The sequence below is a fragment of the Kushneria indalinina DSM 14324 genome (assembly GCF_003385845.1).
Taxonomy (GTDB): domain Bacteria; phylum Pseudomonadota; class Gammaproteobacteria; order Pseudomonadales; family Halomonadaceae; genus Kushneria; species Kushneria indalinina.
Window position 1 is genome coordinate 287009 of sequence record NZ_QRDJ01000006.1, and the last position, 114529, is coordinate 401537.

Genomic DNA, 114529 nt, shown 5'->3' on the forward strand with positions numbered 1-114529 from the left:
GGGTGATGATTTTTGCCGCCACCGTGGCCCACGCTGAGGAGATCATGGGCTATCTGCCCGACACAGAAGCGGCACTGGTCACCGGGACCACTCCCGGGCGCGAGCGCGAACGGCTGATCGAGTCCTTCAAGGCGCGTGAGCTGAAATATCTGGTCAACGTGGCGGTACTGACCACCGGCTTTGACGCCCCGCACGTGGATCTGATTGCCATTTTGCGCCCGACCGAATCGGTCGGACTCTATCAGCAGATTGTCGGGCGCGGGCTGCGTCTGTCGCCCGGCAAGCGTGATTGTCTGGTGCTGGATTATGCCGGCAACCCCTGGGAGCTATACGGTCCCGAAATCGATGCGCCACGTCCGGACAGCGACAGCGAGCCGGTGCAGGTCGAGTGCCCCGAGTGCGGCTTTGCCAACATCTTCTGGGGCAAGCGCGATGGCGAGCTGGTGATCGAGCATTTCGGCCGGCGCTGTCAGGGGCTGGTGGAGGATGAGCAGGGCAGGCCGGTGCAGTGCGACTTTCGCTTTCGCTACAAGGTCTGCGAGCAGTGCGGGGCGCAGAATGACATCGCGGCCCGGCGCTGCCATCACTGCCAGGAGCAACTGATCGATGCCGATGACAAGCTGCGTGATGCCCTCAAGCTCAGGGACGCCAGGGTGCTCAGGGTCAGCGGCATGATGCTGGAAGAGAGCGCCAACGGTCGTGGTCTGGCCCGGCTCAAGGTCACCTATGTGGATGAGGACGGCGCCACGCTCTCGGAGTGGTACGCCATGGAGACGCCCGCGCAGCGCACCGCCTTTTATCACGCCTGGCTGAAGCTGCACCTGCGCGCCCCGGGCAGCGACTGGCAGCCGAGCACGATTGATGAGGTGATCGCCTCGCGCGAGCGCCTGCGCCACCCGGATTTCGTGGTGGGGCGCAAGGTCGGGCGCTACTGGCAGGTGCGTGAGCGTCTCTTCGATTATGAAGGGCGCTATCGGCGCGCTGACAGTGCCGATGGCGCCTGACAGGGGCAGCATCAAACACGGTTATTCTGCTAAGGTTAAAACCGCTGCCATCCGGCAGCGTTATCACCATTGTGATGCGATCCATTTGCGATCAAGGAGTCTTTCATGAGCTGGTCCGCCCCCGAAGTCAAGGAAATCAGTGCTGGTATGGAAGCCAGTGTTTACCTGCCTGCCGATATCGAAATCGACATTGAAGAGTGACACAGCAGGTGCGCGGCGTTTGCGCGTTCGCGTACTGGGGTCGGCCGCCGGTGGCGGCCTGCCTCAATGGAACTGCCGCTGCGGCGTATGCCGGCTGGCACGCGCCGAACCCCAGCGCGTTATCCCTCGAACCCAGTCCTCGATTGCCGTCTCCGTTGATGGCGAACACTGGGCGCTGATCAACTGCGCGCCAGAGGTGCTCAGTCAGCTGCAGCGCGATCCGGCGCTTCAGCCCGGTCGCGATGACCGTCATACCCCGATTCAATCGATTCTGGTCACCAATGGTGATGTGGATCATATCGCGGGGCTTTTGAGCCTGCGCGAGCGTTCGCCGTTTCGCCTGTACGCCACGCCCGAAATACATGGCGTGCTGCGCGACAACCCGATTTTTAACGTGCTCGCTCCCGACTGTGTCGAGCGACGCGACGTGGCGCTCGACAGCCGAATCGAGCTGCTGCCCGGGCTCATGGCGACCGTGTTTGCCGTGCCGGGCAAGACCGCGCTCTATCTGGAAGGTGATGAGGTGGAGATTGGCGCCGAGGGCGAGTCGACCGTAGGCGTCGAGTTCGAGCTGGATGGCCAGCGGCTTTACTACATTCCCGGCTGCGCCACCGTCACGCCCCGTCTGGCCGACCGGCTCGAAGGCGCCGCGGCGCTGCTCTTTGATGGCACCCTGTGGCGCGACGACGAGATGCTTCGTGCCGGCGTCGGCCAGAAGACCGGACAGCGCATGGGACACATGTCGATGGCGGGTCCCGAAGGCAGCATGACGGCGCTGGCGGATTCAGACATCGGCCGCCGTGTTTTCATTCACATCAACAACACCAACCCCGTCCTGATCGAGGACAGCGCCGAGCGGCGCGAGGCCGAGGACGCCGGTTGGGAAATTGCCTTCGACGGTATGGAGATCACGCCTTGAGTTCGTTTGATACGCCACTGAGTGACGTGACCGAGCCGATGAGCGCCGAGGCGCTGGAGGCGCGTCTGCGCGAGATCGGCGAGGCGCGCTATCACCACCGCCATCCGTTTCAGCTGGCGCTGCAGAGTGGCGAGCTCAACCGCTGTCAGGTGCGGGCCTGGGCGCTCAATCGCTACTACTACCAGGCCATGATCCCCATCAAGGATGCCACCTTGATGGCGCGCCTTGATGACCCGGAGTGGCGGCGCGAGTGGCGCAGCCGGCTGGTCGATCACGATGGCGAGGCGCCCGGCGAAGGCGGTATCGAGCGCTGGCTGAAGCTCACCGACGGGCTGGGGCTGGAGCGCGACATGGTGCGCTCGACCCGCGCGATCCTGCCTGCGACACGTTTTGCGGTCGAGGCCTATACCCACTTCGTGCGTGATCGCACCCTGCTGGAGGCGGTTGCCTCATCGCTGACCGAGCTGTTCTCGCCGAAGGTGATCGGTACCCGCGTCTCGGGCATGCTTGCGCATTACGATTTTGTCTCCGAGGAGACGCTGGATTATTTTCGTCCGCGTCTGACTCAGGCCCCTCACGACGCCGAGCGGGCCCTGACCTATGTGCGTGAGCACGCCCGGCGCCCCGATCAGCAGCAGGCAGTGCTGGAGGCGCTGGTGTTCAAGTGCGACGTGCTCTGGACGATGCTGGATGCCCTGCAGCACGCCTATGTGGAAGGTCACCGGCCGCCGGGTGCCTGGGACGGCGAGCGTGGTCTGATCACCGGAGCCACGCCTTGAATCAGGCCCTCAATGACAACACCGTGATGCGCCTGCCCAGAGGCGTGCGCATGCGCCATGACGCTGCGCGCGGCGGCTGGGTGCTGCTGGCGCCGGAGCGTATCTTTCAGCTCGATGCGATCGCGCATGCGGTGATGACAAACGTGGATGGCAAGCAAAGCGTGGCGCAGATCGTCGATGCGCTGGCCGCTGATTTTGATGCCGAGCGGGGTCAGATCCGCCGTGACGTGCTGGCCCTGTTTCATGCCCTGATCGACCGGGGCGTGCTGGAGGTGACGACATGAGTGAGACGGCCCTGACGCACACCGATACGACCGTCGCGCCCCCCATGGGGATGCTCGCCGAGCTGACCCATCGCTGTCCGCTGCAGTGCCCCTACTGCTCCAACCCGGTCGAGCTCGAGCGCCGCAGTGACGAACTCGATACCGCTGCCTGGCAGCGCGTGCTGCGCGAGGCCTCAAGGCTTGGGGTCTTGCAGGTGCATCTCTCCGGTGGGGAGCCGGCGGCACGTCCGGATCTGGTCGAGCTGGTTGAAACCTGTGCCCATGAAGGGCTCTATTCGAATCTGATTACGGCGGGTGTGAGTATCACGCCCGAGCGACTGGCCGCACTCGACGCCGCCGGGCTTGATCACGTTCAGCTCTCCTTTCAGGGCGCCAGCGATGAGGTCACCGAGCACGTCTCGGGCATGCGCGGGGCGTTTGAGAAAAAGTGTGCCTTTGCCGGTGAGGTGAAAGCACTGGGGTTACCGCTGACGCTTAACGTGGTGATCCATCGCGCCAATATTCATCAGATCGATGAGTTTATCGATCTGGCGCTGGCGCTGGGTGCCGAGCGTCTGGAGCTGGCGCACGCCCAGTATTACGGATGGGCCCTGCACAACCGCAGCGCGTTGATGCCGCGCCGCGCGGACGTCATGACGGCGCTGAGGGCGGTCGAGGCCGCTCAGGCGCGTCTCAAGGGCCGGCTGGCCATCGATTCGGTGGTGCCGGACTACTACGCCCACGGCCCCAAGCCCTGCATGAACGGCTGGGGACGCCAGACGATCAACATCACGCCTTCGGGGCTGGGGCTGCCGTGTCACGCGGCGCAGACGATTCCGGGGCTCGAGTTCTGGAATGTGCGCGAGCGCGGTCTGGCCGATATCTGGTATCACTCGCCGGCCTTCAACGCCTTTCGCGGCACCGACTTCCTGCCCGACACGTGTCAGAGCTGCGATCGCCGCGACATTGACCATGGCGGCTGTCGCTGTCAGGCGCTGATGATGACCGGTGATGCGCGTCAGATGGACCCGATCTGTCAGTACTCTCCCTGGCATGACGAGGTTCAGACACTGACACTGGAAGAGGCCGGTCGCGACGAGCCCTTTGCCTACCGCCGTTTTGCGCGCACCGCGCGCCAGGCCTGAACGGTGCCGACTGCGGAAAGCAGGACGCGGATGCCGGAAACGGGGCAGCCTGATAAACTTGGGTCAATGCCCCGTTCCATTTGAGCCTTCGCGTCGCATCCCATGACCCAGTCCGGTGACCTTCACAGCCCGACCCCCGAGGCGGCTCCTGCCGTTATGGTTGGCGGTGAGCCCCTGCATGACATGCCGGAGGATCTCTATATCCCGCCGGAAGCGCTGCGTGTCTTTCTGGAAACCTTTGAGGGCCCGCTGGATCTGCTGTTGTATCTGATCCGGCGTCAGAATCTCGATATTCTGGCCGTCAATGTGGCCGCCGTGACCCGTCAGTACATCGAATATGTGGAGCTCATGAAGGCCAGCGGGATCGACTTGGCCGCCGAGTATCTGCTGATGGCGGCGATGCTGGCCGAGATCAAGTCGCGCACGCTGTTGCCGCGTCCGCCCCGCTCAAACGAAGAGGATGACGAGGAGGACCCGACGGCGGCACTGGTGCGGCGCCTGCAGGAGTATGAGCAGATCAAGCTGGCTGCTCAGGCCATCGATGAACTGCCGCGCCAGGGGCGTGACTGGTATCAGGCCGAGGCGGGGCTGCCTGCATTACAGCCGCGCGTGCAGCATCCGCAGGTCGAGCTTTCAGAGCTTCTGGGCGCGCTGTCCAGTCTGATGCAGCGCGTGGATTTCAAAAAGGAGCATCAGATTACCCGTGAGGTGTTCTCGACCCGCGAGCGGATGATGGCCATCCTTGATCGCATTCACTCGGAGCAGTTCACCTCGTTCGAGGATCTCTTTGATCCACAGGAGGGCAAGGCCGGGGTAGTGGTGACCTTCATGGCCATGCTGGAATTGAGCAAGGAGCGATTGATCGAGATCGTACAGAACGCGCCGCTGTCGCCCATTCATGTGCGGGCGCAGGCGCCGTCACAGGACGATGATGAATCGTCGCAGGAGCAGCCCTTTGAAATGGACGAACAGGCAGGTGGCTCATGACGCCGCCGCTGGATCGGATTCTTGAAGGGGTGCTGCTGGCCGCCGGTGAGCCGCTGACGCTCGAGCGACTGGAGGCGGTGTTTGACGAGCATGATCGCCCGGGCCGGCGGGTGCTGCGCGAAGCGCTGGCCACACTCGAGGCGCGCCTGGGCCACAGCGCACTGGTGCTTGAGGAGACGGCATCGGGGTTTCGTCTGCGTGTGCGCGATGAGCTCTCCCCCTGGGTGTCGCGGCTCTGGGATGAGCGCCCGCAGCGCTACTCGCGCGCCCTGCTGGAGACGCTGGCCCTGATCGCCTATCGTCAGCCGGTCACGCGCGCCGATATCGAAGAGGTGCGTGGCGTCTCGGTCAGCGCCTCGATCATGCGCACCCTGGTCGAGCGCGGCTGGGTGCGGGTGGTCGGGCATCGCGATGTGCCGGGGCGACCGGCGGTCTATGCCACCACCAGGGGCTTTCTGGATGATTTCGGTCTGCGCACCCTGGATGCGCTGCCGCCGATCAGTGCGGTGAAGGAGGGCGAAACCGTGGACTGGCTTGAACAGCTCACCCCCGGTGCGCAGTCTGTAGACACTGCAGAAACATCCAGCGCCCCGGCGACCACCGAAGGCTCGCTACCCGGCAATGAAGACGCTGCCCGCGAAAACATTGCCAGCGAGGGTGTTGCCAACGAAGATGCTGCCAATGAAGGCAGCAATGACACGGAGGATGCGCCGACCGACTCGCCCGACGGCGAGCAGGCGCCCTCAGAACGCTCGTCGATTGAGACGCCGATGCCTTCCCGTCAGAGTCCGAGTCTTGATGAGATCGGTCAACGACTGGCCGAGCGACTGCGCGACAAGGCAGATCGCGACGGCCCGGATGCTGGGCTCGATGAGAGATCGACACACACCAGTTACCCAGAAGATTGAGACTTCGCTGATGAATACTGAAAAGCTGCAAAAAGTGCTGGCCCGTGCCGGGCTGGGATCACGACGCGAAATGGAAGCCGCCATTGGTGCCGGTCGCATCAGCGTCAACGGTGAAACGGCCAAACTGGGCGATCGCATCTCCGACGATGCCCGGGTCACCGTGGATGGTCGCCCGGTCACCCTGATGTCGAGTCAGGCTTCGTCGCGCCGCGTCATCATGTACAACAAGCCGGAAGGCGAGCTCTGCACGCGCCGCGACCCGGAAGGCCGCCGTACGGTGTTTGAACACCTGCCGCGCCTGTCCGGCGAGCGCTGGATCGCCATTGGTCGCCTCGATATTAATACCAGTGGCCTGTTGCTCTTTACCACCGATGGCGAGCTGGCCAATCGCCTGATGCATCCCTCGATGGAGATCGAGCGCGAATACGCGGTCAGGGTCATGGGCGATGTGACCATGGAGCATGTGCGGGCCATGGTCGAAGGCGTAATGCTCGAAGATGGGCCGGCGCGTTTCACCGATGTGCAGGAGTTTGGCGGCGAAGGGATCAATACCTGGTTCCATGTGGTCATCATGGAAGGGCGCAATCGGGAAGTGCGCAGGCTGTGGGAATCCCAGGGGCTGACGGTCAGTCGACTCAAACGCGTGCGCTACGGCAGCGTGTTTCTCGACAAGCGCGCGAAGGCCGGCGAGTGGACCGAGCTGAACCAGCAGGAAGTGGATGATCTCTCCGAACTTGCCGGGCTGGAAAAGCGCAAGGTGCCGGCGCTGACGCCGGATGAGAAAAACCGCTGGAATCGCGACAAGAACAAGCGTCGTCCGGTGCGCGGGGTGAAGTCACCGGAAGCCGCACGGACGACCACCCAGGAGAGCAAGCCTCGCCGAAGCGATCGCGAGGAGGCGCGTCCGATCACGCCTCGTGAAAAGCGCAATGAAAAGCGTAGCGATCGCGGTAACTGGAGCTCCACGGCGCCGACCGGCAATCGCCGTTCATCCGGCGGTGGCGACAAGGGGCAGGAGCGTCGTGGCAGCGGTGACAAGGCTCAGGAGCGCCGCAGCGGTGGTCAGAAGGGAAATGCGGGTGCGCCGCAGGGTCGAAAGGGCGGCGGGCGCCGTTAACGCCGCAGGCGTGCAATAGCGCTTGCATCGCGAATGCTTTCAAAGTAGTATTTGCGCCCGTCGAGCGGGTCGTTAGCTCAGTGGTAGAGCAGTTGGCTTTTAACCAATTGGTCGTAGGTTCGAATCCTACACGACCCACCATCTCGACAAAGACAATGACATGTTTGTGATTACTGGCAAGATTGTCGGGTCGTTAGCTCAGTGGTAGAGCAGTTGGCTTTTAACCAATTGGTCGTAGGTTCGAATCCTACACGACCCACCACAAGCCCTGTCATTGTGTCGAACCTCATGTTCGATACTCGATTTTTGGGTCGTTAGCTCAGTGGTAGAGCAGTTGGCTTTTAACCAATTGGTCGTAGGTTCGAATCCTACACGACCCACCAGTTCTGAAAACGCCTCATCCTGATCCGGGATGAGGCGTTTTTGCATGCCGCCCCTGCATCAGGGGGGCGCTGGCCGGTCTAGCGAAACTTCTCCAGCGTCTGCTGGTACTGGTTGAATGCCTTGCGCCGTTCGCGAATGCGGCTGGTCAGGGTGTAATCACCGCTTTGCGTGGACGCCTTTTCTGCCAGACTCAGCTGCTCCAGGCCACCTTCGATATCTCCCTTGAGCTGAAGCTGCTCGGCCAGCGCCAGATGGCCCCAGTCTTCGCGGTTGCTGCGTCCGGCGGCTTCGCTGAGCAGATTCCAGACATCCGGGTCCTCGGCGTGGGTATCGGCCAGGGTTCGCAGGCTTTTAAACGCCGTCATCGGGTTGATGCCCAGCTGCGCCTCGGCCTGGATGATCTGGGCCGGATAGTAGCCGGGCGTCAGGCGCAAAATGCGCTCACAGCGGCGGATGGCCTCTTCGCGACGGCCCGCATCCAGGGCGGCATCGGCGGCGCTGGCCGGCAGCATCAAAACGTCGGGCGCCTCCTGAGCAAGCTGGTCAAAGGCTGCCAAAGCCTGGTCGGTGCGCTGATTGATGCTGTCATTGAGGGCGTCCAGGTAGCGCAGGGCGATCGGATGGGCGTTGTCCTGTTCAAGACGGGTACGTACCAGCGTGGGGTCGCTCATGTTCATCGCCAGCATGGCACGGGCACGAATCAGATCGTACTCGGGGCCCGGATCGCTGACGTTGCCGGTCTGGTATTGCTGGGCCAGGCTGGTGGTGTCGCTCAGTCGCGACTGGGTCATGGGGTGGGTCAGCAGGAATTCGGGTGGGGTATTGCCCTGCATGCCGGAGAGTCGCTGCATGGTGGCAAACATGCGCGGCATGGCCATGGGGTCCATATTGGAGCGCGCCATGGCCTGAAGGCCTACCCGGTCGGCTTCCTGTTCATAGCGGCGTGAGTAGCTCAGCTGACTCTGCATGGCCGCGGCCTGGGTGCCTGCCATGGTGGCCACGCCCAGGTTGCCGCCACCGCCGGCGGCCACCACCAGACCGGCCAGCATGGCTGCCATGGTGGGCAGCTGGGCCCGTTCGCTGCGTGCCATCTCGCGGGCAAAGTGATGCTGTGACAGATGTCCCATCTCGTGAGCCAGCACCGAGGCAAAGGCGTCCTGATCGGGTGCCCAGGCAAAAAGCCCGGTATTGATCCCGATCACGCCGCCGGGTACGGCGAAGGCATTGAGCGTGCGGCTCGAGACGAGGGTGACGATGGGCGTGATATCGCCGAGCTGGCTGTTGGGCAAAAGCCGTGCCACCAGCGATTCAAGGTAATCCTGGGTGATAGGGTCTCGCCACTGCCCGACGTGGCCGCGAAACTCGCGAAGCCAGGCGCGCCCGAGGCGAAACTCTTCCTGACTGCTGAAGCTTCCGGTGGCGTCGCCCAGGGTGGGGAGCTGGCTGGCCGAAGAGGTGATCGGCAGGGCCGCCGTGCCAAGCAGCAGGGCAGCTGTAATAATGCATCGAAAACGCGTATGCCTTGACATGACATGCTTACCGGATGGCCATTGAGACATGAAAGGGCAGAAGCGCTGCTGTCTGCCAGGCACAGGCAGCAGAGGTTGCCGGTTGCATCAAGTTGCCTTTAAATCGTGCCGATTACAACCAGCAGGGGAGCCCCGGGCATTGGAAAATCTTGAGGATATCAGGCAAATGGAGCAGGGGGCCGACCAGGCGCTGGACGCAACCGGCCTTGCCTGCCCGATGCCACTTTTAAAGGCGCGTCAGGCCTTGGCGGCACTGGAGGCGGGTCAGCATCTGCACGTCATCTGCACCGACCCGGGATCATGGCGCGATTTCGAAAGCTTTGCCGCGCAGGGTGCGCATGAACTGGCAGGGCGCCGTCAGGAGGCGGACGTCTACCATTACGTACTGATCAAGGGACGCTGAGGTCTGCGTCGGCCGGTTTTATCCTTAGGGTGTCAATAATCCAATGACCTTCAGAAATCTCTGGAACCATTTCATCGAGCGCTACCTCTCCGATGAGGAGGCGGTGACGCTTGGCGCGCTGCTGGTGCTGGGTTTCGCCATCATCATCTTTTTTGGCGGCATGCTGGCGCCGTTTCTGACCGCGCTGGTCTTCGCCTTTCTGCTCCAGGGCGTGGTGCGCTGGCTGGAACGACTTGGGCTGTCGCGGCTGCCGGCCGTCTGTCTGGTGCTTTTAATGTTTGTCGGGGCGATGCTGTTTTTTGCCCTGATCATCTTTCCGATGGTCTGGGATCAGTTCGCCCGTCTGGTGCAGGGACTGCCTTCTGTGCTGTATCGCAGCCAGGCACTGCTGGATGAGCTGCAGGCCCGCTATCCCAGTATCGTCACACCCGACCAGGTGCAGCATCTGATCAATACCGCCAGCCAGGAAGCCACCCAGCTGGGACGGCGTGTGGTCAGCCTGTCGCTGAGTTCGCTGGCCGGGATGCTGAGCGTCATCATCTACCTGGTGCTGGTGCCGATTCTGGTCTTTTTCATGCTCAAGGACCGTGAGCGACTGATTGGCTTTTTCCTGTCGCTATTACCCAAAAAGCGCATGCTGATGACGCGGGTCTGGTGTGAAATGGATACCCAGATTGCCAATTTCATCCGCGGCAAGTTCATCGAGATCATGATTGTCGGGGTGGTGTCGTTTTTCACCTTCTGGGCGCTGGGGCTCCCCTACGCCGTACTGCTGGGAATCGTGGTGGGGCTGTCCGTGCTGGTGCCCTATATCGGTGCGGCGGCGGCCACGCTGCCGGTGGCGGCCTCTGCGGGGCTACATTTCGGATTTGACCAGCAGTTCGTCTATGTACTGCTGGCCTACGCCATCATTCAGGCGCTGGATGGCAATGTGCTGGTGACCCTCCTGTTTTCGGAGGTGGTCAACCTGCATCCGGTGGCGATCATTCTTGCCGTACTGTTCTTTGGCGGCATCTGGGGCTTCTGGGGCATCTTTTTTGCCATTCCGCTGGCCACACTGATCAAGTCACTGATGTTTGCCTGGCCTCGTGGGGCAAGTGCGTTGCGAAAGGAAAACGCCAGCGCTCTGGAATAAGAACGTTACGGCCCTGCCACCGGCAGGGCCGTCATTCTTCACTGGCCGGTGTTGAGTGATTGCGCCGTGGCCAGTACCTCGTCGGCATGTCCGGCCACCTTCACGCCGCGCCACTGCGCGGCGATGTTGCCCTCCCGGTCGATCAGAAACGTGCTGCGCTCAATGCCTTCGTGCTCCTTGCCATAGAGTTTCTTGAGCTTGATGACATCAAAGGCGCGACACAGGGTCTCCTGCGGGTCGCTGACCAGCTCGAACGGAAAGCTCTGCTTTTGCCTGAAGTTTTCATGCTTGCGCAGCGAGTCTCGAGAAATGCCAAACACGCGTGTATTGGCCTGTTCAAAGGCGTCCATACGGTCGCGGAAATCCTGACCCTCGGTGGTGCAGCCAGGGGTGGCATCCTTTGGATAGAAATACAGCACGACCTGCTCACCCTTGAAGGCAGCAGGATTGAAGGTCGTGTCGCTGGTGGCGTCCAGCGTGATATCCGGTGCGGGCGTGCCAATGGTGATGCTCATGTAAGTTCTCTCCCAGGATTGGAATGGCGCCGCCGCGACCCGGCCATCATGACGCGAAGTGGCACGGGCGGCGCGCGCTGGCGTGGTAGAGGACAATAACCGAGACCGGCGGGGAAATCAGCCGCCCCCGGGCGCCGGCGCGTTTTCCTGCCCGGCTGCGTCTGTACAGCATGGGGTGCGCCGAGTACCATCGTCAGCGTAATGACCGACCCCGAGCGTTTTGCCCCGAAGGCAGATCATATCGGCGTCGGTCTGTACTGGCGGCTTTGATACGGCCGCTTTCAAATGAATTCAAAGGAAGAGGTTGGCGGGATGATCACTGGCAGCATGGTCGCTCTGGCGACGCCCATGAAAGCCGATGGGGCCATCGACTGGGACGCCCTGAGGCATCTTGTAAGCTGGCATCTCGAGCATGGCACCGATGCCATCGTGGCGGCCGGCACCACCGGTGAGCCCACTACCATGAGCGTGGCTGAACACTTCGATGTGATTCGAACGGTCGTGGAAACGGTCAACGGTCGTGTGCCCGTCATTGCCGGTACCGGCGCCAATGCCACGGCAGAGGCCGTGGAGCTGGCGCGTTATGCCAAAGAGGTCGGTGCCGATTATTGCCTGTCGGTCACGCCCTACTACAACCGTCCGACGCAGGAAGGGCTGTATCAGCACTTCAAGGCCGTGGCCAACGCCTGCGACCTGCCCGTCATCCTGTATAACGTGCCCAGCCGGACCGGGGTAGATCTCTACAATGAGACCACGCAGCGCCTGGCGGCGATCGATAATATCGTCGGGCTCAAGGATGCCACCGGCAATCTCGAACGCGCCGAGGAACTGATCGAGCGTCTCAAGGGTCGCGATTTTGCGCTTTACTCCGGGGATGACCCGACGGCCTGCGAATTCATGCTGGCAGGCGGTCACGGCGCCATCTCGGTGTCGGCCAACGTGGCACCGCGTGCCATGCATGATCTTTGCGCTGCCGCCACCAGCGGCGACTATGATCGCGCCCACCAGATCAATACGCGACTGATGCCGTTGCACTCGGTACTGGGAATCGAGGCCAATCCGATCCCGGTCAAGTGGGCGCTTCACGAACTTGGCCTGATGGACAACGGCATTCGTCTGCCGTTGACCTGGCTTTCCGACAAATACCAATCCACCGTAGCCGAGGCGCTGCAGCTGGCCGGAGTGATGGATCAATGAGCAGGACACGCTGGATGATGGTAACGCCACTGCTGCTCGCGCTGGGTGGCTGTGGCGGCGGCTATTATCATGACCGCAACAGCGAATATGCCGATGCGGAAATGACCTCGCCGCTGGAGCTTCCGGCGTCGCGTAACCAGGCCCGCTATCAGGACGCCATGCCGGTGCCGCAGGCCACCAACGACTTCATCAGAAGTCGCGGTGGTTACGAGCCCCCTCGTCCGCAGACCCTGTCCACCAGTGACCGCGAAACGCGCTTTGTCGAGCCTCGCGAGGCTGATGGCAATCGCTGGCTGGTCGTAAGCGCCGCCCCCGGTGCGGTCTGGCCGCGGCTACAGGAGTTCGTGCGCGCCAATGGCTATCAGGTGCAGAACATCAATGGCAATACGGGTCAGATCACGACCGATCGTGGCGTGCTGTCGGTGCGACAGGGCATTCGTAACAACACCACGGACGTCTATTGCCAGCAGGGCGGCGCAAGCGTTGATGCCTGCCTGAGTCAGGTCAGTCAGTATCTGTCCTCCAGTGCCCCGCAAAGCGGCGTCTCTCTGGTGGCCCAGAACCTGTCACGCAATGATCGTGTTCGTCTGGAAAGCCGCGATGACAACTGGCGTCTGGCGCTGGCGCTTGATTTCCCGCGGGCCTGGGCGGAGCTTGCCTGGCAGCTGGAAAACAATTACGAGACGCCTCAGCGCCGCCTGCTCGACCAGAACCGCAGCGAGCGTGTCTTTACCGTGGAATATACGGTCAAGGGCGAGGGCAGCTGGATTCCCTTCCGCGGCAGCAGTGACGAGACGCAGCAGTATCTGCTGCACGTATCGCCTGCCGACGATGCTACCTACGTCAGCGTAACCGACAGTGCCGGTGAGCCGGTCGACCAGCAGAGGACCCATGACCTGCTCGACGGTGTGGCCTCGATTCTGCGCTGATGCGATTTGCATCGCTGGGTAGCGGCAGTCGCGGCAATGCAACGCTGGTCAGCAGTGCCGGTACCACCCTGCTGGTGGACTGCGGGTTTGGCATGCGCGAAGCCGTCAAACGCATGCAGACACTCCATATGGATCCGGCCACGCTGGCCGGCATCCTTGTGACGCATGAGCACATTGATCATGTCCGTGGGGTGTTTGCCCTGGCGCGTCGGTTTGGTCTGACGGTCTACATGACGGTCGGGAGCTGGTTGTCACTCAAGCCTGATCCTGCCATCGAGGTCGTGCTGATCACGCCGGAAGAAACCTGGAGCATCGGTGATTTCGACATTATGCCGGTCACCGTGCCTCACGACGCGCGCGAACCGGTGCAGTATCTGATTCAGACCGGTGTGCATCGACTGGGGCTTCTGACCGACCTTGGCATGGTCACGCCACATGTGCTTAAGCGCTATCGCCAGTGCGATGCCCTCTTTATCGAATGCAATCATGATCAGCGGATGCTGGCGAACGGCCCCTATCCGCCGAGTCTCAAGCGGCGCGTCAGCGGCCGGCTGGGCCATCTGTCCAATCGCCAGGCCGCCGAGCTTTTGCAGACGCTGGGGACCGATCGTCTACAGCGACTGGTTGCGTCGCACCTGTCCGAGAAGAATAATCTGCCCGAGCTGGCCTTTGATGCGCTAAGGCCCCTGCTGGACAACGATGAATCGCGCCTGGTCATTGCGCAGCAGGGGCGCACCGTTGACTGGCAGTCAGTCAGCTGATGCGCTGACATGCCGGGCGGGCCGTGGCAGATGTGCGATATCGACCTCTCTTTTCCCTATAACCCTGTGATTCCCTGCCGGAGACTTTCGTGGAAAAACGCCAGGAACTTTATGCGGGCAAGGCCAAGTCCGTTTTTGAAACCGATGATCCCGATCGTTTGATCCTTGAGTTTCGTGACGATACCAGCGCCTTTGACGGCAAGAAGGTTGAGCAGCTCGAGCGCAAGGGGCGCGTCAACAACCGCTTCAACGCCTTCATCATGAACGCCCTGAAGGAAGCGGGCATTCCGGTGCATTTCGAGCGGCTGCGTTCGGACACCGAGTGTGAGGTCAAGCGCCTGACCATGATGCCGGTGGAGTGTGTGGTGCGAAACATCGCCGCGGGCGGTCTATGTCGCCGTCTGGGAGTGGAAGAAGGCATCGCGCTTGAGCCGCCGACCTTTGAGCTCTTTCTCAAAAATGACGAGAAGGGCGACCCGATGATCAACGAGTCACTGGCCGAGACCTTTGGCTGGGCCAGGCGTGAGCATCTGGTCCGTGCGCGCGAGCTGACCTTTCAGATCAACGAGATTCTTCAGAAACTTTTTCTCAAGGGCGATCTGCTGCTGGTGGATTACAAGCTTGAGTTCGGTCTGTTCCACGGTGAAGTGACGCTGGGCGATGAGTTTTCGCCCGACGGTTGCCGTCTGTGGGATGCCAACACTCGCGAGAAGATGGACAAGGACCGTTTCCGTCAGGGACTGGGCGGTGTGATCGAGGCCTACGAGGAAGTCGGGCGTCGCATCGGTATTGATTTCGATCAGGCCATAGGCTGACCACTTTTGATCGGGCCGGCGACGATGCGTCGTCGCCGGCCGGTCAGGTCCTTGGGACCAGGCTGTCGACCACGATTACGCTTTCATGACCATGACCGTGGTTGTCTGTCTCGACGTGAAAGCGCACATCCAGATCATGAAGACGCACGCCGTAGCCGCGGTCATCGCGCTTGTCTCGACGATAGGCCGGGCGCGGGTCCTGCGACAACACTTGGCGGATCAAGGCACCAAGACTTGCGCCGTCAGGGCGTTCGCTTAGCGTGCGCTGGCAGTCATCGCTCAGCCGGACATCGAGCTGTGGCGGCGGTTCAGGCGCAAAGCCGGCGCTGGCATTTTCTACGCTGTCAGCCCAGGGCAGATAGGGTTTGATATCCACCACCGGCGTGGCATCGACCAGGTCGTGGCCGCGTAGTAGCAGGGTGGGTGCGGGGTCGTATTCGATCCCGGCAAGCTCGACCAGTGACAGACCCAGCCGGTTGGGGCGATGGGTCGAGCGTGAGGCAAAAACACCGACTCTGGCATTGCCGCCCAGTCGCGGTGGTCGTACCAGCGGCGTCCAGCGTTCAGGGCTCTGGTGGAAAATGAAGCTGATCCAGAGATGGCTGAACTGTTCGAGCCCGCGGACGCAATCGGGATGATCAAACGGCGCTTTGAGCCGGAGCACGGCCGTGGCACTGGGGGCCAGTCCCGGCTGGCGTGGAATGCCGAACTTGTCCGGGTAGCAGCTTTCGATGGTGCCGATAATGTCCAGCGCCATCGAGGCGCTGGCAGGAGAGGGCGTGTCATGTGTTGTCATAAGCTGATTATGCCATCTGCCTGTCCTGACGACATCCTGCCGGCAGGGCCTGGGGGCCGCAGTTGTTGCCACGTAGTCACAGGGATAAATGACGCTCCCCTGATGTCCAACGGACATCCGCTTTGCCGCTTTGAGGCAGGTGCGTGCAGGCGTTAATGCAAGGATAAACCATCATGACGAATCAAAACGGCGCGGCTTTTGACACGCCGATGCTTTTTACCGAGAAAAGGGTCAATACCACGCTTCTGGGTGTGGCCTTTGCCTTCTCGGTGGCCGGCGGTATCACGCTTTTGGTACATGCCTGGCAGACAGAGCGCCTCTGGCCGGTCGGGGCCATTGGCCTGGCATTGATCGCCTGGGGGCTGATCGTCGGCAATAACCTGGCGGTACGCCGGCGTCTGTCGCCCGTACTGAGGCTGGAGGCGCAGTGTGTGCGCTACATCGGTGGCCCGGCCTGGAAGCCTCATATGGTGACGCTGAACTTTCGTGACATCGCCCGGGTCGAGAAGGTGCGCGGCAGCGGCATCACGCTTTACCTGCATCAGGAGCGCCGGCCCCGTCTTGTGCCGATCGGACTGTTGTCAAAGCGGGACAGAGAGCAGTTCCTCCACGGTTTTAATGCACGCTGTGATGCCTCACAGGCCATGCGGGCCTCTCCCCAGGGTTCCTGATGGTCGGGCGGCATGACACCTGACAGGACACCAGAACGCATGATTGTCGATCATTGGCTTGCCAGCGCACGACAGGTAACGTCCCCCAACGCCGATGCACGCCCCGCAGATGAGATCTCCGGGGTCGTGCTGCACTCGATCAGTCTTCCGCCGGGCCATTTTGGCGGTGATGACATCGAGGCGCTTTTCACCAATCGGCTCGACTGGGAGGCTCATCCCTTTTTTGAATCGATCAGAGGGCTTCGGGTCTCGGCGCATCTATTGATACGTCGTGATGGCCGCTGCGTTCAGTTTGTGCCCTTTAACCGGCGTGCCTGGCATGCCGGTCGCTCCCGCTGGCAGGGGCGGCAGGCGCTCAATGATTTCACCATCGGTATAGAACTTGAGGGAGACGCGCGTCCCTTTACCCACGCGCAGTATCAAGGCCTGGCAGGGGTGCTGAGGGCGCTGGAAAGCCACTACCCCAACATTACTGCCGGCGAGACGGTGACCCACGAGCAGATAGCGCCGCTTCGAAAGAGCGATCCCGGACCGAGTTTTGACCATCAGTATCTGCTCGGGCTCATGGCAGGATAACGCGGCAACGAAACGCATCATCAACCGTTGGCCCATGCCCGATGCCGTGACTATTCTGGCGAGATGCCCGGTGTCTGTCTGTCGCCCTGAGCGGGAAAATACGGGCGTGGACTCTCTGGCAATATTGATCTGGTTAATGCCATGGCGGTGGCGTCCGGAGACGTTAATTGGCATGACTTCATGTTTGCGGTATCTTCGTCGTCCAATCAGAGCGCCCATGTTCGAGTGTTGCCTGTTTCGTTGATGGCTAACGAGTCGGAATCCGTTGCAGTGTCCTTATGGCTATCCGCGCCGATGACAGCACGTCCGATGCCATCGCTTGACGTATCCGGAAACCATGGCCCCTGTAAACATCGGGTGCCTATCCCGCCTTGAAAAGCGCCAGAGGCTCCAAAAGGGCCCGCTGACAACTTATCTTCATTCGGAGAGACGTCTATGAGTCTGGAGGCAAGAGAAGATCACGATCCGATCGAAACAAGGGAGTGGTTGGAAGCCCTGACATCGGTAGTGGATCGTGAAGGTGATGAGCGTGCTCAATATATCCTGAGCCGTCTGGCTGATCGCTTGCGCCGTGATGGCAAGCTGCCGCCGTTCTCCGTTAACACACCTCATCGCAATACCATTCCTGTTCATCGCGAAGCAAAGCTGCCCGGCGACATGTTCATGGAGCGCAAGATCCGCTCCGCGATCCGCTGGAACAGCGTGGCGCAGGTCATCCGCGCCAACAAGAAGCACAAGGGACTGGGCGGCCACCTGGCCAGCTACATGTCCTGTGCCGTGCTTTATGAAGTGGGTTTCAACCATTTCTTCCGTGCCGACAGCGATGAGCAAAAGGGCGATCTGGTCTACATACAGGGCCATGTGACGCCCGGTATCTATGCCCGTTCCTTTCTTGAAGGGCGTCTAACCGAAGAACAGCTGGACACTTTCCGTCAGGAAGCCGTGGCTGAAGGCCTGTCTTCCTATCCTCACCCTTACCTGATGCCGGACTACTGGCAGTTCCCGACCGTGTCGATGGGACTGGGGCCGATCCAGGCCATCTATCAGGCGCACGTCATGAAGTACATGCATGCGCGTGGGCTGGCGGATATGGGTGATCGCAAGGTGTGGGCCTTTTTGGGCGACGGTGAGTGCGACGAGCCGGAATCCCTGGGCGCTCTGCATCTGGCCAGCCGTGAAAAGCTCGGCAATCTGATTTTCGTGATCAACTGCAACCTGCAGCGTCTGGACGGTCCGGTACGTGGTAACGGCCGGATCATGGACGAACTTGAGGGCATGTTCCGCGGCGCCGGCTGGAACGTTCTAAAGGTTGTCTGGGGCGGTCTTTGGGACCCGCTGTTTGAGCAGGACAGCAAGGGCATCATGCAAAAGCGCATGGATGAGGCGGTCGACGGTGAGTACCAGAATTTCAAGGCACGTGGCGGTGCCTATACCCGTGAGAATTTCTTCGGCAAGTACCCCGAGACGACCGAAATGGTCAAGGACTACTCTGACGAGGATATCTATCGCCTCAATCGCGGTGGTCATGACCCGCAAAAGATCTACGCGGCCTACCATGATGCGGTCAACAACGCCGGTGATCGCCCGACCGTCGTGCTGGCACATACCGTCAAGGGCTATGGCATGGGTGGCGGCAGCGGTGAGGCCGACATGGAAGCCCACCAGATCAAGTCGATGGAAACCGATGCCCTCAAGGTCATGCGTGACCGTTTTGGCATTCCGGTTTCCGACAAGCAGCTTGAAGAGGGCATGCCCTACTACAAGCCCGATGACGATAGTCCGGAAATGCGCTATCTGCATCAACGGCGCAAACAGCTGGGCGGCTATCTGCCAGCGCGCAAGAACGATTTTGAGCCCATCGAGATCCCCGGGCTGGATGACAAGATGTTCTCCTCCCAGACCAAGGGGTCGGGTGATCGTGAAGTCTCCACCACGATGTCGTTTGTCCGCGTGCTCAATGGCCTGGTAAAAAACAAGCAGTTCGGCCAGCAGGTCGTGCCCATCATTCCCGATGAAGCGCGCACCTTCGGCATGGAAGGCATGTTCCGCCAGATTGGTATCTATGCGGCGGAAGGCCAGAAGTACGAGCCGATGGATACCGGTCAGATCATGTACTACCGCGAGGATCAGAAGGGTCAGATCCTTGAGGAAGGCATCAATGAGGCCGGTTCCATGTCGGCCTGGCTGGCGGCGGCGACGTCCTATGCTAACCATCACGTGCCGCTGCTGCCGTTTTACATCTACTACTCGATGTTTGGCTATCAGCGTGTGGGCGATCTGGTGTGGGCGGCCGGTGACCTGCAGGCGCGCGGCTTCATGGTTGGCGGTACCGCCGGGCGTACCACCATCAACGGTGAGGGCCTGCAGCACCAGGACGGCCACAGCCATATCCTGATGTCCACGGTTCCCAACTGCCGTGCCTATGACCCCTGCTATGGCCACGAGCTGGCCGTGATCATGCAGGATGGTCTCAAGCGCATGTATCAGGACCGCGAAAGCTGCTTCTACTACCTGACGGTCATGAACGAAAACTATGCTCATCCCGAGATGCCGGAAGGCAGCGAGGAAGGCATCATTCGTGGCATGTATCTGCTTCAGGAAGGCGAGAGCGACAAGAAGCAGCCGCGTGTGCAGCTCATGGGCAGCGGCACGATCCTGCGTGAAGTGGAAGCGGCCGCCGAGCTCCTGCGCGATGACTTTGGCGTCACCGCCGATGTCTGGAGCGTGACCAGCTTCAACGAGCTGCGTCGTGAAGCGCTGGAGTATGACCGTCAGCAGTTCCTTAACCCTGAAGGCGAGCAGCAAAAGCCGTGGGTCACGAGCTGCCTGGAAGGACGTGAAGGACCGGTTATTGCCTCCACGGACTACATGAAGCTCTATGCTGATCAGGTGCGTGCGTGGGTACCGACGGACTTCCACGTTCTGGGCACCGATGGTTTCGGGCGCTCGGATACGCGCGAGCATCTGCGTCGTTTCTTTGAAGTCGATCGCTATTTTGTCACCGTACTGGCGCTGCGCGCGCTGGCCAATCGTGGCGAGATCGATGCCAAAACCGTCAGTGACGCGATGAAAAAATACGACATCGACCCCAGCAAACCCAATCCGCTGGTGAGCTGAGGCGCCTGTCTCACAACAGTGCCGCCGGGTGAGTCACGGACTCACCCGGCCCGGACAACGGCCAGGTGACAAGGAGCGCGACCTTGAGTAGTGAAATCATTAAGGTACCCGACATCGGGGGCAGCGAGGGCGTCGAGATCATCGAGATCTCCGTCCAGGCCGGCGATACGATCGACGCCGAAGACACCATGATTGTGCTGGAATCGGACAAGGCCAGCATGGACATCCCCGCACCGAAGGCCGGCAAGGTCAAAAAGGTGCTGGTCAGCGAAGGGGACAAGGTGTCCGAAGGTGACGACATTCTCGAGCTTGAAGCCGAGGATGAAGGAAGCGACGGCGACGCTGACGACAGCGATGACGAGGCAGATGAGAGCGACGATGAGCAGTCGTCGGTCAAGGACAGTCGTAACGCCGAGCATCTCGAGGAAGAGGCCGAAGCCGACGAATCCGATGTTGAAGACGACGACAAGCCGAAAAAGTCCTCCGGGAACAAGGGCGGCAAGCGCACGGTAGAAGTTCGCGTACCGGACATTGGCGGCAGCGAAAACGTCGAAATCATTGAAATCGCGGTCAGCGAAGGCGATGAGATCAGTGAGGAAGACGCGCTGATTACCCTTGAGTCCGACAAGGCCTCGATGGATGTCCCCAGCCCCTATAGCGGCAAGCTGGTCTCTCTTGAGCTCAAGGAAGGCGATACCGTCTCCGAGGGCGACCTGATCGGCACCATGGAAATCGCCGGTGAAGGCGATGACGAAGGCGCCGACGACGATACCTCCGACGACGCTTCCGATGATGACAGCGGCGATGGCGCCGATCATGAGGAAGAAGCCGACGCCATTGGTGACGGCGAGGATGATGTCGAGGAGAGCGACAGCGAAGGCGGGCGTCAGGAGCTGCGCGTTCCCGATATTGGCGGCAGTGAAAATGTCGAGATCATCGAGGTGCCGGTCAGCGAAGGCGATGAGATCAACGAGGAAGATGCGCTGATCACGCTGGAGTCCGACAAGGCCTCCATGGATATCCCCAGCCCCTTCAAGGGCAAGGTCGTGGAAGTCAGCGTCAAGGAAGGCGATACCGTTTCCGAAGGCGATCTGATCGGCTATATCGAAGTGGCCGGCAGCAAACCGAAGAACGAGGGTTCGGCCAAAAAGTCTTCCAGTGACAAGTCCGACTCGAAGAAAAAGTCCGAGGATTCGGCTAAAAAATCCTCGGATGGCAAGCCTGAATCGAAAAAGTCCGAATCAAAAGGCAAGTCCGGTGGCGGTTCGAAAGACGCCAAAAAGCAGGATGTACCGGATAGCGAAGCGCAGAAGGACGAGGGGGACTATGGCGGTGAGCCGGGCCCCGAGGCGCGTCGCAACCAGGGTGGAAGCACTTCCGGCAGCAGTGTTCACGCCGGTCCTGCCGTTCGTCTGATGGCGCGTGAACTGGGTGTGGATCTTGCCGAGGTCAAGGCAAGCGGTCCGAAAGGGCGCGTGCTGAAAGAAGACGTGGACGGCTTCGTCAAGCAGGTCATGAGCGATCGCAAAAAGGGTGGTGGTGCATCCGCTCAGCCGTCTGCGCAGGCGCAGGGGGGTGCCGGTATTCCGCCCATCCCGGCGATCGATTTCAGCCAGTTCGGCGAGATCGAAGAAAAGCCCATGGGCCGGCTGATGAAGGCCGGGGCGACCAACCTGCATCGCAGCTGGCTCAACGTGCCGCACGTGACCCAGTTTGATGAGGCTGACATCACCGAGCTCGAGAACTTCCGCAAGGCGATGAAGGACGAGGCGGCTCAGCAGGGTGCGAAGCTCACGCCGCTGCCGTTCATGATCAAGGCCGCAGCGCATGCGCTGGCGAAGTATCCGCAGTTCAATGTCTCGCTGCATCCGGATGGCGACAAGCTGATCCAGAAAAAGTACTTCAACATTGGCGTGGCGGTGGATACGCCCAACGGCCTGATGGTGCCGGTGATTCGCAACGTGGATCAAAAGGGCATTGTCGAGCTGGCCAAGGAAGTGATCGATCTCGCCGGACGCGCTCAGGAAGGCAAGCTCAAGCGTGAGGAGATGCAGGGCGGCTGCTTCACCATTTCGAGTCTCGGCTCGATTGGCGGCACGGCCTTCACGCCCATCGTCAATGCGCCTGAAGTGGCCATCCTCGGTGTCTCGAAATCGCAGATGAAGCCGGTATGGAACGGCAGCGAGTTCAAGCCGCGGCTGATGTGTCCGCTGTCGCTGTCCTATGACCACCGTGCCGTTAACGGTGCCGATGCGGCACGCTTTACGGCGTATCTGGCAGCGATCCTGACAGACATCCGTCGACTGACCATGTAACGGTTGGCAGTGTCCCAGGGCGGCTCTTCGGAGCCGCCTTTTTTTGTAGGTGCGTTACGGCCAGGCGTCGTCAATATGTCGCAGAGCTGTCGACTTCGCTTGTGCCCGTATGGCGCCTGTCGTTATTGTTGCGTTTTATCGTCAGGCGGCCCGCCAATGACTGTTGTCTGATGGTGGCGCCGGCCCGGATCATGAGTCATTTATTGAGGAGCGGTTTTTCATGCGTTTGATCCTGTTGGGAGCCCCTGGTGCGGGTAAGGGGACGCAGGCCCGATTCATCTGCGAGCGCTTCGATATCGTCCAGATTTCGACCGGCGATATGCTGCGGGCAGCCGTCAAGGAAGGCAATGAACTGGGCCAGAGGGTCAAGGAGGTCATGTCTGCCGGTCAACTCGTCTCCGATGACCTGATTATCGAGCTGGTCAAGGAGCGCATCGCTCAGCCCGATTGCGCCAACGGCTTTTTGTTTGACGGCTTTCCTCGCACGATTGTGCAGGCCGATGCGCTAAAGGAGGCCGGGATTGATCTCGATCACGTGCTTGAAATTCATGTGGCCGATGAAGAGATCATCAACCGCCTCTCCGGGCGCCGCGTTCATCCGGGGTCGGGGCGCATCTATCATGTCGACAACCATCCGCCGCTCGAGGTCGATATCGACAATGAAACCGGTGAGGCACTGATTCAGCGTGAGGATGATCGTGAAGAGACCGTGCGTCATCGTCTGGAGGTCTATCATGACCAGACCGAGCCGCTGATCGCCTACTATCAGGAGTGGCAGCAGCAGGCACCGCAACAGGCACCGGCCTTCCATCGGGTCGAGGGTGTTGGCAGTGTCGAGGATATTCGCGCTCGGGTCGTCGAAGCACTCAGCTCCTGACATGGCATCATGATGTTTTCTGAAAAACCGCACGCCTTAGGGCGTGCGGTTTTTTCATGTCCGAATTTTCCTTTGTTACTGTGCAGTTACGCCTATTTTTTCCCGCCGCTGCGGAATGGTTGGCCGGGCATGGTGTCTCTTTAACGGCAGTGTCATGATGCGCTGCTTCCATGGCCTGCACCTTTGTGCAATGACATGGATTGCCTTTAAAACGCAGGCTTGAAAGCGTTTTGGACGGGCGTTGCAATACCTACGTATAATGCCGCCTCATTCCCGACTCTGACGTAGCGAGACCATGACTAGCCTGCTGGCCCTTGATGCTTCTTCTTCTGCCTGCTCCGTAGCCCTCTGGATGGACGGTAATGTGATCGGCAGGGTAGAGCATGCCCCGCGCGGTCATACCCGCCGTCTCATGCCCATGATCGATGCGCTGCTGGATGAGGCCGATATTGCCCGGACCTCGCTGGATGCGATCGCCTATGGCCATGGCCCCGGCTCCTTTACCGGTATACGCATTGCAGCAGGCGTTGCACAGGGGATCGCCTACGGGCTGGAGCGGCCGCTACTGGGCATCTCTACACTGCGGGCGCTGGCGCAGGGCGCCTGGCAGCGTGACGGCGCCAGCCTTGTCATGCCGGCACTGGATGCGCGTCTGGGCGAGCTCTATGTCGCGCTGTATCAGGCCGAGCAGGGGCGTCTGGAAGCCGTGATGGCCGATGGTGTGGTGGCACCCGAGGCGCTGGTGCTGCCGTCATGTCAGCCCGGGTCGATCACCATGATCGGCAGCGGCGTCACCCTGCTGGACAGGCTGCCATCCGGAATTCAGGAATACGTGGGTACAACGCTTGAGGATCGCGAGCCCGAGGCCTGCGACATTGTGCAACTGGCCGCCATGGATTTTGCCTCGGGGCTGATCACCAGCCCCCAGCAAGCCCTTCCCATTTATCTGCGTGATCAGGTTGTTTCCAGCAAGCGTTAAGGATGCCTTTTATGGATTGGTTACATGTGGTGGTGCTCTCCTTTATTCAGGGGATCTCCGAATTTCTGCCGGTGTCGTCATCGGCGCACCTGATTCTGCCATCACAGCTGTTTGGCTGGCCCGACCAGGGGCTGGCATTCGATGTTGCCGTCCATGTCGGCACCCTTCTGGCCGTTGTCATGGCCTTTCGCGAAGATGTCGTCGCTATCGTGAAGGGCTGGTGCGCGCAGGTGTTCAAGCGGCGCCCGAGCGAGGAGGGGCATATTGGCTGGGCCGTGATTGTCGCCACACTGCCAGCGGGTATTCTGGGATTTCTCGGTGATGACTACATCAGCATTTATGCGCGCTCCGGGCTGGTGATCGCCACCACTACCATCGTGTTTGGTCTGGTGCTGTGGTGGGCGGACGTCAAGGGCATCAGAAAGCTTGTCATGTCACAAATGACGCTTAAAAATGCGCTGCTGATGGGCTTTGCACAGGCGCTGGCCCTGATTCCGGGCACGTCGCGTTCGGGCATTACCATCACGGCGGCGCTGCTGTTGGGCTATACCCGTCAGACGGCGGCCCGCTTCTCCTTTCTGATGTCGATCCCGCTGATTCTGGCGGCGGGCACCTTCAAGGGTATCGAGCTTGCCCAGACTGGTGCCGATGCCCACTGGCTGCCCATACTGGGGGGTGTTGTCCTCTCCTTTATCTCGGCACTGGCCTGTATCAAGCTCTTTCTGGCCGCGCTGGACCGTATCGGCATGCTGCCCTTTGTCATCTATCGCATGATTCTGGGCGTGTTCCTGTTTATCTCTCTGGCATGACACTTCCGGACGCTGTTACCCGCCCCGTGGTAGTGGGGGATGATGCACAAAGCCACGCCCTGGCCCATCAGCTGGGGCTTGCCCTGGTGGAGGCGCCGGGCAGTGATGATCTGTGGCTGCACTACGGCGAGCAGGGTCTGGAGCTGGGGGGTGACAGACGTCAGTTCGGGGCGCCAGTACGGGCCGATCTGGTCGGCGGTGGCGTGGCGCACCGCCGCCAGTTCGGGGGCGGGCGCGGTCAGCTGATCGCGCGTGCCTGCGGCCTGAAGCAGGGCGTGTCACCGGAGATTATTGATGCCACGGCGGGGCTGGGTCGCGACAGCGCAGTGCTGGCCTCGCTGGGCTCGCGCGTATTGATGATCGAGCGTCATCCGGTGGTGGCGGCGCTGCTGTCCGATGCCCTGGAGCGGGCCGGTATGATGGATGAGCTGAAGGCGCTGACGCAGCGGCTTTATTTCGCTCACGGTGACAGCAGCCAGACGCTGTCAGAACTGATCGCCACGTCAGACGTTGCGCCTCAGGTCATTCATCTCGATCCCATGTATCCGCATCAGGACAAGTCCGCATTGGTGAAAAAGGAGATGCGCCTTTTTCGCCGTCTTGTCGGGGATGACACGGATGCGCCACAGCTTTTGTCCCGGGCGCTCGATATCGCGACCCACCGGGTAGTGGTTAAAAGGCCCAAGGGCGCACCGCCCATCGAGGGGCCATCACCCAGCCATGAGATTGTCTCCAAAAACAGTCGCTACGATCTTTATGTGCACCGATCATTAAAGCCTTCACGCTGAGGCTTCGGTATGCGGGCGTCCGGCGGTCAATTCCGTCAGACGATGACGCAGGGTCGGGTCAAACAGCATGCGGCTTTTCATCAGGGCATCCGGCAGTCGCGAGTCGAAATTGAGCCGCTCCTGTGATTGCCACAGCCAGCCATCGCGCTCCAGGGTGTCCAGCAGCCCGGCAAACAGACGGCGATCAAAGAACTCCGGTGCGTTGAGTCCCTGCAGACGTGTGAGGCGTTCCGCCAGCAGCTGACTCTGCTCTTCAAGCATTTCCCGGCTGATGGTGCCGTTGGGGTAGTGCATCAGCGTCGAGAACAGGATAAAGCCGCGTTCGAGTGTCGGCTGGATCGCTCGACCCAGCAGATAGAGTCGCTCACGTGCCTCGTCCCCTGTTTCGGGGCGCTGCCAGTGTTCCCCCTGCTGTTTCAAGAGGCCCAGCGCCACGAAGACTGCCAGTACGTCGCGCAGGTGCTCGGCGAAGTCCGTGTCATCATCCTCGATAAAGAACTCCTGCTGCAGCGCCGGCCAGATGGGGGCCAGTAGGCTGTCGAGCGTTTCGAAGTCAAGGCGGGCGTTGTTGCGAAAGGCGAAGGCCACCAAGGCATGAAGGGCAAAAAGGTGCAACACGTTGTTGCGATACCAGGTCAATAGCGGCGCGCGTTCGTCGCTGACGGTGATCAGATCGCCCAGTGAGTGTTCGATACGACTGACCATGCCCAGATATTCGCTGCGTTCAACCCAATCCTGTGGGCTCTGCTCGGGCAGGCGAACGCGCTTGCCGCCCGGCAGCCGTTCCTGCAGGGCATACAGCGTTTTAAGCTGACGCAGGAGCAGATCAATTTCGATGGTGCGATGCGGGGTGGCCAGAATGGTCAGGGCGACCAGTGAAATGGGCGTCAACGCGGCGGCGTGATTGATGCGCGCGGCAATCTCCAGGCTCAGATCCGGGACCGCCTCGCGCAGCCAGTCGGCCTCGGCGCCGGCCTCCTGCGAGCGCCAGTCAGGAAAGCGCTGATCCAGATAGCTGCCCAGCACCAGCGGTTCTCCCACGCTGACCTGGACACGACCGAAGGGCTGGCGCAGGTGGCGCAGCACGCGCAGCAGCCCCAGCGGACTTTCCTTGCGTTTTTCGCCGGTGCGCAGCTCGCGAATGTAGGCGTTGGATTCGATGACCTTTTCATAGCCGATATAGATCGGCACAAAGGCCATTTCCCGATTCGGCGCACGGGCATGGGAGCGCAGCGTCATCGACAGCATGCCGGGGCGCGGCGAGAGCATACGACCGGTGCGCGAGCGCCCGCCCTCAATGAAATACTCGACCGGGTGGCCCTGGGAGAGCAGCTGGTGCAGGTATTCGTTGAACACGGCGCGGTAAAGCTGATTGCCGCGAAAGCTGCGGCGCATGAAAAAGGCGCCGGCACGGCGCAGGAGCGGGCCGATCACGGGCATGTCGAGATTGCGCCCGGCGGCAATGTGCGGGGGCATCAGCCCCTTTTGATAGAGCACGTAGGAGAGCAGTAGATAGTCGATGTGGCTGCGGTGACAGGGGACATAGACCAGCTCATGGGTGCCCGCCAGCGCCTCGACATCCTCGATGCCGTGCACATCGACGCCATCGTAGAGCCGGTTCCACAGCCGTCCCAGCACCTGATAGAGAAATCGCAGCACGGGTGCCGACATGTTGGCGGCGATCTCGAAGCCATAGCGCTCGGCACGTTGCAGGGCCTTGTCATCGTGTTCCCCGCGCTCCAGTGCGCTTTGATGTGCGGCGTCCCGTACGGCAGGCTGGCGTAGTACACGCCGGATGAGCGTGCGGCGATGAGACAGGTCCGGCCCGATCGCCTGCAGCCTGATGCGGCGAAAATAGCGTCGCAGAAAGCGGGTAATGCGGGTTCGATTGAACTGCTGGTCGACGTCACCGTGGGCCATCAGCGCGCGCAGTGATACCGGTTCTCCCAGACGAATCTCGAGCGAACGGCCGTTGATGATCACGCCGGCCAGACGTTGAAGCCGGCCTACCAGCGACCAGCCATCGGCGATCAGCAGGTGGCGAAGCCCCACGCGCTCACGCTGCGGTGCACGGCCCCAGAAAAGCGTGACCGGGACGAGATCCACATCACTGTCAGGGTGCTGCTCCAGCGCGCCGATCAGGTGATCAAGCGAGGTGGAGCGATCCACATGGCCGCGGTGACGGCGATAATGTGCGGCGTCGAAAAGGGCCAGATGTGCCGGGAAACGACGGCCATCGGCCAGACAGACACTGCCTTCGGGAGAGGGCAGGTCAAAGCGCTGACAGAAGATGGACAGTGCCATGCGATCGGAAAGGGCGGATACCGGCAGTACGTAGACCACCGGCCGGGTGCTCTCGGTGACAAGGGCCTCGGGGCGTTCGGGGTCGATGCTGCGAAAGCGCAGCCAGGCACCGAGCAGCCGGCAACCCAGTCGCTGCCAGAATCCTTGTGAGGGCGTTTCAGACATGGCCATTTTGCTCGCTGAATCGGGGTGGCGGATGGTTTGATGACCTGAAAAGGGAGATCTGCACCGAGCCGATGACATGGCACTATAGTATAGCGCTGGTCGAATCGACATGGCCCCAGGGGCAAGGCAGGGAGATGCAAGATGAGAGAGCAGTGGCATGACGGCAACCATTTTTCCCTGTTGCCGACGGCGGACTGTTTCGTGCCTGTACTGTTTGAGGCGATCGATCATGCCAAAGACTCGATTCTGATCGAGCTCTATCTTGTCGAAGACGGCGAGATGGGTGAGCGGTTTTTTACGGCGCTGACGCATGCCGTGACGCGCGGCGTAGACGTGCGACTCTTGATCGATGCCTGCGGCTCATGGTCACTTTCAGATCAGAGCAAGCAACGTCTGGTGGATGCAGGCGTTTCCCTGCGCGAATTCAACGTTTTGACGCTCAGACATCTGGGGCGCTTTATCTCGCGGGATCATCGCAAGCTGATCGTTATTGATGGTCACACTGCCTTTACGGGCGGATTTGGTGTCAACGATCAGTTCCTCAGATCGTGGTTCGAGGTGGCCGTACGTATTACCGGCCCATGTGTCGATGACTGGATTCGACTGTTCAACCGGGTGTGGCGCTCGCGCAGGACGCAGGATTTTGCCACCGGCGCCCGGCGGCGGGGAGACGCGGCAGCAGTCATGCCGAGTCCGATGCGCTGCGAGGGCCACATGGTCGGCCGTGCGGTCTGGGGACAGGGCTATCGCTATCAGGCCATTCGTCGGTCGCTGCAGCATCAGGTCGGTACCGCCCGTGAGAGAATATGGATCTGTACGCCTTATTTCGTGCCGACTCGCACTCTGAGGCGACAGTTGCGCCGGGCGGCGCGACGCGGTGTGGATGTCAGGCTATTGCTGGCGGCGCGCGATCATGACCATCCCAGCGTACGTTACGCCGGGCAGCGGTTTTTTACCCGGCTGCTGCGATCGGGTGTGCGCATCTTCGAGTTTCAGCCGAGCTTTATCCACGCCAAATTCAGCCTGTGTGACGGCTGGTCGACCGTTGGCTCGTGCAATTTCGACCACTGGAGCCTGCAGTGGAATCTGGAAGCCAATCAGGAGATCGATGACCCCGACTTTGCGACCGAGCTGGGGAGTCTCTTTGAACACTGCTTTGATCAGTGTCATGAGATCAGCGCAGCGCGCTGGGCGACACGGTCGCGACGTCAGCGGCTGCGTGAGTGGGGCTACGGCGTCATGGATGCCCTGATTACGCGACTGCGCTGAATGCCCTGGTCCGTGGCCCTGCTTACTGGCGCTTGCCCGGGCCTCTGGCACCCTTGCCCTTGCCACCGGACTTGCCCTTTGCGTCCTTGCTGCCCTTTGAGGGCGCAGGAGCAGGCTTTTCGGCCGGGGCGCGCTGTAGCAGATAAAGATCCAGCGTCAGTTCGGCCAGCTGGCCTGCCAGGCGGGTGGCTTCGGCCGGCTGTTGCCCGAGCGCTGCAAGCTCCGGATCTTCCTCATCAAAGAGCCCCGACAGGGTCATGAAAGGCAGCAGCAGTTCAGCGGCGGTCTCTTCCTGCGTGCCAAACCAGACCTGTTCATCCAGGAAGACACCCTCCATAAAGCCGGCGCACCAGAGGCGTACGGGATGTTCTTCGTCATCTTCGCTGCCTTCAAACTCGAGATCAAAGGGCAGGTCCGGAATGTTGCCGTTCTCAAAGACATCGACCGCGTTGTCGAGCAGGGCATCCAGAGCGTCAAGCGTTGCCTGACGCTGCTGGTCGCTCTCAAACTCGGGCGTCGTATCAAAAATCAGGGCATGGCGTTCATCACGGTCGTGGGGTGCGGTCGAGATGGCCAGTGCCGTCAAAAGCCCGTGAGCACCAAACAGGTCGAGGGCTTCTTCGCTGACATGCTCGGAGTCGAGAAACTCGAACAGCGCATCAAGGCGTTCATCTTCCAGCAGCGGTACCGGTTGCGGCGTATCGGCCGTGATATCATTCATGAGCAGTATCCATACAGTAAGCAGCGCTTTGCGCGGCAGCCGAGCCGCCGGGTTGAGAGCCTATAGTTTATCATCCATGACCGATCTTCTTTCCAACGACATTGATGACTTTCCCCATGGGGATGCCAGCCAGGCACGGCTTTTGGCACATGTAGAGCAGTGCCTGCGCAAGGCGCGGCGCCACTATCCGAACCTGCCTGCCCCCGGAGTCTGGTGTGACCTGCGCGGGCGCAGTGCCGGTCAGGCCCATTATGGGCGTGGGGGGCTGCGCTTTAACATGACGCTCTACGGCGATCAGCCCGACGCCTTTCTGACCGAGGTGGTGCCACATGAGATGGCGCACTGGGTCGTTCATCATGTTTATCCTGGCCGCGTGCGCCCGCATGGCGTGCAGTGGCAGCAGGTCATGATCAGGATCTTTGATCGAGCGCCCAGCGTCACCCACCGTTTTGATACCTCGCGCGCCAGCCCGGCGCCTTATCGTTACCTCTGTGGCTGTCGCAGCCATTACTTTACCCGCCGACGCTACAACAACGAGCGTCGAGGCAGTCGATATCGCTGCCGTCACTGTGGTGAGACGCTGCGCCTTGAAGGTATCACCGTCGATCAAAATCCAGGGAGATTGGTCGAACAGTGACCATGGTCTAATGGTCACTCTGCCCCTGCCTGACGCTAATCTAAGGGTCACACTATCCATGATGGGTGTTCGTGACCCATCAGATTGAGGAGATGCGACATGAGCCAGTCTGCCCATGCCATGGCAGGTGCCGCACAAAAACTGCGTAGCCCGATAAGCGAGCAGGACTATCGCGAGCGTTATCGTTATTCGATCGAATCTCCTGAAGCCTTCTGGCGTGAAGAGATGCAGCGTCTTGACTGGATGCGCACGCCTGAAAAAATCATCAACGGCCATTTTGGCGAGAACCACTCCCGCATCAAGTGGTTCGAGGATGGCGTGCTCAACGTCTCGGCCAACTGTCTGGATCGTCATCTCGAGCGTCGCGGCGACAAGCCGGCCATCATCTGGGAAGGGGATAACCCTGACCACCAGCGCATCATTACCTACCGTGAACTGCATCAGCAGACGGGGCAATTTGCCAACATGCTCAAGGCGCTTGGCGTTGGGCGTGGCGATACCGTCACGCTGTATATGCCGATGATCCCGGAAGCTGCCATTGCGATGCTGGCGTGTGCCCGCATCGGTGCCGTGCATTCGGTGGTGTTCGGTGGCTTTTCTCCCGAGGCGCTGGCCGGGCGAATCTCGGACTGCGCGTCGCGCGTGGTGATCACCTCGGATATCTCGCGCCGCGGTGGCAAACAGGTTCCGCTCAAGAAAAACGTCGACGAGGCACTGGCCATCAAGGGCACCGACTGTGTCGAGCATGTGCTGGTCGTGCCCTGTGGCGAAGCGCCCATCGACTGGCAGTCACGCGATATTGACGCCTGCGCGATGATGAAGGAGCAATCAGCAACGTGTGATCCTGAAGCCATGGGCGCCGAGAATCCTCTGTTCATTCTCTACACCTCGGGGTCGACCGGTACGCCCAAGGGGCTGATGCATACCTCGGGCGGTTATCTGCTCTATGCGGCCATGACCCATCAGCAGATCTTTGATCTGCGCGAGGATGATGTCTACTGGTGTGCCGCCGATGTGGGCTGGGTCACCGGCCACTCCTACGTGGTGTACGGGCCGCTGGCCAATGGTGCCACAACGGTCATGTTCGAGGGCGTGCCGAGCTACCCGGATTACGGGCGTGTGGGTGAAGTGATCGACCGCCACAACATTACGATCTTTTATACCTCCCCAACGGCCATTCGCGCGATGATGCGACATGGCGATCATGTCATGGACAGCAGCCGCCGCGATTCCCTGCGCCTGATCGGTACGGTCGGTGAACCCATCAACCCTCAGGCCTGGCATTTCAGTCATCAGATCATCGGTAACGGGCGCTGTCCGATCATGGATACCTGGTGGCAGACCGAAACCGGCGGCCACATGATGGCGCCGCTGACGGACGTCGACAACGTCAAGCCCGGGGCTACCATGCGTCCCTTCTTTGGCGTTCGCCCGGCGCTGATGGATGCCGAGGGCCAGCACATCGAGGGCGAGGGCGATGGCAGCCTGGTGATCGAGGGCAGCTGGCCGGGGCAGGCGCGCACCATCTGGGGAAATCATGAACGCTTTGAGGAAACCTATTTCAGTACGCATCCCGGCACCTACTTTACCGGGGATGGTGCCCATCGCGACGCCGATGGCGACTACTGGATCACCGGTCGTATCGATGACGTGCTCAATGTCTCCGGTCACCGTATGGGGACCGCTGAAATCGAGTCTGCGCTGGTGGCCCATCCGGCCGTGGCCGAAGCCGCCGTGGTAGGGTTTCCTCACGATGTGAAGGGCCAGGGCATCTATGCCTATATCACCCTGATGCAGGGGGCCGAATCCAGCGAGGCACTGGCCACGGAACTCAACGACGTCGTTCGTCGGGATATCGGAGCGATTGCCAAACTCGATGCCATTCAGTGGGCGCCGGGCCTGCCCAAGACGCGTTCCGGCAAGATCATGCGCCGTATTCTTCGCAAAATTGCGGCCAACGAGGTCGATAGTCTGGGAGATATCAGCACCTTGTCTGACCCTGATGTTGTGGAAGCCCTGATCAAGGAGCGTATTCAGCACTAGGTAATATGCTCATCTGATCCTGACTCACGACAAGCGCGTCATCTTGTCGCATAATGAACGTTGGCAACCGGGGAGAGCCCGGTTGCCAACGTTTTATTTTGGAAATAAAAAAATCATGGGGTAACATGCTGAGATTGCTGGTTACATGATCGGCAGGTGGCATGATGACGCTCGGCCTTGCACTGCTGATGACGTGGCTGACCGCGTTTTGACCGGGGCTGGGCCGTCCTGAATGATACGGGGAATCCTGGAGGAAACTGCATGGCCTTTGCCCAGAAGTTTATCGTGGCAGACGATCACCCCTTGTTTCGTGCAGCACTGACGCAGTCTCTGCGTCAGGTAGCGGCCAATGCCGAGATTGTTGAAGCCGATACCATGGAAGCCACCATCGAGGTTGTGACGCGTCACCCTGATGCCGACCTGATTCTTCTGGATCTGCGTATGCCCGGTGCCCATGGTTTTTCAGGCCTGATACAGCTGCGCGGTCAGATGCCTGACATCCCCGTGGCGGTGATTTCCGGCAGCGAAGAGCCACAGGTGGTGCGTCGTTCTCTTGATTATGGCGCGTCGGGGTTCATCCCCAAGTCAGCCTCGCTGGATACGATTGCCGGGGGCATCAGCGCCATTCTCGATGGCGAGATATGGCTGCCCGCCGAGATGGCGGATTACCTGGGCGACGGCGACGAGGAAGAGGCCAAGTTTGCCGCGGCCATCGCTTCTCTGACGCCGCAACAGTTTCGCGTGCTCAACATGCTGACCGAGGGACTGCTGAACAAGCAGATCGCCTACGATCTTAATGTCTCCGAGGCCACCATCAAGGCGCATGTGACGGCTATCCTGCGCAAGCTGGGCGTTCATTCACGCACGCAGGCGGTCATTGCGGCCCAGAAGCTTGAAGTAGAGCCTTCGCGCGTCGAGAACTGAAAGCAGATTCAGTCATGAAAAATCCCGGTATGGACCGGGATTTTTTGTGCCTGTCGATGGCAGATCCGCTCACTCCAGGCGTCGATTGGCCTGAAGGGTTCGGGTCAGCAGGGCGCGCAGTGCCGCCGGACGTACCGGCTTGTTGAGCAGGTGGTAGCCGGTGCGACGGATCAGGTCGGCAATCTCTTCGGTGCGATCCGCCGTGATCACGATGCCGGGCACATCGCCGGTAAAGCGCTCGGCGAGTGATTCCAGTGCCATCAGGCCGGTGACTTCGTTGTCCAGGTGGTAGTCGGCCAGAATGATATCGGGTTCGCCTGTCATGTTGCGCACCACCGAGCGGGCACCGCCGATCGAGGTGGCCGTGAAGACCTCGCATTCCCAGCCTTCCAGCATGGCTTTCATGCCTTCCAGCGTCATGGTTTCGTTATCGATACAGATCACGCGCGCGCCGCGGATACGGTTGCCGGCGCTTTTCTGTGCCGTCTGTGTTTCCTCGCGGGTGGGCGTGGCGCCACGCTTGAGGGGTACGGTCAGCCCGAACACTGTTCCATGGCCTTCTCTTGAACGAATGGTAATCGGGTGATCCAGCACGCGGGCCATACGATCGGCGATGGAAAGCCCCAGCCCCAGGCCCTTTTCGCTCTCGCGGTGACGCGATTTCTGATCCAGCCGACGAAACTCCTGGAAGATTTCGGCCTGACGCGACTCCGGAATGCCGGGGCCGGTATCCCAGACCTCGATCGACAGCTGCTCGCCGCGGCGACGACAGCCCAGCAATACCCGGCCGTGCTGGGTGTAGCGCAGGGCATTGGAGAGGAAGTTCTGGATGATGCGCCTGAGCATCTGCGGATCGCTGTCAATCACGGCGCCCGTCTCGATCATGTCCAGATCCAGCCCGCGGTCCTGCGCCATGACCGAGAACTCGGCATACAGCGGGCGCAGGATCTCATTGAGGGTGAACACTTGACGTCGGGGGGTCAGGGCACCGGCATCCAGCTTGGAGATGTCCAGCAGCGTGCCCAGCAGCTCCTCTGCCGCCTGCAGCGAGTTGTCGATGTGGACCAGCGTGTCATGATGCTCGCTCTCCTCGAGGCGCTGGGTAAGGGCAGAGGTAAATAGACGGGCGGCGTTGAGCGGCTGAAGCAGGTCATGGCTGGCCGCGGCCAGAAAGCGGGTCTTGGAGGCGTTGGCGGTTTCGGCGACCTGCTTGGCCTGTCTCAGGGCCAGTTCGGCTTCGGAGCGTACCCGGTTCTCCTGGCGCAGCGCGCTGTTGACCTCGGAAAGCTCGTGGGTACGTTCGCGAACGCGCTCCTCCAGATTCTCGTTGGTCTCCTTGAGGGCAATCTCGGCCAGCCGGCGCTCGGTAATGTCCTGATACAGCGCGAAAAAGCCCAGTACGCGACCGCCTTCACCAAAATGCGGCGTGTAGGTGGCCAGCATGTAGCGGGTACCGCCTTCACGATCCAGCTGCGAGAGCTCCCAGGAGACGCGCTCACCGTTGAGGGCACGCTGCATCCAGGGCGCGCGCAGCCGCCACATGCCGGCGGTCATGACCTCTTCGGCAGGCTTGCCGATGGCCTGAAGACGATCCACTTCCATGGCGGTTTCGTAGGCGCGATTGGTAAAGAGGTAGTGACAGTCGCGGTCAAAATAGGCAATCAGGGCCGGTACATTGTCGGTATAGATACGGATGTTGTTTTCCGAGCGGATCAGGGCCTCTTCGGTGCGCTTTTGATCGGTCACGTCCTGATAGGTATAGACAAAGCCGCCGCCCACCATGGGGTTGCCATGGATATCGAGCACGCTGTCATCCTGGCGATAGCGCTGGTAATGATGCGCATGACCGCTTCGGATGTTGTCCATCAGCAGTCGCACATGCTCCTGCGGATCGCCGGGGCCATATTCGCCGTGCTCGGCGTTGTATAAAAAGATGCGCTCGATGGGCTCGCCGACATGAATCAGATGGTCGGGGAAGCGAAACAGCTCCAGATAGCGCTGGTTCCAGACCACGATGCGCAGCTTGTGATCCACCACCATGACCCCCTGATTGATGTTCTCGATGGTGGCCTGCAAAAGGGATCGGTTGAACTCGAGTACCTGGGAGGCCTCATCCACGATGGAAACAACATCAGAGATGGAGACGTCCCGCCCGGAAAGCGCCGAGTTCACCACGATGCGCGCCGAAGAGGCGCCAATGGCAGAGGCCAGAAGACGCTCGGTAAAGCCGATCAGGTCGATCGAGGCGCGCATGCCCGGGTCAAGGCGCTGCTGATGGCGCCAGCCATAGTCGCTAAAGGCGCGCTCGACCTGGTCCTCATTGAGAAAGCGCCGGGACAGGGCCTTGAGATCGCTCACCGAGGTGGTACCGCCCCACGGGCGGTTGATCAGGGTCTGATGGGACGCCACACTGTCAACGAACAGCGACGCCTGAATGCGCTCGACCACGCGCTGTCGCGTCACCTGCGAGAAAAAGATATAGCAGAAGAGGTTTACGCCCAGCGACAGCAGTACTCCCTGGGTAATGGAGTCATTCAGCGACAATCCAAGCAGATTGGATGGGCTGAGCAGTTCGATGCCCATCGGTCCTGCATCGATGGGGAAAGAGAGCAGCCCTGCACGCACCAACGTGGGCAGCAGCAGGGCGTAGCTCCAGATCAGAAAGCCCAGCCCCAGTCCCAGACTCACCCCCAGACGATTGCCGCGCTTCCAGTACAGGCCACCAATCAGCGCCGGAGCCAGCTGGGCCAGTGCCGCCAGGGACAGCACGCCAAGGCTTGCCAGCGAACTTGATGGGGCGGTGAGTTTGTAAAAGCCGTAGGCCAGCGCCAGCGTCAGCACGATAATCAACCGACGGATGCGCAGGACCCAGCGGGCGTAGTCACCATGGCGCGCATCAAACCCCTTGAAGCGCAAAAGCAGGGGGATGACGACTTCGTTGGAGATCATGATCGACAGCGTCACGGCGGCCATGATGACCATGCCGCTGGCGGCCGCGAAGCCGCCGATGAACGTGACCATGACCAGCCAGGGCTGATCAAGCGCCATGGCGAGATGCAAGACCCAGGTGTCCGGATCAAGTCCCTGGCCTTCAAAAAGCGTCAGGGCGGCCACCGCCAGCGGGAGCACGAAAAAGCCGGCGGCAATCAGGTAAAGCGGGAAAAGCCAGCGGGCCCGGGCCGTATCATCGGTGCTGGTGTTTTCGACCACGGTAACGTGAAACTGACGCGGAATGCAGAACACGGCCAGCATGGCCAGCAGGGTCTGGGTCCAGAAGCCCTGGCCGAAGCTGTCGCTGCTGAAATGGCTGCCGGCGGAAAGATCTCGCACCGCGCGGCTGGAGAGCTCGCCCAGGCCATCAAAGGCGCCCCAGGTGATCAGGGCGCCCAGCAGCATGAAAGCGCCGAGTTTGACCACTGATTCAAAGGCGATGGCCTGAATCAGTCCCTCGTGATGTTCAGTGGCATCGGTATGGCGTGTGCCGAACAGGATGGCAAAAAGCGCCATGAGGGCGGCGACATAAAAGGCGGTGTCACCGAGTATGGGAGAGCGCACGATGTCATTGTTGGCGGTCAGCACCATAAAGCTTGCCGCCATGGCCTTGAGCTGCAGGGCCAGGTAGGGAAGGGTACCCAGCAGGGCGACCAGACTGGCCAGTGCCGCCAGCGCCTGGGTCTTGCCGTAGCGCGAGGCGATAAAATCGGCAATCGAGGTGATGTTTTGGCGCTTGGCGACCCGAATCATCTTGGTGAGGATCGGCCAGAACAGCAAAAAGGCGAGAATGGGCCCCAGGAAAACGCTGAGGTACTGAAGGCCCGATTCGGAGACCTGGCCTACGCTGCCGTAGAAGGTCCACGAGGTGCAGTAGACCGCCAGTGCCAGGCTGTAGACCAGCGGTCGCCGTTTGGCCGGCCCCAGCCGTCGTGCCCGCTGATCGCCACGCCAGGCAATGCCAAAGAGGGTGGCGATGTATAAAAGCGAGATGGTGAGCAGTAACCAGCCCTGGAACATCGTGGGATTCCTTGCCTGACCAACGTAATGGCTGCTTCATGATGGCAGCCTTGAAATACCGATAACGACCCGGGCCTTGCCGGGCATTATCGTCCCTTCAAGCCTCGCGTAAACCGTCGGGTCTTCGCCTGTGCTTTGTGGCGATGATAAAGTAGCGCCAATGTCGCATTAATCTGAAGTCATCTCCATGCAAGAACTTGATCAGTCCGTGAATACCTGCGACAAGCGGGAATTCGACAAGCTACAAAAGCGCCTGCGCCGCAACGTCGGCAATGCCATTATCGACTATGCCATGATCAATGATGGCGACAGGGTGATGGTGTGCCTCTCCGGTGGCAAGGATTCCTATACCATGCTCGAGATCCTGCGCAATCTTCAGCGCAACGCGCCGGTGAACTTTGAGCTGGTCGCCGTTAACATGGATCAAAAACAGCCCGGCTTTCCCGAGCATGTGCTGCCGCAGTATCTGGCACAGCAGGGGGTCGAGTATCACATCGTGGAACGTGATACCTACTCGATCGTGAAAGAGAAGGTACCCGAAGGCAAGACCACCTGCGGGCTGTGTTCGCGGCTGCGGCGTGGCACGCTCTATGGCTTTGCCGAAGAGATCGGTGCCAACAAGATTGCGCTGGGTCACCACCGCGATGACATGCTGGAAACGCTTTTTCTCAACATGTTCTTTGGCGGTTCACTCAAGTCGATGCCGCCCAAGCTGCTCTCCGACGATGGCAAGAACATCGTGATTCGTCCGATGGCCTACTGCTCGGAAGCCGATATCGCCCGTTTTTCCGAAGCCAAGGGTTTTCCCATCATTCCGTGCAATCTGTGCGGTAGCCAGGAAAATCTGCAGCGACAGGTGGTCAAGGAGATGCTCTCCGACTGGGAGCGCAAGCACCCCGGGCGAATCGAGACCATGTTCAAGGCACTGACCAACGTGGCGCCTTCCCAGCTGGCGGATCGGGACCTGTTCGACTTCCATGGTCTGGAAGAGAAGCAGCGCCTGATGAAGCGTGATCGCATCGATACGGTCAATCTGATGGCGCAGGATGACGACACGCCACTGTCATGAATTTGTGGCTTTTGCTCGGGAAGTGTTTGACTTTCCAGCAATGATTGGTAGAATGCAGCGCCACATGACCCGGGTGGTTAGCTCAGTTGGAAGAGCACCAGCCTTACAAGCTGGGGGTCACTGGTTCGAGCCCAGTACCACCCACCATCATTTTTGATAAGGTCATGTTGCTGTAATCAGGGTTGCGGACTGGTAGTTCAGTTGGTTAGAATGCCGGCCTGTCACGCCGGAGGTCGCGGGTTCAAGTCCCGTCCAGTCCGCCATATCTCTGGTGAGCAGCAATATTTCGATACAAGTTGGACTGGTAGTTCAGTTGGTTAGAATGCCGGCCTGTCACGCCGGAGGTCGCGGGTTCAAGTCCCGTCCAGTCCGCCATCGAAATTGTTGTACTGTAACATTGTCGTACTGCCGGGTGGTTAGCTCAGTTGGAAGAGCACCAGCCTTACAAGCTGGGGGTCACTGGTTCGAGCCCAGTACCACCCACCATCATCTTCTCAAGATGATTTGACGTTGCAAGCTGTATGCGGACTGGTAGTTCAGTTGGTTAGAATGCCGGCCTGTCACGCCGGAGGTCGCGGGTTCAAGTCCCGTCCAGTCCGCCATTCGCTTGGACTTATGCTGTTTCCTTCCTGTAGTATCTTCTCCCATATTGTTTTACTTCTTGTGTTGACCACTTCTGACGTTGCATCCCCTCTACTGCTGACAGCGTAATCTGCTGCGCTTTAATCGTGTTTGCAGGATACTCGCTTGCCAGTCATCCCTGCGCGCTGCATGCTTTATTCGTTATGCCAGTGATCGAGTGATCCTCGACCGGCAAGCCAATAACAAGCTGCAGGATAATCTCAACATGACTACCCCTGGTTTCAGCAATACTGTCGTCAACAGCGATATTGCCATTGCGTCCCCACGTTTTCTGGCCAGCGACAATACGTCTGGCATCTGTCCCGAGGCCATGCATTATCTACTACAGGCCAATGAGCAGGATGATCTGGCCTACGGTAATGATGTCTGGACCGAGCGCGCTGCAAGCCGATTCAGAACGCTTTTTGAAACAAACTGCGAAATATTTTTTGTCTTCAACGGGACTGCTGCCAATTCGCTGGCACTGGCTTCGCTTTGCCAGTCCTATCACGGTGTGATCTGCCATCAACTGGCCCACATCGAGACAGACGAATGCGGCGGGCCGGAATTTTTCTCCAACGGCTCAAAGCTTTTGCCGGTCGATACGCCCATGGGCAAGCTCACCCCCGAGGGCATTGCGCGTGTCGTGACGCGGCGCAATGATATCCATTACCCCCGACCCAAGGTGGTCTCCATCACCCAGGCCACGGAAGTAGGCACGCTCTATTCACTTGAGGAGCTGCAGGCCATTCGCGAGGTGGCGGATCAACACGACCTGAAGATTCACATGGACGGCGCCCGCTTTGCCAACGCCTGTGCCTCACTGGGGGTGACGCCTGCGGAAATGACCTGGAAGGCCGGTGTAGATGTGCTGTGCTTTTCAGGCACCAAGAACGGGCTGGCCTTTGGCGAGGCCATTGTCTTTTTTGATCACGAGCTGGCGCGCGATTTCGAGTATCGCTGCAAGCAGGCGGGACAGCTCGCGTCCAAGATGCGTTTTGTCAGCGCCCCCTGGCTGGGGCTTCTGGAAAACGATGTCTGGCTTGCCAATGCTCGCCACGCCAATGCCATGGCGCAGCGTCTGGTGGATGGTATTCGCGGCATCGAGGGCGTCAATGTCATGTTTCCGGTCCAGGCCAATAGCGTTTTTCTTGAAGTTCCCATCGCAGCACAACAGTACTTGCGCGAGTGTGGATGGACGTTTTATACCTTCATAGGAGAGGGGGGCGTTCGCTTCGTATGCAGCTGGAATACGTCCGAGACATTGATCGATGCGCTGGTGGCTGACCTTCGTCAGGCACTGGTACAACGCGATCAACAGTGATATTGATAAGACCTCTTTCCTGACATCGGCGCGGCATTGGTCCATGCCGCGCCTTCTGATTCGCAAGGAAGGGGCGTCCGGGATCTATTCGGGTCGACCTGACCGACCACCTTCATTTTAAAGCCTGATAGTGCTTTCTACACAAGAGAGAACGCTTCGATGAGCGGGAGTGCCGCAGTGACGGATTGATTTTACGGAAATGACGAGCGTGCGTACGGCAGGGCACACCGTCGCCACTCAAGGAGAAGTTCATGAGCATTTTTGATCATGTGCAGCATCGCTTTGAGCGCACCCTGCAGGAAGAGATGACTCTTCAGGAGTATCTTGAACTCTGTCGCAGGGATCCTACTGCCTACGCCAGCGCTTCCGAGCGCATGCTCAAGGCCATCGGTGAGCCGGAAGTCATCGATACGGCCAAAAATCCTCGCCTGTCCCGCATTTTCTCCAATAAGCTGATTCGTCGTTATCCTGCCTTTGCCGAATTCCACGGTATGGAAGAGGCCATCGAGCAGATTGTGGCCTATTTTCGCCATGCCTCGCAGGGTCTTGAAGAGCGCAAGCAGATGCTTTATCTGCTCGGGCCGGTCGGGGGCGGCAAGTCCTCGATTGCCGAGCGTCTCAAGGCACTGATAGAGCAGATTCCTTTCTATGCCATCAAGGACTCACCGGTACATGAATCCCCGCTGGGACTTTTCAGCGCCGAGGAAGATGGCGATACGCTGGAAAGTGAATACAGCATCCCCAGGCGCTATATGCGCAGTGTCATGTCCCCCTGGGCGGCCAAGCGTCTGCGTGAATACGGTGGCGACATTTCCCGGTTCCGGGTCGTCAAGGTGTACCCCTCACGGCTCAATCAGATTGCCATTTCCAAGACCGAGCCGGGAGATGAGAACAATCAGGACATCTCCTCGCTGGTCGGCAAGGTGGATATCCGCAAGCTTGAACTCTTTTCCCAGGATGACCCGGACGCCTACAGCTTCTCCGGTGGCCTCTGTCGCGCCAACCAGGGGCTGATGGAGTTCGTGGAAATGTTCAAGGCGCCCATCAAGGTACTGCACCCGCTGCTGACGGCTACCCAGGAGGGGAACTACAACCCGACCGAGGGCATGGGTGCGATTCCCTTTGATGGGGTTGTTCTGGCGCACTCCAATGAGAGTGAGTGGCAGCAGTTTCGCAACAATCGCAACAACGAGGCCTTCCTGGACCGGGTGTACATCGTCAAGGTGCCTTATTCGCTGCGCGTCTCCGAAGAGATGAAGATCTATGAAAAGCTGCTGCAGCACTCCTCGCTGTCACACGCCCCCTGCGCGCCGGATACGCTGCGGATGCTGGCGCAGTTTTCAGTGCTTTCAAGGCTCAAGGAGCCGGAAAATTCCAGCATCTACTCCAAGATGCGCATCTATGACGGGCAGAATCTGAAGGATACCGACCCCCGCGCCCGCTCGATTCAGGAGTATCGCGACAGTGCCGGTGTGGATGAGGGGATGGAAGGGCTTTCGACCCGCTTTGCCTTCAAGATTCTCTCCAGAGTCTTTAATTTCGACTCCAGCGAAGTGGCCGCCAACCCGGTGCACCTGCTGTATGTGCTGGAGCAGCGCCTTGAGCAGGAGCAGCTGCCGCGTGAAGTCCACGACCGCTATCTGCGCTTTATCAAGGAGTACCTGGCCCCGCGCTATGTCGATTTTATCGGCAAGGAGATCCAGACCGCCTATCTGGAGTCCTACTCCGAGTACGGTCAGAACATCTTTGACCGCTACGTGACCTACGCCGACTTCTGGATTCAGGATCAGGAGTTTCGTGACCCGGAAACCGGGGAACTGCTCGACCGCCAGGCACTCAATGAAGAGCTTGAAAAGATCGAAAAGCCGGCCGGTATCTCCAATCCGAAGGACTTTCGTCACGAAGTCGTCAACTTTGTGCTGCGCGCCCGGGCGCAAAATGACGGCCTCAACCCCAGCTGGCAGTCCTATGAAAAGCTCAAGGGCGTGATCGAACACAAGATGTTTGCCAACACCGAAGAGCTTTTGCCGGTCATCTCGTTTAACGCCAAGGCCTCCAACGACGACCGGAGAAAGCACGAGGACTTTGTCGATCGCATGGTCGCGCGGGGCTACACCGAAAAGCAGGTGCGCCTGCTCTCGGAGTGGTATCTGCGCGTACGCAAGTCCCAGTAAGCGGCTGGCGCCGGTGTTCCGGCGCCCCTTCCCACCCTGACACAGGGCAGCCGGTTTGATCGGTCTGCAGAAGGTGGTGACGTGAGCTATTTCATCGATCGGCGCAGCAATGCCCGTCACAAGAGTACGGTCAATCGACAGCGCTTTTTGAAACGCTATCAAAAGCATATCAAGCGCGCCGTGGAGGAGTCGGTCAATCGGCGCTCGATTACCGACATGGAGCGCGGCGAGAAGATCAGCATCCCGGGGCGGGACATTTCCGAGCCTGTCTTTCGTCATGGGCAGGGCGGGCGGCGCACCGTGGTCAGCCCCGGCAATCGCGAGTTCACCGAGGGCGATCGTCTGCGCCGTCCCCACGGGGGAGGCGGGGGTGGTGGCAGTGGTGAAGGGTCTGCCTCCAATCAGGGCGAAGGCTTGGACGAGTTTGCCTTTACGCTGTCCCGGGATGAGTTTTTAAGCTTTATCTTCGACGGGCTGGAGCTGCCGCATCTGGAGCGCAAGCAGCTGGCCGACATGGAAGAGCGTCGGCCTGTGCGTGCGGGGCTCTCCCGTCAGGGGGTGCCCGCCCGCATGAACATCGTGCGCTCGATGCGTGAAGCCCAGGCGCGTCGCATTGCCATGCGTGCGCCCATCAGACGCGCCCTGCTGGAAGCGCAGAAGGCTCTGGAAGAGGAAGAGCGCAAGGATCCGGTGCTGCGCCACCCCGGCCGGGTGCGTGAGCTCAGAGACGAGATCGAGCGACTGGAAAGGCGCCTGGAGGCCGTGCCCTTCATCGATACCTACGATCTGAGATATAACCATCTGACCGACCAGCCCCAGCCCTCCAACAAGGCAGTCATGTTCTGTGTGATGGATGTCTCGGGCTCCATGACCCAGAACCACAAGGACATCGCCAAGCGCTTCTTTTTGCTGTTGTATCTCTTCCTCGAGCGCGATTACGAACGGGTCGAGCTGGTGTTCGTCCGCCACCACACCTCGGCGCGGGAAGTCGATGAAGAGGCCTTTTTCTATTCGCGGGAAACGGGCGGCACCATCGTCTCCAGTGCGCTGCATCTGCTTGATGAGATTATCGAGGCACGCTATCCGCCGGCGCAGTGGAATCTCTATGTGGCCCAGGCAAGCGACGGGGACAACTGGGATGACGATTCCGTGCAGTGCCGTCAGATCCTGTCGGACTCGCTGATGCCCAGGCTTCAGTATTACGCCTATGTCGAAATTACCCCGCATGCCCACCAGGCGCTCTGGGAGGAATACAGGCGCGTACAGGATCGCTATCCTGAACGTTTTGCCATGCGCCAGATCGTTCAGGCCGGCGACATCTACCCGGTGTTTCGCGAACTGTTCAAAAGCCGCCAGAGCGGTCAGGAGGCGCACGCATGAGCACTTCCTACAGGCCGACGCATGATGAAGATTTTCTGGGGCAGGGGTCGGACTGGTCCTTTGATGATCTGGAACGCTACGAGCGAGAGATTGCTCGCATCGCCGGGGAGTATCGCCTGGATACCTATCCCAATCAGATCGAAATCATCACCTCCGAGCAGATGATGGATGCCTACTCCAGCATCGGCATGCCGGTCGGGTACAGCCACTGGTCTTTCGGCAAACAGTTTCTGTCCGTTGAGCAGGCCTACCGGCGCGGGCAGATGGGGCTGGCCTACGAGCTGGTGATCAACTCCGACCCCTGCATCGCCTATCTGATGGAAGAAAATACCCTGATGATGCAGATTCTGGTCATGGCGCACGCCTGCCATGGCCACAATTCATTCTTCAAGGGCAACTATCTCTTCCGTGCCTGGACCGATGCCTCCGCCATCGTCGATTACCTGGTGTTTGCCCGGCGCTATGTCAGCGAGTGCGAAGAGCGCCATGGCGTCGAGGCCGTCGAACAGCTGCTGGATGCCTGTCATGCGCTGCAGAACCAGGGCGTGGATCGCTACAAGCGGCCGTCTGCAATTTCGGCTGAAGAGGAGGCGCGTCGCCAGCAGGAACGGGAAGGCTATCTGCAGCAGCAGATCAATACGCTCTGGAGCACCATCCCGCAGCTGCGCGCCGCCGATGCCGATCAGGGCACGGACGACGGTTCGGGCGGGCATCAGCGTCCGCGCTACCCTTCGGAGCCGCAGGAGAACCTGCTCTACTTCATCGAAAAGAACGCGCCGCTGCTGGAGCCCTGGCAGCGCGAGATCGTGCGCATCGTGCGAAAGCTCGCGCAGTATTTCTATCCGCAGCGCCAGACGCAGGTCATGAACGAAGGATGGGCCACCTTCTGGCACTACAACATCATGCATCGTCTTTACGATGAGAAGTGCATCAATGAAGGCGTGATGCTGGAATTTCTTCAATCGCACACCGCCGTAGTGGCGCAGCCGGGTTTTGACAGCCCCTGGTATAACGGCATCAACCCTTACGCGCTAGGGTTTGCCATGTTCAGCGATATACAGCGCATCTGCACCGCGCCGACTGAGGAGGACCGGGCGTGGTTTCCGGAGATGGCCGGCAGCGACTGGCTCGAGACGGTCCATTTTGCGATGCACAACTTCAAGGACGAGTCTTTCATTCAGCAGTTTCTGTCGCCGAAAGTGATGCGCGACATGAAGCTTTTTGCGCTGCTCGATGACGACCAGGACGACCAGGACGACATGGTCGAAATTTCGGCCATCCATGATGATCGCGGCTACAAGCGAGTTCGAGAGGCGCTGTCACTACAGTATTCCCTTGGGCATCGGGAGCCGGATATCCAGGTCTGGGCCGCCAGGATTCACGGCGACCGCTCGCTGGTACTGCGACATGAACGAACACAGCGGCGACCGCTGGACGATTCGTTGTCACCGGTCATGCACCATTTACACCAGCTATGGGGATTTCCCGTCGTGCTGGAAGTGGTCGAGGGTGGCGAAATCGTGGATACCCATCGCTGGCCGCAGGTTTCCGAATAGCCGGACACCGCGACAAATGCCGCGTTATGCGCAACGGGCCTTGTGGCCCGTTTTTTTGTGCCATATCAGCAGCCTTTCATTGACTGAGGTATACTCGCCGCCGCCTGAAAGGGCAGCTTTCGAGAATGCAGTGGTTTTTGAAAATAAAGTGTCAGGGGATGGATATGGCGCGGCGACGCCCAGGGCTTTTAAAGCGTTTCAGGCGCATGAGTGGTGCCGGCCTCATGGCCACGGCGGTGATCTATGGGCTCTGGTATTACCAGGAGCGCACGTACTGGGAGCAGATGAGCTGGATGGGGACACCCCAGGCACAAACCTGGTACGACTGGAAAACGCTCAATCGTACGCTGCGCAACGATGGTTTCCTGACGGGCTGGTCGGATCTGCGAGCCAACCCGCTCTGGACCGTTTACCGCCTGGATCGGGTGGGTCATCCTGCCATCGGGGCGCGCCCGGGACATTTCAGCGATGACTGGCGCACGCTCTGGCCGGTGAGCACTGATGACTATACCGGCAGTGGCTATGATCGCGGTCATCAGGCGCCCAATTACGCGATTGCTGCCGTCCATGGTCGCCAGGCACAGCTTGATACCTTTCAGATGAGCAATATCTCGCCGCAAAAGCCTGATCTCAACCGGCGCGTATGGCAGCGACTCGAAGAGGTGATCATCGATCATTTTGCGGCGCGCTTTGGCACCATCTGGGTGACCACCGGCCCCATCTTTGATGACGACATCAGACGCATGTCGTCGTTGATCGAAATCCCGGATGCCTTTTACAAGATCATTGTGGCACCGGGTGATGCCGGCACACCGCTCAGAATGATCGCCTTTATCGTGCCACAGGATGTCCATGGCGATGAGCCGCTCGATCGTTTTCTGGCCAGCGTCAATGAGATCGAGGCGCGCACGGGCTTCAACTTCTTTAGTGAGTTGCCTGATGATATTGCCGATCAGCTGGAATCAGGAGTTGATACGCGGGGCTGGGAGCTTGAAAGCGTGGCGCGACAGCCTGCTCGCTTTTAAATAACGATCTGTCATGGTGCCGGCGCAGGACGGTGTCATGGTAGTATCAAGGATTATAAAAGCGCTGAAAACATCAGGGGCGCCGCGAAATCTGCGAATGACCAGGGCGGCACAGCAGGGAACAGCGATCGATGAGGATCGTTGGAAAAAGCCAATAAGGATGAGGAAGAAAGCAGGGGAGATAAATGGTGCCCGGGAAAGGACTTGAACCTTCACGACCATACGGTCACTAGCACCTGAAGCTAGCGCGTCTACCAATTCCGCCACCCGGGCAGGGTGTCAGCAGCCATGGGCTGTGATGAAAGCGATGTCCGATCAACTGGTGCCCGGAAGAGGACTTGAACCTCCACGACCATACGGTCACTAGCACCTGAAGCTAGCGCGTCTACCAATTCCGCCATCCGGGCGTTGATCATCCAATATTGTAACTACCTGAATTCGAAAGGCCAACAGCCTGTTCTTTTCCACCATCTCGACAATCATCATGTTGAGATGGTGCCCGGAAGAGGACTTGAACCTCCACGACCATACGGTCACTAGCACCTGAAGCTAGCGCGTCTACCAATTCCGCCATCCGGGCAGGTGGGCCGAAATAATACGCAATTTTTTGAGTGATGCAAGAGGGGATGAGAGGCAAAGGGCAATTTTTTACACCCTGCAACGTTTTCAGGTTAATAAAGGGTTTTGGGTCGTCCTGTAGGGACCGCTATAATCCAGATCATGAAGAAAAGACATCACATCATCCCGCGCCCGCTGCTCGCCATCTTGCCCGGTATCACAAGACAACCATTTCAGGGAAGCAATCTATGAGTCAATGGACGCCCGCCGACGATCCGCAGGCGGAACGTGAGGCCAGTCAATATGACAACCCGGTCCCCAGTCGTGAATACCTGCTGCAGATTCTGACCGAGCACGGCAAGCCCATCACCCATGAAGAAGTCAGCCAGCGGCTGGGCATCGAGGATGAGGATCGCCTGGAGGCTGTCCGCCGACGCCTGTCTGCCATGGAGCGTGACGGGCAGATTCTGCGCCACAAAAGCGGCGCTTTCGAAATCATTGATCCTGACCTGCTGCTGGATGGCCGCGTCGTAGGCCACCGCGACGGCATCGGCTTTTTTGTGCGCGATGACAAGCAAAAGCCGGATCTGGTCATTCCGCCTCGCCAGATGCGGCGCCTTTTTGACGGCGACCGGGTGCGGGTGCGTGTCAGCGGCAAGGACCGACGTGGCAGGGAAGAGGCCAGCGTCAACGAGATTTTGGAGCGCAACACGCCAAGTCTGATCGGGCTGTATCGCAAGCGTGGCAGCGACCTTGCCGTGGTGGTCCCCGAAAACAGCCGTATCGCCCATGAAGTCATCATCGAGGAAGGCTCGGCCAAGGGTGCCGAAGATGGCCAGGTGGTCGAAGTGCGCATTACCACGCAGCCCGGTCTGCGCCAGCAGCCCATTGGCGAAGTGACCGAAGTGCTGGGCGAGCGCATGGACCCCGGCATGGAAATCGATATCGCCATTCGCGAACACGATATCCCCGCCCAGTTTCCCTCCGAGGTGCTGGATCAGATTCGCGACATGAGCGAGGAGGTACGCGATGACGACAAGCGTCATCGCGTTGACCTGCGTGACTGGCCACTGGTCACCATCGACGGTGAAGACGCCAAGGACTTTGACGACGCCGTTTATGCCTGGAAGACCAAATCCGGCGGCTGGAAGCTGATCGTTGCCATCGCCGACGTCTCGCATTATGTCGAGGTCGATTCACCGCTGGATCATGAGGCCTGGCAGCGCGGCAATTCGGTCTATTTTCCCGGGCAGGTCGTGCCCATGCTGCCGGAGCTTTTGTCCAACGGGCTGTGCTCGATCAACCCGGATGTCGACAGGCTCTGCATGGTCTGCGAGATGAATATTTCGCAGCGCGGCGAGATCAGCCGTTACAAGTTCTATGAAGGCGTGATGCGCTCGCATGCACGGCTGACCTACAACAAGGTCGGCACCATGCTGGAAGATGCCGACAGCGAGGAAGGCCAGGCACTGCGAGGCGAGTACGCGCACGTGATCAAGCCGCTGGAGGCGCTGCATGGGCTTTACAGGACACTGCGTGAAGCGCGGACCGTCCGCGGGGCCATCGACTTTGAGACGACAGAGACGCAGATCGTTTTCAACGAGCAGCGCAAGATCGATCGTATCGTGCCGCGTACTCGCAACGATGCCCACAAGCTGATCGAGGAGTGCATGCTGGCCGCCAACGTGGCGACCGCGCGCTTTCTGGAAAAGCACAAGTTGCCGGCACTCTATCGCGTTCACGCCTCACCCTCGGACGAAAAGCTGGCCACGCTGCGCGCCTTCCTCGGCGAGCTGGGCCTGACGCTGGGCGCCAGTGGCGAAAAGGGCAAGTCCACCCCGCAGGATTTCCAGAATCTGCGTGAGGTCATCAATGGCCGCCCGGACGCCGATATCATTCAGACGGTGATGCTGCGCAGCATGAATCAGGCCGTCTACTCGCCGCAAAATGACGGTCACTTCGGGCTGGCCTACGCCGCCTACGCTCACTTTACGTCGCCGATTCGACGCTATCCCGATCTGCTGGTGCATCGCGCCATCCGCTCGGTGATTCGCAGTCAGCGTGATTCGACCCACGTAGAGCGTGTGGAAGGGGCGGCCGACAATGAGCCGCAGCGCTGGTGCCCGTACAGCTTCGAGCAGATGGTGACCATGGGCGAGCATTGCTCGATGACCGAGCGGCGCGCCGATGAAGCCACGCGCGATGTCGAGGACTGGCTCAAGTGCGAATTCATGGCCGACAAGGTGGGGGATGTTTTCGAGGGCGCCATCGCCTCGGTAACCCAGTTTGGCCTGTTTGTGCGACTCAACGAGCACTTCGTCGAGGGGCTGGTGCATATCACCAACCTGCCTTCCGACTACTACCAGTTCGAAGCCGAGCGGCATCAACTCAAGGGCGATCGTACCGGCGTGACCTATCGCCTGGGCGATGGTGTCACTGTTCAGGTGGCACGCGTTGACCTTGATGATCGCAAGATTGATTTCATGCTGACCGATGCCAAACCCCAGTCGCGGCGTCGCATAAGAAAGCCGGGTAGTGACGCAGCCACCGGTGACAGTGAAGCACCTGCCGAAGCAGAAGCGCCGAGCAAAAAGCGTCGCAAGTCCCGTCCGGGCAAGAAGGAGCGTCTGCGTCGTCGTGAAGAAAAAGGGGCTGAAAGCGGCGCGACAAAGGCAACCGATACCTTAAGGGCTGAAGAAGACGCGGCGGCGCGCAAGCCTCGCAAGCGCAGCGACAAGTCAGCCAGCGCCGAAGGCGGCAAGTCCGACAAGCGCAAGAGTGGCGCCGCCAAAGGCAAGGGCAGCGCCGAAAAGGGCAAAAGCAAAAACGGTGGCGAGAAGGGCAAGCGTGATGCTGAAAAGGGTCGCCAGAAGTCATGAAGGACGATCATCAGCGCGGCGGCAAACAGGGCGCCAGCAAATCCCGGGATTCCCGACGACACGGTGAGTCGGGTCGCGGCAAGCGCCGAGGCGTTTCGGGTGCGAAGGCTGCAACCCCTCGCGGTCTGGATGCCGTTCATGGCGTCCACGCCGTTGAAACCTTGCTGGCACGCCAGCAGGCGCCGACAGAGCTCTGGATACAGGAAGGCCAGGCAGAAAAGCGTCTGGCCGATATTCAGCAGCAGGCAACTGAGCTGGGCGCGCGCCTTGTGCTTCAGCCCCGCGAGGTGCTTGATCAGGTTGCCGAAGGCGCGCATCAGGGCGTTATCGCCTTTTGTGAGCCGTTGGTGGCCGACAATGAAGCCTCCCTTTTCTGGCAGCTCGAGGCCCGAACCGATCAGGCGCCGCTGCTGCTGGTGCTCGACGGGGTGACCGATGTGCACAATTTTGGCGCCTGTCTGCGCTCGGCCGATGCGGCCGGCGTGATCGGCGTCATGGTCGCCAGGGACCGCTCGGCGCCGCTCAACGCCACGGTGCGCAAAATCTCCTGCGGCGGTGCGGAAAGCGTACCGGTCTATCAGGTCACCAACCTGGCAAGGGCTCTGGCAAAGCTCAAGGACGTCGGCATGCAGGTGCTGGGCGCCGCGGGGGAGGCCGAGGCCTTCGTTCACGATGTCGATATGCGTGGGCCTACCGCGCTGGTCATGGGCGCCGAAGGCAAGGGGCTGCGGCGTCTGACGCGTGAGCACTGTGATCAGCTGGTCAAGCTGCCCATGGCCGGCCAGGTGTCGAGTCTCAATGTGTCGGTGGCCACCGGCATCTGTCTGTTTGAAGCGGTGCGTCAGCGACGCATGACCTGATCCTTTTGCTTGCAAGCGGCGGGCCATCTCCCTACAATTGTGCGGTTTCGCGGCGGCCATGGCCGCCGAATGCATTTGCACGATATCGAGGCGATAGCTTCAATCCTGCCCTTGTAACGAAAAATACCCTTCTATCAACTCCTTGCTTCCCATGGTGGCGATTGCTGTCATCGAGAAGCTGTCAAACCGAAAGGAGACACCATGCGTCATTACGAAATCGTGGTCATGGTCCACCCGGACCAGAGCGAGCAGGTGCCTGCCATGATCGAGCGCTATACAGGGCTCGTGACTGAAAACGGCGGCACGGTTCATCGTCTTGAAGACTGGGGCCGCCGTCATCTGGCCTACCCGATCAACAAGATCCACAAGGCTCACTACGTTCTGATGAACGTTGAATGCAGCGGCGAAACGCTGGCTGAACTGGAAAACATCTTCCGTTTCAACGATGCCATCATTCGCAACATGGTCGTGCGTTGCACTGAAGCCGTCACCGAAGCATCGCCGATGATGAAAGCGGCTGATGAAAAGGGACGCCGTCGTGAACGCTCCGATGACGATCGCCCGCGCGACCGTTCTGATTCTGATGACGATCGCCCGCGCGAACGCTCTGATGAGTCGACCGAAGCTGCCTCCTGAGCTGATGCTCTGGCCTGAATCCACCCATTGGAGAGACTGACATGGCCCGTTTTTTCCGTCGTCGCAAGTTTTGCCGCTTCACCGCTGAAGGCGTGAAGTACATTGATTACAAGGACCTCGACACGCTGAAGGCCTACGTGACCGAGACCGGCAAGATCGTTCCGAGCCGCATCACCGGTACACGTGCACGCTATCAGCGTCAGCTGGCTACCGCGATCAAGCGCGCTCGCTATCTGGCCCTGCTGCCCTATACCGACAGCCACCAGTAAGCTGCCTACGTCATGCAGGGTTTCGCTCGCTGGGTAATGCAGAGTACGCCGCGCGCGATTGGCGTGGCGCTGCTGGGCTCACTGGTTCCATGGCTTTTCTGGCTGTCGGCTGCCATCAGCGCGCTGGTGACGCTTCGCCGCGGCCTTGGGCCGGCATCACCGGTCGTACTGGCAGCAGCGCTGCCGGCAGGCTGGTGGTGGGTGCAGGGGGATGCCATTCCGCTGGCCACCGTTCTGCTGGTCACGGCCATGGCCATTATTCTGCGAGAGCGTTTTCGCTGGGGTGAAACCCTGCTGGCAGGGGCCGTCGTGGTGGCCGTGTTGATCCAGATCGGGATCTTCGCGCCCCCTGATGCCACGCAGCTGATTGAGGAAGTCCGCACCCAGGCACCGGAAATCGACGAGCTGCTTCGGCAGTACTCAAGCCAAGGGGTGCCGGTTGAAAGACTGGCGCTGTTGATGATCTCGGCCGTGACCGGCCTGATGATCATGCTGGCTGCGACTGCCTGCCTTGCGCTGGCGCGCAGCTGGCAGGCAGTTTTGTACAACCCTGGCGGTTTCCGTGAAGAGTTCCATGGCTTTCGTCTGTCGAAGCTGGAACTTGCCGGCGTGGTCCTGATGACCGCGGTTGGTGTTCTGGGGGCGTTCCCTGGTGCCGTGTTGATGGCCTGGGTACCTCTTCTGGTGGCGGGCATTGCCCTGGTGCACGGTGTGGTAGGTGTAAAGTCCATGAGAGGGTTTTGGCTGGTCGGCTTTTATGCATTGCTGCTGACCACCTGGCCCACGTTAGTGATAGTGCTGCTGCTGGCGCTGATAGATACTTTTGCGGATTTCCGCACGCGTCTGATCGGCAGTCAACGTTAAGAGGTCCACGAGATGGAAGTCATTCTGCTCGACAAGCTCGGCAAGCTGGGAGAACTGGGCGACCAGGTCAGCGTCAAGCCGGGTTACGGTCGTAACTACCTGGTGCCCTACGGCCTGGCCGTTCCGGCAACCAAAGCCAACGTCGATGCGTTCGAAACACGTCGCGCCGAACTCGAAGCCAACGCCGCAGAGCGTCAGGCCGAAGCCGAGCGTCGCGCCGAAGAGCTGTCCGAGATCGAGCTGTCGCTCGTCGCTCGCGCCGGCGAGGAAGGCAAGCTGTTCGGTTCCATCGGTCCGCGTGATCTGGCTGATGCCATCGCTCAGGCTGGTATCGATGTGGCACGCAGCGAAGTTCGCATGCCGACAGGTCCGATTCGCCAGACCGGCGAATACGACATCGAGCTGCGTCTGCACTCCGATGTTACCGCCAGCGTTCGCGTGGTCGTTGTTGCTGAATAAGCCATCGTGATGGCGCTGTGCATATCGATGATATGCCACGAGAAGGGGCACCTTGTGTGCCCCTTTTTTTAATGACTGCTCACGCACGGAAGAGATCATGACATGTTCTTCCTGCGGGCGTAGGCTATGATCCTGCGCTGAATCACTCTCCCTGGTAGTCGTAATATGGTTAATCGTCGTCATGAGTGAAGTGATCGAATTTGATCGGGAAACCGCTGCGCTCAAGGTGCCGCCACACTCGCTTGAAGCCGAGCAGTCCGTACTGGGCGGCCTGATGCTGGACAATCAGGCCTGGGACGAGATTGCCGACCGTCTGGTCAGCGATGACTTCTACCGTATCGAGCATCGTGATGTCTTCAAGGCCATGGGGCGTCTGGCCGAAGAGGGCAGGCCGCTGGATGTGGTGACGCTGTCGGAAGAGCTTGAGTCCCACGACCTGCTGGATCGTGTGGGTGGCCTTTCCTATCTGGCCGAGCTTGCCCGCAATACGCCCTCCGCGAGCAACATCCGCGCCTACGCCGATATCGTGCGCGAGCGTGCTGCGCTTCGGAAACTGATCACCGCCGCTAATCAGATCGCCGAAGGCGCCTTTAACCCTCAGGGGCGTTCGGCCGACGAGCTGGTCAATGAAGCCGAGCGACTGGTCTTTCAGATATCGGAATCGCGCCCCAAGAGCGGCGGTGCCATCGGCATGAGCGATCTGCTCAGCAAGGCGGTGGATCGCATCGATGAGCTTTTCAACCTCAAGGGGCAGATGACAGGGCTGTCGACCGGCTTTCGTGATCTGGATGACATGACGTCGGGGCTTCAGCCCTCCGATCTGGTGATCGTGGCGGGGCGCCCCTCGATGGGCAAGACCACCTTTGCGATGAATCTGGTCGAGCACGCCGTGGTCAGCAGCGACAAGGCGGTGGTGGTGTTTTCGATGGAGATGCCGGCCGAATCGCTGATGCTGCGCATGATCTCCTCGCTGGGACGCATCGACCAGACCCGGGTGCGTAATGGACAGCTCGAGGATGAAGACTGGCCACGGCTGACCTCGGCGGTCAATCTGCTCAAGGACAAGAAGCTTTACGTGGATGATACCGCCGCACTCTCGCCCAACGAGATGCGCTCGCGAAGCCGGCGTATTGCGCGGGACGCCGGCGGTATCGGCATGATCATGATCGACTACCTGCAGCTGATGCAGGTGCCGGGCATGTCGGAAAACCGTACTGCGGAAATTTCGGAAATTTCGCGCGCGCTCAAGGGGCTGGCCCGTGAGTTCAACTGCCCGGTCGTGGCGCTGTCGCAGCTTAACCGCTCGCTCGAGCAGCGCCCCAACAAGCGACCGGTCATGTCGGATCTGCGTGAATCCGGTGCCATCGAGCAGGACGCCGACGTCATTGCCTTCGTCTATCGTGACGAGGTCTATAACAAGGACAACCCTGACAACAAGGGATTGGCCGAGCTGATTATCGGCAAGCAGCGTAACGGGCCCATCGGCACCGTGCACATGGCCTTTATCGGCAAGTACACCCGGTTTGAGGATCTCGCACCGGGAAGTTACGGCCAGTACGAAGAGTAAACCGCACCCTGTGCGTGTTCTGATCATGATGATACGGCGCCCCGGGCGCCATTTCCCTTTTCCTGATAAGCCTGACAGGAGTCAACATGCCGGCTGGATACCGTCGCGGCGGACGTCGTCAACCCAAACTGGAAGCACGTGGCACGCTTGAAAGTGTCGAAACCGAAGGCCCCTTCAAGGAGTGGCTGGGGATGCCGGATCTTTACCGTCATACCCTGACCGTCAATGGCGAGGTCTATTCCTATCAGGTTGAAGAGGCCGAACTTGATGTCTCGATAGGCGATTACGTCGTGTTTCGCTACAAGGAAACCAAGGCGGGGCGCTGGATCGACCGGCGCTCACTGGGGGTTGCCATCGACCCGGCCACCTTCAACCGCGAGTAGGATCAGAGGCCGTTATCAGGCGCCGGGCGTATAACGAGCGGGATCGGATGGCAGCATCCGGTCCCGTTTTGCATGTGCCGGTGTCAGCGCGAAGAAATATCAGGTGCTTTATTTGAAATGAGAAGCATTATTATTTAAATTCAGATATCTATCCGTTCACGGCGCTTCGGTCATGAGAATGCTCTCTGTTGCCGACACGCTGTCATCAAGACCCGCAAAGGGGTGGTATTGCAGAAGATGGTGATCTCATGAGTCAGGCCGATTTTCTTCCCGTGAGTGGCGCGCAGGCCGGTATCTGGTACGGCCAGCAGAGCAGTGCCGTTCAGGGCGGATACTCCACTGCGCAGTGTCTTGAGTTCACGGGGGCCATCGATGCCGACCGGCTGGCACTGGCGGCATCAATGGCGGTGAGCGAAGCCGAGGGTCTGTTTGAAGGTTTTGTGGCCACCGACAGCGGCCCGGCAAGGGTCGCAGGCGGTGATGCCGAGCGAGCAGCCGTACCCGAGATCATCGATCTTCGCGATAACCACCAGGCCCGCGAGCTGGCCTGGCATCAGATGGCCGCTCGCCGCGAGGTGCCCTTTGCGCTGGAGCAGGGGCCGCTGTACCGGCAGGCCTTCTGGCGCCTGGCAGACGACCATGTGCTCTGGTGGCTCAACATGCACCATGTGGCGGCCGATGCCTGGGCCTATGGGCTGATTCAGCAGCGCGCCGCCGAGCACTATATCGCGCTTGGCAAGGGGGAGGACGCCAGGGCCGGCTGGTATGGCAATATCGATCGTGTCATCGAAGAAGAGCAGCGCTACCTGGCAAGCCAGGCGCTCGAGCAGGATCGTAACCACTGGCATGGCCTGTTTTCCGACGATCCCGAGCCTGTCTCACCGTCGGGACGGTTTGCCCCGGCGCAGCCCCACGCCCTGCGCTGCGAGATAACGCTGGATCGCCAGCACAGTCAGCAGTTCCATGCTCAGTGCAAGGCGCAGCAGCAGGGGCTTGCCGAAGCCATCCTGGCGGCCAGCGCGGCCTGGTATGCGCGCATGTGTCAGCGCAGTGATGTCACGCTCGGCGTGCCCATGATGGGGCGCATGCAGGGGGCCGCGCTGCGCACCCCCATGACGCAGGTTAATATGCTGCCGCTGCGCCTGCGTGATGATTTCAGCGCTACTCCCACCCAGTGGTGCCGGTCTGCGGCAGAGTCGCTGGGTTCACTGCGGCGTCATCAGCGCTATCGCCATGAGTGGCTGTTGCGCGACCTGGGGCGCCGCCCCGGCAGGCGCCCGCTTTTGGGCATGCACGTCAACGTTCTGCCGTTTGATTCAAGCGGCCAGTGGCCGAATAGCCGGGTGCACAAGCATCATCTGGTGGCCGGACCGGTCGATGATCTGGTCTTTTCGGTCTATCTGGGTGGCGACAGCGAGGCCATGCGTCTGGCACTCGATGGCAACCCGGCGCTGTATAGCGAGACCGAACTTGAGTGGCATCTCTCGCGGCTGGCGCAGTGGCTGGTGACCTTCACGGCCTCTCCGGACACCCCGGTGAGTGAGCTGATGCTGGCCACATCGGAGGATCGCCAGGCGTTGTCACGCTTCAACGCCACGGATCATCCGGTCGAAGAGACGCATATGGCGACGCTTTTCGAGCGCCAGGTGGATAAAACGCCTGCCGCGACGGCACTGGTAGCCGAAGGAGAGGTACTGGATTACCTGACGCTCGGGCGTGAAGTACAGGCGCTGGCTGACACCCTGATCGAGCAGGGCGTATGCCCGGGGGATAACGTGGGCGTGGCACTGCCGCGCTCGCTTGGCATGCAGGTGGCGCTGCTGGCCATCCATCATGTGGGAGCGGCCTGGCTGCCCCTGCCGCTGGAGTATCCTGACGCGCGTCTGGACGACATCGTCACACGCGCCGCGCCGCGTCTGATTCTGAGCGATAAGACGCAGCGTGAACGCTTCACGCGCGTACCGGTTCTGGATCTGTCCCTGAGACATGCTGCCAGCGGTCGGGCGTTGATATCCGGCAGCGCTGCGCAGCGTGATCCTGGCCTTGGCGCCTATATCCTGTTTACCTCCGGTTCGACCGGTAAGCCCAAGGGTGTTCTGGTCGAGCATCATGCCATCGTCAACCGCATTGTCTGGATGCAGGCGCGCTACACGCTGGGAGAGGGTGACCGGGTACTGCAGAAAACACCCAACGGCTTTGATGTGTCGGTATGGGAGTTTCTCTGGCCCATGATCAGCGGGGCAACGCTGGTCATGGCGCGCGAGGGTGGCCACCGGGATCCGCGCTATCTGATCGATACCATCATCAATGACGCCATTACCACGCTGCACTTTGTGCCCTCGATGCTCGATATCCTGCTGGATGAATTGAGCGACCGCGATATCGAGCGCCTGCACGCCCTGCGCCAGGTCTTTGTCAGCGGCGAGGCGCTCTCGCGTGATCTGGAACAACGCTTTCTGAGCCTTTTGCCCTGGGTGGCGCTGCATAATCTCTATGGCCCGACCGAGGCGGCAGTGGACGTCAGTGTTTGGCAGTGTGATGCCGGTGATACGGGCAGCAGCGTGCCCATCGGGGCGCCGATCTGGAACACGCATCTGCATGTACTTGATGCCGGTTTTCAGCCGGTACCGGTGGGCATGCCCGGTGAGCTTTATATTGCCGGGCGCAATCTGGCGCGGGGGTATCTGGGACAGCCTGAGCTGACCGCCGAGCGCTTTATCGACTGTCCGGCGCTGGAAGCTGACTCGAGGCTCTATCGCACCGGGGATCTGGCGCGCTGGCGCTTTGACGGCGCGCTCGAATATCTGGGACGCATCGATCATCAGGTCAAGCTGCGCGGCCAGCGCCTGGAGCTGGGAGAGATTGAAGCCGTCATGCTCTCGCATGATGAGGTGGCGCAGGCCGTGGTCAGCGTTCACGGCAGCGGCAGCAATGCCCGGCTGGTGGGTTATGTCGTGCCCCGCAACGCTCATGCCATGGCCGTGGATACGCTCAAGCGCCATCTGACCCGGACCCTGCCGGACTACATGGTGCCCGCCGTGATCATGGTGCTCGATGAATTGCCGTTGAGCACTAATGGCAAGCTGGATCGTCGTGCCCTGCCAACACCCGAGGCCGGTGAGGAGGGGATGGCACCTGCCACGCCCCGTCAGCAGATCATGGCCGATCTTTTTGCTGAAATGCTCGACCTTGAGCGTGTCGGCATTCGGGATAACTTTTTCGATCTGGGCGGCAATTCGCTGAATGCGCTGCAGCTGATGCGCCGGCTCAACGAGGCGCTGGGGACGAATTTCACCATTGCCGCGCTGTTTGAAGCCCCCACCATCGAGGCGCTCGATGCCCTTGATGTGCAGGGCGCCGCGGCCGGCGGGCTGGATGTGGTGCTGCCGCTGCGCGAAGCAGGCGAGGCGTCTCCCATCTTTTGCGTGCACCCTGCGGGCGGGCTGGCCTGGTGTTATGCTGGGCTGGCGCGCACACTGCCGTCCCGCTATTCCCTGTATGGCCTGCAGGCGCGCGGGCTGCTGCCGGAAAGCCGGCTGCCAGAGACCATGGAGGAGATGGCGCGTGACTACATCGCACAGATGCGTCGCCTCCAGCCTCATGGGCCCTATCATCTGCTGGGCTGGTCAGTTGGCGGCATGATCGCCCATACCATGGCGTCACTATTGGAAAACGAGGGCGAAGAGGTCGGCATGCTGGCGCTGCTGGATGCCTATCCGGCGGATCTCTGGCGTGACATGACGCCGCCGGACGAGGGTATGGCGCTCGAGGCTCTGCTGCGTATTGCAGGCCTTGCGGACATGGCGCTGGCGGAAGAGGGTGGATCGCGCCGGGCACAGGTCATTGCACTGCTCAAGCGTGAGGGCAGTGCCCTGGGGCAGCTGTCATCATCAACGCTGGACGCGCTGGTGGACGTGGTGATTAACAACAGCCGGCTGGTGCGTGAAACCCGTCATCCGGTGTATAGCGGCGACATGCACTTCTTTACGGCGGCTACGCCCCGCACGGAGAACTGGCTGGACCGGCGCGCCTGGCAGCCCTATGTGGGCGGGCGGATCCTCAATCTCGATCTGCCGGCCACCCACCCGGAACTCATGCACCAAAAACATCTGGCAACAATCGCGCAGCGTCTGATGAGCGTGCTCGAGTCGCAGCCCGTTTGTTTCGACACTGCGCCATGACGGCAAGCCAGCCTGAAACGCTCATCGCCGATATCCTCAAGCGCCGCTCTCTGGTGGGGCTCGGGGAGATTCACTGGTGTCCGCAGGTGATGGCGGCGATTACGACGCTGCTGGAAAGTCCGGCGCTTGAGGGAACATTTGACGATATCGTTGTCGAATTCGGGAGCGAGCGTCATCAGACATGGCTTGATCGCTACATCAGCGGTGAAGACATGGAGGAAGCGGGGCTGGACGCCGTCTGGCATGACACGCTCTATTTTCTGTTGTGGAGCCCGCCCGTCTATGCGGAGTTTTTCAGGCGTATCCGGGCCGTCAACCTGAAGCGTTCACCTGAGCGCCGCGTTCGCGTCGTGCTGGCCGAACCGAGCATTGACTGGGAAACGCTTGACGGTGAGACGTTTGCCCGCTGGCATGAGCAGCGCGAAAGGGCCTATGCTGAACGTATCGAGCAGGAGGTGCTTGGCTCCGGGCGTCGCGCCGTTCTGGTCTTCGGGCTGCGTCATTTGACGCATCATTCTCTGTCCGGTGCGCGATACATGCCGCTGGCGGAACGGCTGATTAAGCATTACCCAGGGATTATCGAGCTGATTCATCCCTATCATGCGGAAAAGGGCGTCTTTTCGAGCGATTACCTTTCGCAGGATGTACGTCATAATGGTCTGATGATCCCCGTCGCTTCCGAGTCCTCGGACGGCCCTGCCATGATCGACCATATCTGGTATCTCGGTGTGCTCAAGCGCCGGATCGTGCTGCCCGATGCGCTCTTTACCGATACGGCCTGGCTTGCCACGGTCGTGGCTCGATTGCAGCAACTTGGTGAAGAGCATCTCATGCGTGCCCGCAAGATGATGACCGCGCCGCAACAGGGCATTTTTGATGCCTGCCTGGCGCGTCACGAATGCAGCAGTCACCGTGATCCGAGACTGTAGTACCGAGACCTTAATACTGAATAAATGGTGCTGGCGCTGACACGGAATAGTCATCCGACACTGTTATTCTTTTAACAACTGATAGAAACGACATAGAGAGATCCATCGCCCAGAGCGCGATGAGAAGAGATAGCCCAGGGAGGGTTACATGGAATTACAGCAACTAAGACATGCCGCGTCACATCAACACGAGATGGAAGTACGCGTTGTACGCAATACGCTAAGCCACATTTACCAGATTGAGTGTGAAACGGGCGGTGGTCATCGACAAAAGCTCAGTCGCCGTGGCAAACCCTGCCTGTTTCGCTCGATCGATGAAGCCATCGATCAGCTGCTGGTGGCAGGCATCACCTATGCCTGGATCGTTCGTCAGAGTGAAGAAGATGGCAGTGATAGTTCACGCCGTCTGGTGCAGCTGGGCAATGTACCCGAGCTTGCCATTGCGATTTGATCCTCGCTGATTTGGCTGTTTTGACAGGGGCGTATGCCACTAAAAATACCAAAACATGATGCATTGCATTGATCATCCCGCGCCGGCTCTTGCCGGCGCTTTTTATGGCAGCCTGCCTCAGTCACCGCCTTTGTCGGCACGCAGCTCCCGGTATATCCCGCCCGATAAGCGCCTCGCTCATGGGAGGGCTCATGGTCAGGCTGATCCAGAAAGCGAAAGCCCTGTCCCCCGCAGTGCCTGGCGTTACATTTCCTCGACGTTTACCTCTTCTCAGCTTCCAGCAATGTCGTGACGGCATCCGAGGGTCCCTGTAACCACGGCAAGATCATTGGTCAATTTCTTCCCGGGATTACGCTTGAGGAGGGAGACGTTTACACTTCCTGCATGTAACAAATAGGGACATTTCATCAACGCTGTTCAGGCAGCGCTGATAGAATAATTTCATCAAAATCGTTCGTTTTTGAGGGTTCTTGTAATCAGGCCCTCTGTTCACAGCAAGGAGTATAGACATGGCGCAGGCCCCCTTTGGCGTATTGCTGGCCAATCTTGGCACCCCGGATGAACCGACCCCTGCTGCCGTGCGGCGCTATCTGGGCGAGTTCCTGTGGGACCGACGCGTCATCGACGTGTCCCGCCCGCTGTGGTGGTTCATTCTCAATGCCTTTGTATTGAGAACCCGCCCCAAGAGGGTAGCCGAGGCCTATGCCGGTGTATGGGAAGAGGAAGGTTCCCCGCTGCTGGCCATCGGCAAGCGCCAGCAGCGCGCGCTCAAGGCGCATCTGGATGCACAGTACGGCTGCGATATGCCGGTCGAACTCGGCATGACCTACGGCAAGCCCACCATGGAAAGTGCCGGCCTGGCCTTTCGCCGCGCTGGCATCAATCGCATTGTGGTGCTGCCGCTCTATCCGCAGTATTCACGTACCACCACGGCGGCCGTGTTTGACCGTCTTGCCGACGCACTCAAGCCGTGTCCGGATATTCCCGAGATGCACTTCATCCGCGACTACCATGACGACAGCGCCTATATTTCGGCGCTTGCCGGCAGCGTTCGTGAGCACTGGGCCACTCGTGGCAAGCAGAATCACCTGCTGATCTCCTGGCATGGCATTCCCAAGCGTTATGCCGAAGAAGGCGACCCGTACCCGAAGCACTGCCGGGCCACCAGTGAAGCCCTGGCCCGTGAACTCGGCCTTGCTGACAGTGAGTGGACCATGACCTTCCAGTCCCGTTTCGGGCGGGAAGAGTGGCTCAAGCCCTATACCGACGAGACGCTCAAGAACTGGGATGTAAAGACCACGCCCGGCATTGACGTTATCTGCCCGGGGTTTGCCGCCGACTGTCTGGAAACGCTGGAAGAGATTCAGGAAGAGAACCGCGAGTACTTCGTGGAAGCCGGCGGTCAGGATTACAGCTATGTGCCAGCGCTCAACGACCGTGAAAGTCACATTGAGGCGCTGGCAGGTCTGGTCGAGAGGAACACGCGCAACTGGCGCTGATTCGCCAGGCGGTCAGCGCTTCAGGGGCGCTGGCCGCTGCCGGGATCTTCCGGGTGCGGCGTATCCGGTTCCTGGGCCACATCCTCTTCACGAAGCTCGCTGGGGGCCCCGGTGGTTGAGGTGTCACTGGGCAGCTTCTGATGCAACGCCACCTTGGCCAGCAGATGCGCACTGATGGGGGCGGTGATCAGCAAAAAGATGGTGACCAGAAGCAGCTGAATGTGAAAGGTGCGCTCGATCAATACGAAATACAGCGTACAGGCGACCAGAATCAGCCCGACCCCCAGGGTCGTGGCCTTGGCCGGGCCATGCATGCGCAGATAAAAGTCGCGCAGATGCACCATCCCGAAAGAGCTGATGAAGGTAATCAGCGCGCCGGCTACCAGAAAGAAGGCCGTTAGCGCCTCAAGCGCCGTATCGAGCCATGCCTTGTCCAACCACGCCATGATGGCCTCCTATTCGATAATGTCGCCGCGCAATAGATACTTGCAGACGGCAACGGTGCTGATGAATCCCAGCATGGCGATCAGCAGGGCGCCTTCAAAATAGACCCGGGTGCTGAGCCAGATCGTGTACAAAATGATCAGGGCAATGCTGTTCACGTACATGGTATCGAGCGCAATGATGCGATCCGGCAGGGAGGGCCCCACCAGCAGTCGATAGGCGTTGAGAACGATGGCCATGGCGACCAGGAAAAAGCTGATCCACAGCGCAATACCGATCATTCGTAAATCTCCATGAGCGGTCGCTCGTAACGGTTGTATATCTCGTCGATGACAGCCTGCTCATCGTCGGTGTCCAGCACATGGATCAGCAGGCTGCGCCCGTCGAGCCTCAGGTTGGCCGAAATGGTGCCCGGCGTCAGGCTGATGGTGCTGGCCAGCAGCGTGATGCTGAAATCACGTTTGAGCGTTAAAGGATACTCGACGAAGGCGGGGCGAGGGCGGCGCCAGGGGCGAGCGATCAGCCAGGCCACTTCCAGATTGGCCAACAGAATGTCCACCATGACGCGCAGGGTATATCGCAACAGCAACAGCGGTTTTTTGACCACCGGCTGGGCATCCCAGAAGCGCTGGGTCATCAGCGGAATGGCAATGCCCAGAAGGGCCCCCATGATCACCGAGCCATAGGTAATGACGTCAGACAACATGATCCAGACCAGCATCAGGATCAGGGAAAGAATGGGCCTGGGGAGACAGCGTTTAATCAGCATCGGCAGACGCTCCTGGCGTAACTGAAGTGACATCGCCCAATACAGCGCTGCGATACTGTCCGGTGTCGGCAATCTGCTCGGCCGTGGCCTGGGTGTAGCCGCCGATGGGCCCTGCCAGCACGATCAGCAGCGGTGCGGCCGACAGCAGCAGTACTGTCCCCACCAGCTTGCCGCGAGAAAGACGTTCGCTTACCCGGTCGCCGTTACTGTAACGCCAGAAGACGGTCGATCCGGCGCGTGAGGCGGCCACCACTCCGGCAAGACTGGAAAGCAACAGTAGCGGCCACAGCCAGAGCCCCTCTGAAAGGGTGGCGGTAGACATCAGCCATGCCTTGGCCAGGGCTCCCGACAGCGGCGGCAGACCTGCCGAGGCCATGGCGCCAATCATGTACAGGGCGCTGAACAGCGTGGCGTATTTGAACTTCCTGCTACGCACGATGCGGGTGCCTACCTTGCCGCGTTGATCGGCAATCAGGTCGGCCAGCAGGAAAAGCCCGCCGTTGATCAGGGTGGTATGCAGCAGATAAAACAGCATGGCGCCACGCGAGGCCGTACTGTCCATGGCCAGCCCGCACAGCAGGGTACCGATCGAGATCAGCATGAAGTAGGCAATCTGCATGCGTAGATCGCGTGCTGCCAGAACGGCAATCGTTGCCATGGCCAGTGTTGCCAGCCCGCCCCACCAGAGCCAGGGCTGCGCCAGATTTGAGAGGCCGTCGGCCTGTGCCCCAAAGATCAGTGTGTACACACGGAAAATGGCGTAGATCCCCACCTTGGTCATGATGGAGAAAAGCGCCGCAATCGGGGCAGGGGCCGAGCTATAGGCACGCGGCAGCCAGAAATAAAGCGGCAGAATGGCGGCCTTGAGACCGAACACCACCAGCAGTAACAGGGCACCTGCGCGTACAAGTCCCTGTCTCTCGGCAGGCAGCTGGCTGACGCGCTCGGCCATGTCGGCCATGTTGAGCGTACCGATGCTGCCATACAAAACGCCCAGCGCGATCAGAAACAGTGAGGAGCCGGCCAGGTTCAGCACGACGTAATGCACGCCTGCCTGTACACGCGATTTGCCACCGCCATGCATCAACAGCGCATAGGAGGCCAGCAGCAGTACCTCGAAAAAGACGAACAGGTTGAACAGGTCGCCGGTCAGAAAGGCGCCGTTGATGCCCATGAGCTGCAGGTGAAAAAGCCCGTGGAAATTGGACCCCTGGTTGTCCTCGCCACCGCTGGCGTGAATCACGCTTCCCAGCGCCAGCAGTGCCGTCACAAGCACCATCATGGCCGACAGACGGTCGGCGACCAGCACGATGCCATAGGGCGCCTGCCAGTTGCCCAGACGGTAGACCAGCGTTTCACCGCCGGCCACTCGACTGACCAGCCAGAAGCCCACGACCACCAGTAGCGCCGTGGCCGTAATGGAGATGGTACGCCTGACCGGGTCAACCCCTTCACGCTTGCGCAGCAGGATAATGGCCGTTACCAGGGGCAGTAGAACCGGAAAAATGGGCAGATGCTGCATCACGCCTTGTTCTCCCGCGGGTCTTCACGGTCGGTGCGGCTGCCATCAACGCTGTCACTGCCCAGATCGCCTCTGGCGCGCATTGCCAGGATGATGGCGAAGGCGGTCATGGCAAAGCCGATGACGATGGCGGTCAGTACCAGTGCCTGCGGCAGCGGGTCGGCATAATTTTCATTGGTGCCGACCAGCGCCGCACCGTGTGTGGTCAGTCCGCCCATGGAGAATAGAAACAGGTTGACGGCATAGGAGAGCAGCGTCAGTCCGACGACGACCGGAAAGGTACGTCCGCGCAGGGTCAGATAGACGCCGCTGGCCGTCAGGATACCGGTGGTGATGGCGTAAAGTGCTTCCATCAGGGCATGTCCTTGTTGGGTCGATGTGCGGTGGTGAGCTTGCCCAGATTGGCCAGAATCATCAGCGTGGCGCCAACGACTGCCAGATAGATGCCGCCATCAAAGATCAGGGCGCTGGCAAGTTCGATATCACCGATCAGTGGCAAATGGAAATGATCGAAGGTTGATGTCAAAAACGGGTAGCCAAACAGCCAGCTGCAAAGCCCGGTAAAGGTCGACAGGGCAACACCGGCAATGGCAATGGGCTGGAACTGGAAGTCCAGACGCTGCTGCGCCCATTCAACGCCGCGTGACATGTACAGAAGAATCAGGGCCACGGCCGTGATCAGACCGGCTATAAAACCGCCGCCGGGCTGGTTATGACCACGCAGGAAGATAAAGAACGACACCAGCAGGGCCAGCGGCAGCAGTGTCTGGGACACCACCATCAAAAGCGTCGGGTGGCGGTCATTGGACCACAGGCGACCTTCCATGTCGGTGGCCGGCATGAACAGGCGCAGCCGGTTCAGCAGCTTGAAGATCGCAAGCCCTGCAATGGCCAGTACCGTGATTTCACCCAGTGTATCGAAGCCGCGGAAATCCACCAGAATGACATTGACCACGTTGTGACCGCCCCCGCCGGGCACACTCTGATCGATGAAAAAGTTCGAAATGCTGTTGAGATCACGCGTCAGCACGGCGAAGTTGAGGCTGGCCACCGCACCACCAAAGCCTGTCGCGATCAGAACATCGCGTACCACGCGGGCGCCGCTGGACTCCTTGGGCGTTTTCTGCGGCAGAAAGAAAAGCGCCAGCATTAAAAGGATCATGGTCACGACTTCTACCGACAGCTGCGTTAGGGCCAGATCGGGCGCCGAGAAGCGGGCAAAGGTCAGTGCTACCACCAGCCCCACCACGGAGAGCATCAGCAGTGAAATCAGGCGATAGCGATGCAGCGCGGCCGTGAGTACGCCGCCCATGATCAAGAGCGCGGCGCCCAGGATCACGATCGGGTCCAGCGCCTGCTGGCCCAGACTGCCAGCCAGCATGTCCAGGTCCGCCAGTCCAAGCGCCATGGCCAGTACGGAAACGGCCATCAAAAGGAACATGTAGCGCTGCAGAGAACCGTTTTCGAGGCGATCGATCAGGCGCTGGCACAGGGCTACCAGGCGCTGAACAAAGCCTTCAAAGATGTAGCGGGCATCCTGTGGCTTGAACTGACGGTTGAACCGCATCATGTGGCGATGAAGCAGATGTAGCACGATGCCACCGGCAATCACGGCCATGCTCAGCAGCAGAGCGGGGTTGATGCCGTGCCAGAGTGCCAGATGGAATTCGGGCATCTCACCGGAGACCGTGGCGCGCACGGCATCTTCCAGTATCGGCGATTGGGGCAGGGTGGGTACCAGCCCCACGATGATACACAACGCCACCAGCAGCTCGACCGGAAAACGCATCGGCCAGGGGGGCTCATGCGGTGTTTTGGGTGGCTCCTGGCGTGGCCGCCGGAAAAAGGTGGCATAGGCCAGTCGCAGCGAATAGGCCACGGAAAGCAGGCCGCCCAGACCGGCCAGCAGAGGCACGATCCACGCCAGACCACCGAACTGCTGTGACGCCAGCGCTTCGGTAAAGAACATCTCCTTGGAGATAAAGCCGTTGAGTGGCGGCAGCCCCGCCATCGAGACCGTGGCAATACAGGTGAGCACTGTCGTGATGGGCATGAGCCTGTAAAGACCACCAAGTTTTCGCACATCACGGGTGCCGGCTTCGTGATCAATGATGCCGGCTGCCATGAACAGGGAGGCCTTGAACAGGGCGTGATTGATGATGTGAAAAAGCGCCGCAATCATGGCCTGCGAATTGCCAAGCCCCAGAAGCGAGGTGATCAGGCCCAGATGACTGATGGTGGAAAAGGCCAGAATTCCCTTGAGGTCGGTTTTCAAAAAGGCAAACCAGGCGCCATACACCATGGTCACCAGTCCGGTGAGCGTCACGATCACCGTCCAGAGCTCGGTGCCGGAAAGCGCCGGGTGCAGACGCAGCATCAGGAAGATGCCGGCCTTGACCATGGTGGCCGAGTGCAGATAGGCCGACACCGGTGTGGGGGCGGCCATGGCATGAGGCAACCAGAAATGAAACGGGAACTGGGCCGACTTGGTAAAGGCGCCCAGCAGCACCAGCACGATAATGGCCGGGTAAAGCGGGCTCGCCGTGATCAGGTCATGGCTTTCCAGCACCGTGCCCATGTCATAGGTGCCTACGACCTTGCCAATCAGCATGATACCCGCCAGCAGCGCCAGCCCCCCGGCGCCGGTCACCGTCATCGCCATGCGCGCGCCCTTGCGCGCTGTCGTCTCATGTGACCAGAAGCTGATCAACAAAAAGGAAGAGATGCTGGTCAGTTCCCAGAACCCCCATAGCAGCAGCAGGTTGTCCGACGTGACAATGCCGACCATGGCGGTCATGAACAGCATCAGGAAGGCGTAAAACCGCGACATCGAGTCCTGTTCGGACAGGTAGTAGCGGGTATAGAGAATAATCAACAGCCCGATGCCGAGAATCAGCAGCAAAAAGAGCAGCGACAGGCCGTCCAGCCGGAAGGCCAGCTCAAGGCCCATGGCAGGCAGCCATTGTAATGAGGTGCGCATGACCTCATCGCCGTCATGCCCCAGGTAGAAGAACAGGACCAGGCCTAGCGCGACGGCTGGTGCGGTGGCTGTCGCCAGGGCACAGACGGTTCTACCACCGCGTATGGCCAGCGCGGGGACGAAAACGCCCAGAAAGGTCAGCAGGGGGATCCAGGGCAGGGTCATGAATACTTGTTTCCTGATGAATGGCTTCCAGTGTACTGACTACTCGACATGCCACGCGGTCCGGTGACCAGCAGCGCAGGCGCTGAAGCACATCGGATGGCGGGCATCATGAATAGACGACACAGCGAGCAAATCCCGCAGTGCAGTATGTGTCAGTTGATTCCTTGCAGGGCCGATCAGAGATCTCGAACAGACACCCGCCATGGGCGGGAAGCCGTCTCCCGGGAGGGGCCGGCCCTTGTTATTAATGATTTGCAGAATATTGCGCTATGCAATGACATCAAGCAGTTAGGCGATTCTCCCCTGCAGATGGCGTGCTGGCAATACCCTTCATCACGTGCAGGGCTGCTTTTCGCTGTCAAACCTTAATCTTAAGGTTAAATGATTGAAAGAAGCACGCCATTGCCGCTGTAATGCGAACCTACAATAGCATATCGATCCCGATTTGCTGCTTTCTTCCATGAACAGGCAAGGATGTCGATCGGCGTTCATGGCGCCGTTCATGACCATCAGGTCATGGCATCAGGTAGTCCAAGGAGAGAGAACGCATCATGCAGATCGCCGTGTTGACCGGATTTGTCCTGGCCATCCTTGTTCCTCTTCTATCGCGCTGCTGTGGCAGTCGTACCGGGCTGGTTCTGGCGCTTTATCCGGCAGCCGTGGCCTTCTGGCTGGTCTCACTGGCGCCGGAGGTACTGCAATCGGGCGGTATCTATTTTGAACAGGCCTGGGCACCGAGTCTTGGGCTGAGCTTAAGTTTCTGGCTGGACGGTCTGTCGTTGCTGTTCGGTCTTTTGATCAGCGGCATCGGCACACTGATCATCATTTATGCCAGTGGTTATCTTCACGGTCACCCGCAGCTTGCCCGTTTTTATGTGCTGATCCTGTCCTTCATGTCCTCCATGCTCGGCGTGGTCATGGCGGACGGGTTGATGACGCTGTTTGTCTTCTGGGAACTGACCAGTATTACCTCCTACCTGCTGATCGGCTTCAACCATGAGGATGCTGCCGCCCGCAAGTCGGCCCTGCAGGGGCTGCTGGTGACCTTTACCGGTGGTCTGGCGCTTCTGAGTGGCCTGATCCTGTTGAACGTGGTGGGCGGCAGCTGGTCGCTTCAGACGCTGCTCAGCGATGGTGAGGCGCTTCGCGAGCACGCCCTCTATCTGCCGATGCTGCTGTGCCTTCTGGGCGGTGCCTTTACCAAGTCGGCCCAGTTTCCCTTCCATTTCTGGCTGCCCAATGCCATGGCCGCCCCCACGCCGGTGTCGGCCTATCTGCACTCGGCCACCATGGTCAAGGCGGGTATTTATCTGATGGCGCGCCTGCAGCCCGGGCTTGGAGGCACCGAGGCCTGGATGACCATTCTCTGTGTTGTCGGTGCCATTACCATGGTCGTGGGGGCCTTCCTGGCCATCCGCTTTACCGGCATCAAGAAAGTGCTGGCCTACTCCACCATCATGGCGCTGGGCACATTGACCATGCTGCTGGGCATCGGCGGGGAGGCGGCGATGATCGCCTTTGTGACCTTTCTGGCCGCGCACTCCCTCTACAAGGGGGCATTGTTCATGGTGGCGGGGGCGCTCGATCACGAGACGGGCACCAAGGACATCGACGAGATGGGCGGTCTGCGCCGCGCCATGCCGGTTACGGCCCTGTGTGCGTTCGTGGCAGCCCTGTCGCTGGGCGGGGTGATCCCGCTGTTTGGTTTCGTCGCCAAGGAACTGATGTTCGAGGTCGTGCTCGATGCGCCGCGCTTCACCGGTTTCCTGATCGGCATGAGCCTGCTGGCCTCCGTTCTGGTAGTGGCCGCCGCCGGCATCGTGGCGCTGCGGCCCTTCTTTGGCGCACTCAAGCCCACACCAAAAGAGCCGCATGAGGCGCCGCTTGCCATGCTGGCCGGCCCCTGTGTGCTGGCGTGTCTGTCGCTGGTGCTGGGCTTCATGCCCTGGCTGGCGGGCGGGCCTCTTCTGGCTCCCGCTGCCAGTGCGGTCATGGGTGCTGAAGTGGTGACGGACCTGTATCTCTGGCACGGCATCAATACGGCCCTGATGATGTCGATGTTCAGCCTCTGTGTCGGCCTGCTGGTGTGCTGGCGCTGGGCGAATGTAAGAGCCGTCATCCATCGTTTCAGCCCGATACTGGATCGCGGGCCGGAAGCGGTGTACTGGAAGCTGATGGATCTGCTGGTGCGCGTGGCCGAGTGGCAGACCCGTCTGCTGCAGAGTGGCTACATGCGCAACTATCTGATTCTGACCCTGCTCACCTTTACGGGCCTGACCGGCTATACGCTGCTGGTACGCCACGGACCGGAGTTCGACATTACGCTTGATGTGCGTCTGCAGGAGGTGGTCGTAGCACTTGTCACGGCCGCCAGCGCGATCATGGCCTGCATGATGCGCTCGCGCCTGGCGGCCGTGGCCACCGCGGGCGTCATGGGCTTTGGGATCGCCCTTATCTTTTTGCTGTTCAGCGCGCCGGATCTGGCCATCACGCAGCTTCTGATCGAAACCCTGACCGTGATACTGCTCATTCTGGTGCTCTTTCGCATGCCGCAGTTTTCGAGTCTGTCGACACCCATGGAGCGTGCGCGCGATATGCTGGTCGCGGTCAGCACAGGTGTGCTCATGACGCTTTTGATACTGACTGTGCTCGCCCAGGATCTATTTACCCCCATCTCCGAATACATGATCGAAAACAGTGTGCCGCTGGGGCATGGCCATAACATCGTCAACGTGATTCTGGTCGACTTCCGTGCCCTGGATACGCTGGGTGAAATCTTTGTACTGTCGCTGGCGGCAATCGGTGTGCTGGCCATGCTCAGACTGCAGGCAAAAGAGAAGAAGGCACCATGAAAACAGGCACCCTGATCCTGACCGTAGCCGCCCAGATGCTGGTGCCGCTACAGATTCTGTTCTCTCTTTTTCTTTTACTGCGTGGCCACGACGAGCCCGGTGGTGGCTTCATTGCCGGGCTGGTCGTGGCAGGCGCCTTTGCGCTGCATCAGTTCGTCAATGGTCCGGAAGCCACCCGGCGCCTGCTGCGTGTCGATCCGCGTGACTGTATCGGTATTGGTCTGTTGCTGGGTGTCGGCTCGGCCTTTCCGGCTTGGTGGCAGGGCGAGGCGTTTCTGACCGCACAGTGGTGGGACGTTCTGGGATTCAAGCTCTCGACGCCGTTGATTTTCGATATCGGCGTTTACCTGGTCGTACTGGGGTCGGTGTTGACGGCCGTGATCACGCTGACGGAGGTCGACAAGGATGAGGCATGACACGGGCGTATCATCAAGGGAGGGCGCACCATGGAACCCATAATGGCGGTGGTCATTGGTGTGATCTACGCCTCTGCCATTTACATGATGCTGCGGCGATCGATCGTCAAGCTGGTGATCGGGCTGATCCTGATTTCGAATGCGGCCAATCTGCTGATCTTTACGGTCGCCGGCATGACACGCGATGCGCCCCCGCTGATTCCGATGAACGGTGACCCGCTGGGCGATGTGGTTGCCGATCCGCTGCCGCAGGCACTGGTACTCACCGCGATCGTGATCGCCTTCGGCGTTCTGTCGTTCGCCGTGGTACTGATTCGCCGTGCCTACCAGATCGTCAGGGTCGATGATCTGGACCAGATGAAGGATACCGATACGTGAGCCCGGAAGTAGCCCTCCCCATATTGATTCCCCTGACCGCGGGCGCGCTGTCGATGGCGTTCTGGCGCTCGCGCATGATGCAGCGATTGATCGGCGTTGCCGGCACGGCGGCGCTGCTGGCCACCAGCCTCTGGCTTTTCGCCAGCGTACAGGAGCAGGGCCACGTCATCATGAACGCCGGCGGCTGGGCTGCGCCCTTCGGGATTACCCTGGTGGCGGATCACTTGAGTGCCATCATGGTGCTGCTGACCGGCATTATCGGCTTTGCCGTGGCGGTGTATTCACTGCCGACCATCGGGCGGGGGCATGAAACCTTTGGCTACTATCCGCTGCTGCACCTGCTGCTGGCGGGCGTGGCGGGCGCCTTTCTGACCGGCGACATCTTTAACCTGTATGTCTGGTTTGAGGTAATGCTGCTGGCCTCCTTTGCGCTGTTGATCCTGGGCGGTGAGCGCGCCCAGATGGAAGGGGCCATCAAGTACGTCACGCTTAACCTGCTCTCATCCGTGATCTTTCTCAGTGCCATCGGGCTGCTTTACGGCCTGGTGGGCACGCTCAATATGGCCGATATCGCCCGTCGCGTCGCGCTGGTCGAGGACAATACGCTGATCGATATCGTCGCGGTCATGTTCATGATCTCGTTCGGCATCAAGGCGGCGGCCTTTCCGCTGTTTTTCTGGCTGCCGGCGGCCTATCACACCCCGCCGGTGGCGGTGTCGGCACTGTTTGCCGGGCTTCTGACCAAGGTGGGGGTCTACGCCCTGTTTCGTGTCTTCACCCTGATCTTCAATCAGTCAGTGGATTTTACTCACGAAATCCTGCTGTGGGGCGCAGCACTGACCATGCTGACCGGTGTACTGGGGGCGGCGGCTCAGTTCGAGTTTCGCCGGATTCTGTCCTTTCATATCGTCAGCCAGATCGGCTACATGTTGATGGGGCTGGCCCTGTTTACGCCGCTGGCGCTGGTCGGTGGGGTGTTTTATATCCTTCACCACATCATCGTGAAGACCAACCTGTTTCTGATCAGCGGGATCGTCTACCGATTGAAGGGTACTCATGACCTCAAGAAGCTGGGCGGGGTCTACAAGGCCTGGCCATTGCTTGGGGTACTCTTTTTGATCCCGGCGCTGTCGCTGGCCGGGGTGCCTCCGCTGTCCGGCTTTTTTGCCAAGTTCGTCCTGATTCGCGCCAGCATCGAAGCCGGCGAAATCACTATTACGGTGATTGCACTGCTGGTGGGGCTATTGACGCTCTATTCGATGACCAAGATCTGGGCCGAGGTATTCTGGAAAAAGGCGCCCGATGAGGACAGTGCTGCAAAAAGGGTGGCCCCGGTTTCCCAGCGCCATCTCTGGCTCATGATCCTGCCGATTGTGGGGCTGGCAGCCTGTACGGTATTTATCGGGCTCAACGGTCAGCTTCTTTACGACGTGGCGGAAGCCTCTGCCGCGCAGCTTCTTGATCCACAGGGCTATATCGATGCCGTACTGGGAGAGCAGCCATGACGGGGCTTTTATCCAATCTGTTGCTGGCGGTGGCCTGGATTGCCCTCAGCGGTGATTTCAGCATGGGGGGCATGCTGACCGGTCTGGCATTCGGCTATCTGGTCATCCTGCTGTTGCAAAATCAGCTTCCCGGTCTGAAGGGCTATGGTACGCGCCTGCCGAGACTAGTGTCCTTTGTCTTCTATTTTCTGCGCGAGCTTTTCATGGCCAATTTCAAGGTCGCCTTTGACGTGATCACACCGCCCTGGCACATGAAGCCTGGTGTCATCGCGTTTGAGCTTGCGGCGAAGACCGATCTTGAAATTGCGTTTGTGGCCAATCTGATTTCGCTGACGCCGGGCACGCTGAGTCTGGATATCTCCGACGATCGGCAGGTGCTGTTCATTCATGCCATGTTCCTTGATGACGAGCAGGCCCTGCGAAAGGACCTTCAGGAGATGGAACGTCGGGCACTGGCGGTGTTGCGATGACCGCGATGATCAAAGACATGACGAGGGACACATGCAGATACTGATCCATTTGAGTTTTGCCATTCTGGCCATCTCCATGGTGCTCTGCTTCGTGCGCCTGGTGATCGGCCCCAGCCTGCCGGATCGGGTCGTCGCGCTGGAGCTCTTGTCGATGATCATCGTTGGGATTATCGGCATCCACGCCCTTCAAAGCGATGAAACCAGCTTTCTGGATGTCGCCATTGTCGTGGCCCTGATGTCCTTTCTGGCAACCGTCGGGTTCGCCCGCTTTCTGGAGCGAGGAGGCCGTCGCGATGATTGAATTACTCTAGGGTTTTCTGTTGGTAGTGGGCTCTCTTTTCATGTTGATTGCCTCGCTCGGGATTGCACGACTGCCGGATCTGTTGACCCGCATGCACGCCTCCACCAAGGGCGCGTCCCTGGGCGTCATGCTGCTGATGGCAGCAGTGGCGCTGCACTTTCTGGAAGAGGTCGTGTTTGCCCGAACGATTGCCATCACCTTCTTTGTACTGATGACCGCCCCCGTTGCAGCCCATGCCATCGGTCGTGCCGGGTACTTTGTGGGTATCGAGCTATGGAAGGGAACCCTCAAGGATGAGCTTCGGCCCAATTACAATCCCTTGAGTCATCGGCTGCATAGCGGTCTGAAAAAGCCAGCGAAGGGTGCAGATACCGAAGCGCGTGATGACGTTAACAGTGAAGGTGGCAAGGGCGACTCCGACACCAGGGCCTGACATATCGTCAGGCGCCGGGCGTTGCTATGCTGGTTTCACCACTTCCTGGATATCGATCCTGTCATGCTCTCTGGAAAAAAGATTGTGGCACTGCCCTGGCTTTTGGGCATTGCCGGACTAACCCCCTTTATCGGTCTTGCCGCCGTTGTTCTGCTCGCAGTGCCCGGGTGGCAGGCCATCGCCCTGCAGGCCTTTCTCTACTACAGCGCGGTCATACTCTCGTTTCTGGGCGGCATCCACTGGGGCGTGGCGATGAGCCTTGATCATGAGGGCGGCCATCACTTCAGCTCGCGCATGATGGTGGCCATGGCGCCTTCACTGCTGGCCTGGCCGGCGCTCATGCTCAGCCCCCGGTTTGCGCTTCTGGCCCTGATGACAGGATTTCTGCTGATCCGCCTGTATGAAGCACAGGCCGATAGCGTGGAACGCCTGCCCCCCTGGTATACGTCGTTGCGCACACTGCTGACGGTGGTGGTGGTAGTGGCGCACCTGTCCATTCTGCTGTTATTGACGCTGACGTAATTCCTGAAACATCACGACGATGTCGGACAGCGGCATGGTTGTAACAATGTGTCTTAAATAAAGCTGAAAGCTGTATGGCAGGTTTAATACCTGATTATTTTTTGACTGGTCACCCTATAAAAAAACGCCTGCGCTAAATAGCGCGAGGCGTTTTTTTATATAGTACTTCCTACAACATTCCATCCTTTTGTTGAGTCGGACTGACACTCTTTGACTTATATTAAATAAGTTAAGAATTCATGGCAGTTTCGGCACAACACACGATCTTTTCATTTGTCTATCCTCGGTTTCACAGTGCAATAAATGTTGGCTGAAGTTCCATGGGCGTTAATATTATTATGCTGATGTTAATTGCCATCGAAATCAGGCCGTCCGCCGTAGATGAATATATTCTTGAACTGCGATCCTTATATTAGTCAGGGTCGAGTGCAGGGGATTTAGGGATGAAGAATCATGCAGACAGTTATCGTCACCGGAGGGGCCGGCTTCATCGGCTCGGCACTGATACGGCATCTTATCGCCAACGATACATGTCGCATTGTTAACGTCGACTGCCTGACCTACGCCGGCCATACCGCCACGTTGCGAGATATTGATCAGGACCCTCGCTACTGTCTGGAACAGGTGGATATCCGTGATCGCTCGGCGCTGGATCGACTGTTTTCAGATTATCAGCCGGATGTCGTGGTTCATCTGGCCGCGGAATCGCATGTGGACCGCTCCATTGATGGTCCGGCCGTCTTTATCGATACCAATATCGTGGGTGTCTTCAATCTGCTGGATGCCGCGCGCACCTGGTATGAAAGCCTTGAAGGCGAGCTGCGCGCGCGCTTTCGCTTTCATCATGTCTCAACGGATGAGGTGTTTGGCGATCTGTTACCGGATGCCGCACCCTTCAGTGAAACGTCGCCCTACGCGCCCAGCTCTCCGTACGCCGCCAGCAAGGCCAGTGCCGATCATCTGGTGCGTGCATGGCAGCGTACCTATGGGCTGCCCACCCTGATCACGAACTGCTCGAACAACTACGGCCCCTGGCATTTTCCCGAGAAGCTGATTCCGCTGGTGATTCTCAATGCCCTGCAGGGGCGTGATATCCCGGTGTACGGGGAAGGTCATCAGATCCGTGACTGGCTGTTCGTCGAGGACCATGCACGCGCGCTGCATCTGGTCATGCAGCAGGGAACGATCGGTAGCAGCTACAACATTGGCGGCCATGAAGAGCGTCGCAATATCGACGTGGTGACCACCATCTGTGATGTGCTCGAGCGTCTTGAGGTGCCACACCCTGAAGGGGTCAACCGCTTCCATGATCTCATCACCCACGTGGCGGATCGTCCAGGGCATGACCGGCGCTATGCGATCGATGCCTCGCATATCGAGCGCGAGCTGGGCTGGCGCCCACAGGAGAGCTTCGAAAGCGGTATTGAAAAGACCGTGCAATGGTTTCTGAGTCATGGCGACTGGTGTCAGGGCGTCGAGAATGATCAAACCCGCCAGCGTCAGGGACTTGGGGCTACAGCATGAAGGGAATTATTCTGGCCGGCGGCAGCGGTACACGGCTGTATCCGCTGACGCTTGGCGTTTCAAAGCAGCTTCTGCCCATCCACGACAAGCCGATGATCTACTATCCGCTGTCGATACTGATGCTGGCCGGTATCCGGGAAGTGCTGATCATTACCACCCCCGATGAGCAGTGTCTGTTCCAGCGTCTGCTGGGCGATGGCGCGCGCTTTGGGATATCGATCGAATACGCCGCCCAGCCCAGCCCCGACGGTCTGGCGCAGGCGTTTCTCATCGGTGATTCGTTTATCGGCAACGACAGTGTCTGCCTGATTCTGGGCGACAACATCTTCTACGGTCACGGGGTTGTTCCGCGGCTCAAGCGTGCGGTGGCGCGCAGCACCGGTGCCACCATCTTTGGGTATCAGGTGCGTGATCCCGAGCGCTTTGGTGTCGTGGAATTCGACAGTGATCAGCGCGTGCTGTCGCTGGAAGAGAAGCCCAGCCAGCCGAAATCACGCTACGCCGTGACCGGTCTCTATTTTTACGACAATGATGTCGTGGATATTGCCCGTGACGTCAAACCGTCGCATCGCGGCGAGCTCGAGATTACCAGTGTCAATCAGGCCTATCTGGAGCGGGGCGATCTTAATGTCGAACTGCTGGGGCGCGGGTTTGCCTGGCTCGATACCGGCACTCATGAAAGTCTGCTGGAAGCCGCACAGTTTGTTGAAACCATCGAAAAGCGCCAGGGCTACAAGGTGGCCTGTCTCGAAGAGATCGCCTGGCGTAACGGCTGGATCGATGGTGACGCCCTGATGGCGGAAGGTCGCGCACTGGAGAAAAACGGTTACGGGCAGTACCTGATCTCGTTGCTGGAGTCACCATGATCCCCTTTACGCGCCCCTTTCTGCCCCCCGAGGCGGACTACCAGCGCTATATCAACGACATGTTTTCCCGGCAGTGGCTCACCAATCATGGGCCGCTGGTGCAATCCCTTGAGGAGCATCTCCGGGGCTTTCTCGAGATCGAACATTGTCACTTTGTCGCCAACGGCACGCTGGCGCTGCAGCTGGCCTTCAAGGCGCTGGCGCTGGAAGGCGAGGTCATCACGACGCCGTTCTCCTTTGTGGCAACCCTCAATGCGCTGTTGTGGGAAGGGCTCACGCCGATATTTGCCGATATTGATCCACAGACGCTGACGCTTGATCCGGCACGCATTGAGGCGGCGATCACGCCAAATACCTCCGCGATTCTGGCCACGCATATCTATGGCCATCCCTGCGATGTAGAAGCCATCGAGGCCATTGCCCGGCGTCACGATCTGAAGGTCATCTATGACGGTGCGCATGCCTTCGGGTCGCGCCATCAGGGCCGCAGCCTGCTGGATTATGGCGACATCAGCATCACCAGTTTTCATGCGACCAAGCTCTTTCACACCATCGAAGGCGGGGCGCTGTTTACCCGCAGTGAGGTTCTGAGCGAGCGCATCGCGTCGCTGCGTGCCTTTGGTCAGGCCGGGGGGGCCGGCATCAATGCCAAGGGCTCCGAGGCCCACGCCGCCATGGGGCTGGCGCTGTGGCCCTGGATTGATCATATCCTTGGCAGCCGTGCCGACATTGCCGGGGTCTACGATCGATGGATCGATCAGCGTGACCTGCCGGTAACGCGTCCGGACGTGCTGGCCGGGACCGAGATCAATCATGCCTATTATCCCATCCTGCTGCGCAGTGAAGCGCAGCTGGAGAGGGTGGTGCACTATATGGCCGAGCGGGAAATCCATCCGCGTCGTTATTTCCATCCCGCGCTTAACCGTGTCGACACCCTGAGCGGCGCGACAGCTGAAATGCCGGTGGCGGAAGATATCGCCTCGCGCGTGCTTTGCCTGCCCAATTTTGTGGCCATGACCGGTGAGGATGCCGAGCAGGTCATGCGTCATCTCGAAGATGCCCTGCTACTGGAGACCGCATGAGTCAGGATGCCCCCGAACTTGCCTTTCATCACCACCGCGACCGTGCGCTGTCGCCGGAGGCATTTTTGCGCTTTATCGAGCAGGTCGAGAAGGAGTTCGAGCCGCCCCTCTCAAGGCAGCATCACCTGCCTGACTATGCGGACAAGCTGCTGCGTCTGGCCGAGGTTGATTATGTGCTGGAGGATGATGAAGTGGTTGCCGCCATCGCCTGCTACGCCAATGATCGTGAGCACCATCAGGCCTATGCCACCTTCTTTGGTGTGCTACCGAGCCATCGCGGCAGCGGCATCGCCAGGCCGCTGCTGTCGAAGGGGATCGAATCCTGTCGGCAGGCCGGTATGCATCACCTGCGGGCAAGAACGTGGCATCGCGGCAAAATCCTGGCCTTCTATGAGGACATGGGGTTTGTGATCGATCGGGTGGAAACCAACGAGTGGGGCGTTGAGTCGTTGCAGCTGATCATGGCACTCCGGGATCTGCCCGCCGACGCGACGCACCGTGATGGCGACGGCGCTCACAGGGAGGAGTCATGAACGTACTGTTGTCCTGCGTCGGCCGGCGCGGTTATCTGGTGGACTATTTTCGCGAGGCACTGGCCGGACAGGGGCGTGTCATCGCGGCCAACAGTGACCCCCTGACCGATGGCATGTGGCGTGCCGATCGCGCCTACGAAGTGCCTGCGGTCAATGATGCAGGCTATATCGACGCGCTGCTTGATATTGCGGAGAAGGAAAATGTCGAACTGGTGGTATCGCTTTTTGATATTGACCTGCCTTTTCTCAGTGCCGCCCGGGATCGATTTGCCGCGCGCGGCATTCGGGTTGCCGTCCCGGATGAGGCGGTCGTGGATATCGCCAATGACAAATGGCGTACCCAGATATTTTTGCAGGAACACGGCTTCGATGGCCCGCGCACCTGGGCGTCTCCTGCATCGGCGCTGGAGGCTGTCAACGCCGGTGAGGTACGCTGGCCGCTGTTTGTGAAGCCTCGCTGGGGCATGGGGTCCATCGGGGTTCAGGTGGCTCGTGATACTGATGAGTTGCGCTTTTTTCATGAACATACCCGCCGCGCCATTGCCCGCAGCTATCTCACGCTGATGGAAGATCGCGTTATTGAAAAGGATGGCCGCGGCGACGTGTTGATTCAGGAAGGCATTGCCGGGCAGGAGTACGGGCTCGATATCTTCAACGATTTTGAGCGCCGCCACGTGATCACCACCGTCAAGCGCAAGGTGCGCATGCGCTCGGGTGAAACCGATGTGGCCGAGGTGGTGGACATGCCGGCACTGACGCAGCTGGGCGAGCGCCTGGGGCGCCAGCTCGGGCATGTGGGCAATCTGGATGTCGATGTCATGGTCAGCGGCGACCGTCTGGCCGTGATCGAGTTCAATGCCCGCTTCGGTGGGGGGTATCCGTTCTCGCACCTGGCCGGTGCCAACTATCCTGAAATGCTGGTGCATCTTGCACAGGGCCGGCCGCTGGCGCCTGCCGTGGCGCGTGTCGGCACCTTCGGGCTCAAGGCGCTGGTGCCCATGCAGGCTCCTGAACCGGCCAAAAATACCTGAACCACAGGCCCTGCGGTTTCGTTTGACAGGAGTACCACGTGTCGGTCAAGGCCAATGCGCTTGCCAACTATGCCGGTCAGCTTTACACCACGCTGATCGGTATTGTCGTTTATCCCTTTTATCTGGCCTGGATGGGCGAGGAAGCCTACGGTCTGGTGGGGTTTTTCATTGTCCTGCAGGCTTGGCTCAATTTGCTGGACATGGGCATGTCGCCCACCCTGGCCCGCGAAACGGCCAGGGCGGCCACGCACCAGGGCGATCAGTGGCAACAGCTGCGAGGGCTGGTGCGAAGCCTTGAGATCGTGTTTCTGGGGCTGGCGGTTGTCATGGTGGTGTCGATCACGCTGGGCAGCGACTGGATCGCCAATCACTGGCTCGAAGTCGATACGCTGTCACGCGAGGAGGTGGCCTGGTGCATCGTGCTGATGGGCTTCATGGTCGGCATGCGCTGGCTGGCATCATTATATCGAAGCGGCATCCAGGGGCTGGAGCGCCAGGTGTCGCTGAATGTGGCCAATGTCGTGATCGCCACCTTCAAGTTCGTCGGTGTCCTGCTGATTCTGCAGTTTGTCAGTACGCAGCCCAGCGCCTACTTCGAATACCAGATCGCCATTGCGCTACTGGAGCTTCTGGTACTGGGGATCATGTTCTATCGCCTGCTGGGCGGACGCGAACGATGGCAGGGATTTTCATGGGCCGTGCTGCGACCGGTGCTGCCCTTTGCCGGCGGCGTGGCCTACACAGCCGGTATCTGGATATTGATGACGCAGCTCGACAAGCTGCTGCTGTCGTCGTTTCTGCCGCTGTCGGAATATGGCTATTTCACTCTGGTCGTGGTGGTGGCCAACGCGATCATGACGCTGACCATGCCGATCAGTCGCGCCCTGATGCCGCGCATGACGGGGCTGCTGGCCAGTCAGGAAGAGGCGCAGATGCTGCGCCTGTACCGTCATGCCTCCCAGTTTATCGCCGCCACACTGCTGCCGGTGGCCGGCATGGTGGCCCTGTACGGGGGGCAGCTGCTGTATGCCTGGACTGGTAACATGGAGGCCGCTCAGTGGGGGGCGCCCATTTTGCTCTGGTATGCGCTGGGCAACGGCCTGCTCGCCATCGGTGCCTTTCAGTATTACCTCCAGTACGCCCATGGTCAGCTGCGCCTGCATGTCATCTACAACACCATTTCCGTGCTGATCGTGGTGCCGGTAGTCGTGGTAGCCGCCTGGCAGTGGCAGGCGATCGGCGTGGCCGTGGCCTGGTGCGCTTTCCGCCTGCTGTCGTTTCTGCTCTGGACCCCCTTCGTACATTCAAGGTTTGCCCCGGGGATCCATCGCCAGTGGATGACCCGGGACATTCTGCCCTGTGCGGTCGCCACGGCCCTGATGCTGCTGTTGTATCAGTGGCTGGGGCTGTCTCTCTGGACGCTGCCCAGGCCCTGGATATTTGTCAGTCTGATGGGCATGGGCGTCGCCATCCTGCTGGTCAACGCCGTGGTTTCCTCGGTAGGGCGCGACATGATCATTCGCCGTTTACAGGAGAGAAAGCATGCCCGCGCGACCCACTGAGGCACCATCCGCCGATGCACCATTCAATGACGCACTGCCCACTGATGCCCTGCCCACACAAGAGGCGCTTGTCCGGCACTGGCCGAGTGACGCGGACAGGCCCGAGGTCAGCGTTATATGCACGACCTTTAATCAGGCCGGCTATATCCGGGAGACCATCGAGGGCTTTTTGCGTCAGCAAACGGATTTCTGCTTTGAAATCATCGTTCACGATGATGCCTCGACCGATGGCACGGCAGACATCGTGGCCGAATACGCGGCTCGCTACCCTCGTGTCATCCGGGCCGTATTGCGTGATGAAAACCAGTACCAGAAGGGCCACCGCATCATGCCGCTGGCGGCAGGTTTTGCCCGGGGCGCGTATCTGGCGCTGTGTGAAGGCGACGATTTCTGGTGTGATGAACAAAAGCTTGCCCGGCAATACCGCGCCATGCAGGCCCGCCCCGAGATTGCGATCAGCTATCACAACGTGATTCGTCGCGGCCCCGAGCAGGAGAGCCTGCATATCGATGTGCAGGACAGTCGCAATCATGAGCGTGTGGTGGCGCTTGATGAGCTGCTGGTCCATACCGGTGACTACTGCCCGTCACCCTCGCTGATGCTGCATCGAAGCGTGGTGGAGCGGCTTCCCGAGTGGTTCTATACCACGGCGCCGGTAGGCGACTTCTATCTTCAGGTCCTTGCGGCCTGGCCGGCCGGGGCGTTGTATCTGCCTGATGTCATGGCGGTCTATCGCACCCAGGCTCAGGGGTCATGGTCGCAGCAACAGCGCCAGCTGGAAGACGACCGGCGCTACGCGCGTCATCAGGACTTCATGGCCCGTCATGCCGAGTGCATGCATCATCTGGCGACCATGCTGGACGCTTCTCATACACCCTCCATTACGCTGGCCATGGCGCGGCGCTGGTATTACGCCTCGGTGGAATATCTTCAGGCGGGCCGCTATCGCGGTTTCCGGGATGCCATCGCGGCCAGCATGCATCAGCAGGCCATCTCTGCCCCGCAGCGGCTGCTGTTTCTACTGCGTCGGACCCCTCGACTGGCGGGCCGGCTGATCGCGATGCGTCATCAGTATCAGCGCCGGCGCCGCTCGACGGACTGCGCCTGACCGGGCACCGGTCAGTCCGCACGCTGGTCTGACAGGGTTCTGGCCGGTCCGGGAACAATACTGGTCTGAAAAAGGCCCCTGAACCCTGCCGGGGTCAGGGGCCTTGTCATGAGGGGGTCAGGCGGTGGCCATCTGCGTTTTCTGATGCTCGCGCAGCGCATATTTCTGCAGCTTGCCGGTCGAGGTTCTGGGCAGTGACGTTTGAAACGTGATATGCCGCGGCACCTTGAAGTGCGCCATGTGCTCACGACACCAGTTCAGCAGGTCGGCCTCATTCGGAGTGTCGGTTCCGGAGGCCGATACCACGAAGGCATGGGGGGTTTCGCCCCAGAAATCATGCGGTCTGGCGATCACGGCGACCTCGCGGATGGCGGGATGGCTCATCATGATCTCCTCGATCTCGATGGAGGAGATCGATTCGCCCCCCGAGATGATGATGTCCTTGGCGCGATCGCGAATTTCGATATAGCCATCCTCGTGCATGACGGCGATATCACCGGTGTCGAGCCAGCCTCGGCCCATGGCTTCCCGTGTGGCGTCGGGATTTTTAATGTAGCCCTGCATGATCGTGTTGCCACGCAGCATGAGATGGCCCAGCGACTGGCCGTCGGCGGGCACGTCCTCGTGGGTCACCGGGTCCTTCAGGGCGACACGCTCGATGGCGAAGGTGCCCACGCCCTGGCGGATCTGAAGGCGCGCACGCGCTTCATGGGTCATTGATGACCACTCCGGCTGAAACTGGCAGACCAGTGAGGGGCCATAGGTTTCGGTCATGCCGTAAAGGTGCAGCACGTCAAACCCCAGCGCGCTCATGCGGGCGATGGTGGCGGAATTGGGCGGGGCGCCGCCCGTGGCCAGCAGTACCGGCCGGGGCAGCGGTGTAGACGCCTCGGGGCGGTCCAGCAGCATGGTCATGATGATGGGGGCGGCGGCCATGTGGGTGATGCCCCGGGCATGAATCATGTTCAGTACCCGGGCCGGTTCAACCCGCCGCATGCAGACATGCGTGCCACCGGCCGCCGTGACCGCCCAGGTGTGGGTCCAGCCGTTGCAGTGGAACATGGGCAGCGTCCACAGATAGACCGTGCGGTCATCCATCTTCAGCGTCAGCGTATTGGACAGCGCATTGAGATAGGCGCCCCGGTGGCTGTAGATCACGCCCTTGGGATTGCCCGTGGTACCCGAGGTGTAGTTGAGCGCGATGCAGTCGCACTCGTCATCGGGCAGCCTCGGTGAGCAGGGCGTCGCGCTTTCCAGCAGCGACTCGTAGGCGTGAGGCGCCGGCCGATCCCATGGTGAACCATCATCACTGGCATCCTCGACCTCGATCAGCAGCGGTGGCGAAGACTCAAGCTGTGCCAGCGCCTTCACGACGACGCTGCGCAGGCTTCGATCAAAGATCAGCACGCGTGACTCGGCGTGCGCCATGATAAAGGCGATCGAGGCACCATCGAGTCTGGCATTGATGGCATTGAGGACACCGCCCGCCATCGGCACGCCGTAATGGGCCTCCAGCATCGCCCTTGAGTTCATGCCCAGGGTCGAAACCACATTGCCCGGTGTGATACCCATGGCCTGCAGGGCGCCGGCGAGCTGTCGACTGCGCTGGTAAAAGCCTCGATAGGAGAGAGTGACATCACCATCCACGACCGCCAACCGGTCCGGATGAACTCGCACGGCGCGTTCCAGAAAACTGATGGGGGACAGGGGCACATGATTGCTTTCCCCCTGTGGTGGGCCTGATGACTGCTGTGTTGCGCCGGAATTATCCAATGCCATATCTCCACGATATTGTAAATATGCCTTTTTATTTTTAATGAGTATTAATTAAATAAATGATGCGGGGCACAATAACCCTGACAATCAAGATGTTTATTCAATATCAGTTAATAAACAGACTTTTTTAATTTAATAAAAATTAAATTAACCTGCCTATATACCTGTCTACAATATAAACATGTGCGGTCTGTTTTTTGTTTTCTATAAACGACATGGTCGATACGGCACACCCAGGCCGGAAAATACGTCGTAGTTTGAAGGTTATTCTTGATTAATTTCTGCGGCTGCATACATCGTTTATATTTAATATTGAATATAATTATGTGTTGGCATGTGTGAGTCATTTATGGAACCCGATGCTGGAGCAGCGATGACGGCGGATATTGAAAAGCGCCTGCGCCTGGACGGTCAGGTGGCGTTGATTACGGGTGCCGCCAGCGGGCTGGGCGCGCATTTCAGTCAGGTGCTTGGCAGTGCCGGAGCATCACTGATGCTGACCGGCCGGCGCCGGGCGCCGCTTGAGGCGCAGGCCGACGAATTGCGTGCCCGGGGCGTCAGGGTCTGGGTATGTGACATGGACATTCGTGATGAAGACGATGTGAATCGCGCGCTCGAGACGCTGGCGCTTGAGGCGGGGCAGGGCCCGGATATCGTGGTCAACAACGCCGGCATTACGGACACGACCTCGGCGATGTCACGTGAGATGGAGGCATGGACCGATATCGTGGATACCAACCTCAACGGTGCCATGCGCGTGTCACAGGCCGCAGCCCGGGACATGCAGGCCCGGGAACGGGGCGGCGTGATCGTTAATGTGGCCTCGATTCTCGGTCTGCGGGTGGCCGGTCACGTGGCGGCCTACAGCGCCAGCAAGGCCGGGCTGGTGCAGCTTACCAAAAGTCTGGCGCTTGAATGGGCGCGCCACGGCATTCGCGTGAACGCGCTGGCCCCGGGCTATATCGACACACCGCTGAATCACGATTTTTTCCAGAGCGAGCAGGGGCAGAAGCTGGTCCGGCGTATTCCCCAGAGACGCCTGGGTGCGCCGGAGTCCCTGGATGGCCCCTTGCTGCTGCTGTGCAGCGAGGCCGGTAACTACATGACCGGCAGCGTGCTCACGGTCGATGGCGGCCACATGGTCAGCTCGCTCTGACGCTCACTTCCTACCTGTCTGGATATCACATGGATTTCTCACTCCCCCGGGACATTGAACAGTACCGTCAGCGCATCAGTACCTTTGTGGATGAGCGCATCATGCCGCTGGAGCGGGATCGGGCCAATTACGATGAGCATGAAAACATCGTGGATCATCATCTGCAGCGGCTGCGCGGCGAGGTGAAGGAGGCCGGACTCTGGTCGCCTCAGATGCCGCAGTACCGCGGCGGCATGGGGCTTTCCATGGTGGGCATGGCGGCCTGCTATGAGGCGATGAACCGCTCCATCTTCGGACCGGTCTGCTTCAACGCCGTGGCCCCCGATGACGGCAACATGATGGTGCTCGAAAAGGTGGGTACCGACGAGCAGAAAACGCGCTGGCTGCAGCCGATTGTCGATGGCCGGGTTCGCAGTGCCTTTGCCCTGACCGAGCCGCACCCCGGCGCCGGCTCCGACATGGCCGGCATGATGCAGACCCGTGCCGAGCGACGCGGTGATCGCTGGGTGATCAACGGTCACAAGTGGTTTATCACCGGCGCCGGGCTTGCCGAGCACTTCATGCTGGTGGCAAGAACCAGTGACGATGCGCGCAAGGGTCTGACCGTCTTTTTGTTTCATCGTGACCAGCCCGGCTGGGAGATCAAGCGTCGCATTCCGATCATGGGCCCCGAGGAGCACGGCGGCCACTGCGAGCTGATCTTTGACGGGCTCGAGATTCCCGATGATCAGGTCGTGCTTGGGGTGGGCGAAGGCATGAAAGTGGCCCAGATCCGTCTGGCCCCGGCGCGCCTGACCCACTGCATGCGCTGGCTGGGTCTGGCACAACGCGCGATGGAAGAGGCGCTCGGCCATGTCGAAATGCGTCAGGCCTTTGGGGCGGCGCTGGCGGACAACCAGAGTATCCAGACCTCGCTGGGCGAAGTGGCGATGGAGATCGAGGTGGGTCGGACGCTGGTCATGAAGGCGGCCTGGGCACTCGATCAGGGCAGCTTCGCCCGCAAGGAAGTCAGCATGGCCAAGGTGGCGGTCTCCAACGTGCTCAACAAGGCAGTGGATCTGGCCATTCAGGTGCACGGTGCCAAGGGCTACTCGCAGGACACGGTGCTGGAGTGGATCTACCGCTACGCCCGTCAGGCCCGCATTGTGGACGGCGCCACCGAAGTCCATCAGATGCTGCTGGCGCGCATGCTGCGCAGTGAAGGCAACGATTTCTGGCAGTGGGGGGTCGCCGATTCATGAGTGATACCGATACTGGTTCGGATTCGGCCCTGTGTGCCTGGCTGACACGGCAGAGCAGCGCCGAGAGTGTGGTGATCAGCGCTCAGCGTCGCCTGGGCGGCGGCGCCGTACAGGACAATCTCCTTCTGGACGTGACGGTCACCGGTGGCCCCATGGCGGGTGAGCAGCGCTGGGTACTGCGCAGCGATGCCCGCGCGTCGCTGGCCATCAGTGCCAGCCGTGCCGAGGAGTTTGTTCTGCTTGAGCGCGCCTGGCACCACGGTATCCGCGTGCCCGAACCCCTGTGGATGTGTGAGGACGACAGCGTGCTGGGCCGTCCTTTCATGATCATGCGCCATGTTGGGGGCGAGGCCTCGCCCCGAGCGCTGGTCGCCCGAGCCGGTGATAACGCATTCGAGCCGCTGGTAGAAGCGCTGGGCGCGGAGCTGGCCCGTATTCATGCCCTGCCGTTGCCCGATGACGCCCTTCACCAGCACCAGGAGACTGACGTGGTGGCCCGGCAGCTGTTTGATTTTCAGACCCGGCTGGCGCGTCTGGAGCAGCCACAGCCGGTGCTGGCATGGGCGCTGCGCTGGCTGGCGCGCCACCCGCCGGCGCCATCACGCACCGTGCTGGCCCACAATGATTTTCGCACCGGCAATCTCCTGATCGATGACGGCCAGCTTGAGGCCGTGCTGGACTGGGAGTTTGCCGGTCTCAACGACGCCTTTGCCGATATCGGCTGGTTCTGTGCGCCCTGCTGGCGTTTCGGTGGGCCGGGTGAGGCCGGCGGGCTGGGCTCGATCGAGGCGTTTTTGCGCGGCTATGAAAATGCCGGTGGTGAGCGCCCTGATCAAAAGCAGCTCGACGGCTGGATCATACTGGCCACGCTGCGCTGGGCCGTGATCGCGCTGGAGCAGAGCGCTCGGCATGACAGCGGCGTACAGCCCGATCTGGAGCTGGCGCTGACATCGCATCTGCTGCCCGGGCTGGAGCTTGACCTGCTGCGCCTGATTCCGGTGGATGACGAGGTCGACCCGACACGGCTGCGTCACTCGGCCAACGATGTCGGTGTTGATGGCGATGGTCAGGCACTCCCCGGTGCCTGGGAGGCGCTTTCAACGCTCAATGAGGAGGCGCGTGACCTGATGGAGATCACGCGTCAGACGCTCAAGTCAGAGATTATCCCGGCGCTTGAAGGGGAGGCACGACATTCGGCCCTGATGGTGGCCAACGCGCTGTCGATCATTGCCCGCCAGCAGTATCAGGGCGAATCCATCTGGCATCAGGTCAGGGAGACGCTGTCGCATCAGCTCTCCCTGCCGATGGAGCCCGAGGATCCGCATGCCGCAGCGCGGACGCTGGTCGATGAGATCCACCGTGGCGAGCGCGATGACCCGGACCGGTTTGAAGCACTGCGTCATCTGCTCAGGGAAGATGCGCTGGCGCGTGCGCGCATCAGCCAGCCACGGGCGGCGCAGGCGGAACAGTAGTGGGGGCATGCAATCGCGCGCCGTTGTTACGCAACTCGTCCCGCAACAGTGGTTTAGAAAAGCCTTGAAAGCAGCGACACCACGGCCGTTTCGACACGCAGAATGCGCGCGCCCAGATGGATGCCCTCAAAGCCCATCGCCTGCAGCCTGTCCACTTCGTAGGGGATAAAGCCGCCTTCGGGGCCAATCGCCAGGGTCACAGGTTGATCCAGGGGTAGTCCGCGTGGGCAGCTTTCCCCGATGCCCGGGTGAGCCAGCAGCGCCCGATGCCCTGTTAGTGCCTTTGGCAGCTGATCCTCGATAAAGGGTTTGAAGCGGGGCTGCAGATCCACCACCGGCAATACCGTGTCGCGGGCCTGCTCAAGGCCAAGGCGCAGATGCGCCTCGATACGTTCGGGCTGAAGCTCGGGCGACTGCCAGTAGCTTTTCTCGACCCGAGCAGTGTGCAAAAGCGTCAGCCGCTTGACCCCCATGGTGGCGATGTTTTCCAGCGAGCGGGCCAGCATGCGCGGGCGTGGCAGGGCCAGCAGGAGATGCACCGGCAACGCCGGCGGTGGCGTGTCATCAAGATGCAAAATCTCGAACAGGGCGCGATCCCTTTCAAGTTCAAGCAGGCGGGCGCGGCCGATGCCTGCATCGGTCATCCCGACCGTCAGCTCCTCGCCGGGTGATGCCCGATGTATCTCGTGAAGATGGCGCAGGCGTCGACTATCGTGGATACAGGCCCGGTCGGGGGGGACAAGATCGTCAGGGGTAAGCAGCAGCAGATTCATGGCGGTGACATTTCCAGGCAAGCGGGCAAATCGACAGGGGCGGCGATGATAGCGCAGCTTTCACGGGCGGACGACCCGTTCGCTTTCTGACATAATGCGCCCGACACGCGCCCGACCAGACGGGTAACTGGCTTGAACCATGACGCAGGAAAGCTTCGGCATGAAGGTACTGATGATTGGCGGCGGTGGCCGCGAACACGCGCTGGCGTGGAAACTGGCACAGTCACCCCGGGTGGATGAGGTGCTGCTGGCCCCCGGCAATGCCGGCACCGCGCGTGAGCCCGGCCTTCGCAATGTCGATGTCGTCAGTGGCGACATCGAGGGACTGCTGGCCGTGGCGCTCAATGAGCAGGTGTCGCTCACGATCGTGGGGCCTGAAGCACCGCTGGTGGCCGGTGTGGTGGATCGTTTCCAGGCCGAGGGGCTCAGAATTTTCGGCCCGAGCGCGGCCGCCGCGCAGCTTGAGGGCTCCAAGTCCTTCAGCAAGGATTTCCTGGCGCGTCACGGTATCCCGACCGCCCACTATCAAAGCTTTACGGAAGTCGCCCCGGCGCTGGCGTATCTTGAATCCCAGGGCGCCCCGATCGTGATCAAGGCCGACGGCCTGGCGGCCGGCAAGGGCGTGATCGTGGCCATGGACATGGCGCAGGCGCGGGCTGCGGTTCAGGACATGCTGGAAGACAACGCCTTTGGCGATGCGGGTGCCCGGGTCGTCATCGAGGAGTATCTCGACGGCGAAGAGGCGAGCTTTATCGTCATGGCAGACGGCAATCACGTGCTGGAGATGGCCACCAGCCAGGACCACAAGCGGGTGGGCGACAACGACAGCGGTGCCAACACCGGCGGCATGGGTGCCTACTCACCGGCACCCGTGGTGACCGAAAGTGTGCGCCAGCGCGTCATGCGCGAGATCATCAAGCCGACCATTCAGGGCATGAAGGCCGACGGCCATGCCTACACGGGCTTTCTCTATGCGGGGCTGATGATCGATGATCAGGGTGCGCCACGCGTCATCGAATACAACTGCCGCTTTGGCGATCCCGAAACCCAGCCGATCATGCTGCGTCTGCAGTCCGATCTGGCCACGCTGTGCGAGGCCGCCATCGATGGTTGCCTCGATCAGTATCAGTGCCAGTGGGATGCACGCTCGGCGGTCGGTGTGGTCATGGCTGCCGAAGGCTATCCGGGCAGCTATCGCAAGGGCGATGCCATCACCGGCTTTGACGCGGCCCAAAAGCTTGGATGTCACGTCTTTCATGCCGGCACCCGCGAGAGTGAAAGCGGCGCCATCGAAACGTTCGGTGGACGTGTGCTGTGCGTGACGGCGCTGGGGGATGACGTGAAAAAGGCGCGCGATCTCGCCTATGAGGGCGTGGCAGCCATGCAGTTTGAAGGCGGATTTTACCGCCATGATATTGCCGCTCGCGCCATCAACCGATAACGCTGCACGCCGGTTTGCCTGCCGGGCAGGCCGGCGTCAATAACAACACCCGTATCGGGTCTGCAGCTCAGGAGGCGCCATGTCACGCGAGTACCCCGTGATTGCCATCACCGGCTCGTCCGGCGCAGGAACCACTACCGTGCGGCGCGCCTTTGAGCGCATGTTCTCCCGCAAGGGCATCAAGGCAGCCTTTGTCGATGGCGACGCCTTTCACCGCTATAGCCGTGAAGATCTGGCGCGCATCTTTCGTGATGAGCCCGAGCGCAAGCACGAGCTCTCGCACTTTGCGGTCGAGGCGAACCTGCTGGACCGCCTGGAGCGTCTTTTTGCCGAGTACGGCGAGCACGGTACCGGCACCTATCGCCATTACATTCATGCCGAAGACAAGCGCATGCTGGAAGCCGGCTATCATGTCGGCACCTTTACCGAATGGCACGCCCTGCCTACCGGTACGGATCTACTGTTCTATGAGGGACTGCACGGCGGGCTGGTCTCTTCCCATCACGATCTGGCCCAGCATGTTGATCTGCTGATCGGGGTGACGCCCACCGTCAATCTCGAGTGGATTCAAAAGATCGATCGCGACATCAACATGCGCGGTCACTCCCATGAAGCCGTGGTGGATACGATCCTGGGGCGCATGCAGGATTATGTGCGCTATATCGTGCCGCAGTTTTCCCGCACGCATATCAACTTTCAGCGCGTGCCCACGGTGGATACCTCCAACCCCTTCGAGCCGCAGGCGATTCCTTCGGACGCCGAATCCTTCGTGGTGATTCGCTTTCGCGACCGCGACAGCGCCGATTTTCCCTATCTGCTGACCATGCTGTCGGGGGCCTTCATGACGCGACCCAATACCCTGGTGGTGCCGGGGTCGCAGATGCCGCTGGCCATCGAGCTGATTCTGGAGCCGCAGATCGAGGCGCTGCTGGCGCAGCGGCGCTTTCGATAAATGCTCCGGCATCGATGATAACGATCCATTTTCGACAAGGGAGGTTTCATGTCCACGATCTTTTCCAAAATCATCAATCGCGAGATCAATGCCGACATCGTCTATGAAGACGATGACGTGCTGGCGTTCAACGACGTCAATCCACAGGCGCCGGTGCATGTACTGATCATTCCCAAAAAGGAGATTGCCACGCTCAATGATCTGACCGAGGCGGACGCCGAAGTGGTGGGCAAGCTGCATCTGGCGGCGGCGAAGATTGCGCGCGAGAAGGGGTTTGCAGACGAGGGCTATCGCGTGGTGATGAACTGCAACGAGCAGGGCGGCCAGAGTGTTTACCACATTCATCTTCACCTGATGGGCGGGCGCCGGATGAGCTGGCCTGCCGGCTGAGCCATCCGATTCCCCGTGACACAGCGCCTGGCGTCGATGACGGCAGGCGCTTTTTTATGGCTGCGTTTTATGGCCGGTCTTTATGCCTGAGCCAGAGCAGTCGACGCTGTCGGCGGTGTGATCAGGACGCTGCGCTGTTGTGGTGCACGACCCGGCCCGACGCTTGTGGGAACGATCATGGCTGCGCGCAGGACGGGCGTCGAACGGGGAAAAGACCGCGTTATCGTGTTGCATGACGCCATATCCGGCGAATCTGGCACGTGTCTTGCTCGGTTAATCGTCGTCACGACGCCACCGGTACCTGCATGACGCATGTCCCGGGGCGAGTACGACGACATCATCGTCCTGTCTGCCTGCTCCTGATGAGCGGACAGAGGTCATCGAGCATCCTATCGAGGCAGTGTCATGGAGATCAGAAACAAGGCCACACGCATTCGGCTTCTGGAGTTTAAAACGCCGCAGATGCGCGCGTTTCATCTGTCCTGGTTTGCGTTTCATGTCTGCTTTTTCGGCTGGTTCGGCATCGCGCCGATGATGGCCATCGTGCGTGATGACCTGAATCTGACCAAGACCCAGATCGGCAATACGATGATAGCCTCGGTCGCGGTGACCGTTGTGGTGCGACTGTTCATCGGGCTTCTGTGTGATCGCATCGGCCCGCGGCGGACCTATACCTGGCTCTTGTGCCTGGGGGCGCTGCCGGTCATGTCGATTGGTCTGGCCGACAGCTTTGAGAGCTTTTTGCTGGCGCGACTGGCCATCGGCGCCATCGGGGCGTCGTTTGTGATCACCCAGTATCACACCTCGATCATGTTCGCCCCCAACGTGGTGGGCACCGCCAATGCGGCCACGGCCGGCTGGGGTAACCTGGGCGGCGGGACGACCCAGATCCTGATGCCGCTGGTGCTGTCGGCCATATTGATGCTGGGCGTCAGTGAAACGCTGGGCTGGCGGCTGGCCATGGTGGTGCCGGGGGTGGTGCTGTTTCTGACCGGCCTTGCCTACTGGCATTTCACTCAGGACGCCCCGGAGGGCAATTTCAATGATTTGCGTCGTCGCGGTGAGCTCGTCGAGGCCAAAAACGAGTACGGGGCGCGGGCAAGCTTTGGCTCGGCCATCAGGGATATTCGCGTCTGGGCACTCTTTCTGGTGTACGGCGCCTGTTTCGGCGTTGAGCTGACCATCAACAATATCGCTGCACTTTACTATTTCGATAACTTTGAGCTGTCGCTGGCGACAGCCGGCCTGATCGCGGGGCTTTTCGGGCTGATGAATCTTTTCGCCCGTGCGCTGGGTGGCTTCTTCTCCGACCGCTTTGCCCGTCTGGGCGGTCTCAAGGGACGCGTGCGCTGGCTGTTTTTGACGCTGCTGTGTGAGGGGATCGCGCTGATGCTGTTTTCCCAGATGCAGGTACTGGGCATCGCCATTGTCACCATGGTGGTGTTCAGCCTGTTCGTGCAGATGGCCGAGGGCGCGACCTATGGGGTGGTGCCCTTTATCAACCGTCGTGCGCTGGGCGCCGTGGCCGGGATTGTCGGCGCCGGCGGCAACGTGGGCGCCGTGGCAGCCGGTTTTCTGTTTCGCTCGGAGTCAATAAGCTACCAGCAGGGGCTTTTCTTTTTAGGGATCACGGTCACCCTGATCGCCTTTGCCGCGCTGAGCGTGCGATTTCCCGGGGGGGCGACAAGCGAGGTGCCTGCGGCAGCCGGGGGAGTGGTTGATCGGCATCAAAAACCGGCTGGCGGGTATCGCAGCGGTGAGCAGATGGGCTGAGAGCGGCTGACAGGCCCGCGCGTCACGGGAGGGCAGTGGGCGGTGCATGACCATCATGCACCGCGTCTTTTGTCATCAAACGTCGCCAGCGCTGAGGATGGCCACTATAGTCAGGGCATCCACCGTTATTTTCCATCGTGAGCGACCTTCAGGAGTCATGCCATGTCCCGTCGATTCACGCGCAGTGATCGCCTTGTTGATCAATTCGATACCATGCTGCGCACTCTGGTGCCGGGCGCGACGCGTGCCAGTCGTGCCCAGCCGGGTATGGGGGTGCGGAATCAGCCCATGACGACCGACGAAACCCGGCACTCCATTGAAGTGCTGCGCCATCATCACCGCGGTCGGGTGATCGGTCAGGGCGTCTACCAGGGCCAGCGTTTTGCCACGGGTATCAGCAGTCGCTATCAGCCGGTGGATGAACTGTCGGTTCGAGGGGTCGATCATCTGGACTGGTGCGACACGCGCCTGCGTGAACTGGGGGGGCGGCCATCGCGACTGACGCCTTTTTATTATACGGCGTCCCTGGGGGCCGGAATGCTGTTGAGTCGACGCAGTCATGGCCGCGGACTCGGACTGGTCAATATGGGAGAAAGTCTGCAGGCGGAGTCGCTTGAGCGTCAGCTGGCGGCGCTGCCGGCCGGGGATGAAAAATCGCGCGCTGTCATTCGCCAGATGCTCGATGACAGCACGCGTCATGCCCGGGGCGCCCTTGAGGCGGGCGGTCAGCGCTGGCCTGCAGGCCAGCGCTGGATCACATCACTCGGGGCCCGGGTCTGCGAGTGGCGACGTCTGCGTCGCCACTCATCTACCACCATGATCGACTGATCAGTTGTTGTCGCGAGGTTCGTTGTCCGGTGTCTCCTGTGCTCTGTTCTGTTGAGGCTCTGTCGAGATCGGAGAAAGCTCGGTAATGACGCCGGCTTCGTCTTCTTCCTTCTCATGGGAGAAAAGATCCCATGCCGCAATGAAGAGTGCCGCAATCAACGGACCGATCACAAAGCCGTTGATGCCAAACAGTGCCATGCCGCCCAGCGTCGAGATCAGCACCACGTAGTCAGGCAGCTTGGTATCCTTGCCCACCAGTATGGGGCGCAGAAAGTTGTCGGCAAGGCCGATAATGACCACGCCGACAAAGATCAGAATGGCGCCGTCCACAAGGTTGCCGGTCATCAGGTAGTAGGCAGCGACCGGCGCCCAGACCAGGGCGGCGCCAATGGCCGGCAGCAGGGACAAGAAGGCCATGATGACGCCCCACAGCAGCGGTGCTTCTATACCCAGCCCCCAGAAGGCCAGGCCACCGATTCCGCCCTGTGTGGCCGCTACAATGATGTTGCCCTTGACCGTGGCACGCGTGACCGTAACGAACTTGTTGAGCAGCTGATACTTGTAGCGTGCGCTTAACGGGATGGCCTGACGAATGCGTCGACCCAGCGGAACGCCGTCACGGAACAAAAAGAACAGCAGATAGAGCATGATGCCCAGGCTGATGAAAAACTGCAGGGTATTCTGGCCAATGCTCAATGCCTTTGATGCCAGCATCTGACTGCCCTGCGAGGCGCCCTCGGAGACTCGATCGCGCAGCTGGGACAAATCGCCTATGCCGGTACTTTCAAGCCAGCCATCGACTGTCGGTGGCAGTGCCTGGCGGGCCTGCTCCACATAGGCACCGATATCCAGATCGCCCGAGCGGATACGCTGATAAACACTGGTCCCTTCCTGCACCAGTGAGCCGGCAATCAGGGTCACCGGAATAATCACGATAAAAATGCAGATCAGAACGTTGGTGATGGCTGCCAGATTGCGTCGTCCACCATAGAGACTCAAAAGGCGCCTTTGCAGGGGCATGAAAATCAGGGCCAGAATGACGCCCCAGAAAATGGCGCTGAAAAAGGGCAGCAGTATCCAGATAAAGGCCGCCGAGACCCCTACCAGCAGCAGCTCAAACGCCCTTTTTTCGATCGGTTTTTCCATACCTTCTCCTGCCCGGCCGCCGTGTCAGCATGGCTTGCCGGCAAATGTGGGACAGCAGTCACAAAAAGCCCGGCGTAATGCCGGGCATGCCACCAGTGTAGTTCGGCTTCGCCAAACGATGTTGGTCCGTCGACAGTCAGGGGACTTCGACGCCTTCAGGCCTCAACGATTTCCCAGGAGTGGGTAATCTCGACGCCGCCGTTGGCCAGCATCAGTGACGCGCTGCAGTATTTCTCGGCCGAGAGCTCCACGGCACGCTTGACCTGAGCTTCCTTGAGGGCAACGCCGGTGACCACAAAGTGCAGATGAATGCTGGTAAAGACGGCCGGCGTGGTATCGGCGCGTTCGGCCTTGAGCTGCGTGACACAGTCGGTCACCTTCGCGCGGGCCTTTTCAAGAATGTTGATCACGTCATAGGCACTGCAGCCGCCCAGCCCCATCAGGACCATTTCCATCGGCCGTGGTCCGGTGTTGCGACCGCCGTTGTCCGGGTTACCGTCGAGAATGATGGCGTGACCGCTGCCGGATTCGGCCACGAACTGTCGACCATCGGTCCATTTAATGCTGGCTTCCATGAGTCTTGCTCCGTACGAATAAAGAGGTAAATCCTCTCATGGGATCATTGATAAAGGGGCGATGATCACGCCATGCCCCGAGGGGAAAGTTGCTGCTCAAGACAGGCCAGCCGTTCGGGAGTGCCGATGTCTGACCATTGTCCCTTGTGGTGATGGCCGCCAAGCCGGCGCTGCTGCATGGCGTTGACCAGACAGGGTTTCAGCGGGCAGGGCGTATTGTCCGGTAGATCGGCCACCAGTGTCGGATGCATGAGCGCGATGCCGGCATAGACCAGGCGCGCCTCTCCCTGTTCGTGCAGGCGGCCGGTATCGTCGAGATAAAAATCCCCCTGACGATGATGGTCGGGCGGGTCGACCATGACCAGCCGCGCCAGATCGCTGCCGAGCGGCCCCAGAGTATCGGGCGTAATGTCGCACCAGACATCGGCATTGACCAGCCAGAAGGGCTCCTCACCCAGAAGGGGCAGGGCGTGGCGAATGCCGCCTGCCGTCTCAAGGGCAGTGGGCTCGACACTATAGCGCAACCGAACCCCGTAGCGTGCTCCATCGCCAAGTGCCGTCATGATCTGTTCACCCAGATAGCTGACGTTGATGACGATATCGGTAATGCCTGCCGCGTACAGCCGCTCGATATGGTATTCGATCAGGGCGTGGCCCCCCACCCTGAGCAAGGGCTTGGGACAGTGATCGGTCAATGTACGCATGCGCGAGCCGCGTCCGGCGGCAAGAATCATCGCTTTCATGTCAGCTCTCTTGACTGGCCGTGCGGTGTTGAATCAATCGTGCATCCAGCTTTGGCACAAAGCAGGTATCAAACCACTGCATGAACGTTTCAAATCCTGGCTGGCCCGTCAGGCCCTGGCGGACGTGTTCAACAAAAAGCGGCAGCAGGGTGAGATAGCGGGGCTTGTCATCGCGCAGGGCCAGGCGACAGAACAGCCCCAGCACCTTGAGACTGCGCTGGGCGCCGGTCAGATCGACCATGCGTCGAAACGCCTCCGGGGGCATGGGTACGATGATGCCTGCGGCCTGTGCCGCCTCGCGCCAGGTCTCGATCCAGCGCACCTGATCGTTTTCAGGCCAGGCGTTGTTGCGATCGCGCAGCAGCGATACCAGGTCATAGGCCAGCGGACCGCGGACCGCGCCCTGGAAATCGATGACCCAGAGACGTTCGTCATGACACATGAGGTTTTGAGCATGAAAATCACGATGAACGCACACCTGAGGCTGGGCGGTCAGCGCGGTAACCAGCTGGTCACGTACCTGCGGCCAGCTCTCGGGCACGGGGAGGTCAAGCCATCGGGTCAGACACCACTGCGGGAAAAGCTCGAGTTCATCAGTGAGCCAGCGCTCATCATACTCGGGCAGGGTGTCGACCGGCAGGGCTGCGATGGCCACCGAGGTCGAGATGGCCTGGCTCATGAGCGCTTCGCGCTGATCGGCCCGAGCAAGATGCTGGCGCAGCATGTCATCGCCCAGATCCTGCATTTCGATAAAGCCCTGATCCAGATCGACGTGGTACAGCTCTGGCACCTGGATACCATGCGAGCGCCATTGACGCGCGATCTCCACAAAGGCCCGGCTGTTTTCGCGCTCAGGCGGGGCATCCATTAATATGCGCGAATCGCCGTTGCCGAGAGACAGGCGAAAATAGCGCCGAAAGCTGGCATCATCTGTCACGATCTCGAGTTCGGGTGGCGTGGCCTCAAGGCCATGATGAGATGCCGTCCAGTGGCGCAGGGCGTCAAGGCGCGCTGTCATGGGAACTCCTGGTTGACGGTACGGTTGCGGCACCGCATGCTGAGCGCTCAATGGCCGCAACAGAACACTTTTGTCGCTGTTTTCAGGCTGCTGCGGTGTCTAATGCCGCGTACCATACCGATTTTTAAAAGCAATCACATCGCCTCATTGCAAGGAAGAACAAGGATCATGGGCCAGCGTATCTTCTGGACCGCCGCCTCGCTGACCGGTCTTCTCTCGACCATGGCTCAGGCGGCGCCCCAGCCACTGCCTGCAAGCGAACTTGACTGGCAGGCCTGGGGAGATGACCGCCCCGCCAATGCGCTGTGTCGGGGCCGCTATATCATGCCGGACTATAGTATCGATGCCGGCAGCGACCCGTCACAGGTGCGCACGGAATCCGATGACGCCGGGTATGGCAGTAACGGGGAAACCCTGCTGGATGGCGAGGTTGTTCTGCGCCAGGGGGAGCAGCAGCTGGAAGCCCGTCGTGCCACGCTCAACCAGGCGCGCACGAACGTATCGCTGCAGGGTCCAGTCGCCTATCGTCAGCCCGGTTTTCTGGTGCGTGGTGATCAGGGTCAGGTGGCACTCAACAGTGATGCTGCCGAGATCGATCAGGCCCATTATGTGGCCCATCAGCAGCGCCTGCGCGGTGACGCCGGCCAGCTGTCGCGTCTGGAGGATGGCCGTTATCGACTTCAGGACGCCTCTTTCACGACCTGTGAGCCACAGTCCAGTCTCTGGCGGCTGGTCAGCAGTGACATCACGCTGGATCAGGAAAAAGGCTACGGTACGGCGACCCATGCACGCATGGAAATCGAGGATGTGCCGGTCTTTTACTGGCCCTGGGTCCGTTTTCCTATCGATGATCGCCGTCTGACCGGCTTTTTGTGGCCTTCCGTCAGCTATGGCAGCGAAGCCGGGCTCGATTATGCCCAGCCGTTTTATCTCAACCTGTCTCCCAATTACGACGCTACCGTGACTCCGCGCTATATCTCCGGGCGTGGCGAGGCGATCGGCGGGCAGCTGCGCTATCTCTTTGACGAGGACGCCGGCACGCTGGAAGGCAATTACCTCGGTCACGACGATGGCGGGGATGACAATGACTTCAAGGGCGAGGATCGCTGGTTCGTACGCTACGCCCATGACGGACGCTTCTCGCGTCGAACCACCTATAATCTGCGCTACGGTGCGGCCAGCGATGGCGACTATTTCGACGATTTCGGCCAGACCTTCGAGGAGCAGGACACTGACAACCTTGAGCGTCTGGCGCGTCTGAATTATCAGGGCACCACCTGGAATCTGCAGGCGCGCGCCCGCGGCTATCAGAAACTCGATGACCCGTTGCGCGATAATGACAAGCCGTTCTACGAACTGCCGGCCCTGCTGGCCAGCGCGCGCTGGGATCAGGCCGGCGGCTTCTACGAGGAGCTCAACTCCAGCGCGACCTACTTCTGGCGTGATGTGGATTACAGTGATGGTTCAATCATTCCACAGGAGTCCGCCACCGGTGCCCGGGTTCACGTCGCGCCCGCTGTCGGCTTTCGCCGCTCGCCTTCCTGGGGCTTTTTCGAGCCGCGCGCCGAACTCATGGCGACCCAGTATGATCTGAACTGGCATGACCGCGATGACACCTCGGACTTTGATGACTCACCCAATCGAGTGCTGCCGGTCTTCTCGGTGGATTCGGGACTGATATTCGAGCGCGACACCAGTATTTTCGGCAGTGACTGGCGCCAGACCCTGGAGCCGCGTCTGTACTATGCCTATGTTCCCCATGAGGATCAGTCCGAGCTGCCCCAGTTCGATACCCGTGAACAGCCGCTGTCCTATTCACAGCTCTGGTCACCCTATCGCTTCAGCGGCTCGGACCGTATCGGGGATACCAACAAGGTCTCCTACGGGGTGAGTACCCGCTTTCTGGAAGACGACACCGGGCGTGAGCGACTGGGACTGTCGGTGGGCCAAAGTCGCTACTTCGAGGATCGCCGTGTCGTCGATGCCCGCTTTGAGGATCGCGTCCTCAACGAGGATAGCGAGCTTTACTATCGCAATACCCGTGATCGCTCGCCGATTGTCGCCGAAGCCGACTGGCAGATCAGCGACCGCTGGTCGGCGCGCCAGTCCTTTTTCTATGACGATCATCGCGATCGCACCGAAAAGACCTCGTCGTACCTGACCTATCAGGACACGGATAACCTGATCCTCAATCTGGGCTATCGCTGGACCGTTCAGGACTTTGATCCCTTCGGTGATCAGGATGATCGTCTGACCTATAACCGTGAAGAGTACGATATCTCGGCGGCCTATCGTCTGACCCCGGCAATTTCACTGCTTGGGCGCTATCTGTATGATCAGACCAACAATCGTACGCTCGAGACGCTGGCAGGGGTGCGCTTCAACGACTGCTGCTACGGGGTTCAGCTCGCCTGGCGTGAATATATCGACGATAACGATACGGCCCGCATCGACGATGACGATCGCAAGCACGGCCTCTTTCTGTCCTTTATCTTCAAGGGACTTGGCGGTGTCGGGCAGGGCAGCAGCGACGGCTACTTCTCCGAAGCCATTCCTGGCGTTCGGGAAACTGACTTCGGCGCCTATACCGGCGTGAGCAATTAGGCCACACGATAGCACGTGACCAGGCCGTAACCCGTAGCCAAGGCATGGCCTTGCTGCACTACTGACGTAACGTCGGTTTTATGGATGAAAAGAGAGATGTCATGAAAGCACGCAACGCAAACACGCTAGCCGCTCTGGGCCTTGCGCTGAGTCTTTCCGTTTCGCCGCTGGCAGTCGCTGCCGTGCAGCCTCTGGACCGTGTCGTCGCCGTGGTCAACGATGAGGCCATCATGTCCAGCGATCTGGATCAGCGTGTCGGGCAGGTGCGTCAGCAGATGCAATCACGCGACATCGGCATGCCGGATCAAAGCGAGCTGCGCGGACAGGTGCTCTCGCGCATGATTACCGAGCAGATCGAGCTGCAGATGGCCGAACGTGCCAACCTGAGCGTCAGTGACAGCGACCTCAACCAGGCGATGCGTGGCGTTGCCCAGCGCAACAACATGACGCTTGAGCAGTTTGCCGATCGGGTCGAGCAGGAGGGCATGAGCTACGGCCAGGTCAGAGAGCAGATCCGCCGTGAGCTTCTGATCACCCAGGTGCAGCAGCGCAGCGTGGCAAGCCAGGTCAACATTTCCGACCGGGAAGTGGATCAGTATCTGAAGCAGGCCGGCAGCAATGCCAATGTTCAGTACCATCTGGCCCATATTCTGATTGCCGTGCCGCAGGCACCTACTCCTCAGCAGGCTGAAGCAGCTCGTGACAAGGCCGAGCAGCTGCGTCAGGCCATCACATCGGGCCAGGCAGGCTTCCAGGAGGTTGCAGCGGCACAGTCCGATGGGCCTCAGGCGCTGGATGGTGGCGATCTGGGCTGGCGCTCCGGCGCCGAAATGCCCAGCATCTTTGATGATGTGGTCCCCAACCTGAACGTGGGGGAGGTCAGCGAGCCCGTCCGCAGCCCCAGCGGCTATCATCTGATTACCCTTCTGGACAAGCGCGGCGGTGGTAATGCCGAGCAGCAGCGTGAGCAGATTCGACGCACGCTCTTTCAGCGCAAGGTCAACGAGGAGCTTGAAGCCTGGACGCAGGAAATCCGCGCTTCGGCCTACGTCGATAATCGACTGGAGCAGGGCGGCGGCACAGCACCGTAACAGGCCGGATGCTTTTCGAGCGCCAGCGCTGATGACAGGCCGCGAGCAACCCTCGCGGCCTTTCGTTAGTGAAGGCAGTTATCTTTTACGCAAGGATCTTTCATGTCACGACAACCGGCCCCCATGCGGGCGCGCAAGCGTTTTGGGCAAAATTTCCTCCAGGACCACGGGGTCATCGAGCGTATCGTGGGCTCGATACACCCGCAAAAGGGTGACCGACTGGTCGAAATCGGGCCGGGACAGGGGGCGCTGACCGAGGAGTTGCTGGCAACGCACGGGGCGCTGGAAGCCATCGAGCTGGATCGGGACCTGATTCCGGGCTTGCGCACGCGCTTTTTCAACTACCCTGACTTTCACATGATCGAAGGGGATGCACTCGCCTTTGATTTCAGGGAATTTCGTGGGGACGGCCCGCCGCTGCGGGTGGTCGGCAATCTGCCCTATAACATCTCCACGCCGCTGATTTTCCATCTGCTGGGTGCAGGCGATGCCGTGCGTGACATGCACTTCATGTTGCAAAAGGAGGTCGTGGCACGTCTGGCAGCAGAGCCCGGTACGGGCCAGTGGGGGCGGCTGTCGGTCATGACCCGCTACTACTGTCAGGTGGAAGCGCTCTTTGATGTGCCGCCTCAAGCCTTTTTGCCCCAGCCCAAGGTGGATTCCAGTATCGTCCGGCTGACACCCTGGCAGACACGACCCCACGTAGCGCATGATGAAGAGCTGCTGTCGGATCTGGTGCGGCGTGCCTTCTCTCAGCGGCGCAAGACGCTGCGTAACAATCTGCGCGATGTCCTGAGCGCCGAGACACTGGAATCGCTCGGGATTACCCCCTCGCGTCGTCCGGAAACATTAAGCGTTGGTGAGTTCGTGGCGATCGCCAATTATCTGTCCGAGAACGCACCATGAGTGAGCCTGCCCGGGATATCGTGGTCGAGGTGGAAAGCTTTTATCTGCCGCAGGAGTCGGACCCTTCGCAGCAGCGCTTCGTATTTGGTTATCGGGTTGCCATTCGCAATCAGTGGGACTATTCCATACAGCTGCTGGCCCGCTACTGGCGTATTTCCCAGGGTAGCGGTGAGGTGCGTGAAGTGCGCGGTGAAGGGGTCGTGGGCAGACAGCCCATGATTGCGCCGGGGCTGCCCTTCAATTACAGCAGTCGCGCCATTCTCGACAGTCAGGTCGGGGTGATGGAGGGCAGTTATACTTTCATGGCGCCGGCGCTGGGAGAAACATTTGATGTGGCGATTGCGCCCTTTCGTCTGGCCTGTCCGCTGCACCTGCATTGATACCCGGAGGCAGTCTCCTCGGGCGGGTCGATGTCCTCTTTCTTCAACGGTTTCGGAGTAGACAATGACCATCTGGGCCATTGGTGATTTACATGGCTGCGGCCATGAGTTCGATGAACTGCTCGAGGCCATCGATTTTGTGCCCGGGCGTGATCATCTGTGGATTACCGGCGATCTGATCAATCGCGGGCCACAATCGCTTCAAACACTGCGCCGTGTCCATGATCTGCGTGAGCACGCAAGCGTTGTGCTCGGCAATCATGATCTGCATCTTCTGGCGGTTGCCTTTGGCCACGCGCGTCTCAAGCCCTCGGATACCCTGATCGATATTCTCGAGGCACCCGATCGCGATATGCTGCTGGAGTGGCTGCGCTGTCAGCCCCTGATGGTCGAATCACAGACGCATCAGTGCGTCATGACCCATGCCGGTCTGCTGCCACAGTGGTCCATCGAGCGGGCTCGGCAGTACGCGCGCGAAGGTGAGGCCATGCTCTCCTCGCGCCAGTTCTTCGCGTTCCTTCCCCACATGTATGGCAATGAACCGGCGCGATTTGAGCCGGCACTGCGCGGCAATGATCGTCTGCGCGCCATCATCAATATATTTACCCGCATGCGCTTTATCGATGAGCACGGCACCCTCGATTTCAGTGCCAAGGAAGGGCTTGATAGCGCCCCCGAGGGTTTCAGACCCTGGTTCTGCTTTGAGCGGGGCGACACCGAGCGTCTGATCTTTGGGCACTGGGCGGCACTGGAAGGTCGCGCACCAGGCGCGCTGGCCAATGTTCGATCACTCGATGCAGGCTGTGTCTGGGGCGGTACCCTGATGGCCATGAATCTTGAAACCGATCAGGTCGTCACGGTGGCGGCGCACAGGCGTCAGTAACCGCGAAGGCGACGTCACACCCATCTCCAGGGAGGATTCCATGTCCTTTAGTCATCTTGATCACGATACCCTGAAGCAGTGGCAGGACAGCGACACTGCTCATGAAGTGGTGGATATTCGTGATCCTCTCAGCTTTAGTCAGGGCCATATCCCGGGCAGCCGGCATCTGGACAACACCAGCGTGGGCGATTTTGTCGAGCAGACGCCGCAGGAAAGTACCGTGGTGGTGGTCTGCTATCACGGCCATTCCAGTCAGCAGGCGGCGCTCTGGCTGGCCGGACAGGGCTATGAAAAGGTGTATAGCCTCGACGGCGGCTTTACCCACTGGCAGCACCACCATCCCGAACAGGTGGTGCGTGACGAGGGGACAGGACCGCAGTGATCCGTTTTGAGCTCGATGAGCCGCTTCAGGGGCTTGAGGTCTACTGCGTCGGCGGTGCCGTGCGCGATGATCTGCTGGGTATCGCCCACGATGATCGTGACTGGGTGATCGTCGGCGCCACCAGCGAAAAGATGCGTGAGCGAGGGTTTCGCCCCGTGGGTCGTGATTTCCCGGTCTTTCTGCATCCGCATACCCACGAGGAGTACGCCCTGGCCCGGACCGAGCGCAAGTCCGGCCACGGCTATACCGGGTTTGAGGTGCATGCTGCACCCGAGGTCACGCTGGAGGAGGATCTGGCGCGACGCGATCTGACCATCAATGCCATGGCGCAGGACAGTTCGGGGCAGCGGGTGGATCCCTTTCGGGGTGTTGAGGACTGCCGCTCCGGTACGCTGCGTCATGTCTCCACAGCCTTCGTTGAGGATCCGCTACGTATTCTGCGTACCGCTCGTTTTCTGGCGCGCTTTCGACCCCGTGGCTTCGCGGTGGCCGATGAAACCATGGCACTGATGAAGACCATGGTGGCCGAGGGCGAAGTCGCCCATCTGGTTGCCGAGCGGGTCTGGCAGGAGATCGAGCGGACACTGGGTGAGCCGGATTCGGCGGCCTTTTTCGAGCTTTTGCAGCAGTGCGGTGCGCTGGATGTTTTGATGCCGGCACTCGCTGAGGTGCTGGACGTGGGGCTGGCGCGAATGAGCGCTGCAGAGACGCCCATGGCGCGCTGGGCGCTGTTGACTGCTGACCTTCCCCATGAGGCGCTGGCGTCACTGTGTGAACGCTATCGCGTGCCGGGAGAGTGGCGCGACCGCGCGCTGATGGTCGTACGCAGCCGGGCACTGTTGTCCTCCTCGCCCGATGCCGACCAGGTGCTGGCCTGGGCCCAGGCCATGGACGCCTGGCGGCGGCAGGCGCGCCTGGACGAGGTGCTCGTTATGCTTGCCACTGGCGACTTCGGTTTGCCGGTGACCCTGCTTGCAGATGCCCTTGACCGGGCGCGGCGGATCTCGCCGCAGTCACTCATGGCACAGGGGTATCAGGGCGCTGAGCTGGGTCGCATGATCGATGTCGAGCGGCGTCGCGCTATCGAATGCGCGCTGGCGCCAGCGTAACAACTTCCAGTGGCTCGGGGGCTGAAACTTGTCTTCCCTGCCACTCGAAGGCGACCGGCCAGAGCGTCTGAGAGTCGGCATCAAAGGCCTGCCACAAATCCCGATAACGCGTGCCCTTGATGGGGTGGCGATAGTCGCCAAAGCTTTCGGCCAGCGGACGCAGCACAAAGGCATTCCAGGTGATCTCGTCACGTGGCAGGGTGACGCCGTCGATACAGCCGGTCAGGTCATCCACGCACAGAATGTCGATATCCAGTGCCCGGGAACTGAACTTCGGCGCGCTGTGATCCCGGCCGTTATCGCGTTCGACCTGCTTGCACCATTGATTGAGCTGTGCGACCGGCCACGGGCACGAGGCCCCGACCACCAGATTGTAAAAATTGCACGGACTGTCAAACCCTACCGGGTGGCTTTCAAAGACCCGCGAGATCAGCAGTTCCCCAAAGGCATCATGCAGGGCCGTAAGCGCTGCATCAATGCGTCGATGACGCTGGGCATTGCTGCCCAGACTGAACAGTACGAATGCCATGTCAGCTGCGGTACTCACCGCGCTCGATACGCACGCCCACAAAGGCGGCATCCGCGACGGCGCCGGGCTTTTTCAGCGTCAGGCGCAGCCAGGCAATACCGAACTCCTCGCGAAGCAGTGAGGCAATGCGCTCGGCAAAGGTTTCCACCAGCTCGAAGCTGTGTTCGGTGCAGTACTGCTGAAGGCGCTGGCTGATGGCGGCGTAATCCAGCGTTGCGCTTAGATCATCGTCGCGGGCGGCTTTTGCAATGTCACAGCCCAGCTCCAGGGTCAGTAAAAGACGCTGATGAATACGCTTTTCCCATTCATATACGCCGATCACGGCTTCCAGCGCCAGTTCCTCGATCAGTACCGTATCCATGCCGACACTCCTGTCATGATGTGTTGAGTCAGTCCTGGCATCGAGCCGGCGGGGCCAGCTCGGCGAGCGGCCAGCGCGGCGTGGCCAGCATGGTCTGTGCGTCACGTTCACCTGCCATCAGGCGCTGGGCACCCACATAGGCAATCATGGCACCGTTGTCGGTGCAAAAACGGCCTCTGGGATAGAAGGCGCGTGCGCCCATTTTTCCAAGTGCGGTATCAAGTCGCTGGCGAAGTCGCTGATTGGCGCTGACGCCGCCGGCCACGACCAGTCGCTTGAGACCGGTCTGTTCCAGTGCTCGCCGGCACTTGATTACCAGGGTGTCGGCGACGGCGTCTTCAAAGGCGCGCGCCACATCAGCCCGGGTCTGGTCGTCGAGCGCGCCCTGAGCTTCAAGCGCCTTGATGGTGGTCAGCGTATGGGTTTTCAGACCCGAAAAGCTGAAGTCCAGTCCGGGGCGGTCGGTCATGGGTCTCGGGAACCGAAAGCGTGTCGGGTCTCCCTGCTCGGCCAGCCGAGCAATATGCGGGCCGCCGGGGTAGGGCAGCGACAGCATGCGGGCGGCCTTGTCAAAGGCTTCTCCGGCCGCATCATCGACGGACTCGCCCAGCAGTTCATAGTCGCCCAGCGCATGCACCGCCACCAGCTGGGTGTGGCCGCCGGACACCAGAAGGGCAACGAAGGGAAATTCGGGGCGCTCATCTTCCAGCATGGGCGCCAGTAGATGCCCTTCCATGTGATGAACGCCCAGTACCGGTACCTGCCAGGCCCAAGCCAGGCCGTGGGCGGTGGCAGCGCCCACCATCAGCGCCCCCACCAGCCCGGGGCCGGCCGTATAGGCAATGGCATCGACATCGTGGCTTTCAAGGCCTGCCTCGGCGAGTACCTGCTCAATAAGGGGGAGCAGCCGGCGGACATGATCGCGCGAGGCCAGTTCGGGCACGACGCCGCCGTGTTCGACATGCATGTCGACCTGGCTGAACAGGGCGTCGGCCAAAAGCCCGTGTTCGCTGTCAAACAGGGCGATTCCCGTTTCATCACAGGAGGTTTCGATCCCCAGTACGCGCATGATGTGTCCTGATTCCAGTAAAGGCGTCTGTCAAAGGCGGGTGTCGGTCTGCAGGGAAAATGCCTTGCAGCCGACAGGTGGGCAAGTTTACCCGTTTGTACTTCCCGCGTCAGGCGCTTTGCAAACCGAGGGCGCGACGTTTATAATACACGCCCTGTAATACCGGGCTGTGCTTCTGGCCGCTGATCGCGGCGCCTTCGCTGAATCGTGATAAACATGTCATGACCGGTTTAAGTGCCGCATCGACGGCATTGAGCACATTCAAACCTCATTGATCTCCTTAAGGTGGTGATTGCTTAATGCCTTCCGTCAAAGTACGTGACAACGAACCGTTCGACGTTGCTCTGCGTCGCTTCAAGCGCTCCTGTGAAAAGGCTGGCGTGCTTTCCGAAGTCCGTCGTCGTGAGAACTACGAAAAGCCCACGGCCGAGCGCAAGCGCAAGGCAGCAGCAGCTGTCAAGCGCCATGCCAAGAAGCTGCAGCGTGAGCGCAAGCGCTTCGAGCGGTTGTATTGATCCGTACCTGAGCGTATGCCCAACGCTTCAGCGGGATGCCGAACGGCCGCCATTGGCGGCCGTTCGTTTTTATAGGTAATGATGGATCAGCCACTGCCGATAATGTCACGGTAACGGGTGCCATCACTGATAACGCCACATGAGACACCTGCTGGCACCGAGCATTCCGAGCAAAAGGAGTGACTCCGCTTTGGCAGGCATGACCACTGACCCTTGAGGTAGTGCAGGACATTATGGCCGGCAGAATTCCTCAACGATTCATCGACGATCTACTGGCGCGAACGGATATCGTTGATGTCATTGGTTCTCGTGTACAGCTCAAGAAAACAGGACGCAATCACTCAGCGCTGTGTCCGTTTCATCAGGAAAAGTCTCCTTCCTTTACCGTCAGTGCCGACAAGCAGTTCTATCACTGCTTTGGCTGTGGTGAGAGCGGCAATGCATTGCGGTTTATCATGGAGTTTGATCGCTTGAACTTTCCCGAGGCGATCGAGGCACTGGCAGGTCGCGCCGGCATGGAAGTGCCGCGAGAGGGAGAAAGTGATGAGCAGCGCCAGCAGGCAAAAGTGCAGGCGAAGCGTCAGGAAGAGGCTGTCAATCTGCTGGAGCTGGGAACGCGCTTTTACCAGCAGCAGCTGGCATCAGCCTCGGCGCAACAGGCTCATGAATATCTCGCGCGTCGCGGACTGAGCGACGACATCGTCAGCCGCTATGCCATCGGTTACGCCCCTGCCGGCTGGGACGTGCTCAAGCGCCACCTGAGCGACAAGGGCGTGGACGAAAACGTGCAGGTCGAATACGGCCTGCTGGTCAAAAAGGAAGAAACCGGGCGCAGCTGGGACCGCTTTCGTGATCGGGTCATTTTTCCCATCCGGGACTGGAAGGGGCGTACCATTGGCTTCGGTGGTCGAGTACTGGGGGATGAAAAGCCCAAGTATCTCAACTCGCCTGAATCGCCGGTCTTTCACAAGGGGCGAGAACTCTACGGGCTTTACGAGACCCGCGTGCAGTCAAAGCGCCCCGAGCGCATGCTCATTGTGGAAGGCTACATGGACGTGGTGGCCCTGGCGCAGCATGGTGTTGACTATGCTGTCGCGACGCTGGGCACGGCGACCACGGAGGAGCACCTCCGACGTCTGTTTCGTCTGGTGGACGAAGTGGTGTTCTGCTTTGATGGTGATGCAGCCGGCCGGCAGGCAGCCCATCGTGCGTTGAATACCGTGCTGCCATTGATGATTGATGGCCGCCAGGCGCGATTTCTGTTTTTGCCGGAAGGCGAGGACCCGGATTCGCTGGTTCGTCAGGAAGGCCGTGACGCCTTCGAGCAGCGCATCGTGCGGGCGGGTTCGCTGACGGAATATCTTTTTGATCATGCCGGCGAAGGGCGCGATCTGCGCCGCATCGAGGATCGAGAGCGCTTCGCCAGCGCCGTACTGGAAGGCATCAAGCGTCTGCCGCAGGGGCTTTTAAAGTCGCTTTTGATGCGTGAGCTCAGTGAGCGTACGGGGCTTGAGCGTGGCACGCTTGAGGAGCTTTCCGAAGGTAATGCAAGGTCCGGTGTGGCGGCGCAGATCGCATCGCAGCCGTCCCGGCAGCAGGAGCACAGGGCCGGCCATCAGGCGCCAGCGACTGCGAAATTCTCGCCTCGTCGGCAGCAGGGCGCCGCGACCCTGAGTACGAGTGGGCGAATCCTGCATCTGATCGTGCATTCGCCGTCACTGGTCGAGTCACTGCCGGAAGGTGAGGCATGGTGTCCCGAGGATGATGATGGTCAGCTTCTGCTGGAAGTCGTCAGGCTGATTCGCGCCGGCGGCTATCGTTCCTCGCAGGTGCTACTGGCGCATTTTCATGGCAGCAGCCATGGTAGCCGACTGCTTGCCCTGTTACAGCGTGAGCCGCTGATCCCCGGGCCATTGCGCCATCGGGAAGTCGAGGTGCTGGTGGCGCATTTTGAACAGCAGCGCCAGCGCTCGAGTCCGGAGCGTGAGCTTGAAGCGCTGCAGGCGCGCGAGCGAAATGGCGAAAAGCTCACTCGTGAGGAAGCAGGTCGATTGTGGCAGCTGATCTGCGAGATCAAGCGCTGAGAGCCCTGTCATGGGGTTGAAACGAGCGTTTATCCCCCTCATTTAGTGGGGATATATCGATAGACGCTGCATTGCTGATAGCGTCTGAATCAACACACAGGATTGGTGAGAAGCGTCAGTCATCTGCTGATGGTTCCCTGCTGGTCTATACTGGATTGCCTGGCGTGCCTTCTGGCATGAGCCAGGCGCTTCACTCTTCTTCGAGATAGGTTTCTATGGCTGGAAATACACCGCAGTCACGTCTGAAGGAGTTGATCGCGCGAGGCAAGGAACAGGGGTTTCTTACCTATGCCGAGGTCAACGACCATCTGCCTGAGGATATTGCAGATCCCGATCAGGTAGAAGACATCATCAGCATGATCAACGACATGGGCATTAACGTCGTTGAAGAAGCGCCCGATGAAGATACGTTGATGATGTCGGATCAGTCTGCTGACGAATCTGCCGCCGAAGAAGCTGTCGCAGCGCTGGCGGCCGTTGAAAGTGACGTTGGCCGCACAACTGATCCGGTACGCATGTATATGCGTGAAATGGGCACCGTTGAGCTTCTGACGCGTGAAGGCGAGATCGAGATCGCCAAGCGTATCGAAGAGGGTACCCGTGAAGTCATGTCGGCGCTCTCCAGTCTGCCAGGGTCTGTCGACTCCATCCTTGAAGCCTACGATGCGACTCAGGATGAAGAGGCGCCGGGTCGTCTGTCGGATCTGTTCTCCGGCTTTATCGATCCCGATGAGGGCGTGCCGGGCGTGGCTGAAGTCGAAGAGCCCATGCCTGAAGTCGTCGCCGATGACGCCGAGGGCAGCGACGAGGAAGACAGCGACGAGGAGGACAGCGATGAGGAGGACGATACGGCCTCCGAAGGCGGTCCGGATCCCGAGCTGGCACGCGTTCGTTTCGAGCAGATTCGCGAGCAGAATGAGAAGACGAAGGCTGCCATCGAGGCCAATGGCCTGACCTCTTCCGAGGCTCGCAGCGAGCAGGCGCGTCTGGCAGAGCTGTTCTCGCCGATCAAGCTGGTGCCGCGTCATTTCGAACGACTGGTCGGTCAGCTGCGTCTGAGCGTTGGTCAGATTCGCGAGCAGGAAAAGACCATCATGCAGCTGTGCGTCAAGCGCGGCAAGGTGCCCCGCAAGGCGTTTATCGCTTCCTTCCCGGGTCGTGAATCCGACTCGAGCTGGATCGATGATTTCATCGCGCGCAACAGCAAGCATGCCGGCAGCATCGAGCCGCTGCGCTCGGATATCGAGCGGGCTCAGCGCAAGATTGCCTTTGAAGAAGAGCTGGCCATGCTGCCGGTCTCCGAGCTCAAGGACATCAATCGTCGTCTGTCGATCGGTGAAGCCAAGGCACGTCGCGCCAAGAAGGAAATGGTGGAAGCCAACCTGCGACTGGTGATCTCGATTGCCAAGAAGTACACCAATCGCGGTCTGCAGTTCCTGGATCTGATTCAGGAAGGCAACATCGGCCTGATGAAGGCCGTCGACAAGTTCGAATATCGTCGCGGCTACAAGTTCTCGACCTACGCCACCTGGTGGATTCGTCAGGCGATCACGCGCTCGATTGCCGACCAGGCACGAACCATCCGTATTCCGGTCCACATGATCGAAACGATCAACAAGCTCAACCGCGTGTCGCGTCAGATGCTTCAGGAAATGGGCCGCGAGCCCACGCCGGAAGAGCTGGGCGAACGTCTTGAGATGCCGGAAGACAAGGTGCGCAAGGTGCTCAAGATTGCCAAGGAGCCGATCTCGATGGAGACGCCCATTGGTGATGACGATGACTCGCACCTGGGCGATTTCATCGAGGATTCCACCATGGTGTCGCCGATCGACTCGGCCACCGGTGAAGGGCTTATCGAGGCCACGCGCAACGTGCTGGGTGGCCTGACAGCACGCGAGGCGAAGGTGCTGCGCATGCGCTTCGGCATCGACATGAACACCGACCACACGCTTGAAGAAGTGGGCAAGCAGTTCGATGTCACCCGTGAGCGTATTCGTCAGATCGAGGCCAAGGCGCTGCGCAAGCTGCGTCACCCGTCACGCTCCGAATCGCTGCGCTCCTTTATCGACGAATAAACGACCGCTGTGATTCGCACTCACGCCCGCTCCTTTCCGGAGCGGGCGTTTTTGTGTGCATGGATCAAAAGGCTTCTCCGGCTCAGGGGGCGCGTTTGACTTCAGCACAGATCCAGTCATGAACGGCACGGATTCGTGGATCGTCCAGTGCGCCGAAGGCATGCACAATCGCGTAATGGCGCCCTGTATTGACCCGCTGGGTCAAAGGCGCCACCAGTTCACCGCTGCTCAGCTCGTCACGCAGCAGCGTCTGGCGTGCAATGGCAATACCCATGCCGGCACGCGCGGCCTCCATGGTCAGGTCGTGGCGGTTGAAACTATAGCCCCGCTGGATACCGGCCGTATCGGCACCTATCGCATTGAGGTAGTGGTGCCACTCGCCGTGGGCACTGCTGCCGCGCCACGCCGTCACGTCATGCAAAAGCGGATAGTGCGCGAGCCGGTCAGGGTGGTTCAGTGCCGGGCGATGGCTGAAAAGGGCGGGCGCGCATACTGGAAAAATCACCTCCTCCATCAAAAGCGTTGATGCCATGCCCGGGTAGTGGTCATCGCCCAGGTCGATGGCCAGATCAAAGTTTTCCTCCGTCAGCGCGCGGTCGCTGTCTTCTGCGTGCAGATAGATGTCCAGCGCCGGCAGCTGGGCCTGCAGGCGCGGAAGGCGGGGCATCAGCCATCGGGTCAAAAAGGAGGGCACGCAGCGCAGTACCAGCTCCCCGCTCATTAAACCGCGGGATAGACGCTTGAGCTCCTGATCGATGCGCCCGTGCGCGGTCAGCACGGCGTCTGCCAGTCGCTCGCCCTCGGCCGTCAGTGACAGTCGGCGGGGGTGGCGATGAAAGAGGCGAAACCCGAGCCGCTCCTCGAGCAGGCGAATCTGCTGGCTGATGGCGCCGGTGGTTACATTGAGTTCGCCCGCCGCACGCGTGAAGGAGAGATGGCGGGCAGCGCAGGCAAAAACGTGTAACCCTGCATGCATGGTGGTGTTGGCTGAAGGCATTGAAAGCTCGCGTCAGCGATGGCCCGATAACCGGGCAGTGGGTGCATGGTTTAGCAGAACTAAACTCTGGTTGCCTATTTATGCTTTGAAAGGCGATCAGAGGCAATACATGCTGAGTCCATCGCGCAAGAATCTATCGATGGTTTAGCGCTCCTTACACCGATTATGGGGTGACAGCATGCCTATCAGCGTCTTCGAGTTGTTCAATATCGGCATTGGCCCGTCCAGTTCTCACACGGTAGGTCCCATGCGTGCGGCCAGATTCTTTCTGGACGCGCTGGACAGTCGGCAGGCCACTTCACGAGTGACCGGTGTTGAAATCCATCTTCATGGTTCACTGTCAGCCACCGGCGTCGGCCACGGTACCGACCGTGCCGTCATCATGGGGCTGATGGGAGAACTGCCCGCCACCATCGATCCGGACATCATTCCCCCGGCCATCGACGAGCTGCTGGAGTCGCAGGTGCTGCGTCTGGGCGGTCGGGTGAGCGTGCCGTTCCTGTGGGAGCGGGATTTCTACTGGTCCAACGATCCGCTGCCCCGCCATCCCAACGCCATGACACTGGTGGCAACGCTCATGGACGGCAGCAACATCACACAGACCTGGTATTCGGTCGGGGGCGGTTTTGTCATCAATGCTGCCGATGAAGAGCCCGCCGATGCCGCGACCGGCGTGGCGCTGCCGTTTGACTTTGATAGCGCCGATGCGCTGCTGGATATCTGCAAGCGCGAGAACATGAGCATTGCGCAGGTCATGATGGCCAACGAACGTGTCTGGCGCAGTGAAGAAGAGGTGCGTCAGGAGCTTTTCACCATCTGGCAGGCCATGCAGGCCTGTATTGCCAAGGGGCTTGAGCAGAACGGTGTGCTGCCAGGCGGATTGAACGTCAAGCGTCGCGCCTCCGACCTGCTGGCTCGCCTTGAGCGCTCCGAGAAAAATCTGATTGCCACCACTTTCTCGGCGATGGACTGGGTCAACCTGTTTGCCCTGGCGGTCAATGAAGAAAACGCCGCCGGTGGTCGCATGGTCACTGCGCCGACCAATGGCGCCGCCGGTATCATTCCGGCCGTGCTGGGCTATTGGATGAAGTTTGAAGAAACGGCCTGTGAGCGCGGGGTG

The 114529-nt window shown here is 60.2% G+C and carries 100 protein-coding genes, 11 tRNA genes and 1 pseudogene (2 of these 112 cut by a window edge); 86 read left to right on the forward strand and 26 right to left on the reverse strand.

Features of this window, described 5'->3' with window-relative positions; all coding sequences use genetic code 11:
• The 11 genes and pseudogenes from radD to C8D72_RS01395 all read left to right on the forward strand — a co-directional run.
• Positions 1–1004: the 3' portion of a DNA repair helicase RadD gene (gene radD / locus C8D72_RS01340; protein WP_115852627.1), read on the forward strand. Its footprint begins 811 nt before the window's first position; only the last 1004 of its 1815 coding nucleotides appear in the window; its start codon lies off the left edge, out of view; its stop codon occupies positions 1002–1004.
• A gap of 220 nt (positions 1005–1224) precedes the next feature.
• Positions 1225–2124, forward strand: coding sequence for a pyrroloquinoline quinone biosynthesis protein PqqB (gene pqqB / locus C8D72_RS01350; RefSeq protein ID WP_115852628.1), 900 nt, complete (start codon positions 1225–1227; stop codon positions 2122–2124).
• Positions 2121–2903, forward strand: a complete 783-nt coding sequence (gene pqqC / locus C8D72_RS01355; RefSeq protein WP_245955109.1) for a pyrroloquinoline-quinone synthase PqqC — start codon at positions 2121–2123, stop codon at positions 2901–2903. Before pqqB ends, pqqC begins: the two co-directional genes overlap by 4 nt.
• Positions 2900–3187, forward strand: a complete 288-nt coding sequence (gene pqqD, locus C8D72_RS01360; protein WP_115852629.1) for a pyrroloquinoline quinone biosynthesis peptide chaperone PqqD — start codon at positions 2900–2902, stop codon at positions 3185–3187. Before pqqC ends, pqqD begins: the two co-directional genes overlap by 4 nt.
• Positions 3184–4311: a pyrroloquinoline quinone biosynthesis protein PqqE gene (gene pqqE, locus C8D72_RS01365; RefSeq protein ID WP_115852630.1), complete on the forward strand. Its 1128-nt coding sequence runs from the start codon at positions 3184–3186 to the stop codon at positions 4309–4311. Before pqqD ends, pqqE begins: the two co-directional genes overlap by 4 nt.
• 102 nt (positions 4312–4413) lie before the next feature.
• Entirely contained in the window at positions 4414–5298 is an 885-nt protein-coding gene (locus tag C8D72_RS01370) for a segregation and condensation protein A (RefSeq protein WP_115852631.1), read from the forward strand.
• On the forward strand, positions 5295–6206 hold the full coding sequence (scpB, locus tag C8D72_RS01375; protein WP_115852632.1) for an SMC-Scp complex subunit ScpB: 912 nt from the start codon (positions 5295–5297) through the stop codon (positions 6204–6206). Before C8D72_RS01370 ends, scpB begins: the two co-directional genes overlap by 4 nt.
• Before the next feature lie 10 nt (positions 6207–6216).
• Positions 6217–7053 (forward strand): annotated as a pseudogene (gene rluB / locus C8D72_RS01380) (23S rRNA pseudouridine(2605) synthase RluB); the annotation flags it as partial.
• Between the two features lie 336 nt (positions 7054–7389).
• A tRNA-Lys gene (locus C8D72_RS01385) sits at positions 7390–7464 on the forward strand.
• 46 nt (positions 7465–7510) lie between these two features.
• Positions 7511–7585 (forward strand) — tRNA-Lys (locus C8D72_RS01390).
• 46 nt (positions 7586–7631) lie between these two features.
• Positions 7632–7706 (forward strand) — tRNA-Lys (locus C8D72_RS01395).
• A 78-nt stretch (positions 7707–7784) separates the two neighbouring features.
• On the opposite strand, the gene C8D72_RS01400 is transcribed toward C8D72_RS01395, so the two are convergent.
• Positions 7785–9236 carry a M48 family metalloprotease gene (locus C8D72_RS01400; protein ID WP_115852634.1) on the reverse strand — a complete coding sequence of 484 codons (1452 nt, stop codon included), beginning with the start codon at positions 9234–9236 and terminating at the stop codon, positions 7785–7787.
• Positions 9237–9375: 139 nt separating this feature from the next.
• Between C8D72_RS01400 and C8D72_RS01405 the strand changes: the two genes are divergently transcribed.
• Positions 9376–9639 carry a sulfurtransferase TusA family protein gene (locus C8D72_RS01405; RefSeq protein WP_342768050.1) on the forward strand — a complete coding sequence of 88 codons (264 nt, stop codon included), beginning with the start codon at positions 9376–9378 and terminating at the stop codon, positions 9637–9639.
• Positions 9640–9682: 43 nt separating this feature from the next.
• A complete protein-coding gene (locus C8D72_RS01410; protein ID WP_115852636.1) occupies positions 9683–10774 on the forward strand; it encodes an AI-2E family transporter in 1092 nt (363 codons plus the stop codon).
• 38 nt (positions 10775–10812) lie between these two features.
• Here the strand turns inward: C8D72_RS01410 and C8D72_RS01415 are convergent, their stop codons facing one another.
• A complete protein-coding gene (locus C8D72_RS01415) occupies positions 10813–11289 on the reverse strand; it encodes a peroxiredoxin (protein ID WP_115852637.1) in 477 nt (158 codons plus the stop codon).
• Between the two features lie 312 nt (positions 11290–11601).
• Here C8D72_RS01415 and dapA point away from each other — a divergent pair, with 312 nt between their 5' ends.
• The 4 genes from dapA (at position 11602) to purC (ending at position 14991) form a co-directional block, all read left to right on the forward strand.
• Positions 11602–12486, forward strand: coding sequence for a 4-hydroxy-tetrahydrodipicolinate synthase (dapA, locus tag C8D72_RS01420; protein ID WP_115852638.1), 885 nt, complete (start codon positions 11602–11604; stop codon positions 12484–12486).
• Positions 12483–13415 carry an outer membrane protein assembly factor BamC gene (gene bamC, locus C8D72_RS01425; protein WP_115852639.1) on the forward strand — a complete coding sequence of 311 codons (933 nt, stop codon included), beginning with the start codon at positions 12483–12485 and terminating at the stop codon, positions 13413–13415. Before dapA ends, bamC begins: the two co-directional genes overlap by 4 nt.
• Positions 13415–14176, forward strand: coding sequence for an MBL fold metallo-hydrolase (locus tag C8D72_RS01430; RefSeq protein ID WP_115852640.1), 762 nt, complete (start codon positions 13415–13417; stop codon positions 14174–14176). Before bamC ends, C8D72_RS01430 begins: the two co-directional genes overlap by 1 nt.
• Positions 14177–14265: 89 nt before the next feature.
• Positions 14266–14991 (forward strand): phosphoribosylaminoimidazolesuccinocarboxamide synthase, encoded by a 726-nt coding sequence (purC, locus tag C8D72_RS01435; RefSeq protein WP_115852641.1) that lies wholly within the window; start codon positions 14266–14268, stop codon positions 14989–14991.
• 43 nt (positions 14992–15034) lie between these two features.
• Here purC and tsaA read toward each other — a convergent pair whose 3' ends face one another.
• Positions 15035–15787, reverse strand: a complete 753-nt coding sequence (tsaA, locus tag C8D72_RS01440; protein WP_115852642.1) for a tRNA (N6-threonylcarbamoyladenosine(37)-N6)-methyltransferase TrmO — start codon at positions 15785–15787, stop codon at positions 15035–15037.
• Positions 15788–15960: 173 nt separating this feature from the next.
• Between tsaA and C8D72_RS01445 the strand changes: the two genes are divergently transcribed.
• The 8 genes from C8D72_RS01445 (at position 15961) to C8D72_RS01480 (ending at position 25919) form a co-directional block, all read left to right on the forward strand.
• Positions 15961–16458: a hypothetical protein gene (locus tag C8D72_RS01445; RefSeq protein ID WP_115852643.1), complete on the forward strand. Its 498-nt coding sequence runs from the start codon at positions 15961–15963 to the stop codon at positions 16456–16458.
• 39 nt (positions 16459–16497) lie between these two features.
• Positions 16498–17034 carry a 1,6-anhydro-N-acetylmuramyl-L-alanine amidase AmpD gene (gene ampD, locus C8D72_RS01450; protein ID WP_115852644.1) on the forward strand — a complete coding sequence of 179 codons (537 nt, stop codon included), beginning with the start codon at positions 16498–16500 and terminating at the stop codon, positions 17032–17034.
• A 435-nt stretch (positions 17035–17469) separates the two neighbouring features.
• Positions 17470–20151, forward strand: a complete 2682-nt coding sequence (gene aceE, locus C8D72_RS01455; protein ID WP_115852645.1) for a pyruvate dehydrogenase (acetyl-transferring), homodimeric type — start codon at positions 17470–17472, stop codon at positions 20149–20151.
• Between the two features lie 83 nt (positions 20152–20234).
• A complete protein-coding gene (gene aceF, locus C8D72_RS01460) occupies positions 20235–22466 on the forward strand; it encodes a dihydrolipoyllysine-residue acetyltransferase (protein WP_115852646.1) in 2232 nt (743 codons plus the stop codon).
• Between the two features lie 220 nt (positions 22467–22686).
• On the forward strand, positions 22687–23343 hold the full coding sequence (gene adk / locus C8D72_RS01465) for an adenylate kinase (protein ID WP_115853565.1): 657 nt from the start codon (positions 22687–22689) through the stop codon (positions 23341–23343).
• Positions 23344–23638: 295 nt separating this feature from the next.
• Positions 23639–24322, forward strand: a complete 684-nt coding sequence (tsaB, locus tag C8D72_RS01470) for a tRNA (adenosine(37)-N6)-threonylcarbamoyltransferase complex dimerization subunit type 1 TsaB (protein ID WP_115852647.1) — start codon at positions 23639–23641, stop codon at positions 24320–24322.
• A gap of 11 nt (positions 24323–24333) precedes the next feature.
• A complete protein-coding gene (locus C8D72_RS01475; protein WP_115852648.1) occupies positions 24334–25131 on the forward strand; it encodes an undecaprenyl-diphosphate phosphatase in 798 nt (265 codons plus the stop codon).
• Positions 25128–25919: a class I SAM-dependent methyltransferase gene (locus tag C8D72_RS01480; RefSeq protein WP_115852649.1), complete on the forward strand. Its 792-nt coding sequence runs from the start codon at positions 25128–25130 to the stop codon at positions 25917–25919. The genes C8D72_RS01475 and C8D72_RS01480 overlap by 4 nt, the downstream gene beginning before the upstream one ends.
• On the opposite strand, the gene plsB is transcribed toward C8D72_RS01480, so the two are convergent.
• Entirely contained in the window at positions 25911–28388 is a 2478-nt protein-coding gene (gene plsB / locus C8D72_RS01485; RefSeq protein WP_245955110.1) for a glycerol-3-phosphate 1-O-acyltransferase PlsB, read from the reverse strand. The two genes, C8D72_RS01480 and plsB, sit on opposite strands and share 9 nt — an antisense overlap.
• A gap of 141 nt (positions 28389–28529) precedes the next feature.
• On the opposite strand from plsB, the gene C8D72_RS01490 reads away from it, so the two are divergent.
• Complete coding sequence (locus C8D72_RS01490) at positions 28530–29657, forward strand: phospholipase D-like domain-containing protein (protein WP_115852651.1); 1128 nt, start codon at positions 28530–28532, stop codon at positions 29655–29657.
• A 22-nt stretch (positions 29658–29679) separates the two neighbouring features.
• Here C8D72_RS01490 and C8D72_RS01495 read toward each other — a convergent pair whose 3' ends face one another.
• Positions 29680–30378 carry a YecA/YgfB family protein gene (locus tag C8D72_RS01495; protein WP_115852652.1) on the reverse strand — a complete coding sequence of 233 codons (699 nt, stop codon included), beginning with the start codon at positions 30376–30378 and terminating at the stop codon, positions 29680–29682.
• 76 nt (positions 30379–30454) lie between these two features.
• Here C8D72_RS01495 and C8D72_RS01500 point away from each other — a divergent pair, with 76 nt between their 5' ends.
• The 3 genes from C8D72_RS01500 (at position 30455) to C8D72_RS01510 (ending at position 33982) form a co-directional block, all read left to right on the forward strand.
• The gene (locus tag C8D72_RS01500) at positions 30455–31015 is read left to right on the forward strand and encodes a SprT family zinc-dependent metalloprotease (RefSeq protein ID WP_115852653.1); all 561 of its coding nucleotides are present in this window, start codon (positions 30455–30457) and stop codon (positions 31013–31015) included.
• Between the two features lie 120 nt (positions 31016–31135).
• Positions 31136–33058: an acetate--CoA ligase gene (gene acs, locus C8D72_RS01505; protein ID WP_245955174.1), complete on the forward strand. Its 1923-nt coding sequence runs from the start codon at positions 31136–31138 to the stop codon at positions 33056–33058.
• A 261-nt stretch (positions 33059–33319) separates the two neighbouring features.
• A complete protein-coding gene (locus C8D72_RS01510; protein ID WP_086899453.1) occupies positions 33320–33982 on the forward strand; it encodes a response regulator in 663 nt (220 codons plus the stop codon).
• Positions 33983–34051: 69 nt separating this feature from the next.
• Here C8D72_RS01510 and C8D72_RS01515 read toward each other — a convergent pair whose 3' ends face one another.
• A complete protein-coding gene (locus C8D72_RS01515; protein ID WP_115852655.1) occupies positions 34052–37993 on the reverse strand; it encodes a hybrid sensor histidine kinase/response regulator in 3942 nt (1313 codons plus the stop codon).
• Positions 37994–38180: 187 nt separating this feature from the next.
• Between C8D72_RS01515 and ttcA the strand changes: the two genes are divergently transcribed.
• From ttcA to C8D72_RS01570, 11 genes are all read left to right on the forward strand, one after another.
• The gene (ttcA, locus tag C8D72_RS01520; protein WP_115852656.1) at positions 38181–39062 is read left to right on the forward strand and encodes a tRNA 2-thiocytidine(32) synthetase TtcA; all 882 of its coding nucleotides are present in this window, start codon (positions 38181–38183) and stop codon (positions 39060–39062) included.
• A 71-nt stretch (positions 39063–39133) separates the two neighbouring features.
• Positions 39134–39209: transfer RNA gene (locus C8D72_RS01525), tRNA-Val, on the forward strand.
• A 39-nt stretch (positions 39210–39248) separates the two neighbouring features.
• Positions 39249–39325, forward strand: a tRNA-Asp gene (locus C8D72_RS01530).
• Positions 39326–39360: 35 nt separating this feature from the next.
• Positions 39361–39437 (forward strand) — tRNA-Asp (locus C8D72_RS01535).
• A gap of 35 nt (positions 39438–39472) precedes the next feature.
• A tRNA-Val gene (locus tag C8D72_RS01540) sits at positions 39473–39548 on the forward strand.
• Positions 39549–39587: 39 nt separating this feature from the next.
• A tRNA-Asp gene (locus C8D72_RS01545) sits at positions 39588–39664 on the forward strand.
• A gap of 245 nt (positions 39665–39909) precedes the next feature.
• Complete coding sequence (locus C8D72_RS01550) at positions 39910–41007, forward strand: threonine aldolase family protein (RefSeq protein WP_115852657.1); 1098 nt, start codon at positions 39910–39912, stop codon at positions 41005–41007.
• 251 nt (positions 41008–41258) lie between these two features.
• Complete coding sequence (locus C8D72_RS01555) at positions 41259–43181, forward strand: PrkA family serine protein kinase (RefSeq protein ID WP_115852658.1); 1923 nt, start codon at positions 41259–41261, stop codon at positions 43179–43181.
• Positions 43182–43262: 81 nt separating this feature from the next.
• On the forward strand, positions 43263–44561 hold the full coding sequence (locus C8D72_RS01560) for a YeaH/YhbH family protein (RefSeq protein ID WP_115852659.1): 1299 nt from the start codon (positions 43263–43265) through the stop codon (positions 44559–44561).
• On the forward strand, positions 44558–46117 hold the full coding sequence (locus C8D72_RS01565) for a SpoVR family protein (protein ID WP_115852660.1): 1560 nt from the start codon (positions 44558–44560) through the stop codon (positions 46115–46117). Before C8D72_RS01560 ends, C8D72_RS01565 begins: the two co-directional genes overlap by 4 nt.
• 164 nt (positions 46118–46281) lie before the next feature.
• Positions 46282–47142 carry a DNA/RNA non-specific endonuclease gene (locus tag C8D72_RS01570; protein ID WP_115852661.1) on the forward strand — a complete coding sequence of 287 codons (861 nt, stop codon included), beginning with the start codon at positions 46282–46284 and terminating at the stop codon, positions 47140–47142.
• A 186-nt stretch (positions 47143–47328) separates the two neighbouring features.
• Here C8D72_RS01570 and C8D72_RS01575 read toward each other — a convergent pair.
• From C8D72_RS01575 to C8D72_RS01585, 3 genes are all read right to left on the reverse strand, one after another.
• Positions 47329–47415, reverse strand: a tRNA-Leu gene (locus C8D72_RS01575).
• 47 nt (positions 47416–47462) lie between these two features.
• Positions 47463–47549 (reverse strand) — tRNA-Leu (locus tag C8D72_RS01580).
• An 86-nt stretch (positions 47550–47635) separates the two neighbouring features.
• Positions 47636–47722: transfer RNA gene (locus C8D72_RS01585), tRNA-Leu, on the reverse strand.
• A 226-nt stretch (positions 47723–47948) separates the two neighbouring features.
• Here C8D72_RS01585 and rnr point away from each other — a divergent pair.
• The 12 genes from rnr to hemH all read left to right on the forward strand — a co-directional run bounded on the left by rnr (position 47949) and on the right by hemH (position 62677).
• Positions 47949–50579 carry a ribonuclease R gene (rnr, locus tag C8D72_RS01590; RefSeq protein ID WP_115852662.1) on the forward strand — a complete coding sequence of 877 codons (2631 nt, stop codon included), beginning with the start codon at positions 47949–47951 and terminating at the stop codon, positions 50577–50579.
• Positions 50576–51439, forward strand: coding sequence for a 23S rRNA (guanosine(2251)-2'-O)-methyltransferase RlmB (gene rlmB, locus C8D72_RS01595; RefSeq protein WP_115852663.1), 864 nt, complete (start codon positions 50576–50578; stop codon positions 51437–51439). Before rnr ends, rlmB begins: the two co-directional genes overlap by 4 nt.
• Positions 51440–51640: 201 nt before the next feature.
• Positions 51641–52075, forward strand: coding sequence for a 30S ribosomal protein S6 (rpsF, locus tag C8D72_RS01600; RefSeq protein WP_115852664.1), 435 nt, complete (start codon positions 51641–51643; stop codon positions 52073–52075).
• Positions 52076–52116: 41 nt separating this feature from the next.
• Positions 52117–52344, forward strand: coding sequence for a 30S ribosomal protein S18 (rpsR, locus tag C8D72_RS01605; protein ID WP_086622313.1), 228 nt, complete (start codon positions 52117–52119; stop codon positions 52342–52344).
• 12 nt (positions 52345–52356) lie between these two features.
• Positions 52357–53208 carry a hypothetical protein gene (locus C8D72_RS01610; RefSeq protein ID WP_115852665.1) on the forward strand — a complete coding sequence of 284 codons (852 nt, stop codon included), beginning with the start codon at positions 52357–52359 and terminating at the stop codon, positions 53206–53208.
• Positions 53209–53220: 12 nt separating this feature from the next.
• The gene (rplI, locus tag C8D72_RS01615; RefSeq protein WP_115852666.1) at positions 53221–53667 is read left to right on the forward strand and encodes a 50S ribosomal protein L9; all 447 of its coding nucleotides are present in this window, start codon (positions 53221–53223) and stop codon (positions 53665–53667) included.
• A 181-nt stretch (positions 53668–53848) separates the two neighbouring features.
• Positions 53849–55234: a replicative DNA helicase gene (gene dnaB / locus C8D72_RS01620; RefSeq protein WP_115852667.1), complete on the forward strand. Its 1386-nt coding sequence runs from the start codon at positions 53849–53851 to the stop codon at positions 55232–55234.
• An 86-nt stretch (positions 55235–55320) separates the two neighbouring features.
• On the forward strand, positions 55321–55617 hold the full coding sequence (locus C8D72_RS01625; RefSeq protein ID WP_086622317.1) for a hypothetical protein: 297 nt from the start codon (positions 55321–55323) through the stop codon (positions 55615–55617).
• 248 nt (positions 55618–55865) lie between these two features.
• Positions 55866–59798 carry a non-ribosomal peptide synthetase gene (locus tag C8D72_RS01630; RefSeq protein WP_115852668.1) on the forward strand — a complete coding sequence of 1311 codons (3933 nt, stop codon included), beginning with the start codon at positions 55866–55868 and terminating at the stop codon, positions 59796–59798.
• Positions 59795–60727, forward strand: coding sequence for an HAD family hydrolase (locus tag C8D72_RS01635; protein ID WP_115852669.1), 933 nt, complete (start codon positions 59795–59797; stop codon positions 60725–60727). The genes C8D72_RS01630 and C8D72_RS01635 overlap by 4 nt, the downstream gene beginning before the upstream one ends.
• Before the next feature lie 148 nt (positions 60728–60875).
• On the forward strand, positions 60876–61178 hold the full coding sequence (locus C8D72_RS01640; RefSeq protein ID WP_147301488.1) for a hypothetical protein: 303 nt from the start codon (positions 60876–60878) through the stop codon (positions 61176–61178).
• 509 nt (positions 61179–61687) lie between these two features.
• On the forward strand, positions 61688–62677 hold the full coding sequence (gene hemH, locus C8D72_RS01645) for a ferrochelatase (RefSeq protein ID WP_115852671.1): 990 nt from the start codon (positions 61688–61690) through the stop codon (positions 62675–62677).
• A gap of 20 nt (positions 62678–62697) precedes the next feature.
• On the opposite strand, the gene C8D72_RS01650 is transcribed toward hemH, so the two are convergent.
• From C8D72_RS01650 to C8D72_RS01675, 6 genes are read right to left on the reverse strand one after another with little or no spacing between them, the layout of a single operon-like run.
• Complete coding sequence (locus C8D72_RS01650) at positions 62698–63123, reverse strand: Na+/H+ antiporter subunit G (RefSeq protein WP_115852672.1); 426 nt, start codon at positions 63121–63123, stop codon at positions 62698–62700.
• Positions 63124–63132: 9 nt separating this feature from the next.
• Entirely contained in the window at positions 63133–63402 is a 270-nt protein-coding gene (locus tag C8D72_RS01655) for a K+/H+ antiporter subunit F (RefSeq protein WP_090133492.1), read from the reverse strand.
• Positions 63399–63890 (reverse strand): Na+/H+ antiporter subunit E, encoded by a 492-nt coding sequence (locus C8D72_RS01660; RefSeq protein ID WP_115852673.1) that lies wholly within the window; start codon positions 63888–63890, stop codon positions 63399–63401. The genes C8D72_RS01655 and C8D72_RS01660 overlap by 4 nt, the downstream gene beginning before the upstream one ends.
• Entirely contained in the window at positions 63880–65415 is a 1536-nt protein-coding gene (locus C8D72_RS01665) for a monovalent cation/H+ antiporter subunit D (RefSeq protein ID WP_115852674.1), read from the reverse strand. The genes C8D72_RS01660 and C8D72_RS01665 overlap by 11 nt, the downstream gene beginning before the upstream one ends.
• Positions 65412–65765, reverse strand: a complete 354-nt coding sequence (locus C8D72_RS01670; protein WP_115852675.1) for a Na+/H+ antiporter subunit C — start codon at positions 65763–65765, stop codon at positions 65412–65414. Before C8D72_RS01670 ends, C8D72_RS01665 begins: the two co-directional genes overlap by 4 nt.
• Positions 65765–68557: a monovalent cation/H+ antiporter subunit A gene (locus tag C8D72_RS01675; RefSeq protein ID WP_115852676.1), complete on the reverse strand. Its 2793-nt coding sequence runs from the start codon at positions 68555–68557 to the stop codon at positions 65765–65767. Before C8D72_RS01675 ends, C8D72_RS01670 begins: the two co-directional genes overlap by 1 nt.
• 551 nt (positions 68558–69108) lie before the next feature.
• Here C8D72_RS01675 and C8D72_RS01680 point away from each other — a divergent pair.
• From C8D72_RS01680 to C8D72_RS01750, 15 genes are all read left to right on the forward strand, one after another.
• Positions 69109–71409 carry a putative monovalent cation/H+ antiporter subunit A gene (locus C8D72_RS01680; protein WP_115852677.1) on the forward strand — a complete coding sequence of 767 codons (2301 nt, stop codon included), beginning with the start codon at positions 69109–69111 and terminating at the stop codon, positions 71407–71409.
• The gene (locus C8D72_RS01685) at positions 71406–71825 is read left to right on the forward strand and encodes a Na+/H+ antiporter subunit B (RefSeq protein WP_115852678.1); all 420 of its coding nucleotides are present in this window, start codon (positions 71406–71408) and stop codon (positions 71823–71825) included. Before C8D72_RS01680 ends, C8D72_RS01685 begins: the two co-directional genes overlap by 4 nt.
• A gap of 30 nt (positions 71826–71855) precedes the next feature.
• Positions 71856–72203, forward strand: coding sequence for a Na+/H+ antiporter subunit C (locus C8D72_RS01690; RefSeq protein WP_115852679.1), 348 nt, complete (start codon positions 71856–71858; stop codon positions 72201–72203).
• Positions 72200–73708 carry a Na+/H+ antiporter subunit D gene (locus C8D72_RS01695; RefSeq protein ID WP_115852680.1) on the forward strand — a complete coding sequence of 503 codons (1509 nt, stop codon included), beginning with the start codon at positions 72200–72202 and terminating at the stop codon, positions 73706–73708. Before C8D72_RS01690 ends, C8D72_RS01695 begins: the two co-directional genes overlap by 4 nt.
• On the forward strand, positions 73705–74178 hold the full coding sequence (locus C8D72_RS01700) for a Na+/H+ antiporter subunit E (RefSeq protein WP_115852681.1): 474 nt from the start codon (positions 73705–73707) through the stop codon (positions 74176–74178). The genes C8D72_RS01695 and C8D72_RS01700 overlap by 4 nt, the downstream gene beginning before the upstream one ends.
• Positions 74179–74209: 31 nt before the next feature.
• Positions 74210–74479, forward strand: coding sequence for an MrpF/PhaF family protein (locus C8D72_RS01705; RefSeq protein ID WP_115852682.1), 270 nt, complete (start codon positions 74210–74212; stop codon positions 74477–74479).
• Between the two features lie 16 nt (positions 74480–74495).
• Positions 74496–74912, forward strand: a complete 417-nt coding sequence (mnhG, locus tag C8D72_RS01710) for a monovalent cation/H(+) antiporter subunit G (RefSeq protein ID WP_281271605.1) — start codon at positions 74496–74498, stop codon at positions 74910–74912.
• A 63-nt stretch (positions 74913–74975) separates the two neighbouring features.
• Positions 74976–75434, forward strand: a complete 459-nt coding sequence (locus C8D72_RS01715; RefSeq protein WP_115853566.1) for a DUF3429 domain-containing protein — start codon at positions 74976–74978, stop codon at positions 75432–75434.
• Positions 75435–75887: 453 nt separating this feature from the next.
• Complete coding sequence (rfbB, locus tag C8D72_RS01720; protein WP_115852683.1) at positions 75888–76958, forward strand: dTDP-glucose 4,6-dehydratase; 1071 nt, start codon at positions 75888–75890, stop codon at positions 76956–76958.
• Positions 76955–77824: a glucose-1-phosphate thymidylyltransferase RfbA gene (rfbA, locus tag C8D72_RS01725; RefSeq protein WP_115852684.1), complete on the forward strand. Its 870-nt coding sequence runs from the start codon at positions 76955–76957 to the stop codon at positions 77822–77824. The genes rfbB and rfbA overlap by 4 nt, the downstream gene beginning before the upstream one ends.
• Positions 77821–78906 carry a DegT/DnrJ/EryC1/StrS family aminotransferase gene (locus C8D72_RS01730; RefSeq protein ID WP_115852685.1) on the forward strand — a complete coding sequence of 362 codons (1086 nt, stop codon included), beginning with the start codon at positions 77821–77823 and terminating at the stop codon, positions 78904–78906. The genes rfbA and C8D72_RS01730 overlap by 4 nt, the downstream gene beginning before the upstream one ends.
• The gene (locus C8D72_RS01735; protein WP_115852686.1) at positions 78903–79439 is read left to right on the forward strand and encodes a GNAT family N-acetyltransferase; all 537 of its coding nucleotides are present in this window, start codon (positions 78903–78905) and stop codon (positions 79437–79439) included. Before C8D72_RS01730 ends, C8D72_RS01735 begins: the two co-directional genes overlap by 4 nt.
• Positions 79436–80470, forward strand: a complete 1035-nt coding sequence (locus C8D72_RS01740; RefSeq protein ID WP_115852687.1) for an ATP-grasp domain-containing protein — start codon at positions 79436–79438, stop codon at positions 80468–80470. The genes C8D72_RS01735 and C8D72_RS01740 overlap by 4 nt, the downstream gene beginning before the upstream one ends.
• A gap of 38 nt (positions 80471–80508) precedes the next feature.
• Entirely contained in the window at positions 80509–82032 is a 1524-nt protein-coding gene (locus tag C8D72_RS01745; RefSeq protein WP_115852688.1) for an oligosaccharide flippase family protein, read from the forward strand.
• Positions 82013–83140, forward strand: a complete 1128-nt coding sequence (locus C8D72_RS01750) for a glycosyltransferase family 2 protein (protein WP_115852689.1) — start codon at positions 82013–82015, stop codon at positions 83138–83140. Before C8D72_RS01745 ends, C8D72_RS01750 begins: the two co-directional genes overlap by 20 nt.
• 117 nt (positions 83141–83257) lie before the next feature.
• Here the strand turns inward: C8D72_RS01750 and C8D72_RS01755 are convergent, their stop codons facing one another.
• The gene (locus C8D72_RS01755; RefSeq protein ID WP_115852690.1) at positions 83258–84919 is read right to left on the reverse strand and encodes an AMP-binding protein; all 1662 of its coding nucleotides are present in this window, start codon (positions 84917–84919) and stop codon (positions 83258–83260) included.
• A gap of 370 nt (positions 84920–85289) precedes the next feature.
• Here C8D72_RS01755 and C8D72_RS01760 point away from each other — a divergent pair, with 370 nt between their 5' ends.
• Genes C8D72_RS01760 through C8D72_RS01770 form a run of 3 tightly spaced genes read left to right on the forward strand, consistent with a single transcriptional unit; the run spans position 85290 to position 88785 of the window.
• Positions 85290–86072 carry an SDR family NAD(P)-dependent oxidoreductase gene (locus tag C8D72_RS01760; RefSeq protein WP_115852691.1) on the forward strand — a complete coding sequence of 261 codons (783 nt, stop codon included), beginning with the start codon at positions 85290–85292 and terminating at the stop codon, positions 86070–86072.
• 29 nt (positions 86073–86101) lie between these two features.
• The gene (locus C8D72_RS01765; RefSeq protein WP_115852692.1) at positions 86102–87313 is read left to right on the forward strand and encodes an acyl-CoA dehydrogenase family protein; all 1212 of its coding nucleotides are present in this window, start codon (positions 86102–86104) and stop codon (positions 87311–87313) included.
• Entirely contained in the window at positions 87310–88785 is a 1476-nt protein-coding gene (locus C8D72_RS01770) for a phosphotransferase family protein (protein WP_115852693.1), read from the forward strand. The genes C8D72_RS01765 and C8D72_RS01770 overlap by 4 nt, the downstream gene beginning before the upstream one ends.
• Before the next feature lie 53 nt (positions 88786–88838).
• Here C8D72_RS01770 and C8D72_RS01775 read toward each other — a convergent pair whose 3' ends face one another.
• On the reverse strand, positions 88839–89558 hold the full coding sequence (locus tag C8D72_RS01775) for a 16S rRNA (uracil(1498)-N(3))-methyltransferase (protein WP_115852694.1): 720 nt from the start codon (positions 89556–89558) through the stop codon (positions 88839–88841).
• Positions 89559–89718: 160 nt separating this feature from the next.
• Here C8D72_RS01775 and purD point away from each other — a divergent pair, with 160 nt between their 5' ends.
• The 5 genes from purD to C8D72_RS01800 all read left to right on the forward strand — a co-directional run bounded on the left by purD (position 89719) and on the right by C8D72_RS01800 (position 94942).
• The gene (gene purD, locus C8D72_RS01780; RefSeq protein ID WP_115852695.1) at positions 89719–90999 is read left to right on the forward strand and encodes a phosphoribosylamine--glycine ligase; all 1281 of its coding nucleotides are present in this window, start codon (positions 89719–89721) and stop codon (positions 90997–90999) included.
• Positions 91000–91078: 79 nt separating this feature from the next.
• Complete coding sequence (locus C8D72_RS01785) at positions 91079–91951, forward strand: phosphoribulokinase (protein ID WP_115852696.1); 873 nt, start codon at positions 91079–91081, stop codon at positions 91949–91951.
• A gap of 48 nt (positions 91952–91999) precedes the next feature.
• Positions 92000–92341: a histidine triad nucleotide-binding protein gene (locus C8D72_RS01790; RefSeq protein ID WP_115852697.1), complete on the forward strand. Its 342-nt coding sequence runs from the start codon at positions 92000–92002 to the stop codon at positions 92339–92341.
• Between the two features lie 405 nt (positions 92342–92746).
• Complete coding sequence (locus tag C8D72_RS01795) at positions 92747–94114, forward strand: NarK family nitrate/nitrite MFS transporter (RefSeq protein WP_115852698.1); 1368 nt, start codon at positions 92747–92749, stop codon at positions 94112–94114.
• 162 nt (positions 94115–94276) lie between these two features.
• On the forward strand, positions 94277–94942 hold the full coding sequence (locus tag C8D72_RS01800; RefSeq protein ID WP_115852699.1) for a 3-demethoxyubiquinol 3-hydroxylase: 666 nt from the start codon (positions 94277–94279) through the stop codon (positions 94940–94942).
• On the opposite strand, the gene C8D72_RS01805 is transcribed toward C8D72_RS01800, so the two are convergent.
• The 4 genes from C8D72_RS01805 to C8D72_RS01820 all read right to left on the reverse strand — a co-directional run bounded on the left by C8D72_RS01805 (position 94943) and on the right by C8D72_RS01820 (position 98424).
• Entirely contained in the window at positions 94943–96088 is a 1146-nt protein-coding gene (locus C8D72_RS01805) for an AI-2E family transporter (protein ID WP_115852700.1), read from the reverse strand.
• A gap of 155 nt (positions 96089–96243) precedes the next feature.
• Positions 96244–96663 (reverse strand): OsmC family protein, encoded by a 420-nt coding sequence (locus tag C8D72_RS01810; protein ID WP_115852701.1) that lies wholly within the window; start codon positions 96661–96663, stop codon positions 96244–96246.
• A gap of 65 nt (positions 96664–96728) precedes the next feature.
• Positions 96729–97406: an N-acetylmuramate alpha-1-phosphate uridylyltransferase MurU gene (murU, locus tag C8D72_RS01815; RefSeq protein WP_115852702.1), complete on the reverse strand. Its 678-nt coding sequence runs from the start codon at positions 97404–97406 to the stop codon at positions 96729–96731.
• Position 97407: 1 nt separating this feature from the next.
• Positions 97408–98424, reverse strand: coding sequence for an aminoglycoside phosphotransferase family protein (locus C8D72_RS01820; RefSeq protein ID WP_115852703.1), 1017 nt, complete (start codon positions 98422–98424; stop codon positions 97408–97410).
• Positions 98425–98592: 168 nt separating this feature from the next.
• Here C8D72_RS01820 and C8D72_RS01825 point away from each other — a divergent pair, with 168 nt between their 5' ends.
• The 7 genes from C8D72_RS01825 to C8D72_RS01855 all read left to right on the forward strand — a co-directional run bounded on the left by C8D72_RS01825 (position 98593) and on the right by C8D72_RS01855 (position 105779).
• Positions 98593–101028 (forward strand): LPS-assembly protein LptD, encoded by a 2436-nt coding sequence (locus C8D72_RS01825; RefSeq protein WP_115852704.1) that lies wholly within the window; start codon positions 98593–98595, stop codon positions 101026–101028.
• Between the two features lie 101 nt (positions 101029–101129).
• The gene (locus tag C8D72_RS01830; RefSeq protein ID WP_115852705.1) at positions 101130–102119 is read left to right on the forward strand and encodes a peptidylprolyl isomerase; all 990 of its coding nucleotides are present in this window, start codon (positions 101130–101132) and stop codon (positions 102117–102119) included.
• Between the two features lie 102 nt (positions 102120–102221).
• The gene (gene rsmA, locus C8D72_RS01835; protein WP_115852706.1) at positions 102222–103025 is read left to right on the forward strand and encodes a 16S rRNA (adenine(1518)-N(6)/adenine(1519)-N(6))-dimethyltransferase RsmA; all 804 of its coding nucleotides are present in this window, start codon (positions 102222–102224) and stop codon (positions 103023–103025) included.
• Positions 103022–103405, forward strand: coding sequence for a Co2+/Mg2+ efflux protein ApaG (apaG, locus tag C8D72_RS01840; RefSeq protein WP_115852707.1), 384 nt, complete (start codon positions 103022–103024; stop codon positions 103403–103405). The genes rsmA and apaG overlap by 4 nt, the downstream gene beginning before the upstream one ends.
• Positions 103406–103469: 64 nt before the next feature.
• Entirely contained in the window at positions 103470–104288 is an 819-nt protein-coding gene (locus C8D72_RS01845) for a symmetrical bis(5'-nucleosyl)-tetraphosphatase (RefSeq protein WP_115852708.1), read from the forward strand.
• 40 nt (positions 104289–104328) lie between these two features.
• Positions 104329–104670 carry a thiosulfate sulfurtransferase GlpE gene (gene glpE, locus C8D72_RS01850; protein ID WP_115852709.1) on the forward strand — a complete coding sequence of 114 codons (342 nt, stop codon included), beginning with the start codon at positions 104329–104331 and terminating at the stop codon, positions 104668–104670.
• Entirely contained in the window at positions 104667–105779 is a 1113-nt protein-coding gene (locus C8D72_RS01855; protein WP_342768052.1) for a tRNA nucleotidyltransferase/poly(A) polymerase-related protein, read from the forward strand. Before glpE ends, C8D72_RS01855 begins: the two co-directional genes overlap by 4 nt.
• Here the strand turns inward: C8D72_RS01855 and folK are convergent.
• The 4 genes from folK to C8D72_RS17490 all read right to left on the reverse strand — a co-directional run bounded on the left by folK (position 105751) and on the right by C8D72_RS17490 (position 108003).
• Positions 105751–106308: a 2-amino-4-hydroxy-6-hydroxymethyldihydropteridine diphosphokinase gene (folK, locus tag C8D72_RS01860; protein ID WP_115852710.1), complete on the reverse strand. Its 558-nt coding sequence runs from the start codon at positions 106306–106308 to the stop codon at positions 105751–105753. The two genes, C8D72_RS01855 and folK, sit on opposite strands and share 29 nt — an antisense overlap.
• Position 106309: 1 nt before the next feature.
• Positions 106310–106669, reverse strand: coding sequence for a dihydroneopterin aldolase (folB, locus tag C8D72_RS01865; protein ID WP_115852711.1), 360 nt, complete (start codon positions 106667–106669; stop codon positions 106310–106312).
• Positions 106670–106697: 28 nt separating this feature from the next.
• Positions 106698–107738, reverse strand: a complete 1041-nt coding sequence (tsaD, locus tag C8D72_RS01870) for a tRNA (adenosine(37)-N6)-threonylcarbamoyltransferase complex transferase subunit TsaD (protein ID WP_115852712.1) — start codon at positions 107736–107738, stop codon at positions 106698–106700.
• Positions 107739–107847: 109 nt separating this feature from the next.
• On the reverse strand, positions 107848–108003 hold the full coding sequence (locus C8D72_RS17490) for a hypothetical protein (RefSeq protein WP_170140459.1): 156 nt from the start codon (positions 108001–108003) through the stop codon (positions 107848–107850).
• A gap of 34 nt (positions 108004–108037) precedes the next feature.
• Here C8D72_RS17490 and rpsU point away from each other — a divergent pair, with 34 nt between their 5' ends.
• The 3 genes from rpsU (at position 108038) to rpoD (ending at position 112412) form a co-directional block, all read left to right on the forward strand.
• Positions 108038–108253: a 30S ribosomal protein S21 gene (gene rpsU / locus C8D72_RS01875; RefSeq protein ID WP_086622362.1), complete on the forward strand. Its 216-nt coding sequence runs from the start codon at positions 108038–108040 to the stop codon at positions 108251–108253.
• A gap of 233 nt (positions 108254–108486) precedes the next feature.
• Positions 108487–110337: a DNA primase gene (gene dnaG, locus C8D72_RS01880; RefSeq protein WP_115852713.1), complete on the forward strand. Its 1851-nt coding sequence runs from the start codon at positions 108487–108489 to the stop codon at positions 110335–110337.
• Between the two features lie 215 nt (positions 110338–110552).
• Positions 110553–112412, forward strand: coding sequence for an RNA polymerase sigma factor RpoD (gene rpoD / locus C8D72_RS01885; protein ID WP_115852714.1), 1860 nt, complete (start codon positions 110553–110555; stop codon positions 112410–112412).
• A gap of 82 nt (positions 112413–112494) precedes the next feature.
• Here rpoD and C8D72_RS01890 read toward each other — a convergent pair whose 3' ends face one another.
• Positions 112495–113409, reverse strand: a complete 915-nt coding sequence (locus C8D72_RS01890) for a LysR substrate-binding domain-containing protein (protein ID WP_115852715.1) — start codon at positions 113407–113409, stop codon at positions 112495–112497.
• A 178-nt stretch (positions 113410–113587) separates the two neighbouring features.
• On the opposite strand from C8D72_RS01890, the gene C8D72_RS01895 reads away from it, so the two are divergent.
• On the forward strand, positions 113588–114529 hold the 5' portion of the coding sequence (locus C8D72_RS01895; RefSeq protein ID WP_115852716.1) for an L-serine ammonia-lyase. 447 nt of this gene lie beyond the right edge of the window; 942 of the gene's 1389 nt are visible here — the first part of the coding sequence; its start codon is at positions 113588–113590; the stop codon falls past the right edge of the window.

Excerpts from the sequence above, each read along its gene's own strand:
- C8D72_RS01475 (WP_115852648.1), top strand. The coding sequence starts at position 24,334 with ATGGATTGGTTACATGTGGTGGTGCTCTCCTTTATTCAGGGGATCTCC.
- C8D72_RS01760 (WP_115852691.1), top strand. The coding sequence starts at position 85,290 with ATGACGGCGGATATTGAAAAGCGCCTGCGCCTGGACGGTCAGGTGGCG.
- C8D72_RS01735 (WP_115852686.1), top strand. The coding sequence starts at position 78,903 with ATGAGTCAGGATGCCCCCGAACTTGCCTTTCATCACCACCGCGACCGT.
- rplI (WP_115852666.1), top strand. The coding sequence starts at position 53,221 with ATGGAAGTCATTCTGCTCGACAAGCTCGGCAAGCTGGGAGAACTGGGC.
- plsB (WP_245955110.1), bottom strand. The coding sequence starts at position 28,388 with ATGTCTGAAACGCCCTCACAAGGATTCTGGCAGCGACTGGGTTGCCGG.
- C8D72_RS01730 (WP_115852685.1), top strand. The coding sequence starts at position 77,821 with ATGATCCCCTTTACGCGCCCCTTTCTGCCCCCCGAGGCGGACTACCAG.
- purD (WP_115852695.1), top strand. The coding sequence starts at position 89,719 with ATGAAGGTACTGATGATTGGCGGCGGTGGCCGCGAACACGCGCTGGCG.
- C8D72_RS01670 (WP_115852675.1), bottom strand. The coding sequence starts at position 65,765 with ATGGAAGCACTTTACGCCATCACCACCGGTATCCTGACGGCCAGCGGC.
- C8D72_RS01805 (WP_115852700.1), bottom strand. The coding sequence starts at position 96,088 with ATGGAAAAACCGATCGAAAAAAGGGCGTTTGAGCTGCTGCTGGTAGGG.
- C8D72_RS01610 (WP_115852665.1), top strand. The coding sequence starts at position 52,357 with ATGCAGGGTTTCGCTCGCTGGGTAATGCAGAGTACGCCGCGCGCGATT.
- C8D72_RS01790 (WP_115852697.1), top strand. The coding sequence starts at position 92,000 with ATGTCCACGATCTTTTCCAAAATCATCAATCGCGAGATCAATGCCGAC.
- C8D72_RS01410 (WP_115852636.1), top strand. The coding sequence starts at position 9,683 with ATGACCTTCAGAAATCTCTGGAACCATTTCATCGAGCGCTACCTCTCC.
- C8D72_RS01795 (WP_115852698.1), top strand. The coding sequence starts at position 92,747 with ATGGAGATCAGAAACAAGGCCACACGCATTCGGCTTCTGGAGTTTAAA.
- C8D72_RS01495 (WP_115852652.1), bottom strand. The coding sequence starts at position 30,378 with ATGAATGATATCACGGCCGATACGCCGCAACCGGTACCGCTGCTGGAA.
- rsmA (WP_115852706.1), top strand. The coding sequence starts at position 102,222 with ATGTCACGACAACCGGCCCCCATGCGGGCGCGCAAGCGTTTTGGGCAA.
- rlmB (WP_115852663.1), top strand. The coding sequence starts at position 50,576 with ATGAAGGACGATCATCAGCGCGGCGGCAAACAGGGCGCCAGCAAATCC.
- C8D72_RS01825 (WP_115852704.1), top strand. The coding sequence starts at position 98,593 with ATGGGCCAGCGTATCTTCTGGACCGCCGCCTCGCTGACCGGTCTTCTC.
- C8D72_RS01740 (WP_115852687.1), top strand. The coding sequence starts at position 79,436 with ATGAACGTACTGTTGTCCTGCGTCGGCCGGCGCGGTTATCTGGTGGAC.
- C8D72_RS01675 (WP_115852676.1), bottom strand. The coding sequence starts at position 68,557 with ATGACCCTGCCCTGGATCCCCCTGCTGACCTTTCTGGGCGTTTTCGTC.
- C8D72_RS01705 (WP_115852682.1), top strand. The coding sequence starts at position 74,210 with ATGCAGATACTGATCCATTTGAGTTTTGCCATTCTGGCCATCTCCATG.
- C8D72_RS01490 (WP_115852651.1), top strand. The coding sequence starts at position 28,530 with ATGAGAGAGCAGTGGCATGACGGCAACCATTTTTCCCTGTTGCCGACG.
- C8D72_RS01400 (WP_115852634.1), bottom strand. The coding sequence starts at position 9,236 with ATGTCAAGGCATACGCGTTTTCGATGCATTATTACAGCTGCCCTGCTG.
- C8D72_RS01370 (WP_115852631.1), top strand. The coding sequence starts at position 4,414 with ATGACCCAGTCCGGTGACCTTCACAGCCCGACCCCCGAGGCGGCTCCT.
- C8D72_RS01830 (WP_115852705.1), top strand. The coding sequence starts at position 101,130 with ATGAAAGCACGCAACGCAAACACGCTAGCCGCTCTGGGCCTTGCGCTG.
- murU (WP_115852702.1), bottom strand. The coding sequence starts at position 97,406 with ATGAAAGCGATGATTCTTGCCGCCGGACGCGGCTCGCGCATGCGTACA.
- ampD (WP_115852644.1), top strand. The coding sequence starts at position 16,498 with ATGATTGTCGATCATTGGCTTGCCAGCGCACGACAGGTAACGTCCCCC.
- acs (WP_245955174.1), top strand. The coding sequence starts at position 31,136 with ATGGCAGGTGCCGCACAAAAACTGCGTAGCCCGATAAGCGAGCAGGAC.
- C8D72_RS01635 (WP_115852669.1), top strand. The coding sequence starts at position 59,795 with ATGACGGCAAGCCAGCCTGAAACGCTCATCGCCGATATCCTCAAGCGC.
- dapA (WP_115852638.1), top strand. The coding sequence starts at position 11,602 with ATGATCACTGGCAGCATGGTCGCTCTGGCGACGCCCATGAAAGCCGAT.
- rpoD (WP_115852714.1), top strand. The coding sequence starts at position 110,553 with ATGGCTGGAAATACACCGCAGTCACGTCTGAAGGAGTTGATCGCGCGA.
- C8D72_RS01715 (WP_115853566.1), top strand. The coding sequence starts at position 74,976 with ATGCTCTCTGGAAAAAAGATTGTGGCACTGCCCTGGCTTTTGGGCATT.
- rfbA (WP_115852684.1), top strand. The coding sequence starts at position 76,955 with ATGAAGGGAATTATTCTGGCCGGCGGCAGCGGTACACGGCTGTATCCG.
- C8D72_RS01555 (WP_115852658.1), top strand. The coding sequence starts at position 41,259 with ATGAGCATTTTTGATCATGTGCAGCATCGCTTTGAGCGCACCCTGCAG.
- C8D72_RS01445 (WP_115852643.1), top strand. The coding sequence starts at position 15,961 with ATGACGAATCAAAACGGCGCGGCTTTTGACACGCCGATGCTTTTTACC.
- folB (WP_115852711.1), bottom strand. The coding sequence starts at position 106,669 with ATGGATACGGTACTGATCGAGGAACTGGCGCTGGAAGCCGTGATCGGC.
- aceE (WP_115852645.1), top strand. The coding sequence starts at position 17,470 with ATGAGTCTGGAGGCAAGAGAAGATCACGATCCGATCGAAACAAGGGAG.
- C8D72_RS01565 (WP_115852660.1), top strand. The coding sequence starts at position 44,558 with ATGAGCACTTCCTACAGGCCGACGCATGATGAAGATTTTCTGGGGCAG.
- tsaD (WP_115852712.1), bottom strand. The coding sequence starts at position 107,738 with ATGCGCGTACTGGGGATCGAAACCTCCTGTGATGAAACGGGAATCGCC.
- C8D72_RS01700 (WP_115852681.1), top strand. The coding sequence starts at position 73,705 with ATGACGGGGCTTTTATCCAATCTGTTGCTGGCGGTGGCCTGGATTGCC.
- C8D72_RS01750 (WP_115852689.1), top strand. The coding sequence starts at position 82,013 with ATGCCCGCGCGACCCACTGAGGCACCATCCGCCGATGCACCATTCAAT.
- rfbB (WP_115852683.1), top strand. The coding sequence starts at position 75,888 with ATGCAGACAGTTATCGTCACCGGAGGGGCCGGCTTCATCGGCTCGGCA.
- dnaG (WP_115852713.1), top strand. The coding sequence starts at position 108,487 with ATGGCCGGCAGAATTCCTCAACGATTCATCGACGATCTACTGGCGCGA.
- C8D72_RS01845 (WP_115852708.1), top strand. The coding sequence starts at position 103,470 with ATGACCATCTGGGCCATTGGTGATTTACATGGCTGCGGCCATGAGTTC.
- folK (WP_115852710.1), bottom strand. The coding sequence starts at position 106,308 with ATGGCATTCGTACTGTTCAGTCTGGGCAGCAATGCCCAGCGTCATCGA.
- C8D72_RS01430 (WP_115852640.1), top strand. The coding sequence starts at position 13,415 with ATGCGATTTGCATCGCTGGGTAGCGGCAGTCGCGGCAATGCAACGCTG.
- C8D72_RS01570 (WP_115852661.1), top strand. The coding sequence starts at position 46,282 with ATGGCGCGGCGACGCCCAGGGCTTTTAAAGCGTTTCAGGCGCATGAGT.
- rpsU (WP_086622362.1), top strand. The coding sequence starts at position 108,038 with ATGCCTTCCGTCAAAGTACGTGACAACGAACCGTTCGACGTTGCTCTG.
- C8D72_RS01480 (WP_115852649.1), top strand. The coding sequence starts at position 25,128 with ATGACACTTCCGGACGCTGTTACCCGCCCCGTGGTAGTGGGGGATGAT.
- C8D72_RS01690 (WP_115852679.1), top strand. The coding sequence starts at position 71,856 with ATGGAACCCATAATGGCGGTGGTCATTGGTGTGATCTACGCCTCTGCC.
- C8D72_RS01800 (WP_115852699.1), top strand. The coding sequence starts at position 94,277 with ATGTCCCGTCGATTCACGCGCAGTGATCGCCTTGTTGATCAATTCGAT.
- C8D72_RS01550 (WP_115852657.1), top strand. The coding sequence starts at position 39,910 with ATGACTACCCCTGGTTTCAGCAATACTGTCGTCAACAGCGATATTGCC.
- C8D72_RS01500 (WP_115852653.1), top strand. The coding sequence starts at position 30,455 with ATGACCGATCTTCTTTCCAACGACATTGATGACTTTCCCCATGGGGAT.
- C8D72_RS01765 (WP_115852692.1), top strand. The coding sequence starts at position 86,102 with ATGGATTTCTCACTCCCCCGGGACATTGAACAGTACCGTCAGCGCATC.
- ttcA (WP_115852656.1), top strand. The coding sequence starts at position 38,181 with ATGCAAGAACTTGATCAGTCCGTGAATACCTGCGACAAGCGGGAATTC.
- tsaB (WP_115852647.1), top strand. The coding sequence starts at position 23,639 with ATGACTAGCCTGCTGGCCCTTGATGCTTCTTCTTCTGCCTGCTCCGTA.
- pqqE (WP_115852630.1), top strand. The coding sequence starts at position 3,184 with ATGAGTGAGACGGCCCTGACGCACACCGATACGACCGTCGCGCCCCCC.
- rpsR (WP_086622313.1), top strand. The coding sequence starts at position 52,117 with ATGGCCCGTTTTTTCCGTCGTCGCAAGTTTTGCCGCTTCACCGCTGAA.
- rpsF (WP_115852664.1), top strand. The coding sequence starts at position 51,641 with ATGCGTCATTACGAAATCGTGGTCATGGTCCACCCGGACCAGAGCGAG.
- C8D72_RS01685 (WP_115852678.1), top strand. The coding sequence starts at position 71,406 with ATGAAAACAGGCACCCTGATCCTGACCGTAGCCGCCCAGATGCTGGTG.
- C8D72_RS01755 (WP_115852690.1), bottom strand. The coding sequence starts at position 84,919 with ATGGCATTGGATAATTCCGGCGCAACACAGCAGTCATCAGGCCCACCA.
- C8D72_RS01510 (WP_086899453.1), top strand. The coding sequence starts at position 33,320 with ATGGCCTTTGCCCAGAAGTTTATCGTGGCAGACGATCACCCCTTGTTT.
- C8D72_RS01650 (WP_115852672.1), bottom strand. The coding sequence starts at position 63,123 with ATGGCGTGGTTGGACAAGGCATGGCTCGATACGGCGCTTGAGGCGCTA.
- C8D72_RS01820 (WP_115852703.1), bottom strand. The coding sequence starts at position 98,424 with ATGACAGCGCGCCTTGACGCCCTGCGCCACTGGACGGCATCTCATCAT.
- C8D72_RS01770 (WP_115852693.1), top strand. The coding sequence starts at position 87,310 with ATGAGTGATACCGATACTGGTTCGGATTCGGCCCTGTGTGCCTGGCTG.
- tsaA (WP_115852642.1), bottom strand. The coding sequence starts at position 15,787 with ATGACAACACATGACACGCCCTCTCCTGCCAGCGCCTCGATGGCGCTG.
- glpE (WP_115852709.1), top strand. The coding sequence starts at position 104,329 with ATGTCCTTTAGTCATCTTGATCACGATACCCTGAAGCAGTGGCAGGAC.
- hemH (WP_115852671.1), top strand. The coding sequence starts at position 61,688 with ATGGCGCAGGCCCCCTTTGGCGTATTGCTGGCCAATCTTGGCACCCCG.
- C8D72_RS01515 (WP_115852655.1), bottom strand. The coding sequence starts at position 37,993 with ATGTTCCAGGGCTGGTTACTGCTCACCATCTCGCTTTTATACATCGCC.
- rnr (WP_115852662.1), top strand. The coding sequence starts at position 47,949 with ATGAGTCAATGGACGCCCGCCGACGATCCGCAGGCGGAACGTGAGGCC.
- C8D72_RS01625 (WP_086622317.1), top strand. The coding sequence starts at position 55,321 with ATGCCGGCTGGATACCGTCGCGGCGGACGTCGTCAACCCAAACTGGAA.
- scpB (WP_115852632.1), top strand. The coding sequence starts at position 5,295 with ATGACGCCGCCGCTGGATCGGATTCTTGAAGGGGTGCTGCTGGCCGCC.
- C8D72_RS01415 (WP_115852637.1), bottom strand. The coding sequence starts at position 11,289 with ATGAGCATCACCATTGGCACGCCCGCACCGGATATCACGCTGGACGCC.
- C8D72_RS01655 (WP_090133492.1), bottom strand. The coding sequence starts at position 63,402 with ATGATCGGTATTGCGCTGTGGATCAGCTTTTTCCTGGTCGCCATGGCC.
- apaG (WP_115852707.1), top strand. The coding sequence starts at position 103,022 with ATGAGTGAGCCTGCCCGGGATATCGTGGTCGAGGTGGAAAGCTTTTAT.
- C8D72_RS01785 (WP_115852696.1), top strand. The coding sequence starts at position 91,079 with ATGTCACGCGAGTACCCCGTGATTGCCATCACCGGCTCGTCCGGCGCA.
- C8D72_RS01660 (WP_115852673.1), bottom strand. The coding sequence starts at position 63,890 with ATGCTGATTAAACGCTGTCTCCCCAGGCCCATTCTTTCCCTGATCCTG.
- C8D72_RS01630 (WP_115852668.1), top strand. The coding sequence starts at position 55,866 with ATGAGTCAGGCCGATTTTCTTCCCGTGAGTGGCGCGCAGGCCGGTATC.
- C8D72_RS01890 (WP_115852715.1), bottom strand. The coding sequence starts at position 113,409 with ATGCCTTCAGCCAACACCACCATGCATGCAGGGTTACACGTTTTTGCC.
- adk (WP_115853565.1), top strand. The coding sequence starts at position 22,687 with ATGCGTTTGATCCTGTTGGGAGCCCCTGGTGCGGGTAAGGGGACGCAG.
- C8D72_RS01640 (WP_147301488.1), top strand. The coding sequence starts at position 60,876 with ATGGAATTACAGCAACTAAGACATGCCGCGTCACATCAACACGAGATG.
- C8D72_RS01810 (WP_115852701.1), bottom strand. The coding sequence starts at position 96,663 with ATGGAAGCCAGCATTAAATGGACCGATGGTCGACAGTTCGTGGCCGAA.
- dnaB (WP_115852667.1), top strand. The coding sequence starts at position 53,849 with ATGAGTGAAGTGATCGAATTTGATCGGGAAACCGCTGCGCTCAAGGTG.
- C8D72_RS01775 (WP_115852694.1), bottom strand. The coding sequence starts at position 89,558 with ATGAATCTGCTGCTGCTTACCCCTGACGATCTTGTCCCCCCCGACCGG.
- C8D72_RS01680 (WP_115852677.1), top strand. The coding sequence starts at position 69,109 with ATGCAGATCGCCGTGTTGACCGGATTTGTCCTGGCCATCCTTGTTCCT.
- bamC (WP_115852639.1), top strand. The coding sequence starts at position 12,483 with ATGAGCAGGACACGCTGGATGATGGTAACGCCACTGCTGCTCGCGCTG.